The sequence below is a fragment of the Pandoraea pneumonica genome (assembly GCF_902459645.1).
Taxonomy (GTDB): Bacteria; Pseudomonadota; Gammaproteobacteria; order Burkholderiales; family Burkholderiaceae; genus Pandoraea; species Pandoraea pneumonica.
On record NZ_CABPSK010000003.1, the window covers coordinates 229,380 to 344,443 of the forward strand.

102 protein-coding genes (2 of these 102 cut by a window edge) are annotated in these 115,064 nt (G+C 63.0%); 58 read left to right on the forward strand and 44 right to left on the reverse strand.

The genetic code is table 11. The features are described from left to right. A protein-coding gene (locus tag PPN31114_RS16490; protein WP_150680610.1) for a hypothetical protein crosses the window boundary here: on the forward strand, positions 1-283 show its 3' portion. 161 nt of this gene lie to the left of the window's left edge; only the last 283 of its 444 coding nucleotides appear in the window; its start codon lies off the left edge, out of view; its stop codon occupies positions 281-283. Between the two features lie 782 nt (positions 284-1,065). On the opposite strand, the gene icd is transcribed toward PPN31114_RS16490, so the two are convergent. Further along, positions 1,066-2,319, reverse strand: coding sequence for an NADP-dependent isocitrate dehydrogenase (gene icd / locus PPN31114_RS16495; protein ID WP_150680611.1), 1,254 nt, complete (start codon positions 2,317-2,319; stop codon positions 1,066-1,068). Positions 2,320-2,529: 210 nt separating this feature from the next. On the opposite strand from icd, the gene PPN31114_RS16500 reads away from it, so the two are divergent. From PPN31114_RS16500 to PPN31114_RS16515, 4 genes are all read left to right on the forward strand, one after another. Next, on the forward strand, positions 2,530-3,120 hold the full coding sequence (locus PPN31114_RS16500; protein WP_150680612.1) for a pseudouridine synthase: 591 nt from the start codon (positions 2,530-2,532) through the stop codon (positions 3,118-3,120). A gap of 52 nt (positions 3,121-3,172) precedes the next feature. Further along, positions 3,173-3,418, forward strand: coding sequence for a hypothetical protein (locus tag PPN31114_RS16505; protein ID WP_150680613.1), 246 nt, complete (start codon positions 3,173-3,175; stop codon positions 3,416-3,418). Positions 3,419-3,545: 127 nt separating this feature from the next. Continuing rightward, positions 3,546-3,758, forward strand: a complete 213-nt coding sequence (locus PPN31114_RS16510; protein ID WP_058375815.1) for a hypothetical protein — start codon at positions 3,546-3,548, stop codon at positions 3,756-3,758. 87 nt (positions 3,759-3,845) lie between these two features. Beyond that, positions 3,846-4,376: a DUF192 domain-containing protein gene (locus PPN31114_RS16515; RefSeq protein ID WP_370865890.1), complete on the forward strand. Its 531-nt coding sequence runs from the start codon at positions 3,846-3,848 to the stop codon at positions 4,374-4,376. A gap of 60 nt (positions 4,377-4,436) precedes the next feature. Here PPN31114_RS16515 and PPN31114_RS16520 read toward each other — a convergent pair whose 3' ends face one another. The 3 genes from PPN31114_RS16520 to xseA all read right to left on the reverse strand — a co-directional run bounded on the left by PPN31114_RS16520 (position 4,437) and on the right by xseA (position 7,597). Beyond that, positions 4,437-5,030, reverse strand: coding sequence for an HD-GYP domain-containing protein (locus tag PPN31114_RS16520; RefSeq protein WP_174988147.1), 594 nt, complete (start codon positions 5,028-5,030; stop codon positions 4,437-4,439). A gap of 411 nt (positions 5,031-5,441) precedes the next feature. Continuing rightward, entirely contained in the window at positions 5,442-6,020 is a 579-nt protein-coding gene (gene sodB / locus PPN31114_RS16525) for a superoxide dismutase [Fe] (protein ID WP_150680615.1), read from the reverse strand. A 203-nt stretch (positions 6,021-6,223) separates the two neighbouring features. Then, positions 6,224-7,597, reverse strand: a complete 1,374-nt coding sequence (xseA, locus tag PPN31114_RS16530) for an exodeoxyribonuclease VII large subunit (protein WP_150680616.1) — start codon at positions 7,595-7,597, stop codon at positions 6,224-6,226. 447 nt (positions 7,598-8,044) lie between these two features. Between xseA and PPN31114_RS16535 the strand changes: the two genes are divergently transcribed. From PPN31114_RS16535 to PPN31114_RS16570, 8 genes are all read left to right on the forward strand, one after another. Then, on the forward strand, positions 8,045-8,659 hold the full coding sequence (locus tag PPN31114_RS16535; RefSeq protein ID WP_150680617.1) for a MotA/TolQ/ExbB proton channel family protein: 615 nt from the start codon (positions 8,045-8,047) through the stop codon (positions 8,657-8,659). A 15-nt stretch (positions 8,660-8,674) separates the two neighbouring features. Then, on the forward strand, positions 8,675-9,127 hold the full coding sequence (locus tag PPN31114_RS16540; RefSeq protein WP_150680618.1) for an ExbD/TolR family protein: 453 nt from the start codon (positions 8,675-8,677) through the stop codon (positions 9,125-9,127). 74 nt (positions 9,128-9,201) lie between these two features. Further along, a complete protein-coding gene (lpxK, locus tag PPN31114_RS16545) occupies positions 9,202-10,305 on the forward strand; it encodes a tetraacyldisaccharide 4'-kinase (protein WP_246182640.1) in 1,104 nt (367 codons plus the stop codon). Beyond that, on the forward strand, positions 10,286-10,492 hold the full coding sequence (locus PPN31114_RS16550) for a Trm112 family protein (RefSeq protein ID WP_150680620.1): 207 nt from the start codon (positions 10,286-10,288) through the stop codon (positions 10,490-10,492). The genes lpxK and PPN31114_RS16550 overlap by 20 nt, the downstream gene beginning before the upstream one ends. Beyond that, positions 10,489-11,271, forward strand: coding sequence for a 3-deoxy-manno-octulosonate cytidylyltransferase (gene kdsB, locus PPN31114_RS16555; RefSeq protein WP_150680621.1), 783 nt, complete (start codon positions 10,489-10,491; stop codon positions 11,269-11,271). The genes PPN31114_RS16550 and kdsB overlap by 4 nt, the downstream gene beginning before the upstream one ends. A gap of 317 nt (positions 11,272-11,588) precedes the next feature. Continuing rightward, the gene (adk, locus tag PPN31114_RS16560; protein WP_150680622.1) at positions 11,589-12,254 is read left to right on the forward strand and encodes an adenylate kinase; all 666 of its coding nucleotides are present in this window, start codon (positions 11,589-11,591) and stop codon (positions 12,252-12,254) included. A 115-nt stretch (positions 12,255-12,369) separates the two neighbouring features. After that, positions 12,370-13,128 (forward strand): SDR family NAD(P)-dependent oxidoreductase, encoded by a 759-nt coding sequence (locus PPN31114_RS16565; protein ID WP_150680623.1) that lies wholly within the window; start codon positions 12,370-12,372, stop codon positions 13,126-13,128. A 176-nt stretch (positions 13,129-13,304) separates the two neighbouring features. Then, positions 13,305-13,799 carry an Mpo1 family 2-hydroxy fatty acid dioxygenase gene (locus tag PPN31114_RS16570; protein ID WP_150680624.1) on the forward strand — a complete coding sequence of 165 codons (495 nt, stop codon included), beginning with the start codon at positions 13,305-13,307 and terminating at the stop codon, positions 13,797-13,799. Between the two features lie 113 nt (positions 13,800-13,912). Here PPN31114_RS16570 and PPN31114_RS16575 read toward each other — a convergent pair whose 3' ends face one another. Together PPN31114_RS16575 and murJ are read right to left on the reverse strand one after the other, a co-directional pair. Next, on the reverse strand, positions 13,913-14,779 hold the full coding sequence (locus tag PPN31114_RS16575; RefSeq protein ID WP_150680625.1) for a SirB1 family protein: 867 nt from the start codon (positions 14,777-14,779) through the stop codon (positions 13,913-13,915). A gap of 24 nt (positions 14,780-14,803) precedes the next feature. Further along, a complete protein-coding gene (gene murJ, locus PPN31114_RS16580) occupies positions 14,804-16,399 on the reverse strand; it encodes a murein biosynthesis integral membrane protein MurJ (protein ID WP_425325285.1) in 1,596 nt (531 codons plus the stop codon). A gap of 135 nt (positions 16,400-16,534) precedes the next feature. On the opposite strand from murJ, the gene rpsT reads away from it, so the two are divergent. Beyond that, positions 16,535-16,807, forward strand: a complete 273-nt coding sequence (gene rpsT, locus PPN31114_RS16585; protein WP_039367301.1) for a 30S ribosomal protein S20 — start codon at positions 16,535-16,537, stop codon at positions 16,805-16,807. Between the two features lie 285 nt (positions 16,808-17,092). Here rpsT and PPN31114_RS16590 read toward each other — a convergent pair whose 3' ends face one another. Then, on the reverse strand, positions 17,093-17,404 hold the full coding sequence (locus PPN31114_RS16590; protein ID WP_150680627.1) for a DUF3579 domain-containing protein: 312 nt from the start codon (positions 17,402-17,404) through the stop codon (positions 17,093-17,095). 335 nt (positions 17,405-17,739) lie between these two features. Between PPN31114_RS16590 and argF the strand changes: the two genes are divergently transcribed. The 3 genes from argF (at position 17,740) to PPN31114_RS16605 (ending at position 20,785) form a co-directional block, all read left to right on the forward strand. Continuing rightward, a complete protein-coding gene (argF, locus tag PPN31114_RS16595; RefSeq protein WP_150680628.1) occupies positions 17,740-18,666 on the forward strand; it encodes an ornithine carbamoyltransferase in 927 nt (308 codons plus the stop codon). A 266-nt stretch (positions 18,667-18,932) separates the two neighbouring features. After that, positions 18,933-19,256: a pyrimidine/purine nucleoside phosphorylase gene (gene ppnP, locus PPN31114_RS16600; protein WP_058375832.1), complete on the forward strand. Its 324-nt coding sequence runs from the start codon at positions 18,933-18,935 to the stop codon at positions 19,254-19,256. 86 nt (positions 19,257-19,342) lie between these two features. After that, positions 19,343-20,785 (forward strand): patatin-like phospholipase family protein, encoded by a 1,443-nt coding sequence (locus tag PPN31114_RS16605; RefSeq protein ID WP_246182603.1) that lies wholly within the window; start codon positions 19,343-19,345, stop codon positions 20,783-20,785. Here the strand turns inward: PPN31114_RS16605 and murB are convergent. Beyond that, the gene (gene murB / locus PPN31114_RS16610; protein WP_150680629.1) at positions 20,775-21,791 is read right to left on the reverse strand and encodes a UDP-N-acetylmuramate dehydrogenase; all 1,017 of its coding nucleotides are present in this window, start codon (positions 21,789-21,791) and stop codon (positions 20,775-20,777) included. The genes PPN31114_RS16605 and murB overlap by 11 nt on opposite strands. A gap of 239 nt (positions 21,792-22,030) precedes the next feature. On the opposite strand from murB, the gene PPN31114_RS16615 reads away from it, so the two are divergent. Beyond that, positions 22,031-22,516, forward strand: a complete 486-nt coding sequence (locus PPN31114_RS16615) for a YajQ family cyclic di-GMP-binding protein (RefSeq protein WP_150680630.1) — start codon at positions 22,031-22,033, stop codon at positions 22,514-22,516. Positions 22,517-22,597: 81 nt separating this feature from the next. On the opposite strand, the gene plsY is transcribed toward PPN31114_RS16615, so the two are convergent. Then, positions 22,598-23,200, reverse strand: a complete 603-nt coding sequence (gene plsY / locus PPN31114_RS16620) for a glycerol-3-phosphate 1-O-acyltransferase PlsY (protein WP_150680631.1) — start codon at positions 23,198-23,200, stop codon at positions 22,598-22,600. Positions 23,201-23,239: 39 nt separating this feature from the next. After that, complete coding sequence (locus PPN31114_RS16625) at positions 23,240-26,272, reverse strand: hybrid sensor histidine kinase/response regulator (protein ID WP_150680632.1); 3,033 nt, start codon at positions 26,270-26,272, stop codon at positions 23,240-23,242. A 248-nt stretch (positions 26,273-26,520) separates the two neighbouring features. Here PPN31114_RS16625 and PPN31114_RS16630 point away from each other — a divergent pair, with 248 nt between their 5' ends. After that, positions 26,521-27,192 (forward strand): response regulator, encoded by a 672-nt coding sequence (locus tag PPN31114_RS16630; protein WP_150680633.1) that lies wholly within the window; start codon positions 26,521-26,523, stop codon positions 27,190-27,192. Here the strand turns inward: PPN31114_RS16630 and PPN31114_RS16635 are convergent. The 5 genes from PPN31114_RS16635 to PPN31114_RS16655 all read right to left on the reverse strand — a co-directional run bounded on the left by PPN31114_RS16635 (position 27,154) and on the right by PPN31114_RS16655 (position 33,184). Beyond that, positions 27,154-28,329, reverse strand: coding sequence for a CfaE/CblD family pilus tip adhesin (locus tag PPN31114_RS16635; protein WP_150680634.1), 1,176 nt, complete (start codon positions 28,327-28,329; stop codon positions 27,154-27,156). The two genes, PPN31114_RS16630 and PPN31114_RS16635, sit on opposite strands and share 39 nt — an antisense overlap. Continuing rightward, a complete protein-coding gene (locus tag PPN31114_RS16640) occupies positions 28,304-31,123 on the reverse strand; it encodes a TcfC E-set like domain-containing protein (protein WP_174988150.1) in 2,820 nt (939 codons plus the stop codon). The genes PPN31114_RS16635 and PPN31114_RS16640 overlap by 26 nt, the downstream gene beginning before the upstream one ends. Positions 31,124-31,204: 81 nt before the next feature. Next, positions 31,205-31,714, reverse strand: coding sequence for a CS1 type fimbrial major subunit (locus PPN31114_RS16645; RefSeq protein WP_150680636.1), 510 nt, complete (start codon positions 31,712-31,714; stop codon positions 31,205-31,207). Positions 31,715-31,810: 96 nt separating this feature from the next. Then, complete coding sequence (locus PPN31114_RS16650; RefSeq protein WP_150680637.1) at positions 31,811-32,545, reverse strand: fimbrial protein TcfA; 735 nt, start codon at positions 32,543-32,545, stop codon at positions 31,811-31,813. Positions 32,546-32,695: 150 nt separating this feature from the next. Further along, positions 32,696-33,184, reverse strand: coding sequence for an aminoacyl-tRNA deacylase (locus PPN31114_RS16655; protein ID WP_150680638.1), 489 nt, complete (start codon positions 33,182-33,184; stop codon positions 32,696-32,698). A 98-nt stretch (positions 33,185-33,282) separates the two neighbouring features. Here PPN31114_RS16655 and PPN31114_RS16660 point away from each other — a divergent pair, with 98 nt between their 5' ends. Beyond that, entirely contained in the window at positions 33,283-34,848 is a 1,566-nt protein-coding gene (locus PPN31114_RS16660; protein ID WP_150681102.1) for a class I adenylate-forming enzyme family protein, read from the forward strand. 45 nt (positions 34,849-34,893) lie between these two features. Here the strand turns inward: PPN31114_RS16660 and xerD are convergent, their stop codons facing one another. Further along, positions 34,894-35,811: a site-specific tyrosine recombinase XerD gene (gene xerD, locus PPN31114_RS16665; RefSeq protein ID WP_246182641.1), complete on the reverse strand. Its 918-nt coding sequence runs from the start codon at positions 35,809-35,811 to the stop codon at positions 34,894-34,896. Positions 35,812-35,969: 158 nt separating this feature from the next. After that, entirely contained in the window at positions 35,970-37,193 is a 1,224-nt protein-coding gene (queG, locus tag PPN31114_RS16670) for a tRNA epoxyqueuosine(34) reductase QueG (protein WP_150680639.1), read from the reverse strand. An 8-nt stretch (positions 37,194-37,201) separates the two neighbouring features. On the opposite strand from queG, the gene tsaE reads away from it, so the two are divergent. Next, positions 37,202-37,726 carry a tRNA (adenosine(37)-N6)-threonylcarbamoyltransferase complex ATPase subunit type 1 TsaE gene (gene tsaE / locus PPN31114_RS16675; RefSeq protein WP_150680640.1) on the forward strand — a complete coding sequence of 175 codons (525 nt, stop codon included), beginning with the start codon at positions 37,202-37,204 and terminating at the stop codon, positions 37,724-37,726. Beyond that, a complete protein-coding gene (locus tag PPN31114_RS16680) occupies positions 37,720-39,189 on the forward strand; it encodes an N-acetylmuramoyl-L-alanine amidase (protein WP_174988153.1) in 1,470 nt (489 codons plus the stop codon). Before tsaE ends, PPN31114_RS16680 begins: the two co-directional genes overlap by 7 nt. A gap of 130 nt (positions 39,190-39,319) precedes the next feature. Here PPN31114_RS16680 and PPN31114_RS16685 read toward each other — a convergent pair whose 3' ends face one another. Continuing rightward, a complete protein-coding gene (locus PPN31114_RS16685) occupies positions 39,320-39,988 on the reverse strand; it encodes a VTT domain-containing protein (protein ID WP_150680642.1) in 669 nt (222 codons plus the stop codon). 385 nt (positions 39,989-40,373) lie between these two features. Here PPN31114_RS16685 and mutL point away from each other — a divergent pair, with 385 nt between their 5' ends. The 9 genes from mutL (at position 40,374) to PPN31114_RS16730 (ending at position 51,207) form a co-directional block, all read left to right on the forward strand. Then, on the forward strand, positions 40,374-42,344 hold the full coding sequence (mutL, locus tag PPN31114_RS16690; RefSeq protein ID WP_150681104.1) for a DNA mismatch repair endonuclease MutL: 1,971 nt from the start codon (positions 40,374-40,376) through the stop codon (positions 42,342-42,344). 44 nt (positions 42,345-42,388) lie between these two features. Beyond that, entirely contained in the window at positions 42,389-43,336 is a 948-nt protein-coding gene (gene miaA / locus PPN31114_RS16695; RefSeq protein ID WP_150680643.1) for a tRNA (adenosine(37)-N6)-dimethylallyltransferase MiaA, read from the forward strand. Positions 43,337-43,600: 264 nt separating this feature from the next. Then, positions 43,601-44,497: an ABC transporter permease gene (locus PPN31114_RS16700; protein WP_150680644.1), complete on the forward strand. Its 897-nt coding sequence runs from the start codon at positions 43,601-43,603 to the stop codon at positions 44,495-44,497. Position 44,498: 1 nt separating this feature from the next. Further along, positions 44,499-45,551, forward strand: coding sequence for an ABC transporter ATP-binding protein (locus PPN31114_RS16705; protein WP_150680645.1), 1,053 nt, complete (start codon positions 44,499-44,501; stop codon positions 45,549-45,551). Between the two features lie 67 nt (positions 45,552-45,618). Further along, positions 45,619-46,683 carry an extracellular solute-binding protein gene (locus tag PPN31114_RS16710; RefSeq protein WP_150680646.1) on the forward strand — a complete coding sequence of 355 codons (1,065 nt, stop codon included), beginning with the start codon at positions 45,619-45,621 and terminating at the stop codon, positions 46,681-46,683. 119 nt (positions 46,684-46,802) lie between these two features. Next, positions 46,803-47,630: an ABC transporter permease gene (locus PPN31114_RS16715; protein ID WP_150681105.1), complete on the forward strand. Its 828-nt coding sequence runs from the start codon at positions 46,803-46,805 to the stop codon at positions 47,628-47,630. A 101-nt stretch (positions 47,631-47,731) separates the two neighbouring features. Beyond that, positions 47,732-48,928, forward strand: coding sequence for a M24 family metallopeptidase (locus tag PPN31114_RS16720; protein WP_150680647.1), 1,197 nt, complete (start codon positions 47,732-47,734; stop codon positions 48,926-48,928). Positions 48,929-48,999: 71 nt separating this feature from the next. Further along, positions 49,000-50,241 (forward strand): metal-dependent hydrolase family protein, encoded by a 1,242-nt coding sequence (locus tag PPN31114_RS16725; RefSeq protein ID WP_150680648.1) that lies wholly within the window; start codon positions 49,000-49,002, stop codon positions 50,239-50,241. Between the two features lie 51 nt (positions 50,242-50,292). Then, a complete protein-coding gene (locus tag PPN31114_RS16730; RefSeq protein ID WP_150680649.1) occupies positions 50,293-51,207 on the forward strand; it encodes a LysR substrate-binding domain-containing protein in 915 nt (304 codons plus the stop codon). A 26-nt stretch (positions 51,208-51,233) separates the two neighbouring features. Here the strand turns inward: PPN31114_RS16730 and PPN31114_RS16735 are convergent, their stop codons facing one another. Further along, a complete protein-coding gene (locus PPN31114_RS16735; protein ID WP_150680650.1) occupies positions 51,234-52,115 on the reverse strand; it encodes a LysR family transcriptional regulator in 882 nt (293 codons plus the stop codon). A 273-nt stretch (positions 52,116-52,388) separates the two neighbouring features. On the opposite strand from PPN31114_RS16735, the gene PPN31114_RS16740 reads away from it, so the two are divergent. Continuing rightward, on the forward strand, positions 52,389-53,945 hold the full coding sequence (locus PPN31114_RS16740) for an MFS transporter (RefSeq protein ID WP_150681106.1): 1,557 nt from the start codon (positions 52,389-52,391) through the stop codon (positions 53,943-53,945). 102 nt (positions 53,946-54,047) lie between these two features. Here the strand turns inward: PPN31114_RS16740 and purM are convergent, their stop codons facing one another. After that, positions 54,048-55,094 (reverse strand): phosphoribosylformylglycinamidine cyclo-ligase, encoded by a 1,047-nt coding sequence (gene purM / locus PPN31114_RS16745; protein WP_150680651.1) that lies wholly within the window; start codon positions 55,092-55,094, stop codon positions 54,048-54,050. Positions 55,095-55,241: 147 nt separating this feature from the next. On the opposite strand from purM, the gene hda reads away from it, so the two are divergent. From hda to panB, 6 genes are all read left to right on the forward strand, one after another. Further along, positions 55,242-55,952, forward strand: coding sequence for a DnaA regulatory inactivator Hda (gene hda, locus PPN31114_RS16750; protein WP_150681107.1), 711 nt, complete (start codon positions 55,242-55,244; stop codon positions 55,950-55,952). Between the two features lie 40 nt (positions 55,953-55,992). Beyond that, complete coding sequence (locus PPN31114_RS16755; RefSeq protein ID WP_058375853.1) at positions 55,993-56,673, forward strand: histidinol-phosphatase; 681 nt, start codon at positions 55,993-55,995, stop codon at positions 56,671-56,673. After that, a complete protein-coding gene (gene pcnB, locus PPN31114_RS16760) occupies positions 56,670-58,244 on the forward strand; it encodes a polynucleotide adenylyltransferase PcnB (RefSeq protein WP_150680652.1) in 1,575 nt (524 codons plus the stop codon). The genes PPN31114_RS16755 and pcnB overlap by 4 nt, the downstream gene beginning before the upstream one ends. Continuing rightward, the gene (gene folK, locus PPN31114_RS16765) at positions 58,241-58,753 is read left to right on the forward strand and encodes a 2-amino-4-hydroxy-6-hydroxymethyldihydropteridine diphosphokinase (RefSeq protein WP_150680653.1); all 513 of its coding nucleotides are present in this window, start codon (positions 58,241-58,243) and stop codon (positions 58,751-58,753) included. The genes pcnB and folK overlap by 4 nt, the downstream gene beginning before the upstream one ends. Positions 58,754-58,760: 7 nt before the next feature. After that, a complete protein-coding gene (locus tag PPN31114_RS16770) occupies positions 58,761-59,417 on the forward strand; it encodes a deoxynucleoside kinase (protein WP_150680654.1) in 657 nt (218 codons plus the stop codon). Between the two features lie 117 nt (positions 59,418-59,534). Further along, complete coding sequence (gene panB, locus PPN31114_RS16775) at positions 59,535-60,353, forward strand: 3-methyl-2-oxobutanoate hydroxymethyltransferase (protein WP_150680655.1); 819 nt, start codon at positions 59,535-59,537, stop codon at positions 60,351-60,353. A 54-nt stretch (positions 60,354-60,407) separates the two neighbouring features. Here panB and PPN31114_RS16780 read toward each other — a convergent pair whose 3' ends face one another. From PPN31114_RS16780 to PPN31114_RS16800, 5 genes are all read right to left on the reverse strand, one after another. Continuing rightward, complete coding sequence (locus tag PPN31114_RS16780) at positions 60,408-61,610, reverse strand: MFS transporter (RefSeq protein WP_174988156.1); 1,203 nt, start codon at positions 61,608-61,610, stop codon at positions 60,408-60,410. Positions 61,611-61,618: 8 nt separating this feature from the next. Beyond that, the gene (locus PPN31114_RS16785; RefSeq protein WP_150680657.1) at positions 61,619-63,193 is read right to left on the reverse strand and encodes a carbamoyltransferase C-terminal domain-containing protein; all 1,575 of its coding nucleotides are present in this window, start codon (positions 63,191-63,193) and stop codon (positions 61,619-61,621) included. Further along, positions 63,190-64,248, reverse strand: coding sequence for a SagB/ThcOx family dehydrogenase (locus PPN31114_RS16790; protein ID WP_150680658.1), 1,059 nt, complete (start codon positions 64,246-64,248; stop codon positions 63,190-63,192). Before PPN31114_RS16790 ends, PPN31114_RS16785 begins: the two co-directional genes overlap by 4 nt. A gap of 404 nt (positions 64,249-64,652) precedes the next feature. Next, positions 64,653-66,038, reverse strand: a complete 1,386-nt coding sequence (locus PPN31114_RS16795) for a sensor histidine kinase (RefSeq protein ID WP_150680659.1) — start codon at positions 66,036-66,038, stop codon at positions 64,653-64,655. Continuing rightward, positions 66,035-66,697, reverse strand: coding sequence for a response regulator transcription factor (locus PPN31114_RS16800; RefSeq protein ID WP_150680660.1), 663 nt, complete (start codon positions 66,695-66,697; stop codon positions 66,035-66,037). Before PPN31114_RS16800 ends, PPN31114_RS16795 begins: the two co-directional genes overlap by 4 nt. A gap of 143 nt (positions 66,698-66,840) precedes the next feature. Here PPN31114_RS16800 and PPN31114_RS16805 point away from each other — a divergent pair, with 143 nt between their 5' ends. From PPN31114_RS16805 to PPN31114_RS16815, 3 genes are read left to right on the forward strand one after another with little or no spacing between them, the layout of a single operon-like run. Further along, the gene (locus PPN31114_RS16805; protein WP_150680661.1) at positions 66,841-67,638 is read left to right on the forward strand and encodes an ABC transporter ATP-binding protein; all 798 of its coding nucleotides are present in this window, start codon (positions 66,841-66,843) and stop codon (positions 67,636-67,638) included. A gap of 13 nt (positions 67,639-67,651) precedes the next feature. Beyond that, entirely contained in the window at positions 67,652-68,566 is a 915-nt protein-coding gene (locus PPN31114_RS16810; protein ID WP_246182605.1) for an ABC transporter permease, read from the forward strand. A gap of 34 nt (positions 68,567-68,600) precedes the next feature. Next, positions 68,601-69,629, forward strand: coding sequence for an ABC transporter substrate-binding protein (locus tag PPN31114_RS16815; RefSeq protein WP_150680662.1), 1,029 nt, complete (start codon positions 68,601-68,603; stop codon positions 69,627-69,629). On the opposite strand, the gene pabB is transcribed toward PPN31114_RS16815, so the two are convergent. The 5 genes from pabB to grpE form a co-directional block, all read right to left on the reverse strand. Beyond that, positions 69,617-71,545, reverse strand: a complete 1,929-nt coding sequence (gene pabB, locus PPN31114_RS16820; protein WP_150680663.1) for an aminodeoxychorismate synthase component I — start codon at positions 71,543-71,545, stop codon at positions 69,617-69,619. The genes PPN31114_RS16815 and pabB overlap by 13 nt on opposite strands. 4 nt (positions 71,546-71,549) lie before the next feature. Continuing rightward, a complete protein-coding gene (gene dnaJ / locus PPN31114_RS16825; protein ID WP_150680664.1) occupies positions 71,550-72,698 on the reverse strand; it encodes a molecular chaperone DnaJ in 1,149 nt (382 codons plus the stop codon). A 135-nt stretch (positions 72,699-72,833) separates the two neighbouring features. Then, positions 72,834-74,759, reverse strand: a complete 1,926-nt coding sequence (gene dnaK, locus PPN31114_RS16830) for a molecular chaperone DnaK (RefSeq protein ID WP_150680665.1) — start codon at positions 74,757-74,759, stop codon at positions 72,834-72,836. Positions 74,760-74,854: 95 nt separating this feature from the next. Next, positions 74,855-75,283: a thioredoxin family protein gene (locus PPN31114_RS16835; protein ID WP_246182606.1), complete on the reverse strand. Its 429-nt coding sequence runs from the start codon at positions 75,281-75,283 to the stop codon at positions 74,855-74,857. Between the two features lie 133 nt (positions 75,284-75,416). Further along, a complete protein-coding gene (gene grpE, locus PPN31114_RS16840; RefSeq protein ID WP_150680666.1) occupies positions 75,417-75,962 on the reverse strand; it encodes a nucleotide exchange factor GrpE in 546 nt (181 codons plus the stop codon). A gap of 308 nt (positions 75,963-76,270) precedes the next feature. On the opposite strand from grpE, the gene PPN31114_RS16845 reads away from it, so the two are divergent. Next, on the forward strand, positions 76,271-76,459 hold the full coding sequence (locus PPN31114_RS16845; RefSeq protein WP_306439732.1) for a hypothetical protein: 189 nt from the start codon (positions 76,271-76,273) through the stop codon (positions 76,457-76,459). A 105-nt stretch (positions 76,460-76,564) separates the two neighbouring features. On the opposite strand, the gene PPN31114_RS16850 is transcribed toward PPN31114_RS16845, so the two are convergent. The 4 genes from PPN31114_RS16850 to hrcA all read right to left on the reverse strand — a co-directional run bounded on the left by PPN31114_RS16850 (position 76,565) and on the right by hrcA (position 82,054). Further along, positions 76,565-76,966, reverse strand: coding sequence for an RNA-binding S4 domain-containing protein (locus tag PPN31114_RS16850; RefSeq protein ID WP_150680667.1), 402 nt, complete (start codon positions 76,964-76,966; stop codon positions 76,565-76,567). Then, positions 76,963-78,120: a ferrochelatase gene (gene hemH / locus PPN31114_RS16855; protein WP_150680668.1), complete on the reverse strand. Its 1,158-nt coding sequence runs from the start codon at positions 78,118-78,120 to the stop codon at positions 76,963-76,965. Before hemH ends, PPN31114_RS16850 begins: the two co-directional genes overlap by 4 nt. A 99-nt stretch (positions 78,121-78,219) precedes the next feature. Beyond that, positions 78,220-80,745, reverse strand: a complete 2,526-nt coding sequence (locus tag PPN31114_RS16860; protein WP_150680669.1) for a DUF6600 domain-containing protein — start codon at positions 80,743-80,745, stop codon at positions 78,220-78,222. Positions 80,746-81,022: 277 nt separating this feature from the next. Further along, a complete protein-coding gene (gene hrcA / locus PPN31114_RS16865) occupies positions 81,023-82,054 on the reverse strand; it encodes a heat-inducible transcriptional repressor HrcA (RefSeq protein ID WP_150680670.1) in 1,032 nt (343 codons plus the stop codon). 129 nt (positions 82,055-82,183) lie between these two features. Between hrcA and PPN31114_RS16870 the strand changes: the two genes are divergently transcribed. Next, entirely contained in the window at positions 82,184-83,092 is a 909-nt protein-coding gene (locus tag PPN31114_RS16870; protein WP_150680671.1) for an NAD kinase, read from the forward strand. A 163-nt stretch (positions 83,093-83,255) separates the two neighbouring features. Continuing rightward, the gene (gene recN / locus PPN31114_RS16875) at positions 83,256-84,920 is read left to right on the forward strand and encodes a DNA repair protein RecN (RefSeq protein WP_150680672.1); all 1,665 of its coding nucleotides are present in this window, start codon (positions 83,256-83,258) and stop codon (positions 84,918-84,920) included. Positions 84,921-85,110: 190 nt separating this feature from the next. Here recN and glnE read toward each other — a convergent pair whose 3' ends face one another. After that, positions 85,111-87,966: a bifunctional [glutamate--ammonia ligase]-adenylyl-L-tyrosine phosphorylase/[glutamate--ammonia-ligase] adenylyltransferase gene (gene glnE / locus PPN31114_RS16880; RefSeq protein WP_150680673.1), complete on the reverse strand. Its 2,856-nt coding sequence runs from the start codon at positions 87,964-87,966 to the stop codon at positions 85,111-85,113. Positions 87,967-88,213: 247 nt separating this feature from the next. Here glnE and PPN31114_RS16885 point away from each other — a divergent pair, with 247 nt between their 5' ends. From PPN31114_RS16885 to aroG, 4 genes are all read left to right on the forward strand, one after another. Beyond that, positions 88,214-92,617, forward strand: a complete 4,404-nt coding sequence (locus tag PPN31114_RS16885; RefSeq protein ID WP_150680674.1) for a YhdP family protein — start codon at positions 88,214-88,216, stop codon at positions 92,615-92,617. Between the two features lie 32 nt (positions 92,618-92,649). Then, a complete protein-coding gene (locus PPN31114_RS16890) occupies positions 92,650-93,540 on the forward strand; it encodes a carbon-nitrogen hydrolase family protein (protein ID WP_150680675.1) in 891 nt (296 codons plus the stop codon). A gap of 53 nt (positions 93,541-93,593) precedes the next feature. Continuing rightward, positions 93,594-95,054, forward strand: coding sequence for a metalloprotease TldD (tldD, locus tag PPN31114_RS16895; protein WP_150680676.1), 1,461 nt, complete (start codon positions 93,594-93,596; stop codon positions 95,052-95,054). 495 nt (positions 95,055-95,549) lie between these two features. Beyond that, on the forward strand, positions 95,550-96,623 hold the full coding sequence (gene aroG, locus PPN31114_RS16900; protein WP_150680677.1) for a 3-deoxy-7-phosphoheptulonate synthase AroG: 1,074 nt from the start codon (positions 95,550-95,552) through the stop codon (positions 96,621-96,623). A 149-nt stretch (positions 96,624-96,772) separates the two neighbouring features. On the opposite strand, the gene PPN31114_RS16905 is transcribed toward aroG, so the two are convergent. After that, positions 96,773-97,333, reverse strand: coding sequence for a cob(I)yrinic acid a,c-diamide adenosyltransferase (locus PPN31114_RS16905; RefSeq protein WP_150680678.1), 561 nt, complete (start codon positions 97,331-97,333; stop codon positions 96,773-96,775). Positions 97,334-97,669: 336 nt separating this feature from the next. On the opposite strand from PPN31114_RS16905, the gene PPN31114_RS16910 reads away from it, so the two are divergent. Genes PPN31114_RS16910 through glcE form a run of 4 tightly spaced genes read left to right on the forward strand, consistent with a single transcriptional unit; the run spans position 97,670 to position 102,575 of the window. Next, positions 97,670-99,091, forward strand: a complete 1,422-nt coding sequence (locus PPN31114_RS16910) for an FAD-binding oxidoreductase (RefSeq protein WP_150680679.1) — start codon at positions 97,670-97,672, stop codon at positions 99,089-99,091. Positions 99,092-99,113: 22 nt separating this feature from the next. Beyond that, on the forward strand, positions 99,114-100,622 hold the full coding sequence (locus PPN31114_RS16915) for an FAD-linked oxidase C-terminal domain-containing protein (protein ID WP_150681110.1): 1,509 nt from the start codon (positions 99,114-99,116) through the stop codon (positions 100,620-100,622). 1 nt (position 100,623) lies between these two features. Continuing rightward, positions 100,624-101,493: an ion transporter gene (locus PPN31114_RS16920; RefSeq protein WP_150680680.1), complete on the forward strand. Its 870-nt coding sequence runs from the start codon at positions 100,624-100,626 to the stop codon at positions 101,491-101,493. Then, positions 101,493-102,575 (forward strand): glycolate oxidase subunit GlcE, encoded by a 1,083-nt coding sequence (gene glcE / locus PPN31114_RS16925; RefSeq protein ID WP_150680681.1) that lies wholly within the window; start codon positions 101,493-101,495, stop codon positions 102,573-102,575. The genes PPN31114_RS16920 and glcE overlap by 1 nt, the downstream gene beginning before the upstream one ends. On the opposite strand, the gene PPN31114_RS16930 is transcribed toward glcE, so the two are convergent. Next, entirely contained in the window at positions 102,544-104,085 is a 1,542-nt protein-coding gene (locus PPN31114_RS16930) for an aminotransferase-like domain-containing protein (RefSeq protein WP_150681111.1), read from the reverse strand. The genes glcE and PPN31114_RS16930 overlap by 32 nt on opposite strands. Before the next feature lie 266 nt (positions 104,086-104,351). On the opposite strand from PPN31114_RS16930, the gene PPN31114_RS16935 reads away from it, so the two are divergent. After that, positions 104,352-104,789, forward strand: coding sequence for a hypothetical protein (locus tag PPN31114_RS16935; RefSeq protein WP_150680682.1), 438 nt, complete (start codon positions 104,352-104,354; stop codon positions 104,787-104,789). 57 nt (positions 104,790-104,846) lie between these two features. Here PPN31114_RS16935 and PPN31114_RS16940 read toward each other — a convergent pair whose 3' ends face one another. Next, a complete protein-coding gene (locus PPN31114_RS16940) occupies positions 104,847-105,353 on the reverse strand; it encodes a glutathione peroxidase (RefSeq protein ID WP_150680683.1) in 507 nt (168 codons plus the stop codon). Between the two features lie 194 nt (positions 105,354-105,547). Between PPN31114_RS16940 and PPN31114_RS16945 the strand changes: the two genes are divergently transcribed. The 3 genes from PPN31114_RS16945 (at position 105,548) to PPN31114_RS16955 (ending at position 108,369) form a co-directional block, all read left to right on the forward strand. Further along, entirely contained in the window at positions 105,548-106,261 is a 714-nt protein-coding gene (locus tag PPN31114_RS16945) for a YggS family pyridoxal phosphate-dependent enzyme (protein ID WP_150680684.1), read from the forward strand. A 119-nt stretch (positions 106,262-106,380) separates the two neighbouring features. Further along, complete coding sequence (gene proC / locus PPN31114_RS16950; RefSeq protein WP_150680685.1) at positions 106,381-107,193, forward strand: pyrroline-5-carboxylate reductase; 813 nt, start codon at positions 106,381-106,383, stop codon at positions 107,191-107,193. A gap of 231 nt (positions 107,194-107,424) precedes the next feature. Further along, on the forward strand, positions 107,425-108,369 hold the full coding sequence (locus tag PPN31114_RS16955) for an N-acetylmuramoyl-L-alanine amidase (RefSeq protein WP_150680686.1): 945 nt from the start codon (positions 107,425-107,427) through the stop codon (positions 108,367-108,369). A gap of 13 nt (positions 108,370-108,382) precedes the next feature. Here PPN31114_RS16955 and ubiA read toward each other — a convergent pair whose 3' ends face one another. From ubiA to PPN31114_RS16985, 6 genes are all read right to left on the reverse strand, one after another. Beyond that, positions 108,383-109,255 (reverse strand): 4-hydroxybenzoate octaprenyltransferase, encoded by an 873-nt coding sequence (ubiA, locus tag PPN31114_RS16960; protein WP_150680687.1) that lies wholly within the window; start codon positions 109,253-109,255, stop codon positions 108,383-108,385. Between the two features lie 102 nt (positions 109,256-109,357). Continuing rightward, positions 109,358-110,752 (reverse strand): 4Fe-4S binding protein, encoded by a 1,395-nt coding sequence (locus PPN31114_RS16965; protein WP_150680688.1) that lies wholly within the window; start codon positions 110,750-110,752, stop codon positions 109,358-109,360. A gap of 147 nt (positions 110,753-110,899) precedes the next feature. After that, a complete protein-coding gene (locus tag PPN31114_RS16970; protein ID WP_150680689.1) occupies positions 110,900-111,736 on the reverse strand; it encodes an FTR1 family iron permease in 837 nt (278 codons plus the stop codon). Between the two features lie 110 nt (positions 111,737-111,846). Continuing rightward, positions 111,847-112,170, reverse strand: a complete 324-nt coding sequence (locus PPN31114_RS16975; protein ID WP_150681112.1) for a cupredoxin domain-containing protein — start codon at positions 112,168-112,170, stop codon at positions 111,847-111,849. A gap of 102 nt (positions 112,171-112,272) precedes the next feature. Further along, on the reverse strand, positions 112,273-112,878 hold the full coding sequence (locus PPN31114_RS16980; RefSeq protein WP_150680690.1) for an iron transporter: 606 nt from the start codon (positions 112,876-112,878) through the stop codon (positions 112,273-112,275). Positions 112,879-113,158: 280 nt separating this feature from the next. Continuing rightward, the gene (locus PPN31114_RS16985; protein ID WP_150680691.1) at positions 113,159-113,620 is read right to left on the reverse strand and encodes an Lrp/AsnC family transcriptional regulator; all 462 of its coding nucleotides are present in this window, start codon (positions 113,618-113,620) and stop codon (positions 113,159-113,161) included. Positions 113,621-114,049: 429 nt separating this feature from the next. Here PPN31114_RS16985 and PPN31114_RS16990 point away from each other — a divergent pair, with 429 nt between their 5' ends. Together PPN31114_RS16990 and PPN31114_RS16995 are read left to right on the forward strand one after the other, a co-directional pair. Continuing rightward, entirely contained in the window at positions 114,050-114,832 is a 783-nt protein-coding gene (locus PPN31114_RS16990) for an amino acid ABC transporter permease (RefSeq protein WP_150680692.1), read from the forward strand. Further along, positions 114,829-115,064, forward strand: partial view of an amino acid ABC transporter permease gene (locus tag PPN31114_RS16995; RefSeq protein WP_150680693.1) — the 5' end (the start) only. Its footprint extends 418 nt past the window's final position; 236 of the gene's 654 nt are visible here — the first part of the coding sequence; its start codon is at positions 114,829-114,831; its stop codon lies beyond the right edge, outside the window. Before PPN31114_RS16990 ends, PPN31114_RS16995 begins: the two co-directional genes overlap by 4 nt.

Sequence of the window (115,064 nt, forward strand, 5' to 3'; positions counted from 1 at the left end):
GCCCAACTACAGCGTGCTTTGCCGATCGCTCGGACAACCCACCTTCCAACTCGACTCCGCGCCTGCCCTCGGGGAAGTCTCTGCGGAGTGGATCGACTACACGGTGCCCGTCGGGCAACGCTGCGAAACGATGCGCTTTCCCGGCATGATCGTCTGGTATCAAGCGGGCAAAACCGCAGGCACCGACGTCGTAACATGGACCGTGGGTTTTCCTCGCGAACTCACGAGCCGCGTGCCTGCCACGGGCGACCATCGCGTGACGACGACCATCGTTATTCAATAGCGATGCCACTCGATTTCAACGTTTAGGATTAGTCGGAATTGCAGGCCACACGGCCGGTAAACGCTTGCGCTCGACGTATGGCGACGAAATAGAATTTGTTGCGCCCCCTGTTTCTCTTTCGTCGCTTTTGATTTTCAAGCGCAGGTTTATATGATCAAAATTTCTCCTGAGACACGCGCGAAGCTTCGCTGCGTGGTGAGTTTTGCGGTTATCGGCTCGTCGCTGACCGGTGTTACCGTCGGCCGGATGGACTTTGCCTACGATGCACGCGATGTCGTAGGTCTAGTCTTTGCAGCAATCTCGGCACTCTGGCTCTTTTGTCGAAGGTGACAAGCGATGTTGCCGACTTTTCAAATTGACGGAAACTGGATCGATTGTTGTGCCGTGCTTCATGGTGTTGCGTATGTGGCTTGGCGCGCATGGATCACGCGCCGTAGCCAGCGTTCCTCGGCCACGACACGCGCCAGTGACTTCGCATTCGGCGTCGCGCTGTTTCCTCAGTACGTACTGCTGATGTGCGTAGCATCCTCAACCTTCATCGAGGGCCTCGCACAGTCGAGTCGTATCAGTCTGTGCATTGCGGGCAGCTATGCGCTCGCTGCAATGTGGCAAGAACGTCGAGACGATCACGCACTCACTCATTAGCATCGCGGCCGTTCACTTTCGCGACGAGAGTACCGCTTCCACGAATGAAAAAACCCCGGCGAGCATGGCTCAACCGGGGTTGCGATCACCGTCGTTTCGAAACGCAGAGACGGCGACCTTCGCCGTCTAATCACGCCTTACATATTCTCGATCATGACGTCGCCGAAGCCCGAACAAGAGACTTGCGTAGCGCCTTCCATCAGACGTGCGAAATCGTACGTGACCTTCTTCGAGAGGATCGATTTCTCCATCGACGCGATGATCAAGTCTGCTGCCTCGGTCCATCCCATATGACGCAACATCATCTCTGCCGACAGGATCTCGGAGCCCGGATTCACATAGTCTTTGCCCGCGTACTTCGGCGCCGTGCCGTGCGTAGCTTCGAACATCGCCACCGAGTCCGACAAGTTCGCGCCCGGTGCAATGCCGATGCCACCCACTTGCGCGGCAAGCGCATCCGAGACGTAGTCGCCATTCAGGTTGAGTGTCGCGATGACGTCATACTCGGCGGGGCGCAGCAGAATCTGTTGCAGGAACGCGTCCGCAATCGAATCCTTGATCACGATGTCTTTACCCGTCTTCGGATTCTTCACCTTGCACCAAGGACCGCCGTCGATTTCCGTGGCACCGAACTCTTTCTTCGCGAGTCCGTAGCCCCAATCGCGAAAAGCGCCTTCGGTGAACTTCATGATGTTGCCCTTGTGCACCAGCGTCACCGAATCGCGGTTGTTGTCGATGGCGTATTGAATCGCCTTGCGCACAAGACGCTCGGTGCCTTCGCGCGATACCGGCTTCACGCCGATACCCGACGTCTGCGGGAAGCGAATCTTACTTACACCCATCTCGTTTTGCAGAAACGCGATCAGCTTCTTCGCCCCTTCGGACTCGGCTTCCCACTCGATGCCCGCATAGATGTCTTCCGAGTTCTCGCGGAAGATCACCATATCGATTTTCTCCGGCTGACGCACCGGCGACGGCACCCCCTTGAAGTACTGCACCGGACGCAAACAAACATAGAGGTCGAGCTGCTGGCGCAACGCCACATTCAGCGAGCGGATGCCACCGCCCACCGGCGTCGTCAGCGGCCCCTTGATCGAGACGACGTAATCCTTAACGGCATCGAGCGTTTCGTCCGGCAGCCACACATCGGGGCCATAGATACGCGTCGACTTCTCACCCGCGTAGATTTCCATCCAACTGATTTTGCGCTTGCCACCGTAGGCTTTCTCCACTGCGGCATCGACCACCTTGAGCATCACCGGCGTGATGTCCACGCCCGTGCCATCGCCTTCGATGTACGGAATGATCGGCATGTCCGGAACGTTCAACGAGAAGTCCTTGTTCACGGTGATCTTCTCGCCGGCCGGGACCTTGATGTGCTGATACGACATGGTGGGACTCCAATTGGATAGATCGGATAACGCACGCAGGCGGCGGTATCGCCATCGGGTTTAGCGGCCTATTGTAGTCACAACGGTAGTTACCGCGCCTATCGCTGCGTACAGCAAACCTCAAGTCTTATATAAGACATAAGACTGATTTTTTGGATTATGCATTAACATGTCGGGCCTGAACAGAGGTTCCGATTTTCTTCTCCCGGTATGACACTTCTCGCGCTCAACAAGCCTTTCGGCACGATCTGCCAGTTCTCGCCGCACCCGACGCACCCGACGCTCGCCGAATGGGTGCAGCGTCCAGGCGTCTATCCGGCTGGACGCCTCGATGCCGATAGCGAAGGTTTGCTGCTGCTCACCGACGACGGCCGCCTACAAGCGCGCATTGCCGAACCCGAGCGTAAACTGCCCAAAACCTACTGGGCACAGGTCGAAGGCGCTTACGACGAGTCGGCCGTAGCGCGCTTGCGCGCGGGGCTCGATCTAGGCGACTTCGTGACCTTGCCGTGCGAAGCGCGTGAAATTCCTGAGCCGGAATCGCTATGGCTTCGCGATCCGCCGATTCGCTATCGCGCGAGCATCCCCACCCATTGGCTCGAGATCCGGCTAGTCGAAGGCAAGAACCGGCAGGTCCGGCGCATGACCGCCGCCGTCGGTAAGCCGACCTTACGCCTCGTGCGCGTCGCCATCGGTCCGGTCGACATCTTTGCGTTGAATCTCGCGCCCGGACAGTGGTGCGAACTGCCGCAACAAATACTTACACTTTCCAGTCAACGGAGCGGTCGCCCGGCTCGTTGAGGGAACAGGTGCGCAACATACGCACCACTAACTGAAACGAGGAAACCAAGTCATGAACAAACTGCTGCTCGCACTGACCGCCGGCATGATCGTGTCCGGCGCCGCGATGGCCCAACAATCGGCGCCGGCCACGGCGCCTGTCGCGCCGGCGGCGCCCGCAGCAGCAGCACCCGCTCCGGCGGCGGCAGCTGCCGACAAGGCCGCGCCTGCCAAGAAGTCGTCGCACAAGAAGCATCACCACAAGAAGTCGGCCAAGAAGGGCCCGGCTACGCAGCCGCCGACTGGTAACAAGCCGTAATACTTCACTTAGTAAAAATCCGCGAGTGAGTTGTCAACCGATGTCCTGACCGGACGTTATTAGAGGTGACTCACTTCGCGGGTCAACGAGTTCACCACCCAAACATCGAGCTTCAACGAGGAATCTCATGAAAAAACTGATCGCTGCCCTGGTCGCTGGCCTGTTCGCAACTGGCGTGTTTGCTCAAGCTGCTGCTCCGGCCGCTCCGGCTGCTGACGCTGCTCCGGCTGCCGCCGCTAAGCCGGCTGCAAAGAAGAAGTCGACGCACAAGAAGTCGACGCATAAGAAGTCGGCGAAGAAGGCTTCGGCTGCTGAAGCGCCGGCCGCCGCCAGCAAGTAAGTACCGCGTCGCGCAGCTTCACTGCGCAACTGACGGTAATAAGCAGGTTGCTCATGCAACCTGCTTTTTTTTCGTCCGACGGCTACAATGGTCCGCCATTCGTCTGGCGTTTCCAGACCTTCCCAGGAGTCGTTCGTGATCCGGATTTCGCGTCAACTGGCTGCGCTCGCCGCAAGCGCCACGTTCGCCACTACCGCCGCCTTCATGGCACTCGCCCCGGCAACTGCTGCCGCGCAACAGATCAAACAACCGGGTGATTTCCCGACCGTCCAGCTCTCCGCTGGCATGTTCCTCATCAAGGCCGAAGTCGCCGCCAATGAAGCTGACCGCGAGCAAGGCCTGATGTATCGCACGAAGATGGCGCCCAATGCGGGCATGCTTTTCGTGTTCGAACAGCGCGCCATGAACTGCTTCTGGATGCGCAATACGAATCTGCCGCTGTCGATCGCGTTCCTGCGGGATGACGGCACGATCGTGAATATCGAAGATATGGCTCCGCAAACGGATGACAACCACTGCCCGAAAGAGCCCATCCGCTACGCGCTGGAAATGAATCAAGGCTGGTTCAAAACCAAGAACCTGACGGCGGGCACGAAGATTTCCGGGCTGCCGCGATAATTCAAAGCGCTAATTCACAGCGTTAATTCGCCACGTTCATCTCATAACACGGTGCACGCCCTATCGTGCACCGCTCGAAATGGTCAGTGCGCTCGCGAGCGCACGTTCAAGAAACCGATCGAGCAGCCACGGATCGAAATGGCGTCCACGCTCGGCAAGCATTGCCTTCACGATTTGCGCAGGTGTGAGCGCCTCGCGATACGGACGATGGCTGGCCAACGCGTCGAACACATCGACCAGCGCGACAATGCGCCCGGCCAGCGGAATGCGATGGCCCGATAAACCAAAAGGATATCCGCTGCCGTCGTAGCGCTCGTGATGCGTACGCGCGACGCTCGCGGCCAAATCGCAGGCGGCGCCACCCAGCGCGCTCAATATATCGGCACCTAATTGCGGATGCATCCGCATCACGCGAATCTCATCCGGCGTCAGCCTGCCGGGCTTCTCCAGAATCGAATTCGGGATACAGAGCTTGCCCGTGTCATGCAATGCCGCGGCGAGCCCCAGTGCCTGCGCTTCGATAGGCGGCATTTCCAAAGTCTGCGCAAAACGCCAAGCCAGTCGCCCGACTCGCCACATGTGTGACGCGGTGCCGCCGCGCTTGCACTCGGCCAGGCGGAAGAGCGTCCATGCCGCGGGCGGCAGGCTGTGCATGAGATGCGTATCCGCTAGCCAGTAACGGTGATGTGAGGGGTGTTGCGGGGCGTCGTGTGCCGCGCGGTGTGTGCGAGCCTGTGGCCCGGGAGTGACGTCGCACGTTGGCGCAGGTTCTGGCATACGGTGTCCAAAGGGTGTCCAAAGCGCATGGAAAGAGGCTGAGGCGAAGCATCGTGCAGCGTTGTCGTGCACTGCGATTCGCTTGAAGTGCTTACTCTAACGACGCTCGCGCGCATCAACGTTGATGCCGATCAAACGCGTTGCGCCTACATGCGAACCGGTAGATGCTGAAAACAAAAAGCCCATCGCAAGCGATGGGCTTTTGTTTCACCGGCGAGGCGTCGCGCTCGGGTCAGGCGCGTGACGCCCGGGTTGACCTCGGGTGCCGGTGAAGTCCGGGGTGTTCGATTACGCGAAGTTCTTCGCTGCGAAGTCCCAGTTGACCAGGTTCCAGAATGCCTCGACAAACTTCGGACGGGCATTGCGGTAGTCGATGTAGTACGCGTGTTCCCACACGTCGATGGTGATCAGCGGCTTGTCAGTGCCGGTCAGCGGCGTGGCAGCGTTGCTGGTGTTCACGATATCGACCGAACCGTCGGCCTTCTTCACGAGCCACGTCCAGCCCGAACCGAAGTTACCCACGGCCGACTTCGAGAACGTTTCCTTGAAGGCGTCGAACGAGCCGAACTTGGTGTCGATAGCCTTGGCCAGATCGCCAGCCGGAGCACCACCGCCCTTCGGCGACAGCGTGTTCCAGAAGAACGTGTGGTTCCACACTTGTGCTGCGTTGTTGAACACACCGCCCGACGACTTCTTGATGATGTCTTCGAGGCTGGCGTTTTCGAATTCGGTGCCCTTGATCAGGTTGTTCAAGTTCGTCACATAGGCTTGGTGATGCTTGCCGTAGTGATACTCCATCGTTTCCTTGGAGATGGTCGGCGCCAGTGCATCGATGGCGTACGGCAGTTCAGGGAGCTTGTGTTCCATGGCGATTGTCCTTTGTGCTCTGAGGGGAACCCGATTTTTGCATTATCCGGAACCACCGATTCTAGGGCAGATGCAATAACCCCGCAAACCTGACGGTTACTTGTTTCACCGCACTTTGCGCCACGCGTGTGACGATTGTGTGCCAATCCCGGCGAATGCACGCACATTGTCTGCACTTCGCTAACACTGCCGGGCCGGTGCGGCTAAAAAGTATCGTCTAGCCTGACCTGAACGTCACCAATGCCCACGTCGGCTGCGCCGTCGGCCAGATGCATCGTGACCTGCTGCCCGCGCTGGAGCTTGCGAGGGTCGCGAATCGGCTGACCGCGCCCGTCGAGCACTGCGGCATAACCGCGTTGCAACGTGCGGCGCGGGTTCAAGAGTTCAAGCTGGGCGGTGGCGTCCGCGAGCCGCTGCGACGAGCGCTCGGCGCGGCGCGACATGGCCGTATCCAAACGCTGTGAGAGCAGTGCGAGCCGTTCATGTTGCGACGCGACATCGGGTATCGCACGCCCGAATCGCAGACGCAGCATGTCGAAACGGCTGCGGCGCTGGGCGAGCGGGCGCTCCAGCGCGTGCCGCATTCTGTCCGACAGATGGGCCAGCGCCCCTTGTTGGCGCGCCAGACGCTCGCGAGGCGACACCAGTCCGCGTGACAGGCTGTCGAGTTGCTGAGCCCGTTGCTCCAGCGTGCGCCACATGGCGCGCGTCAGGCGTTGACGCTCGCGATCGACCTCGCGCAGGCACTCGTCGCGCGCCGCACTAATGAGCTCGGCCGCCGCCGTGGGCGTGGGTGCCCGCACGTCGGCGACGAAGTCGGCAATCGTGAAATCGGTTTCGTGACCCACCCCCGAGACGACCGGCAGTTCACTGCGGGCGATGGCATGGGCGAGCACTTCTTCGTTAAACGCCCAGAGGTCTTCAATCGAGCCGCCGCCGCGACACAAGAGAATCGTGTCGACTTCGCGGCGCGCGTTGGCGGTGTCGAGCGCCGCCGCCAGACGCGTTGCCGCGTCGGCCCCCTGCACCGGCGCCGGGTAGACCACCACCGAGACGTGCGGCGCGCGGCGAGCGAGCGTCGTCAGCACGTCGCGCAGCGCCGCCGCCTGCAACGAAGTCACGACACCCACACGGCGGGCATAGCGCGGCAACGGCCGTTTGCGCTCGGCGTCGAACAATCCCGCGGCGGCCAGCTTCTCCTTGAGCCGCAGAAACGCCTCGTAAAGATTGCCCTGCCCCGCACGGCGAATGGCCTCGACGTTCAGTTGCACTTCGCCACGCGGCACATACATCGAGAGCAGCGCCCGTACTTCGACGCGATCGCCTTCTTTCGGCGAAAAGTCGGCGTGCTGGGCGCGGCCACGGAACATCACGCAGCGCATTTGCGCCTGGGCGTCTTTGATCGAGAAATACCAGTGGCCACTGGCTGCGCGCGTGAAGTTCGAGATCTCGCCGCTGACCCAGGCGAGCGGGAAACTCCGCTCCAGCACCCCGGCAACGGCCTTGTTCAAATCCGAAACACTGAGCACGCGATCCGCACCACGATTGGGCCGGGCGTCGTCAAAAGAAAGGTTCATGCGATTCGGCAGGTCAAAAGCTGTCCACAGGCCCGTTAATTTAAGGGTTTTCGACCCCTGCCGCCTGACTTTTCCTACGTCCGGCGGGGAAAGCCTTGATTGGCGGGGCTGTACGGCGGGTGTCGCACCAGTGTCACATGGCGTTTTCGTGACAGAACGCAGGATATATGGAGGCCTGGGGACATGTGCACAAAGTTATCCACAGGCTGTTCAATAGATTTTGGGATTTGCGAGTTTGCGGTGGTGTTCATATCTGAAACCTTTTATTGCTCATTTTTTCATCACGAACCAAAAACCGCCTTGCGCTCAACGACTTGCAAAAAGTATCCCAAGGTTGTCCACATCCTTGTGCTCGTCAGATGTGGAAAACGGTGCTTGCCCATCCCCACCCTGCACGCTACAGTGCGGACTCGTTTGCCCATCCCCGCAACAAGCAAGAGGTCGTCTTTGTTCGCCGTCATCCAGGCCGCCGGCTGGCCCATCTGGCCACTTCTCATCGCATCCGTCATCGCGCTCGCTCTGATTGTCGAGCGTGCCCTGTCGTTGCGCCGCGCACGCGTGCTGCCCAGCGGCGTGCTCGAAAATGCCATTACGCTCGCGCGCCGCGCACCGGCCAAACACGAGGCGACCGAAGCGCTCGCACGTGGTTCGTTGCTGGGCCGGGTGCTGGCTACCGGTGTGCGCTACGTCGCCCACAATCCGCAGGGACCGCGCGACGGGGCTAAGGAAGCGCTGGAAGAAACCGGCCGCGCCGTCGCCCACGAGCTCGAGCGCTTTCTGCCGGCGCTTGGCACCATCGCCTCGGTGGCGCCGCTCATGGGGTTGTTCGGTACGGTCGTGGGCATGATCGAGATTTTCGGCTCACAAGACGCGACCGGCACCGACCCCGCCCAGTTGGCCCACGGTATTTCCGTCGCGCTGTACAACACCGGCTTCGGTCTGATGATTGCCATTCCCGCGATGATCTTCTACCGGTACTACCGCACGCGCGTCGATGCGTTTCTCGTCGAACTGGAAACGCAGGCGGTCCATTTCCTCGATGCCACGCTGCCGCGGCACTGACCGGCGAGGCGCACGATGAACTTCCGTCGAGGCCTGACAACGCGCGACGAGCCGGAGATCAATCTGATCCCGCTCATCGACGTGCTGCTCGTCATTCTCATCTTCCTGATGATCACCACGACCTATACGCGCTATACCGCGCTCAAGGTCAATCTGCCGACGGCCGACGCTGAAAAGGCTGTCGTACCGCCGCGTCAGATCGTGGTGTCGGTCGGCGCGGACGGCAGTTATGCCATCGACCGGCAAGCGCTCGGCCAACGCGATGTGGCTAGCCTGACGGGTGCACTGCGTCAGGCAGCCGGTTCGCAGAGTGCCGGGGCAGAACCGCCGGTCATCATCATCAATGCGGACGCGAAGAGCACCCATCAATCCGTCATCAACGTAATGGAAGCCGCGCGTGAGGCTGGCCTGTCGCGTCTGACGTTCGCTGCCCGCTCGAACAACGCAAACGGCAAGCCCGCCCGATGACGGCACCGGCCTCCCCTGACCCACACGCCCGCCGTGGCAACGATAGCGTTTCGGGCACCCGTGCCCGCGCGTTGGTGCCGCGTCTGTCTGGATCGCTGGTGCATTGGGTCAGTGCGCAATGGCAACGGCGCGGGGTCGCGGCCTGGCTGTTATGGCCGCTGTCGTGGATCTTCGCGGGTATCGCCGCCTGGCGGCGTCTAGGTTTCCGGCGCGGTTGGAAAACCTCGACTCGCCTGCCAGTGCCGGTCGTCGTGGTGGGTAACCTCACCGTCGGTGGCACCGGTAAGACGCCCACCGTTATCGCGTTGGTAGCCGCACTGCGCCAACGGGGCTATTCCCCCGGCGTGCTCTCGCGAGGCTACGGTGCACGGCTGTCGAGCCCCACGGAAGTACGTGAGACATCGCGCCCGGAAGACGTCGGCGACGAACCCCTGCTCATCGCCAAACGCACTGGCGCCCCCGTCTGGGTGTGGCCAGCCCGCGTCGAAGGCGGGCGAGCACTGCTGGCAGCGCATCCGGAATGCGATGTGATCGTTTGTGACGACGGTCTTCAGCATTACGCTTTAGCGCGCGACGTCGAGATCGCGGTATTCGACCATCGGTTAGGCGGCAATGGCTTTTTGCTACCGGCCGGACCACTGCGCGAGCCGTTATCCCGCCAGCGCGATGCGAACCTCATCAACGATCCGTACGGCAAGACACTACCCGATTGGCCCAACACCTGGCGCCTGACGCTCGCACTGGGCGATGCGTGGTGCGTCAGCCAGCCTTCGCTCTCGCGCCCGCTGGCTCACTTCGCTGCGGGTAACGGCGCAACGACGTCTTCGGTGGCGATGGCAGCAGCAACAGCCGCGGCAGCAACTACAACGGCACCGACGTCCCCGGCCCCGCGCCGCATTCTCGCCGCAGCGGGCATTGGCGCACCCGAGCGCTTCTTCGCAGCGCTGCGCGCGGCCGGTCTGACCATCGAGACGCTGCCGCTGCCCGATCATTACGATTTCGCGACCAATCCGTTCGACGGAGTCGCGGCCGGTGCCATCCTGATTACTGAAAAGGATGCAGTAAAATGCCTCACCTGGTCCGACCCACGTGTGTGGGCCGTACCCGCCGAGGCGGCGCTCGATGCGCGCCTGGTATCCCTGGTAGTGGAGAAATTGCGTGGACACCCGACTGTTTGAGATTCTCGTCTGCCCGTTGTGCAAGGGCCCCCTGGAGTACGACAAGAAAGCCCAGGAACTGATTTGCCACGCCGATAAGCTCGCGTACCCCATTCGTGACGGCATCCCCGTCATGCTGGCCGACGAAGCACGCCAGTCCGTCGAAGGCACGCCGGTGCCGCTCTCCGACGATAAGTCCGGATCGTGAGCGCTGTGACTGATTTTGTTGCCGTGGTGCCGGCGCGTCTGGCTTCGACGCGCCTGCCGAATAAGCCGCTTGCCGACATCGGCGGCAAGCCGATGGTGGTGCGCGTCGCCGAGCGCGCCCGTGAATCGGGGGCACGACAAGTCGTTGTCGCCACCGACTCGCAAAGCGTCGTCGACGCGGTGGCGGCTCACGGATTCGACGTGGTGCTCACGCGCGCCGATCACCCGACCGGCACCGACCGCCTCGCCGAAGTGGCCGTGCAGCAAGGCTGGGCCGACGACACCATCGTCGTCAATGTGCAAGGCGACGAGCCGCTGATCGACCCGCGTCTGGTGCATGCCGTTGCGGGTCACCTCGCCGAGCACCCGGAATGCGCCTTGTCGACAGCCGCGCATCCGATCACCGACAACGCCGAGATTTTTTCGCCGAACGTCGTTAAGGTCGTGCTCGATGCGCATAGCCGAGCGCTCTATTTTTCACGCGCGCCCATTCCGTGGTCGCGCGACGCGTGGTCCGCAGGTTTGACCGATGTCGCTACGTTGCCTGCCGCAACGACGCCGGTGTACCGGCACATCGGGCTGTATGCCTACCGCGCCAAGTTCCTGCGCAGCTATCCGAGCTTGGCGCAGGCACCTCTCGAAACCGCCGAATCGCTCGAACAATTGCGCGCGTTATGGCATGGCGAGCGTATCGCCGTGCTCGTGACGGATGACGCGCCGTTGCCGGGCGTCGACACAGCCGAAGATCTCGAACGCGTACGCGCATTGCTGCGCGACTGAGATTGACACCGACGCGGCGACCGGCCCAGCCGGTCCCGCCGCTCGTCGCTGTGATCATCCCGACGCTTGTCCCGGAAATTGCACTGACAGGATCGATGCAATCCCGCAAAACGCCGACGGGCGGGCACGTCGTGGCATAATCGCTCTGATTCTCGCGAGCAGACCTCCGGTCGCGCGCGCCGCGCCCCTGCCGAGCGCGACGCCTGCGCGCCGTGTCGCGTGCCGGTCAACGCCCCGCACGCCCACGCAAAACCCGGAGTCGATCCTGCCTGCCGCACGCACAGCATTCACAAATCACAAACTTTCAGGAGTCATCGATGCGTCTGATTTTGTTGGGGGCACCCGGGGCCGGCAAGGGCACCCAAGCAACGTTCATCAAAGAAAAATTCGGCATCCCGCAAATCTCGACCGGCGACATGTTGCGCGCCGCGATCAAGGAAGGCACCCAGCTCGGTCTTGAAGCCAAGCGTTTTATGGACGCAGGCGATCTCGTGCCGGACGACGTGATCATCGGCATGGTCCGCGAACGCCTGACCGCCGACGATTGCAAGAACGGTTACCTCTTCGACGGCTTCCCGCGCACCATCGCGCAAGCCGAAGCGATGAAGAAAGCCGGCGTCGCCATCGATTTCGTGCTCGAAATCGACGTGCCGTTCGATGAAATCATCACGCGTATGAGCGGTCGCCGCACGCACCCGGCATCGGGTCGCACGTACCACGTCAAGTTCAACCCGCCCAAGGTCGAAGGTCATGACGACGTGACCGGCGAGCCGCTGGTGCAACGCGACGATGACAAGGAAGAGACGGTCAAGAAGCGTCTGGCCGTGTACGAATCGCAAACCAAGCCGCTCGTGGCCTACTATTCGGACTGGGCCAAGCATGGCAGCCCCGGCGCGATCGTCGAGGCCCCGCAGTATCGCAAGATCTCGGGCCAGGGCAGCGTGGACGAAATCCGCGCGCGCGTGTTCGACGCACTGAAGTAAGCGCGACGATGCGCCGCGCCTCATCCCTATCGGTTGACGTTCGGCGCAAATGACGCAATAGAAAAAGGCGGCCAGTGCAAACTGGGCCGCCTTTTTTGCCTCAGGAGGATGACGCATGGAAATTCAGGGCAATGTGTTTCTGATCACCGGTGGCGCCTCGGGGCTTGGCGCCGCCGCCGCGCGCTGGCTGGCCGGCTTGGGCGCGAAAGTCACGCTGGCCGACGTCAATGTCGCCGAAGGCGAGGCGCTGGCCGAAAAGCTCGGCGGCAAGTTCATCAAGTGCGACGTCACGCGTGAGGACGACGGCAAAGCGGCCGTGGCCGCCGCGCAAACGCTCGGCACCTTGCGCGGCCTCATCAATTGCGCCGGTATCGCCATCGGCAGCAAAACTGTCGGACGCGACGGCCCGCATCCCCTCGACACGTTCTCCCGTGTCATCCAGATCAATCTGATCGGCACGTTCAACATGATCCGTCTGGCCGCCACGGCCATGAGCCAAAGCGAACCAAATGGCGAAGGCGAGCGCGGCGTGGTCGTGAACACGGCATCCGTGGCGGCGTACGACGGTCAGATGGGGCAAGCGGCTTATGCGGCGTCCAAAGGCGGCGTGGCAAGTCTGACACTGCCAGTCGCAAGAGACTTGTCGCGCAGCGGCATCCGCGTGATGACCATTGCACCGGGTATCTTCGAGACGCCGATGATGCTGGCCATGCCGCCCGAAGTGCAGGCGTCGCTCGGGCAAATGGTGCCGTTTCCGCCGCGTCTGGGTAAGCCGTCCGAATACGCCATGCTCGTCGAGCAGATCGTGCGCAACCCCATGCTCAACGGCGAGGTCATCCGACTAGACGGCGCCATTCGCATGCAACCCAAATAAGCCGCTTAGGCAAAATAGCGTCTGAAAGGCGCATCGAGACACTTTGCCGCATCGCAGCAATTTGCCGTGCCGAGTATGACTACAATGAAAGCCGGGCCGCAATCTGCGGCCCACTCCGATGCCGGTGAGTCGCCGGCCCCGCGTGTTCCCCCCGTCCCCCGAGGCAGGAGGCTGGCATGAAATCACTGGCGCAACAGATGTCGTTTTATCAGCGCTATCACCGCAGTCCCAAGAATCGTCTCACGCATTTCTTCGGCGTTCCCATGATCATCCTCGCGGTGATGCAAGCGTTCTCGTGGATACCGCTAGGGCCGAGCGGACTGAATGCCACGCATGTGATCGTGCTGGTCCTGCTGATGTACTACTTCCTGCTCGATGTCCCCCTCGCACTCGCCATGACGGCATTTTTCGCCGTCATGCTCGCCGTGACGCAACATCTGGCGCGACTGCCGTGGCCGTGGGCACTGACCGCGTTTGGCCTGCTCTTCGTTGGCGGCTGGATCATTCAGTTGATCGGGCATCACTTCGAAGGCCGCAAGCCCGCGCTACTCGACAATCTCTTCCAAATTTTTATAGCGCCGATGTTCCTGATGGCGGAAGTGTTTTTCTACTTCGGCTACAAACCGGGTCTACGGCGCCGGGTGGAAGAACTGGCAGCAGAACCGGCGTGATTCGCCGCGCCAGAAACAAAAACGCCAGCCGACGAGGCTGGCGTTTTGCTTTGTGGACTTCGTTCAGATCAACGTTGCGGACCTAGCCGCACCATCCGCGACACGCGCCGCACTCATCCGTGGCTGCCGGGCCGACGGCTCAGATCGTCGAGCACTTGCCGGATCGCATCGGCGTCTTCCGCGTCGGGACGTTTGCTCAGATAAAACTCAAGGTCGTCCTGCGCGGGGCGCACGAGGTTAAGTCTCGCATAGGCCAAACCGCGATCGCGCTTCTCGATCGGTTGATCGGGCAGCACCAACACCATCCGCTCTTGCACCGCGAGCAATCGCTCCCACCGCTCGTTCTGCGTATAGATCGCCCGCAAATTCCGAAGCATGCGCGCGAGAATTTCGCGCGGCGTCGCTGGCTCCAGGAACGGATGCAACAGCGCCCATAGCGCCAATTCCTGAATCGGCTCGGCGCTCTCGTCGCGGTAGTGCTTCAAATAAGGCTCGACCATTTCGAGCAATCGCTGCGGCGAGAGCGAATTGCCGGACAACGGATCGATCACCACGTCGCCAGCCGGTACCGCCAGGCGCAACAGAAAGTGCCCGGGGAACGACAAGCCGCGCAACGGCAGCCCAATCTGATGACCGATTTCCATGCATAGAACCGCAAGCGAAATCGGGATGCCGCGACGCCGGTCCAGCACGATGTGCAGATGGCTGTTATCGGGATCGTAGTAGTCGTTCTGATTCGCGGAGAAGCCGAGTTCGCGGAAGAAGAAATGATCGAGCAGTTGCAGCTTTTGCAACGGCCCGGCGTCCTGCGGCAGACGTTTGGACAAGCGCGCAGCAAACGCGTCGATTTGCGTGAGCGTGTCCTGCACGTCGAGATCGGGATAGACGTCCTGCGCGATGGCGATCGCCGCCTCGGTGAGCGGCAGGCCGTCATCGGACGCCACTAGTGCTGCAAAGTACTCGAGAAAGCGATTCGCCATGCGGCACCCGTAGGTTCTGCCGCGTCAGTTCGTACGACGTCGGAAGAACGAGAAATTGAAACCCATGAGGAATAATGCGCCGAAATACACCACGGCGCATAGCACCAGACTCGCGCCCAGCAGCGCGATACGCGCCAGCGGCCGTGCCCCCAAGGCAACCCAGTCGAAACTTTGCGTGAACCAGAGCAACACGCCCGCGAGAATCAGACAGGCAGCCAACAACTGAACAAAAAATAGCTTCCAACCGGGCGCGGGACGGTAGATGCCTCGCTTATAAAGCCCCGCGAAAAGCAGCGCCGCATTCATACAAGCGCCCACACCGATCGACAGCGACAAACCCGCGTGCGCAAACCAGCGCACAAACAGCAGGTTCGACAACTGCGTGGCAATCAATACCACGATGGCAATCTTCACCGGCGTTTTGATGTCCTGCTTGGCATAGAAGCCAGGGGCCAGAATTTTGATCAGAATCAGGCCAACCAGCCCGACACCATAGGCGGTGAGCGCATGGGCCGTCATCACCACGTCGGTCGCGTCGAACCGGCCATATTGATACAGCGTGGCGGTGAGCGGTTCCGCGTAGACGAACAGCCCCACGGCGCTGGGCATCGCCAGCAAAAACGTCAGACGCAGCCCCCAGTCGAGCAATGCGGAGTATTCGGCACCGTCGCCGTCGGCATGCGCGCGCGACAAGCTCGGCAACAGAATCGTCCCCAACGCGACGCCAAGCAACGCCGTCGGAAACTCCATCAGGCGGTCGGCGTAGGCCAGCCACGACACACTGCCTTGGGCGAGCCGCGACGCAATATTCGTATTGATGATCAGGCTGACCTGCGCGACCGACACGGCCAGCGTGGCCGGCACCATCTTCGCCAGCACCCGCTTCACCCCGGGGTTGCGAAGCGCGGCCACGATATTGATCGTGATGCGCGGCACCATGCCAATGCGAGCAAGCGCGGGCAATTGAATGAGCAGTTGCAGAATACCGCCGACGATGACGGCGTAAGCCAGCGCGTAGACCGGCGTTTCGAGGTGCGGCGCCACCCACAGCGATGCGACGATCGAGCTGACGTTGAGCAGCACCGGCGCGAACGCGGGTACCGAGAACTGGCGCCAGGTATTGAGCACCCCGGCGGCGAGCGTCGTGATCGAGATCAGGGTGATGTACGGGAACATGACGCGCGTCATGAAAACGGCAGCGTCGAACGTGCCGTTGTCGTGCGACAAGCCCGTGGCGACCGCGAAAACCACGCCGGACGCGCCGAGCACCCCGGCAATCGTGATCGAGAGCAGCACCCAGAAGAGGACTGTCGTGACGGAATCGACCAGTGTTTTGGTCTCTTCGGCGCTTCGTTGCGTCTTGAATTCGGCCAGAATTGGCACGAATGCTTGCGAAAACGCCCCTTCTGCGGACAAGCGCCGCAAAAGATTGGGAATGCGGAACGCCACGTTATAGGCGTCGGTCATCGGACCGGCCCCGAACATGCGCGCAATGAGAATTTCACGGATCAGCCCGGTGATGCGCGAGAGCATCGTAAAACCGCTGACCGTAGCGAGAGCTTTTAGCAAATTCATGTTGCGCGTATTATACGCACAGCAATGCAGCAAAGACGTTGCAATTTCCGTTGGCCTTCGGCTATAATCGACGGTTTCGAAGTCAATGGATTGCTTCCTGGCCACCGTGTCTCCCAGGGAGCCGAGCCAAACTGCATAGAAAGCCGCATCAGGCGGAGCAATTCAAGGAATTCACCGAACATGGCAAATACCGCACAAGCACGCAAGCGCGCGCGTCAAACCGTTAAGATCAACGCTCACAACTCGGCGCTGCGTTCGCGTCTGCGTACGGCTGTTAAGGCTGTCCGTAAGGCCATCGCTGCTGGCGATCAGGCTGCTGCCAAGGAAGTGCTGCGCACTTCGGCAAAGACGATCGACATCATCGCTGACAAGAAGATCGTTCACAAGAACACCGCTGCTCGTCAAAAGAGCCGCCTGTCGGCCGCCATCAAGGCGATGTCGGCTGCTGCCTAAGGTAGCGAAGCACTACAAGTTGCTTGCCGGTTCCGACTACGGTCGGGACACTAAAAAGCCCGCTTTATGCGGGCTTTTTTCTATTGGGCGTCGCTCGGAGTACTCAAACGAGCCCCCATCTGCACGTCGCCAATCACTCGCGTGACGCTCGCACAGCCAAGAGTTTCAACAATCAAAACGGGAAAGCAACAGATCGACGGTGAGTAGGGCCAAAGGCCCGGCACTCACGTCTGGCCGAAGAGGATCGGCCAAGGGGGAACTGGAGGGGGTTGCTACGGAAGGGAATTACTTTACGTCGGGAACGAAGCAGGCTTCGGTCAGTTGCAGATCGTTGTCGCGGGCGAAATTCATGACGAAATCGAACGCCATGGGTTCGATTTCGCGCAGCCGCTCGTCAACGACGACGCATTTGACGTCACCCACCATAATCGGGCGCACATAGGGGGAGTACTGCATGTATGCGTTCGGACCGGTACCCCGGCCACAGAACGACACGGCGCCGCACAGACGTTCCGCCCAGTCACTCGGCCGGAACTTCTTGCCACCCCGGGTCAGACCCTGGATGAAATACTCGCGCGCGGAAACCTGGTCGGTCATATCGCTCAATCACCTCAAAAAACACCTGGACAGCCATACGCGGGTAGCGTTGCTGACAGAGCCAGTATTATATCTTATATAAGACTCAAACCTGTCTCCCCACCGTTGCCGCAAATGTTTTTTTCGGTCTTGCCAGCCCTTCCGGGCTGTGCCGCAGCGGTGTCGATCATACGCTTTTCGTGTGACGGCAAAACGATTTGGTAGACTAGGGGTCTGCTCCTCCAAGTGGGGGGGCGGGCCTTAAGGCTTGTTCGTCGCGCCGATAGCGGGCGAGTTCCCGCCGGGTCTCTCGATCATGTGATCCCCCGATTCTCGGCCTCCTGCAGAACATCCAAATGACCACCGCCAAACCCATCAAGCATTACCTTCAATTTTCGGATCTGACACTCGATGAGTACGACTACGTCCTCGAGCGCACCCGTATCCTCAAGAAAAAATTCAAGAACTACGAGACATATCACCCGCTGCACGACCGCACGCTGGCGATGATCTTCGAGAAGAGCTCGACCCGCACCCGCCTGTCGTTCGAGGCTGGCATTCACCAATTGGGTGGGCACGCGGTGTTCTTGAATACGCGCGATACGCAACTGGGCCGCGGCGAGCCGATCGAAGACGCCGCCCAGGTCATCTCGCGCATGACCGACATCATCATGATCCGCACGTTCGGTCAGGAGATCATCGAGCGCTTCGCGCAGCATTCGCGCGTGCCGGTGATCAACGGCCTGACCAACGAGTACCACCCGTGCCAGGTACTCGCCGACATCTTCACGTACTACGAGCATCGCGGCCCGATCAAGGGCAAGACCGTGACGTGGATCGGCGACGCCAACAACATGTCGTACACGTGGATTCAGGCCGCCGAGATCTTCGGCTTCCAGGTCAATATTTCGACCCCGCCGGGCTACCGCCTCGATCAAGCGATGGTGGCCGAGTCGAGCCGTCCGTTCGTGCGTGAATTCGACGACCCGCGTGAAGCCTGCGACGGTGCCGACCTCGTGTCGACCGACGTGTGGACCAGCATGGGTTACGAAGCCGAGAACGAAGCGCGTAAGGCCGCGTTTGCCCAATGGTGCGTGAACGCCGACCTGATGAAGCAAGCCAAAACCGACGCGCTCTTCATGCACTGCCTGCCCGCCCACCGTGGCGAGGAAGTGTCCGCGGACGTCATCGACGGCCCGCAAAGCGTGGTCTGGGACGAAGCCGAGAACCGTCTGCACGTGCAAAAGGCGCTCATGGAGTACCTGATGCTCGGCAAGGTTTAAGGCCTTCGTCCGTCTCAATAGCTCATCGCAGTAAGTAACCCATTCATAGCCACACGGTCTAGAGCGCGTCACCCGTCAGAACATTTCGGAATTTGCACCACTGCGGTGCAAATTCCGTTGTGCATCGCACAAATGTCACCCGGGTCGACGCATGAAACGTGCTAGCATGAATTCACACCTGCCTATCGGATGACTTGGGATTCCCAGGAAAGCCCAGGTTTCCGAGCAGCAGGACATTCGACTTCCGATCCAAACCGCATCCGGTCATGACGCAAAACGCAACGCAGTTCGACAACGTTTCCGTAATCAAGCGCGCTAATACCTATTTCGACGGCAAGTGCGTCTCGCACACCGTGCTGTTCCCGGACGGCACGCGCAAGACGCTCGGCGTGATCTTCCCCGCCACACTGGCTTTCGGCACCGATGCTCCGGAAATCATGGAAGTGACAGGCGGCCGCTGCCGCATTCGTCTGGCCGGTCAAACCGAGTGGCAGGAATACGCCGCCGGCGAGCAGTTCTCCGTGCCGGGCAACAGCAAGTTCGATATCGAGGTCGTCGAGACGCTCGATTACGTTTGCCACTACGGCTAACCGTCGGCCAGCATCGCAACCGCACGGATTGATTCGCGCGGTTGCCCTCTCGGCCGGTTCAGCGCGGCCCGGCGCCGCTACTCACTATGTCGCGTCTGCCCCCCGAATCTGCCGACGACGCTGCCGGCAACACCCCTTCTGCGGCCACGTCAGGCCCAAACCTCCCAATCGCCTCTACGGGCGCTACCGGGCCTACGCCCGCCACCTCTGCCGCCGCCACGCATGCGAACGGCAACGCCTCCGATCTTGAACCCACCGACGTGCCGTTGCTGCCGCCCGACGGGCTGACGAAATCTGGCAAACCGGCGAAACCCATCAAGGCGAGAACCCGCAAATCCGATCCAGCGACGCCCAATGGTCAGGTCGACACGAAGGGCAGCACCGATTCAGTCAACGAATCAGCGGCGGCCACGGCCAGCAAAGCCAAGACCACCCGTCCGACACGCAGCCGTCGTGGCAGCGCCAAGAAGAAAGGCATCGATCTCGGCTTGCAAGGCGGCGGTGCGCATGGCGCGTACACGTGGGGCGTACTGGACAAATTGCTCGAAGACGGGCGTCTCGAGTTCGAGGGCATCAGTGGTGCCTCGGCAGGCACGATGAACGCGCTGGTGCTCGCGCATGGCCTACTGGATCGTCCGGGTGTCGATCCGCGCGAAAAGGCCCGAGAATCGCTGCACAGCTTCTGGCTCGGGGTCTCGCAGGCCGGGTCGTCGGCGACGGCATGGGCGCAAACCGTCTTCAGTTGGCTCAACGGTCGGCCGACCGAATATCCGGTGTGGCACGACTGGATGCAAAGCATGCAGCAGTGGATGATGCCGTTCTCGCAGCCCACGGCCGAAATCAACCCGCTGCGCACGGTACTCGAAGCACAGGTCGACTTTGAGCGGTTGCGCGAGAGTACGGCCACTCGCTTATTCGTCTCCGCGACGAACATTCGCACGGGCAACATCCGCATCTTCCGCACGCACGAAATCACGCTCGATGTGGCCATGGCGTCGGCCTGCCTGCCGTGGCTCTTCAAGCCGGTGAAGATCGATGAGGATTATTACTGGGACGGCGGCTATCTCGGCAACCCGCCGCTCTACCCGTTCTATTACGAGACGCTCACGAGCGACATTCTGATCGTGCACATCAACCCGATCGAGCGCAAAGAGAAGCCTGTGCTGCCGGGCCAGATCATGAATCGGGTGAACGAGATCACCTTCAACGCATCGCTACAGCGCGAATTCCGCGCCATCTCCTTCGTGCACAAGCTGCTCGACGAAGGCTGGCTCAAGCCGGAATTCCGCAAGCGTTTGAAATACCCGCTGATCCACTCGATTCGTGCCGATAAGGAGCTCTACGACCTCTCGTCGTCGACGAAATTCGTGACCGACTGGCACTTTCTGACGACGCTGCGCGATCGCGGACGCGAAGCAGCGGCCCGGTGGCTCGACGAGCATTACAACGATGTCGGGGTACGCTCCACGGTCGACTTGCGCCGCGACTATCTCCAGCGGCTGCCCGATGCCACGTCGATCAAAGCATGAGCGGTTCGGGGTCGAGCGAGATACCGAAGCGCTCGTGCACGCTGGCCTGCACCGCCTTGGCGAGCGCGACGATATCGGCCCCGCTGGCTCCGCCGCGATTGACCAGCACCAGCGCCTGACGCTCATGCACCGCCGCTTGGCCCAGCGACTTGCCGCGCCAGCCGCACTGATCGATCAGCCAGCCTGCCGCCACCTTCCAAGTGCCGTCCGGCTGCGCATAGCCAACGATCTGCGCAAAGCGGTCGCGCAAATCGGCGAACGTCTGCGCATCGACCACGGGGTTCTTGAAGAAGCTGCCGGCATTCCCAAGCACAGCCGGATCGGGAAGCTTGCGGCGGCGAATATCGGCCACGGCTTCGAATATCTGCACCGCGCTCGGCGATTCGATCCCCGCATCGGCAAACGTACGCGAGACATCGGCATATCCGGTCACCGCGTGCCACGGACGCGGCAGGCGCAACGTGACCGACACGATGATGAAACGCCCCGGTTCACGCTTGAACAGCGAATCGCGATAGCCGAACGCACAATCGTCGCGCTCAAGCGTGACGAACTCGCCCGTCGTCGTATCGAGCGCACGCAGCGAGGCGAAACGCTCGGCCAATTCAAGCCCATACGCACCGATGTTTTGGATCGGCGCGGCACCCAGCGTGCCGGGAATCAGGGCGAGGTTCTCGAGCCCCGGACACCCTTGTTCGAGCGTCCAGCCGACGAAGTCGTGCCAGACCTCGCCTGCCCCGCCGCGCACATAGCTCGCGTGGGCGTCGTCGGCCAGCCGCTCCCGATGGCGAATCGCCATTTTCAGCACCACGCCGTCGAAGTCTTGTGTCAGCACCACGTTGCTGCCGCCACCGAGCACCAGACGCGGCAAACCCGCCAATTCCGGCATGGCGAGGGCGTCCACCAGCGCCGCTTCGCTATCGATCGTGACGAGGTAGCGGGCTGTGGCAGGCAGACCGAAGGTATTGAATTCGCGCAGGCTGACGTCGCGTTGCAACTGGAGCATGAAGAGTGGTGGTGTTATTCAGCGGCCGCCCCGGCCCCGTAGACAGCTACGAGATGGATGCGAGACGGGCGGCTGAATTACAATGTCGGGCGAAAGAATTTTGCGCATTATACCGGCCGTACCGCGGACTGCCCGGATTGCCCCGCGCCATTGCGCACGGCACCGGCAGGTTCGCCACACGGCACTGCACCGGGGCGAGCCGCCCATTTCACGAACCCTTTGTAATTCAGGAGAGCCAGATGCCATCGTTTGACGTGGTTAGCGAAGCCAACATGGTAGAGGTCAAGAACGCCATCGAGCAGGCCAACAAGGAAATCTCGACGCGTTTCGACTTCAAGGGGTCGGACTCGCGTGTCGAGCACAAGGAGCAGGAGATCACCCTGTTCGCCGACGACAACTTCAAGCTCGAACAGGTCACGCAGGTGCTCATCAGCAAGATGGCCAAGCGTAACGTCGACGTGCGCTTTCTCGACTACGGCAAGGTCGAAAAGATCAGTGGCGACAAGGTCAAGCAAGTCGTCAAAGTGAAGAAGGGCGTGGAAGGCGATCTGGCCAAGAAGATCGTGCGCCTGATCAAGGACAGCAAGATGAAGGTGCAGGCGAGCATTCAGGGCGACAGCGTGCGTATCGCCGGCGCCAAGCGCGACGATCTGCAAAACGCCATCGCGCTGCTGCGCAAGGACGTGACCGACACGCCGCTGGATTTCAACAACTTCCGCGATTAAGTGCTGTCGTTTCACACAATAAAAAACCCGCAGTTATCGCTGCGGGTTTTTTATTTGACGAGCATGACGTCTGCGACAGCGTTACTTCTTCTGCCCGATGCGGCTTTCCTTACCGGCGATCAGCTTGCCGATATTCCCGCGGTGGCGATAGATCAGCAGAATCGCCATGACGATGACCGCAGGCGCATACGGCCCGAAGCCGAACATGAACACGTAGTACAGCGGTGCAAACACGGCTGCCACCAGCGCCGCCAGCGACGAATAGCGGAAAAAGACCGCGATGATGAGCCAGGTCGCACCCACCGCCAGCCCGAGGATCGGGTCGATGGCGATCAGCACGCCCGCTGCGGTCGCCACGCCCTTACCGCCCTTGAAACGCAGGAATACCGGGTAGAGATGGCCGATGAACACGGCCAGCGCCACGGCGGCCAGCCCGAAGTCGCCAACGCCCCAGGCATCGGCAAAACGCTCTGCGAGGAAGACGGCGAGCCAGCCCTTGAGCGCGTCGCCCAACAGCGTGAGCACGGCGGCTTTCTTATTGCCCGAACGCAGTACGTTGGTCGCGCCCGGGTTGCCTGAGCCGTAGCTGCGCGGGTCTGCGAGGCCCATCGTGCGGCTAACGATCACCGCGAACGGCACCGAGCCGATCAGGTAGGCAAGGACGATAAAAACCAGAGTGGCCATGAACTTCGTGCGTGAGGAAGATTTGTAATGGCCGCCATTCTACTTGACCCGCCCGGTCGCCCCATTCTGGCAAACACGGGGTTGCGCCCGCGCGGGGTGGTCCCCATGCCCATCGGACTCGTGTGCCGCGCCCTGCGTTGCGTCGAGCAGCCGCCGCACTCCGCCGATGAATTCACGAAGCAACGCCGATGTCGACGCGAGCGCGTGCACCCCACCCTCACCGACGCACTGGTCAATGTCTGCGGCACGCTTGGCGAGTGTGGGTTGCGAAAACGCCCCGAGGACGCCCTTCACCGCATGGAGTTGCTCTCGCAGCCGCCGGATATCCCCCGCGTCGAATGCGGCCTGGATGTCGTCGACCGTCTGCCGGGTGCCAGCCAGAAAGACTTCGCGCACATGGGGCGGCAGCTCACCGCCGCGCCAAGACGCCGGATGCGCGGGGTGCGTCGGGTGTGCCGCGTGTGCTGGGTGTGCTGGGTGCGTTGCACGCGCAATCGCATCAGTGCCGATTGACGCGACGAGGGTGCGCAAACCCGTAAGAGAAAGCGGTTTGGTCAGCACCTTATGCATCCCGGCGGCTTCACATCGCCGATGCTCCTCCTGAGTCGCATGCGCCGTGAGCGCGACCACCGGAATCGTGGGCCATTGCGAACGAATGCTGCGGGCGAGCACATAGCCGTCGATGTGCGGCATGCCGATATCGGTAATCACCAAATCGAAGCTGGCGCGTGAGAGTGCATCGAGCGCCGCACCGCCATCGCCGACCAAGGTACTGCCGTGGCCCAGCGTCGCCAATTGCTCGGCGAGCAATACGCCATTCGCCTTGCAGTCTTCCGCAATCAGCACGCGCAGCGGTCTGGCTGTTCTCGAAACGCCGGACTGCGTCGCACTCGGCAACGATTCGGCGCCGACGACATCCCATTGCTGAGCGTGCAGGACGAACTTCAATGCGGCGAGCAGCGCGCGAGGGGAGTAACTGGACACGTGCACCGTCCTGCCTTCGCGCACGGGTTGCAACGGCCCTTGCGCGTGGCAATCGATGATCCAGCCCCCGGAGGCAACGTGCGACGTCGCGTCACGCGTGAGCGCCGCCGCGCGATCGCCGATCACGATGACCACGCGCACACGCGTGTATGCAGCGTCGTTCAGACTCGCCGCATCACGGCAAGGCAGAACCACCAGCCCCCAGGCTTCGAGCTGGGCTGTCGTATGAAATAACGTTTGAGATGCGGCATGGGATACCGACCGAGATACCAAGCGCTCCCCCGACTGGCCCTGCTGCGCCACAAGCGCGACGACCTCACCCGAGAAGGGTGCGGTTGCAGGTCCTTGATGCGGCATGGCCGAGCCCGCCAACGCCAGCTTCACGGTGCAACGCGTACCGCTGCCGAGCCTGCTGCGCATCGAAAGACTCCCACCCATCGCATCGACGAGCCGTCGACACAGTGCCAGCCCCAGGCCAGTGCCGCCGTACTGCCGGTGAATCGACGGGTCCGCCTGCGAGAACAGACCAAACACACGCGTTTGCGCTTCCTCCGAAATCCCGATGCCTGTGTCTTCGACGTGCAGCGCAAGCCACTGCTCAGCGATTTCGATGTGCAGGGTGACGGTACCTTCCGACGTGAACTTGACCGCGTTCGAGAGTAGATTGCTCAACACCTGCGACAACCGAGTGGCGTCCCCCACCACTTGCGCCACGACGATATGGTCGGTCTCGAAGCGCGAGAGCAACGTCAGCCCCTTCGCGTGTGCCATCGGAGCGAAAAGCGCGAGTGACTTCTCGACGATCGGCACGACATCGAAGCACTCGTTCTCGATTGTCATCTCCCCCGCTTCAATCTTCGAAAAATCGAGGACGTCGGCAATGATGCGCATCAACTGTTCCGACGCCGCGCTAACGGTCGCCACGCGCGCCTGCACCAACGGCGCAAGCGCCGAATGAGAAAGCAGTTCGAGATTGCCGAGTATCGCGTGCAACGGCGTGCGTATTTCGTGGCTCATCGCGGCGAGGAATGCGGACTTCGAGGCGTTTGCCGCATCGGCGGCAAGGCGCGCTGCCAGTAAATCTTTTTCCAGACGCTTGCGTGCGGTGACGTCGGTCATGGCCACGACTAGCACGGCCTCGCCCCGATAGCGTGCCGGTGCCATGCGCACCGACAAATCGACCGCGCCGCCGTCGCGCGTGGCGAGCGTCATGGCGAGTTCGCACACTGCGCCGCCCGGCGACGAACGCCGCGTGTACTTTTCGACGAGATCGGCAATCCACCATGCCGGACCATCGGCCGCCTGCTCCAGCCACAGCGTCATGCTCGGGCTGCAACGCAGCGGCTTGCAAGTACTCAGCGATATCAAGCCCAATCCGACGGGTGCCGTATCGATCATCGTGCTACTGAGATGCTCGCCCTCGAACAGCCGCGCCGAGCGTTCGAACATCGGGGCAAACACGTGCCGGTTGAACAGTACCAACAGCAGCCACATGAGCCCGACGATGCCGAGCGTGGTCACCGCCGCCGTCACGAACGGCGCCATCACGTTGCTCACGGCTTGCCGCCACGGCTGTGCATAAATGACGAACCAGCCCGTGTCGGCGAGCGGCACTGCCAAGGTAAAGACCCCGGCACGAAAGGCGTCGCTCACGCCTTGCTGCGCGGCGGCCACCACGCCTGAGGCCAAAACGCGTTGCACGAGCGCTTCGTCCACGCCCAGACGTGAGCCTGTCTGCACCAACCGTAGTGCGTCGTCGACCAGCAGGAATGTGCCGTCGAAATGCGGCACCGGGAACCACGTATCGAACAACGCGAACGCGCCCTCCTGCGCCTCCTGTGTCGCTTTCACCGCCTGCCCCGCCTGCACCTGCTGAACGATCGCTCGCGCTTGCGTGGCGCCGATTCGTCCCAGATCCAGCGACAACTCGCGGTACTCGCGCATCAACTGGTGATGCACCGTCGACACCATGCCGAGGAAAAACGCGCCCACCAGCACCGCCGTAATGACCGCCCCACCGCCGAAGATCAACCGGCGGTGATAGCGGCGCAGACGCGTGAGCATGCCCTGCCCTGAGTGATTAACCATGTCGTGCTTTGCGCTCTCGCGCACCGTCGACGCGACGCCCGCGTCGAGCGAATTATGTCGTCGGAAATCACCGGGATCGGGCGAATACCCGCTAGTTTCTGACTTGTCAGAAAGAACCCGGGCAAAAGTGGGAAAACACCCGTTTATGGGTTTAGCGCACGTTACGCCGCGCGTTTGTACGCAATTCGCGGAACCCGTGGCAGGTAGCCGATGCCTCACACGCGCCCCTTTGGCGGAGACATAGGCACATGACAAAAATACGCGTTGCCCTGGCCGACGATCACCCGGCCATTCTTGCCGGCTTGCGGTACGAACTGGAAAATCAGCCATCGCTGGCTGTCGTGGGTACCGCGCGAAATTCCACGGCGATCGTCGAGTCGATTCTGCGCGCCCCTTGCGACGTCCTCGTCACCGATTACGCAATGCCTGGCGGTCGATATGGTGACGGCATGACGCTACTCGGTTACCTGCATCGCACGTTCCCCAAATTGCGTGTCGTCGTCCTCACGTCGATCGAAAACCCGGCGCTCTTGCGGCAAATCGGCGCGTCGGGCATTCGCGCGGTACTCAACAAGACGGGCGACTTACATCACCTGATCGCCGCCATTCATGCGGTGTATCTGGGGCACGAATTTCGTTGCCCCGCATCAGGGCCGAGACCAGCGTCGAGCACCGCAGGCAAACCGCTGAGCAAACGTGAGTCCGAGGTTTTACGTCTGTACGTTTCCGGTGTGTCGATCACGGGCATTGCCGCACGATTGCACCGGACCAAGCAGACCATCAGCGCGCAGAAAGTCAGCGCCATGAAAAAGCTCGGCCTCGAGTGCGATGCCGATCTTTACGGCTTTGCCTTCCGGGCGGGTTTGTCGACAGCGGCTCTATCAAATCCGTCCGGCATCGACAGTCATCTCGAGCCGTAGCGTGCCCTCGTACTCGCCGTGGCGTTTGGTCGTCACCACAAATGGCGCGATTTCGAAGTTCAGCCGTGCCGGGGTGCACGCCACCGGCACGGGAATGCCCGGAAGTCTGACCAACCGGATCGGAGATTGCGACGTCGGCGAAAACGCCATGCCCGCCGCGTCGCCGATCCGCAACCACTGCGTCGCGCCGTCGTAGGTCAACCCGACGCGGTAATCGATTCGGTCGACGGGCAACAGCCCGGGCGTGCCGCGCGCAGCGATCGAGGCATACCCTGCGGGCTGTTCTGGAAACTGTCCGCCCGGACCAGTGGCGCGCACGCGCAACGCTCCATCGCTGTTCGATCCGAAGCCGTCGTAGAAGCACAAGTCCAACGCGCGCCCGCCGAAGATCACGGGGACGAACCCAGCCCCCGGACGGCTGCGCAAATCGAACGCAACGCGCGGGTTAACCGTCGCGAGCGTCGGAAAATAGATTTGCGCGTTGTTGCGGTCGGTCACGTTCAGCGTGATGTCGTACACGTGCGTAGCACTGGGGGCGGTCTGTCCGAGTTCGATGACATTGAGCATCAGTTGCGCCCGCCAGATACCGGCCATCGGCACTTTGGCCATCTCTTCCCGGCTCAGGCTCAAGTCGTAACGCGACGCGTCATAACGTCTGCCACCACACGTCCCGTTGTTCGTATTGTCGTGAAGCTGCCGACGAACGTGGTTGCACGTCGAGCCGCTCACCGTCACGATCTTGGCGCCTGTCGCAACGAGGTCCACGGCATGATGCGTTCGGCTTTCGACGAAGCGCAGACGAATCCTCGTACGCGCCCCGGACGGGTCTGAAGTCGGGCGCACCGCGCAGGCACCCACCGCGCTGTCGGCATTGGAGCGGCAACCATAAGCCGTTCGCGAGCCGCGGATTTCCCCCGGCGTGTAGTGGACCTGAAGTGGTTCTCTGAACTGCCAGTCCGCGGCGATGCTCGAACGATCGACCGTTTGCTCGACGCTTTCCCGGTGATCGACCGGAAACGCCTGTGCAAATACGTCGTCTGCGATCCAGAGACTCCCCAGCGCGACGGCACCTGCCATCAGATACGGCACCGCCCAACGCGGCACTCCCCTGTTACCGCGTAACTGCATCAGCGACATCTCGCCTCGTCTCCTGTACTGACAGTTCACGCTGGCTCAGCAAGCGTTGAACGCGTGCGTCGGCGCGCATCCCTTCGGGCAACGTCTCCTGCGCGAGCGCCTCGCACTGCGTGGTGCCCGTCACGTGGACCACGTCCTCGCGCCGCGTCACGTCAATCGCGCAGCGAAGCGGTTGCCCTCGACTCAGCAAATAGAGTGAACTGAGCTGACGCGGTGACTCGATCATGAACACCCCCTGATCGTCGAGCGGCTGTGCCGGCACGCTGAGTACCTGCGCGTGATCGAGCGACAAGCCATCGGGGCCCAACGCGCGCCCCACATACGTGTAACTGCGTCCAGCAGAAACCTCATGTGTCACGACGCGTCCCGGCGTCAGAAAATAGTCGCGGCGCGACGCCCCGCGCACCAGGCTTACCGTGTGGTCGTGCACGCCGGACGTTGCCTCCGAGACCTCGCCAGACTGCAACCGGTAGCCACTGACCGGCACGATCGCTGCGCCGCCGAAGTCCACCGTCACCGGCCGCCCGCCGACGTCGAGTCTGGCCGCCGCGCCCTGTGTCCGATCGTCTTCATCGGCAACGACAATGGCCACCGCAGCCGGTGCTTCGCCTGCGAGAAATGCCGGGCCAAGCAGCACCCGGTCACGCGTGACGGCTAGCGACGAGGCGTATCCGCCCGTGAACGACACCCTGTCGCCCCCGACGATGCCAGCACGGCGGGCGCTGCCCGAGAGCATCGCGTTGGCGTCGCCATAGCGGCCATCGACGGCACCCCGCACCGTCGCCGACACATCGCCGCGCACCTCGCCGGAGACGCCGACAGCAAGCTCCCGGCGCGACGTGTCGTCCCATGTCCAGGCATGCGAAGCCTGATACCCCGTCTGCGCGCCGCTGCGACGCTCGCCTTCCCCGCTACGCAGTTCCACACCCGCGCTACTGAAGGTTGCCGCTCCCTGCGTGGGAGGCTTCGGACGATGCGCCGTCAACGTCAGACTCACGAACGCACCGGTATCGCGACTCGCGGCCCCCGATCCCATCGCGCCACCGCCCCCCGCTGTGGCGCGGCGCTGATACACGCCGACACGCGACGCCACCGACAATCGGCGCCAACGGAAGGACCGACTAAGCGTCGCCTGTAGCGTGCGCGAAACCCGGTCGCTGTGGCGGCTGTTGGGAACATCAGCGCCGCCAAGGGGCCGGGACGCATCGAATACGTCGGCTGCCGAGGGCGAACGTCCCTGTGTCTTGTTGTAGCCGTAGCCCGCACTCGCCTGCCATGGTCCCAACGGCACCGAGAGCGCAGCGTTGAGCGAGTCGTAACACCCAAAATTGAGTGCCGACTGCCCGAACGCCGCTGTGTTGCGCGTACATGACGCGTCTCGCATCTGATAGCGATACAGGCTCAAACCGACGCCGTTGGCGAGCGCGACGGATTGCGTGTTGCCGTACGCGCCACCGGTGCCGACAAGCCCACTACCGGCAAGCGTCAGCGTGCCGAATGAGAACACGTGACGCCAACTCAGTTGGGTCTCGTTGTACAGCGCCGACGGCACCCAGCCGACGCCGCTCGTGAGTAGCACGCCGCCGCCGACCGGTGTGCGCGCCCCGGCTTGCGCGATGAAACCGCGCGCGTCGCGTTGCCCATAGCGCTCGTCAGCCGCACGTCCGGCTTGTCCAAACCATTGAAACCGCTGATCGAACGCACCGCCGCCAACTTTGGTGAAGGGCTCCGAAGTCGTGCGCACCAGCGTATCGGCTTCGACAATGCGCAGCGAGACGAGATAGGTGCCTTCGGGAAAGTAACGTGTATCGATGGTCTGCACGCCAGCGGGCAAATAGGCGCTGCCGAGCAACTCGTTGCCACGATAGGCATCGACACGCGCGTCGCGTGTGAGCAGTACGGTCAGCGGCGAACCTTGCGCTGCACGGTGCTCGTTCACGTACGCCTGCGACGTGCCCACGCGAACGCCATCGAACCGATGCACCGGCAGCAATGAAAAACCGAAGCTGCCCCCGCGCGTGCTGGACAGATCGCGTTGATCCATTCGCCCGAACTGGGTGTAGTGTGTGGCGCCCAAGTCGTGACGATAGTAGAGGCTGTTCAGCGACGCGTGCAAACGGTCTGCACCGCCATCGCTTTGGCCGTGTTGGCCATGCTGCCCCGTGTGCACAAGCGACCAGTCGAAGCCCGCGAAGCTCCGCGATGTGATGCCGAGTGCGCCGTTGCCAAGCAGCGTGAGATTACGTTGCGTACTGGACCCAGCAACGTTGAGCACTTGCGAGTGAATCAGCGCGCGCTCGCTGCCCGCGGGGTTCGCGTAATACGGCTCGTCGGTCGTATCCGGCACCGGCAGCCAAGCCTTCGCAAGAAACAGATCGAGTGCGCCGCGCTGCTCATCGAAGATGACGTCGGCGGTCTCGGTGTCCAGATATCCGCAATCGATGTCGCACACCAAGTGGCCGTTTCGGGCCATGGGCATGGCGAGGGCAGCCAGCCTGCTGGCAGCGACGTGCGACGCGTCGGATGCGTTGGCGTCGTCACTCGCCGCCGCTGGCAAACCGATGGCCGCAGCCACCGCTTCCGGCGTTTCCAATCGCACGGTGTCCGGGCGGACGAACACGGGAAATATGCCCAGCGTCTTGCCCAGCATGCGAATTTCAATTTGCTCGACTTGGCCGTGCACGATGTCTTCGAACCCCGGTGGCACCCGTGCCGCGTTCACGGTCGACGCCGCCGCGTTGGCACCGAGTGCCACAGCAAAGCAGACGAATGACGTGTACAGCAGACATCGCATGGCGGATGAGTCGAAGGCCGGACCAGCGCGACGCGTCAGCCGATGGCATGCGCGCTGGCCTTCCGACATGGCGGTGAGTGATTAGCCCGCCGCAGCCGCGACGAGCAGCACTTCGAGGCGGCCGGTGTAGTTGCCCGCGGCCGGGGTGTTAGTGCCTGCTAGCCCACCCGTGATCGCCAGCGGCAACGTCACAGACTCACCCGTGCTCGCCCCCTGCCAGAGCGTTGCCGCGGTAAAGCTGGTATTGGCCGTCGTAATCGGGCGTCCGCCGAGTTGGACCGTGAGCGGGATCGGCGCCGCCGCGTTGTTGGTGGTGTGCAGCAACTGCGCGGCGCTGCCCAATCGCACGTCGACATTTTGCGAGTCGTCGTTCGTGTGAAGACGCGTTTGCACGACGGGCGCCGACACCTGCCGCGTTGCCGCGTTGTAGGTCATCACCAAGCTTTGCGGCATAGGGGTGCCATTCGCCTGCAATACCGACAGCGTCGGGTCGATGCTCGCTGTCAGGTCGATGACGACTTCTGCGGCGCTGACCGAGATCATCGGGAGCGTCATGGCCAGTGCAACGCCCAGGTGCTTGATTCGCTTCATGGATAGCTTTCCTTGGTAAGTGAGGTAAGGGAGGGGGGAAAAAGGCCGGTCATGCCACCGGCACGGGAAGGCCAGGGCGCGTTGCCCAGCCAGGGGCTACGGCAAGACGCTCAGATCGGCAAACCGATCCTCCCGCTCACTGTCGACCCGATACTGGATGCGCGTTGCGTGGGCGCGCATCGGTTCAGGAATGGCGAGGCGCAAACCGGGATAGACGCTTTGCCCGACGGCTTGCCATTGGCACGCATCGTTCGATATGCCCGCGCATTGCCCCATGGCGAGCACATGCGCACGAACGTTGCCGATGTTCAGTACGCCCGCGTTGTCGCTGGTGCGTGCCAGCGCAACCACGGCGCGCGAGGGCTGAACGCGCACGAGCGCGCCCCAAACGAAGCTGACCTGCACGTCGGTGGCGATGTTGTCCTGCGCATCGGCAGGTGGCGCGTCTTCGATGGCCCCGACGGGGCGAATGTAGACGCGGTAGACGGTTTCCTTCTCCGGGCGGCCGAGGGCCACGACGCGCACCTGTCGCGTTGCGCCGCCAGAGAGGACGAATTTACCGGGGGAGGCGACGAGACCGCCGTCGAGCGCGCTGACTGGCGTCTCGTGCTCGGCGGGCGTCGCAGGGTCGATGACTTTCCGAACGGTGACTTCGACGTATTGCGTACTCGGCGACTGCGATGTCACGCGAATAATGCTGACGGGCTGCCCCGTGCCCGCGATCACGCTGGCAATCGGCGACACCGTCACATTGGCCCATGCGGGCACGTGCGGCCACATCGCGCCGAAGGCGACGAGCGTCGCCATGACACGACGGTTTCGAATCGACATCCCCTGTCTCCCTGCGAATGGCTAGGCCGTGCGCGACGCGTGAACGGCTTTCGTTCAGGCATCTCGTGGCATGACCATCGTAGAGAGACGTTGCCCGCGTGAACATCTGACGAGTCAGAATTTCACGCGGCGTGTGACAGCGTGGGGAGATTAGTCGGCCAGCGCAGCGTTCACGAGCGTTGGTGAGAGCAAGCGCACAATTTCTGACGGGGCGATCGACACCAGATACCCTCGGCGGCCGCCGTTGATGTAGATCTCCGGCAGATCGAGAATCGTGGCTTCCATGAACACCGGCATGCGCTTGCGGGTGCCGAAGGGGCTCGTGCCGCCGACGAGATAACCCGAATGCCGCTGCGCCACTTCGGGTTTGCACGTTTCGATGCGCTTGCGTGCGCTCTGACGCGCCAATGCCTTGGTCGAGACCTGACAGTCGCCATGCATGAGCACGATCAGCGGATTGGCATTCTCGTCTTCCATCACCAATGTCTTGATGACGCTGTGCTCGGGCACCCCGAGCGCTTCCGAGGAGACACGCGTGCCGCCGTGCTCTTGATACTCGTAGAAGTGACTGCCGAACGTCACGCCAGCACTGGCAAGGGCCTTGGTGGCAGGCGTTTCTGCGGTTGCCTTGGATTTCATATTGTAAAAATGACAAGCAAGTGAACGCGTCGATTGTAATGAATCCCTGAGCGCCTGCCTGCATGACGATGCCGCTGGCGACGCATTACAATGCCGCCATGGCCGCCCCCTACGACACCTCGCATCAGGACGCGCTTGCCGCACAATGGCTGGCGAACCTGCCGCCGCGCATCGACACCCTGCCCGCTCGCATCGCGGCGCAGACCCCCACTCGCATCGCACTGATCGACGATTTCCGCCGCCTGACCTATGGCGAGCTGGCGCATGCCGTCACTGCTTGCGCGGCGCATTTGCGCGCGCATGGCGTGCGCGGCGGCGATCGCGTGATGATCGTGGGCGAGAACGGAATCGCTTACGTGGTGCTGCTGCTGGCCGTGGCCTCGCTCGATGCGTGGCCGCTGCTGTGCAATGCGCGGCTATCGGCTACGGAACTCGGCGTGATTCGCGATCATGCCCGCCCACGCTGTGCGATTTTCACCGTCGATGCTTCGCCTGATGCCGCCGCGCACGCGCGCAGCCAAGGGGCCGCTATCGTCTGGACGGAATTGGCGCTCGGCGCGCTCGCGGCGACCGACGCCGATCCCGAGAGCGAAGCTGAGCCCGTGCAAGCCGACGCCGCCACGCAGTGCGCCGCGCTCATCTACACCACAGGCACGACCGGCACGCCCAAAGGGGTGCGTCTCTCGCATCGCAATCTACTGTTTATCGCGGCCATATCGAGCACGCTGCGTCGCGTCGGTGCCGACGATGTCGCCTATGCCGTGCTGCCGATCTCGCATGTGTATGGACTGACATCGGTGTGTCTGGGCACGTTGTATGCCGGTGGCACGCTGCGTTTGGCGGCGCGCTTCACGCCCGAAGCCGTGCTCGATTCGCTCGCTCACGATGGACTGACCATCTTGCAGGGCGTGCCCGCGATGCACGCGCGCTTGATGGCCTATGTCGCGAGCGAGGGCACGCCGCTCGTGGCACCGCGTCTGCGCTTCGTGTATTCGGGGGGCTCGCCACTCGATGCCGCGCTCAAAGCCCGCGTGCAAGCGTTCTATGGCCTGCCGATTCATAACGGTTATGGGCTAACTGAGAGCAGCCCGACCGTGTCGCAAACGCTGCTCGATGCCCCGCGCGACGACTGCGCCGTGGGGCCCGCCATTCCCGGCGTCGCCGTGCGCATCGTCGATACACAGGGACGCGACCTGCCCGATAGCGACGTGGGCGAACTCTGGGTGCGAGGGCCGAACGTGATGCTCGGCTACTACCGCGCACCGGAACTCACGGCCGCCGCGATCACTCCCGATGGCTGGCTGCGCACAGGCGATCTCGCCCGCCGCGAAGCCGACGGCGCGCTCTTTCTCGCGGGACGTGCGAAGGAGTTGATCATCCACTCCGGGTTTAACGTCTATCCGATCGAAGTGGAGCAAGCGCTCGCGAGTCATCCCGACGTGCTGCAAGCGGCCGTACTGGGCCGCGAAGCCGACGGCAACGAGGAAGTGATTGCGTTCGTGGAAGCCCGCCCCGGGCACATCGTGGATGTGACGGCGTTAGCGGCATGGGCGGCGGGCCGATTGGCGCCCTACAAGCGCCCCGCGCAGATTCGCGTGCTCGACGCCTTGCCTGCGGCGTCCACCGGCAAGGTGCTCAAGCACAAGCTCAAAGCGCTGCTGTAAGCGCGGCAGTCTCGCCCACCCGGGCCTATCCGCCCCCACGCGCACCTATCCGCGTGGATGGTGTTGTGCGTGCAGCGACTTCAAGCGCTCGCGCGCGACGTGCGTGTATATCTGCGTGGTGGAGATATCGGCATGACCGAGCAGCAATTGCACCACGCGCAGGTCGGCCCCGTGATTGATTAGGTGCGTGGCGAACGCATGCCGCAGCGTGTGCGGCGAGAGCGGTGCGTGAATATCGGCGAGTTGCGCGTAGCGCTTGATCAGATACCAGAACGCTTGCCGCGTCATGCCGTCGCCGCGTTGCGTGACGAACAAGACATCGCACGCGCGCCCTGCCAGCAACACGCCGCGACTCTCTGCCAGATAGCGTGTGAGCCAACCGCTAGCCTCATCGCCGAACGGCACCAGACGCTCTTTCGCGCCCTTGCCGAAGATGCGCAGCACCCCTTCGTTGAGCCCCACTTCGATGGTCTTGAGCGCGACCAGCTCAGACACACGCAAACCGCTCGCGTACATCAACTCCAGCATGGCGCGATCGCGCAGCCCAAGCGGCTGCGTGAGATCAGGTGCCGCGAGCAACGCCTCGACCTGCGCTTCGGATAGGGTCGAGGGCAGCCGTTGCGCGCGTTTGGCCGACGCGATGCGCAGGCAAGGATCGAGATGCACGATGTGTTCGCGCAGTGCCCAGTGATAGAAACGTTTGAATACCGACAGGCGGCGATTCACGCTGCTGGCCAAACTCTCGCGACGCCATGCCAGATAAGCCGAGAGCGCCGCCTCGTCGACACCGTCGAGCGCCATGTCGTGTTTGGCGGCCAGCCATTCGGCGAACAGTCGCATATCGCGCCGGTAAGCGTCGAGCGTATTGCGAGAGAGACCGTCTTCGAGCCAGATCGTGTCGCAGAACTGGTCGATGAGCGTGGCACTGCGCACGTAGGCCGCGCCTTGCGCATCGAATTCCAGCGGCGTGTCGCCGGAGACTTCCCGCGCTGCGCCAGCGTCCGAGTTGTCGTCACTGCCGCTGTCGCTGATATCGTCGATGGCGGCTTGCTCGAACGGCTCGTCGTCGTCATCGAAATCGACGGTGCGGTCGACCGCGCCCTTCGTTGTCTTGCGCGCGCTCAAAGGGTGGCTCCTTCCTGAGCCAGCGCCCATTTCACGTGTTCGCGCACCAGAGCACTTGGGTGATCGAGGCGTGCGCTCAGCGCGTCGCGCAGCGGCTTGCGCGTCTCGTCATCCGCGGCCTCACGCAGCGCGTTACCCAACCCGACGGCCAGATTGCGCAGCCAGCGCTCATGACCGATACGGCGAATCGGGCTGCCTTGCAGGCGATCGAGAAAGTCGGCTTCGGTCCATGCGAACAATTCCACCAGCGACGCGCGGTCTAGACGGTTGCGCGGCGCGAAATCGGTCAACGGCGACGGCTGGGCAAATTTGTTCCACGGGCAGAAGAGCTGGCAGTCGTCGCAGCCATAGATGCGATTGCCCATCTTGGCGCGCAATGGCTCGGGAATCGCGCCTTTGTGTTCGATGGTCAGATACGACACGCACAGCCGTGCATCCACACGAAACGCTTCGGTGATCGCGCCGGTCGGGCAGACATCACGGCATTTCTGGCACTGGCCGCAGTGTTCACCGCGCGAAGCGCCGTCGTCGACCGGCAGCGGCACGTCGACAAAAATTTCGCCGAGGAAGAACAGCGACCCCGCGTCGCGCGAAAGCAACAGCGTGTGTTTGCCGCGCCAGCCAAGACCGGCTTTCTGCGCGAGTTCGACTTCGAGCACCGGGGCCGAGTCGGTAAAGACGCGATATCCGAACGGTCCGATCGCCTGCGCGATCCGGTCGGCGAGTTGCTGCAAGCGGTTGCGCATCACCTTGTGATAGTCGCGACCACGGGCATAGAGCGACACCACGGCCTCGCCCGGCTGGTGCAAACGCGCAGCCTCGTGCTGGCGCCAGCCGCTCGGATCGGTCTCTTGGGGAAGGTAATTCATGCGCGCGCTGATCACGCGTCGCGTGCCGGGTACGAGTTCAGCGGGGCGAGCCCGCTTCATGCCGTGCGCGGCCATGTAGTCCATATCGCCGTGACAGCCGTCGTCGAGCCATTGCTGCAAGCCGGGTTCGGCGTGCGAAAGATCGATGTCCGTGATGCCGACTTTACCGAAGCCGAGCTCACTCGCCCACGTGCGAATTTGCCCGGCGAGCGCGGACAGTTGCGCTTCACTGAGCGAAACAATCGCCGTATTGTCGCGCGAGGGCGACACTTCGAGCCCATCTGGCGGTGCCGATGGCTCGACTTGTGCGGCGGGAGCGGGGAAAATCACGGAAGCTTTCATTGACTCCATTTTACGCAATGCCCGAACACACAGCGTCCGCGCCACTGGGCGAGCGCGTTTTTGCGCTCCCCGACGAAGCTGCCACCGAAGCCTTCGCAGCGGCACTCGCGCACGCCATCGTCTCGCGCATGGCACACACCGACGCCGCGCATGCCGGCCTGCACGTCCAGCTATCCGGCGATCTCGGGGCTGGCAAGACGACCCTCGTGCGTGCGCTGTTGCGCGCACTGGGCCACACCGGGCGCGTCAAAAGCCCGACGTATGCGCTGTGTGAACCGTACAACATCGACACGCCACAGGGCGTACTGCCGGTCTATCATTTCGACCTGTACCGCTTTGCCGATCCGGCCGAATGGCACGACACGGGCTTTCGCGAGCATTTTGCGGGCGATGCGCTGTGTCTGGTCGAATGGCCCGAAAAAGCCGACGGCCTGCTGGGCACCCCCGATTTACGCCTGTGGCTGGAACCAGTTGGCGATGGCCGCCGTCTGACGACGAGCGCCTACACGCCGGCCGGCCTTGCTTGCTTGAACTCATGCTGATCAAACGATTCGCCCGAACCGACGACGCCTCCTCGCCCAATGCCGGCCGCCGCCGTGCACTGCGCGCAGGCGCATCGACGCTCATCCTCGCCGTCACCGGCACCCGTCTCGCCTTTGCCAATGCCATCGTCGCGGTGCGCGTGTGGCCGGCGAAAGACTACACACGCGTCACGCTCGAGACCGACAACCCGGTCAAGTTCCAGCAGCAGTTGATGGAGAGCCCAAACCGCTTCGTGATCGACCTCGACGAAGTGGATCTGAGTCCGGCGCTGCGCGACCTCGTCGCCAAGATTCAACCGAACGATCCGCAGATCATGCAAGTGCGCGTGGGCCAGTTCAAGCCCGGTGTCGTGCGCATGGTGTTCGATCTGAAAGCCGGTGTGAAGCCGCAATCGTTCACGCTGCCGCCGGTGGCGGGCTACAAGTACCGCACGGTGTTCGATCTGTATCCTGCGGTGGAACCCGATCCGCTCATGGAGTTGCTCGCGAAGTCGGGCCACAAAGCCGAAGCGCTCGCCCAACAGGGGGCGTCGTCCGGCGGCACGCCGAGCACCGAAGAGAGCGAAGCGTTTTTCCAGCAATACGCCCAGCGCGATGCGGGCAACGCGGCACCGGCACGTCCGCCCACGCCGTCGTCCTCGACACGCCCCACGCGTCCGCCCGCCCCGGATAAAACCCCGCCGCTGGCCCAGAATAACGACGGCGACGACGGCCTGAGCATCACACCGCCGCCCTCGCGCGGCCCGAAAACGGCCCGCCTGCTCACCATCGCGCTCGACCCCGGGCACGGCGGCGAAGACCCGGGCGCTATCGGAAGCAAGGGCTCGTACGAGAAGGTTGTGGTGTTGCAGATCGCCAAGCGCCTGCGCGACAAGATCGATGCGCAGCCCAATATGCGCGCGATGATGACGCGCGACGCCGACTTCTTCGTGCCGCTGGGCGTGCGCGTGCAGAAGGCCCGCCGCGTGGATGCCGACCTGTTCATGTCGATTCACGCCGACGCCTTCACCTCACCTGCGGCCAACGGCTCGTCGGTGTTTGCGCTCTCCGAGCGGGGTGCCACGAGTGCGACGGCACGGTTGCTCGAAAAAACGCAGAACGCATCCGACTTGATCGGCGGCGTGAACATCAAGACCAACGACCGCACGGTGGCGCATGCACTGCTCGACATGTCGACCACGGCGCAAATTCGCGACAGCAAGGTCTTTGGCGATGCGTTGCTCAAGCAGATCGGCGGGCTGAATCGGCTGCATAGCGGGCGCGTCGAACAAGCCTCGTTCGCCGTGCTCAAGGCACCGGACATCCCATCCGTGCTGGTCGAGACGGCCTTCATCAGCAACCCCGATGAAGAGCAGCGCCTCAACGACCCGGCGTATCAGGAGAAACTCGCCAACGCCCTGCTCACCGGCATCAAGGCGTATTTCGCGAAGAATCCGCCGCTGGCCAAGAACCGCACGGCTTAAGCAGATCGAAGGACAGGCGGCACAGACGCCACAAACAAAAATGGCGCGCCCCATCAGGACGCGCCATTTTTTTCATCTGTTGCTTGCGAAGCCGTAACCCTTGGCGGGTCACAGCCTCGTCACGACACGCTTACTCGCCTTGGCTTTGCGGCACACGGCGACGACCGCGCGTGAACAGCTTCCACACGGCACCCAGTGCAATCGGCACCACCGCTGCGCTGATACCCACGAGCACGATCACGTTCAGGTATTGCTTAACGATTGGCATGTTGCCGAACAGGTAACCGCCGCCCACGAGCAGCACCACCCAGATTGCAGCGCCCAACACGTTATAGAGCTGGAAGCGCACCCACGACATGGCCGACACGCCCGCCACGAACGGGGCGAACGTGCGCACCACCGGCACGAAACGCGCCATCACGATCGTCTTGCCGCCGTGGTGTTCGTAGAAGTCGTGGGTCTTGCGAAGGGCATCGCGATCGAGAAAACGCCAGTTCTTCTCGTACACCCGAGGCCCGATCTTCGAACCGATCCAGTAGTTGAGCGTGTTGCCCGTCACGGCTGCAATAAAGAGCAGCACGCCGAGCAGCCACGGATCCATCGCTCCGGTCGCGGCAAACGCGCCCCCGATGAACAACAAGGAATCGCCCGGCAGGAACGGGAAGAGCACCAGCCCCGTCTCGACAAACACGATCAAGAACAGAAACAGGTAGACCCAGTTTCCGTATTGATCGATAAACACACCCAAATGCTTATCGATGTGGAGCACCATCTCCAGCAACTGCACCAAAGTATCCAAGTCGATTCCTCAAGATAAAGGACGCCGGCCCGTCCCCACGGGCGCGCGACGAGTCGCATCATACCAGCGCAAACGTCGGGCGTCGTTAAGTGCCGATGACAACCAAAAATTGCCCATTCACCGGCCGCCGGACACCTTCGGGCCACCCAAACCTGACCCGAACCTTCCCATGACAGGACTATAGCGGGTGTTTGTTAGCTGTTCTTTAGGTATTGCAGGCTGAAACGCTGACCGATCTATGTCTTTGAGGGCAACCTTTATAATGGTTCCCATGTCTGCCACCCCGACCTCCGCTTCCGCTGCTGACGGCCTTGCCGGCGCGCCCGACGACCTCGCTGGCGCCCCCGCCGACCTTGCCGCCGCAGCCACCCGCCTGCCCGGCCCCATGCCGGCGGCCCTCGCCCCCGCGCGCGCGATCCGCGTGCTTCCCGACCAGTTGATCAGCCAGATTGCCGCCGGCGAGGTGGTTGAGCGCCCGGCCTCCGTGGTCAAGGAATTGCTCGAGAACGCGCTCGACGCGGGCGCCCGTGCCCTCCAGATCAAGCTCGAAGAAGGCGGCGTGCGTCGCATTGCGATCACCGACGACGGTGGCGGCATGTCGGCCGAGCAATTGCCGCTCGCGCTCACGCGCCACGCGACCAGCAAGATTCGCACGCTCGACGAACTGGAATCGGTGCTCACCCTCGGGTTTCGCGGGGAAGCGCTGGCCTCCATTGCGTCCGTCGCGCAGCTCACGCTGTCGAGCCGTCAGATCGACGCGCCTCACGCCACGGCCATCGACGGCAATACCGGCGCGTTGACGCCTGCGGCGGGGCCGGTCGGCACGACGGTCGATGTGCGCGATCTGTACTTCAACACGCCCGCACGTCGCAAATTCCTCAAGACCGAGCAGACCGAATTCGGTCACTGCATGGACGTGATTCGCCGCAGCGCGCTCGCGCGCCCCGACGTCGGCTTCTCGATTCTGCATAACAACCGGGCCGTGGAGCACTGGAACGTGTCCGACGCCGCCACGCGCGTCTCCCGGGTGCTGGGCAACGACTTTGCCGATGCTCACCTCGCGCTCGACGAGGGCGCGGCCGAGTTGCGGCTGTCCGGCTTCGTCGGGCTGCCCACGGCCAGCCGTGGACGCGCCGATCAACAGTTCTTCTTCGTGAACGGCCGGTTTGTGCGCGACAAGCTGCTCACGCACGCCGTGCGCGCCGCCTATGAAGACGTGTTGCATGGCGACCGTTACCCGGCCTACGTGCTGTATTTCGAATTGCCGCCACAGTTGGTCGACGTGAACGTGCACCCGTCGAAAATCGAAGTGCGTTTTCGCGATGCACGCAGCGTGCACCAGTTCGTCTTCCACGCCGTGCAACGTGCGCTGGCTCGCGCCGCTGGCAGTGGCGGTGCGACGCACGCGGCACACGTGACCGAAGGCGGTGGGCTGGCTGCCGGAAGTGCGAACCCCGGCGGTAACGGCTTCGGCATGATGGGCGCGCGGCCTGCGGCAGGCTTCGGCTCGCCGGGTGGCAGCAGTTGGAACCCGCGTGCGCAGCAAGGCACCCTGCCGGTTGCACAACCGCTCTCGGTCTACGACAACCTGTTTGGCCGCGCAGCGCCGCCTGCGCCGCGCCCGTACGGTCAGCCCGGCGTCACCGATGCCCCGGCCAACGCTTACGGCTCGCTCGGAGCACTAGGCAATCCCGGAACCGCCGCAGACGGCACCGCCGTGCCGACGACCGACGGCCTGACGCCGGGTGCCACGCCCGACGCGATGCAACTGGAGCAGCCACTCGGCTTCGCGCTGGGCCAACTTCACGGCATTTACATCCTCGCGCAGAACGCCTATGGGCTGGTGCTCGTCGATATGCATGCCGCGCACGAGCGCATTCTCTACGAACAGTTCAAGCACGCGCTGATCGAGCAAAGCGTGCCTGTGCAGCCGCTGCTCATCCCGGTGACCTTCTTCGCCGACCCGGTGGAAATCGGCACGACGGAAGAGCATCAGGAAACGCTAAAGGCGCTCGGCTTCGACCTCGCCGCCATGTCGCCGACGACGCTCGCCGTGCGCGCCATCCCAGCGCTGCTCGACGGTGCCGATGCGCAGGCACTGGCCCGCGCCGTGCTCGCGGATCTGCGTCAATTCGGTGGCTCGCGTGTGCTCACGGAACGTCAGCACGAATTGCTCGGCACACTGGCCTGCCACAGCGCGGTGCGCGCCAACCGTCGTCTCACACACGAGGAAATGAACGCACTGCTGCGCCAGATGGAAGCGACCGAGCGCGCCGACCAGTGCAATCATGGCCGCCCCACGTGGTATCAGCTCACGCTGGGCGATCTCGACAAATTGTTCATGCGCGGCCGTTGAGTTGCAGCAGAAGCATCGCAAGGTCACAAGGTATCCGGAAGTTCATGAATCCCCCGCCCCCGATTGTTTGCCTGCTGGGCCCGACGGCATCCGGTAAGACCGCTGCCGCCCTGGCGCTCGCGCAAGACACGCCGATCGAAATCATCAGTGTCGACTCCGCGCTCGTCTATCGCGAGATGGATATCGGCACGGCCAAACCCAGTGCCGAAGAGCTCGCCGCCGTACCGCATCACCTGATCGACATCATCGATCCGCGCGATGCCTATTCTGCCGCGCAGTTTCGCAATGACACGCTGCGCCTTGTCGACGAAATCACGGCGCGCGGACACCGCCCGTTGCTGGTCGGCGGCACCATGCTCTACTACAAGGCGCTCACGCAGGGGCTGTCGCCGCTGCCGTCTGCCGATGCCGAAGTTCGCGCGCGACTCGACGAAGAGGCTGCACGCGATGGCTGGCCAGCCATGCATGCACGACTCGCGGCCGTCGACCCGGTGACGGCGGCACGCCTCGCCCCCAACGATTCGCAACGCGTGCAACGCGCGCTCGAAATTTTCGAGCTGTCGGGCAAGCCGATGTCGCAATGGCTCGCGGAACAAGCGCAAGCGCCCGCAGAAGATTCACCGCACACGTTCGTGCCTGTCGCGTTGGAGCCCAGCGACCGTTCGGTGCTGCACGCCCGTATTGCCGAGCGTTTTCGTCTGATGCTGGCCGCCGGTTTCATCGAAGAAGTCGAACGTTTGCGCGCGCGCGGCGATCTCGATCCTGGCCTGCCGTCGATGCGCTGCGTCGGCTACCGTCAGGTGTGGGAATACCTCGATGGCGAGACCGACTACGACACGATGCGCGACAAGGGCATCTTCGCCACGCGTCAGTTGTGCAAGCGTCAACTCACGTGGCTGCGCTCGATGCCCGAGCGCCATATCGTCGACTGCACGGCCAGCGACGCGCCCCAACGCGCACTCGCCACCGTGCGCGAGTTGTGGCAAATCTAGCCAGCCCACGCGTTCAATGGCTCGCTGCGAACGCCTAGTCTTGCGCTGACGCAGGCCACCGCAGCGGGCCATTTCCGCCCGCCCCCGCATCGCCGCGCCACCGCATGTCCCGCCTTGCGGAACACGCACACTCACCTCGTTTCCTCTCCGTTGAAACCCTGACAGCTTTCCGGTTTGCATGTCGATTTTGATATGCTAATTTGCATATCAACGTTTCGAGCAATTCAAAATTGCATCGAATCCACGATACCGGGAAGGGTGCCAATGACGCAGACTTCGATGGAACAGAGTGGGGTGCCGGGTGCGCTGCAAGCCGCGCCAAGCGACACGCGGCGCCTGCCCGCAGGCAAACCGCGTAGCTTGCCGGTCGGCAAGTGGCTGGTGCGCGCAGGGATCACGCTGATCTACCTGTTCATGCTGAGCCCGTTGATTTTCGTGATCTGGCTGAGCTTCTTCAAAGACGCGATCATCACCTTCCCGCCCAGCGGCTACACCGTGTCGTGGTATCTGAACGCATGGCGCAATGCCGCGTTTGCCAACGGCTTCCTGCTGTCGCTGCAACTCGCCGCCTGTGCAGCCATCGGCGGGGTAATTCTCGGCGTGGCCGCCTCGCTCGCCCTTGCGCGCTATCGTTTTCCGGGCCGCCGCACGCTTGGCAATGTGCTGCTTCTGCCGCTGGTCGTGCCCGGCATCGTCGCGGGCATCGCCACTTATCTCTTCTATCTGCGCGCCGAAAACCTGTTCGACGTCGATATTGTCGGCACCTTCGGCGGGCTGGTCGTCGCACACATTTGCCTGACGATTCCGTGGACGATGCGCCTCGTAGGCGCGAGCCTCGCGCAAATCGACGGCACCATCGAAGAGGCCGCGCGCAACCTTGGCGCGGGCCCTTGGCGCACGCTGTGGCGCGTCACGCTGCCGATGCTGCGCCCGGCCATCGTCGCGGCCGTGTTGTTCAGCTTCATCGTGTCGTTCGAGAACCTCGAACTCACGCTGCCGCTCGTGGGCCCGGGCAAGACCACCTTGCCCATCGCGATCATGCAGTACCTCGAATTCAATCTCGACCCGACGATTGCGGCCGTCTCCGCCGCGCAGATCGTGTTGCTCGGCATCGTGATGCTGATCACCGACCGCTTCGTCAAACTCAGCCAGGTGATCTGACATGGCCAACGTCTCCCTGCGCGGTCTGCGCAAGCAATACGGCAATGCGGCCGCAGTGGCCGACTTCTCGCTGGAGATTGCCGAAGGCGAACTCGTCGCTTTTCTCGGCCCGAGCGGCTGCGGCAAAACCACCACGCTGCGCATGGTCGCGGGCTTCGTCGAGCCGACCGATGGCGAAATCTGGATCGGCGGCAAAGAGGTCTCGCGCCTGCCACCGCACCGGCGCAACACCGGCATGGTGTTCCAACGCTACGCGCTCTTTCCGCACATGACCGTGGCGGAAAACGTCGCGTTCGGATTAGAAATGCGCCATGTGTCGAGTGCCGAGCGCACCACGCGCATTCGCGAAGCGCTCGACATGGTGCGCCTCACGCAACTGGCAGACCGCTACCCGCGCCAACTCTCCGGCGGCCAACAGCAACGCGTAGCCATTGCCCGCGCGCTGGCCATTCGCCCCGACGTCTTTCTGCTCGACGAACCGCTCTCGAACCTCGACGCGAAGTTGCGCACCGAAGTGCGTGAGGAAATTCGCGCGCTGCAACGGCGTCTCGGCCTGACGACGATTTTCGTCACGCACGATCAGGAAGAGGCGCTCGCCATTGCCGACCGTCTCGCCGTGATGCATGACGGCCGCGTGCAGCAGATCGGCACCGCCGACGCGCTGTACGAACGCCCGGCCAATCCGTTCGTAGCGAACTTCCTCGGCAAGATGAATTTCCTCGCCGGACGCATGAACGACGGTCATTTCGTCACAGCGAAAGGCGAACGCTTCGCGCTTGCCGACGCTGCCCCCGACGCCACCACACTCGGTATCCGCCCGGAGCGCCTGCGCCTGACCGACGCCCCCGTCGCCCACGAGAGCGCCGTGCCGGTGACCGTCGATCAGACGATTTATCTCGGCTCCACGCTTGAATTGCGTCTGAAGAGCCAGCAAGGCGAAACCCTCGTCGCGCATGTGCCGAACACCGCCAGCGACAGCGCAGGACGCTACGCCCCCGGCCAAATGCTCAAGGCGTGTTTCTCGCCGAGCGACTGCCTGTTGTTCAACGCTTGACCGACACACCCTATACCTCTGACTCACCCACTCACCGCTTCGGCCTCACGTTTGGAAGGATGACGACATGACGCACGCCCTGAACCGCCGCACGTTTCTCAAGACCGCCTCCGGCCTCGTGCTGGCCCCGGCGCTCGGCCTCGAAACCCTCTCGGCACATGCGGCCGATGCCTGCCCGAATGTGGTTGTCGGCACGTGGGGCGGCGACTATCTGAACCTGCTAGAACAGAACATCGGCAAGCCGATCATCGAAGCCGCGGGTGGCAAGGTGACCTACGACTCGGCCGATCAGGTCGCACGCATGACCAAGCTGCGCGCAGAGAAAGCGTCGCGACGCGGCTCGCTCGACGTGGCGTGTCTGGCCGACCTCGATATGTACGACATCAACCGCTCGGGCATTCTCGAGCCGGTCGATGCGAAGCTCGTCCCCAATCTCGCCAACACGCTCGAAACGCTGCGCCGCCCCTACTCCATCCCGCACATCTTCAGCGCGATGGTGATCGTGTACAACCCGGAAAAAATCGGCACGAAACCCGACTCGTTCATGGCCGCGCTCGATCCGAAGCTCAAGGGCAAAGTGGGTTTCTCCGACATTCTCTACAACTTCAACGTGGTGAGCAGTTCGCTCGCAGCAGGCCACAAAGACGGCGATACGGCCGGTGGTATGCAGTTCCTGCGCGAGTTGCGCAAGTCGCAGCAGCCGAAGGTCTATCCGTCGAACGAAGCCGTGGCCTCGGCGCTCAAGAGCGGCGACATCTGGTTCACCTGCATGTGGAAAGCACGCGCATTGCAATGGAAAAAGGCTGGCGTGCCCATCGACTACGTGGTGCCTAAGGAAGGCGCCGTGCCGGTGACGTTCGAAGCAGCCGTGCCGAAAAACTCGCAGTCCAAGCCGTGCGGTTTCAACTATCTGAATGCGATGCTCGATGCGCGCGCGCAAATCGGTTTCGCTGAAACGATGGGCTACGCGCCGACCGTGAAGAACGCCAATTTGCCGCCGTCGCTGCAACAAAGCGTGGGCTTCACGAACGCGGAACTCGACCGCATGGTCAAGCTCGACTACGCCAAGTTCACCGCCGACAAGCCTGCACTGCTCGACTTCTGGAACAAGGAATTCAAGGTGGGCCTGTGAACGCCGCCACTGCGCCAGAGTCCCCCGAGTCGACCATGCCCTCGCCCACCCGTTTGTCGAACGCGCCCAGAGGCACCACCGCACGCGCGGTGCGCGGTGCCTTCACGGGCGGTGCGCTCATGTTCCCGGCCACGCTCGTCGTGCTGGTGGTGATCGTGCTGCCCGGGCTGCAATTGCTGCGCTACAGCCTGAATCGGTTCGATCCCGTCGACATGATGCAGGCCGCGTTCACCGCCGAGAACTACCTCAAGTTCTTCACCGATCCGTATTACCTGTCGGTGCTGTGGACCACGATCAAGGTCGCCACGCTGTGCACAGCACTCGCGCTCGTGCTCGGGTTTCCCGTCGCCTACGTGCTGGCGCGCACGCAAAGCCGCTTCAAGAGTCTGCTGGTGATTCTGCTGGTGTTCCCGCTGCTCGTGGGGAACGTGGTGCGTGCGGCGGGCTGGATGGTGATGCTTGGCAACGCGGGCTTCGTGAATTCGCTGCTCGTCTCGCTGGGGATCGTGCCGCAACCCATTCGTTTGCTCTACACGCCGTTTGCCGTGGTGATCGGTACGACCGCCGTCGTGCTGCCGTACATGATTCTGACGTTGCAAAGCGTGCTCGAAGGGATGGACTTCTCCGTCGAGGAGGCGGCCCGCAATCTCGGCGCGACGTTCCGGCAGACGCTCACTCGCGTGATTCTGCCGATGGCAGCGCCCGGCATTGCGGCGGGCACGATGCTCGTGTTCATTCTGTGCATGAACGCGTATGCCACCCCCGTGCTGCTCGGCGGCACCGGCATCACGATGATGACGCCGACCATCTACGACCAGATCGCGAAGGCGAACAACTGGCCGTTCGGTGCCGTGCTCTCGCTGATATCGATGGTGGTGACGTTTGCCCTCGCGATTGCGTCGCACTGGGTCATTCAGCGCCGCTACGCCAAGACCATGATGACCTGATTGAACCGACCCCACCGACTAAACCGACACCCCGGCCACATCGCCCGGTGAGCGCTAACTCGCTCGCGAGCACAGGCCAATTCGCTCGAAAGGATTTCGCTATGCCGACACTCTCCGATGCCACTCGCCAGTACCGCCGCGATCTGATGAACGATCTGATGGATCACACGCGCGTCGATGCGCTGGTGTTTACCGCGGCCGACTTCTTCCAATGGGCGACCAACTTTCACGTCGACGTGCAGACGTGGGAGCGCCCGATCGCGGTGTGCGTGCCACGCGACGGCGAGCCATTCGCGGTAATGAACGAGCTCTCCACGCATCACCTGATGATGGCCCGCGAGCGCGGCCATCTGTGGCTCGATCTCGACCGTGTCTCGCTGTATGCCGAACATCCGCGCGTGACGCAGCGTCTGCCGCTGCTCGCCGAAGTGCCCGCGCTCGTCGCCGAGCGTCTGCGCGCGGCGGGATTGGCAGGCGCGCGTATCGGCGTGGATGCGGCGGGCGGGCCGCTCGCGCGCGCTAACGCCATGCTGCCCGATGCGAAGCTCGTGCCGATGCTCGCCGAGATGCGCTCGCTGCGCTGGGTGAAGCACGCGGAAGAGATTGCGATCATGCGCGCCGCGTCCGAACTGGCCGACTGGGTGCAAGACCGCTATCGCGAGAACATTCGCCCGGGGCGGCTCGTGCAGGAACTCGATTACTCGATGGCGGCATTGATGGTCACCGAAGGGGCAAAGCGCTTCCCCGGTGAAAACCTTGAAGTCATGCGCTGCTGGACGCTGTCCGGTCCCGCGTCGGCCTCACCGCACGGCGACGGTGCCTCGTGCGGCGCCGTCATCCGCGAGGGCGACGGGCTGGTCAACATCGTGATCCCGCGCTTGAACGGCCTCGTCATCGAGAACGAACGCACGTGGTTCTGCGGCAAACCGTCGAGCGATCAGGCGAAGTTTTACGAAGTGGCGCGCGCCGCCAACGAAGCGGCGGTGAACGCAGCGGTCACCGGCAGACCGGTTTCGGGCATCGACGCCGCCGCACAGGCCGTCATCGAAAAGGCCGGTTGCGGCGAATACATCCGCCATCGCACCGGACACGGCATGGGCATCATCGGTCACGAATATCCCGACGACATGGCGTTCAACCACCGCCCGCTGCTGGCCAACGAGGTGTATTCCGCCGAGCCAGGCATCTACGTCTACGGCTTGGGCGGCTTCCGTCTGGACGATTCGGTCGTCACCGGCGATACCCCCGAAATGCTCACGCGCACGCCGCGCACGCTGGCCCACGCGACCATCGACTGAGCACGCCCAATGCAGGCAGCGCGCGCATCGCGTGCGCAGCGATAGAGACACACCTTCTGGGAGGAGAGGTTATGGAGTCGATTCTGTTGTCGAACTGCGCGTTGCTCGATCCGGTCAAGGGCGAGTTGCGCGGCGATCACGCCGTGCTGATCGAAAACGGCCGCATCAAAGAGGTCTCGGATAAACCCATTCGCAGCACCACGGCGCGCGAAATCGACGCGCGCGGCAAGACCGTCATGCCGGGCCTGATTGACTTGCACGTGCATGTGCACGCCACGCAACTCAATTTGTCGGCGCAGGCGCACTTGCCCAACGTGCTCGTCACGCTCAAATCGGTGCCGATTCTGCAAGGGATGTTACGGCGCGGCTTCACGACCGTGCGCGATGCGGGCGGTGCCGGACATGCGATCAAGCACGCGGTAGAGAGCGGCCTTGCCGAAGGCCCGCGCCTGTTCGTCTCGGGACGCGCGATCAGCCAGACCGGCGGTCATGGCGACGGCCGCCCGCGCACCGACTACATCGGCACCGATGGGCCGTGCCCGTGCTGCGTGCGCGTGGGGGCCCTCTCGCGCGTGGCCGACGGCGTGGATGAAGTGCGCCGTGCCGTGCGCGAAGAACTGCAAATGGGGGCCGACCAGATCAAGATCATGGCCTCGGGCGGTGTCGCCTCGCCGACCGACCCCGTGGGCGCATGGGGTTATTCGGAAGACGAGATCCGCGCCATCGTGGCCGAAGCACGCGGGCGTGGCACCTATGTGCTGGCACACGCATACACGGCCGCCGCCATCGAGCGCGCCGTGCGCTGTGGCGTGCGTACCATCGAACACGGCAATCTCATCGATGCGCCCACCGCGCGTTATATGGCCGAACAAGGCGCGTACGTCGTGCCCACGCTCGTGACCTACGATGCGCTCGCCAACGAAGGCAAGTCGCTTGGCCTGCCTGACGACAGCGTGGCGAAGATTGCCGACGTGCACGCGGCCGGTATGCGGTCGCTGGAAATTTTCCGCGATGCTGGCGTGAAGATGGGCTACGGATCGGACTTGCTCGGCGAATCGCAGCGCCTGCAATCGGACGAGTTCCGACTGCGTGCCGAGGTGCTGACGCCCGCTGAGATTCTGCGCAGCGCGACGGTGGTCGGTGCGGAAGTGCTGGGACAGTCAGGCCAGTTGGGCGAAATCGTGCCGGGCGCGCATGCCGACGTGCTTATCGTCGACGGCGACCCGCTGCGCTCGCTCGACTGCCTACTGGGCCAGGGCGAACGGATTCCGATGGTGATGAAGGGCGGTAAAATCCACGCTTTTGCGCTGTAGCCAAGCCCGCTGGGGCGCGCACGCGCGCCCCTTCTTCTCCGTGGAGATCTGATGGATTTTCGGCACGTCGACGCCTTTCGCGCGCTGATGCTCACACGCACGACCACCAAGGCCGCGCAGGTGCTGGGCACGTCGCAGTCCGCGGTGAGCCGGCTCGTGGCCGATCTCGAACGCTCGACACGGCTCACGCTGTTCGATCGCGGGCGTGGACGGCTGGAGCCGACCGCCGAAGCCTATGCGCTGTTCGAAGAAGTGGAGCGGCGCTATGCGGGGCTGGAGAACATTCGGGAATTCGCGCTGAATCTACGCAATCCGGACAGGGCCGTCATTCGCGTGGGTTCTGTCGTGTCGTTCGGTCTGGGCTACTTCGCACGCGTGATGGCGGGCTACCGCGTGGTGCACCCGAGCGTGCAGCTCGCGTTGATTACCGGGGCGTCCGATTTGATTCGCGATCAGGTCGTGACGCGTCAAATCGCGCTTGGACTGCTCACGGACACCAAGGACGTGGCCGCCACCGACGCCGTCTCGTTCGCAAAGCTCGATGCCATCTGCGCGCTGCCTGCGGGTCATCCGTTAGCGCGCAAAAAGGTGGTGCGGCTGGCCGATCTTAAAGGGCAGCCCATCCTCTCGTACGAGCCGACGGATATGGTGCGCTGGGGCATGGATCAACTGTTCACCGACGGCCGACTGCACGAGCAAGTGGTCGCCACGGCGCGCTACTCGGTGAACATCGCCACGATGGTCAAAGAGAACGTCGGCATCGGGCTGCTGCATCCGGTGGCGGCTTACGACTTTCTCGATTCGGATCTCGTGCTGCGCCGCTTCGAGCCATCGATGCCGTTTCACACGCTGCGCGTCACGCCGCGCTCGGCAGCCCCTAGCGCCCAGATCGACGACCTTGTGCGCGTGATGGAAACCACACTCGACGATGTCATGCGCGCCGTCGAAGACCGCATGAAGCGTTGAGTCGCGTGAGGCATGCGAGGCGGGCGCTACAACATGCGCTCGCACATGTAATCCACAAACACGCGCAGCTTCGGTGAGAGATGACGGCTCGACGGCCAGAGCATCCAGAACTGGCCGGGGTTTTCCAAATAGTCCCCAAGGAACACCTGAAGCTCGCCTGCGGCCAGCGCATCGCGGGCGAGGAAGTCGGGCATGTAGGAAATGCCGAGTCCGTGTGTGGTCGCGCTGAGCAGCGCTTCCATGTTGTTGCACGTGAGGCTCGTACGTAGCTTCGGCTCGCGCGTCACTTCAGAAACGAACGCCCACGGCTGCAATTTTCCGGACGTCGGGAAGCGAAAGCGAATGCAGGCATGCGCTTCCAGATCGTGCGGCGTTTGCGGAATGCCATGCGTTGCGATGTAGTCCGGCGACGCGCACAGCACGAAGCGAAACGGCCCGGCACGCCGCGACATGAGCGTCGAGTCCGGCAGATCACCGCTGCGAATCGCCACGTCCAGCCCGCTTTTGATCAGATCGACGATGCGGTCGTCGAAATCCAGATCGAGTTCGATGTCCGGATACTTCGCAGCGAACCCGGGCAGCAGCGGCATCACAAAGCGGTAGGCCGTCACCGGCAGCCCGACACGCAACTTACCGCGCGGCGTCTGCGACACCTGCGAGAGCATGGCGCGCGCGTCGGCCAAGTCGTCGAGTACCCGTCGACAGCGCTCGTAATACATCTGCCCGGCTTCGGTGAGATTCACCCGTCGCGTGCTGCGCTGAAACAGCCGCACGCCGAGCGTCGCTTCGAGCCGCGCAATTTGTTTGCCGACCGCCGATGCCGACACCCCCGTCGCCTGCCCCGCCGCCACGAAACTCAACGTTTCCGCCGCCCTCACGAACGCGGTGATTTCCGCCAGATTGTCCATCGTTGCTCGCTCCCGTCGGGTTTGTTGCTCGCTACTAGCTATTCGCTGTCCGCTATGCGCCGATCGCGGGTCACTGCGGGCCATGATCGCCATTTATTACGGAATTTTATTCCTTAATCTACGAACCCTCCGCCTGTTTATCCAGCATTAACGATTTTTTAGCATGTATGGCGTGACGTCGGCCGACGTTTCCCTCCGATTCCCCGGTATTTCGATGCGCGCTGGCGCGTCCCCCTCAGGATTCTTGTCATGTCGATCACGCCTTCCTCTTCCATGGCCCGGCCTCGGCCGCCTGCCGACGCGTCGCTACGACGACGGCTGCTGGGCTTGTTCTCTGTTTGCCTCGCCGCGCTGCTGCTGCCGATGAGCTTCTCGGGTGGCGCCGTCGCGACACCGGCCATCGGCGCGGCGTTGCACGGCAGCGCGCTGGAGATGCGCTGGATCACCAGCGCATTCATGCTCGCCTTCGGCGGTTGCCTGATGGCCGCGGGCGCCTGTGCCGATGCCTTCGGCCGTAAGCGCGTATTTTTGCTGGGGGTCGGCAGCTTGTTGGTGACGTCGTTGGCGCTTGCCCTGTCGAATTCGGCACTTGCGATCGATTGGCTGCGCGCATTGCAAGGAGTCGCTGCCGCCGCGACGCTCGCTGGCGGCGGCGCATCGCTGGCGCAAGACTTCGATGGCCACGCCCGCGCCCGGGCCTATGGCCTGCTGGGCACCACGTTTGGCGTAGGGCTGGCGTTCGGTCCGTTGCTGGCGGGCGTGCTCATCGCGCGGTTCGGCTGGCGAGGGGTGTTCGCATCCACCGCCGTCGTCGCGGCATTCGCGCTTTGCATCGGCGCACGATGCATGCGCGAATCGCGCGACCCGGCCGCCGCAGGGCTCGACTGGCCCGGCACGCTGTCCTTCACCGGCGCGCTCGCCTGCTTCACGTACGGCGTGATTCAGGCGCCTGCCGTTGGGGCGACGGCGCCGGAGGTCATCGGCTCGCTCGCGTTAGCGTTAGGACTGGCGATCGCGTTTGTCGTCATCGAGCGGCGCGTCGCCCAGCCGATGCTCGACCTGACGCTGTTTCGCTACGTACGCTTCATCGGCGTGCAGATGCTGCCTATCGCCACGTGTTGCTGCTACATCGTGCTGCTCGTGCTGCTGCCGTTGCGGTTCATCGGCGTGCATGGCGACAGCGAAATCGTCGCCGGATTGCGCATGATGGCCATGTCGTTGCCGATGCTCGTCGTGCCGTTCATCGCCACGCAACTGGCGCGGCGCATTCCCGCAGGCGTGCTGTGCAGTGGCGGTTTGGTGCTGGCGGCGGTGGGGTTGGTTTGGCTTGCGCGCACGGCAGGTGCGCCGAGCGCGATCGGCTCAATTGATGCAACGGACAGCGGCGTATTCAATTCCGCGTTATGGCCGATGCTGCTGATCGGTGCGGGCAGCGCGGTGCCGTGGGGGCTGATGGACGGGCTGTCGGTGAGCGTCGTACCGACCGATCGCGCGGGCATGGCGATGGGCATCTTCAATACCACGCGCGTAGCGAGCGAAGGCGTCGCGCTTGCGCTCGTCGGCGCGGTGTTGATCGGGCTGATCGGCACACACTTGCCCGATCTGCACGGCGCAGTCACCCCCGATGCTGCACGTGAAGCCATCAACCGACTGGTCGCGGGCGATATGCCGGGCGCCCGGCGTGCCGTGGCCAGCGTGCCCGCGTGGGGGGAAGCCGCGTTGCGCGATGCTTACGAACAGGCGTTCGCGACGCTGCTCGATCGGCTGGCCGTCGTCACGCTGATCTGCGCCGGGGTTGTCTTTGTCTGCCTAAAAAGAAAGCCCGCGTAGAAGAAGAAAGCCCAGATAAAAGAAAGCCCGCCGAGGTTTCCCTCGGCGGGCTGTCCGTGCATTCCTAGCCGGGGAGGGTCTCCCCGGTGTCCTACCCGATCGTTAGGAAACGATCGTCTGGGCTTCGCCTTCCTTGCGCTCGCGAATCGTGCCCAGACGGTAGACCGTCTCGCCCGACGCTTCGAGGTGCTTGACGGCGGCGTCGGCGTCAGCGGCCGACACGATCACGGCCATGCCGATACCGCAGTTGAACACGCGGTGCATTTCGGCGTCGGCCACCTTGCCGTGTTCTTGCAGCCACTGGAACAGCGGCGGCAGCGTCCACGCGTCCTTCGACAGGTCGGCGGTCAGGTTATCGGCCAGCACGCGCGGAATGTTTTCCACGATACCGCCGCCCGTGATGTGGGCCATGCCCTTGACCGGCAGCGTTTCCATCAGCGCCAGCAGCGGCTTCACGTAGATGCGCGTGGGGGCCATCAGCACGTCGCGCAGCGGTTGGCCGTGGAAGTCGGCGTCCAGATCCGGCTTGGCCACTTCGATGATCTTGCGCACGAGCGAGTAACCGTTCGAATGCGCGCCCGACGAGGCCAGACCCAGCACCACGTCGCCCGGGGTGATGGTCGTGCCGTTGATGATCTTGCTCTTTTCCACCGCGCCGACCGCAAAACCGGCCAGATCGTACTCGCCGTCCGGGTACATGCTCGGCATTTCTGCCGTTTCACCGCCGATCAGGGCGCAACCGGCCAGCTCGCAGCCTTGGGCGATGCCCTTGACGACGGTCGCGGCCGTGGCCACGTCCAGCTTGCCGCAGGCGAAGTAATCGAGGAAGAACAGCGGCTCGGCGCCTTGCACCAGAATGTCGTTCACGCTCATGGCGACCAGATCCTGGCCCACGGTGTCGTGCTTGTTCAGGGTGAAAGCGAGTTTGAGCTTGGTGCCAACACCATCGGTGCCCGAAACGAGGACCGGCTCCTTATAGCGCTTGGGCACTTCGAACAGCGCGCCGAAGCCGCCAATGCCGCCCAGCACGCCATCGCGCAGGGTTTTCTTGGCAAACGGCTTGATCGCTTCGACCAGCGCATCGCCTGCTTCGATATCGACGCCGGCGTCGCGATAGGAAAGGCCGGAAGTTTCGTTAGGGTGTGACATGACGGGAATGCATCAAGGTTCGGTAAAATGCGATTTTACCCGATGCGCGGGCCGGACTGGCACGCAAACGGGATATCGGACGCCGGCGCAGTGCTGGCGTGCCCTGCAAACCGTATGGCGCCGGCATTTCGCCGGCTTTCTTCGTTCGTGATCCAGCAACTGTATCTCGACCTCGGCACTCCGCCGCCCGCGACGTTCGACAATTTTATTGTCGGGCCCAATCGCGAGGTGGCGCAGACGCTCGCCGGTCTGCCTGCCGAGCTTTCCGCCGGCCTTGCACGCGACCGCGGTATCTACCTTTGGGGGACCGCGGGGTCCGGGCGCACCCATTTGATGGAGGCGCTCGTGCACGCCGTCGGCCCGAGCGCGCGCTATCTGCGCCCGAACAGCCCGCTGGCCGCCTTTATGTTCGATGACTCCAGCACGGTCTACTGCGTGGACGACTGCGACAACCTGTCGCCGAACCAGCAGATCGCCGCATTCAACCTGTTCAACGAGACCCGCGCCCGGCCGCACTGCGCGTTTGTCGCGGCCGGCTCGCAACCTCCGGTGGACATGCCGCTACGCGAAGATTTGCGTACGCGCTTGGGATGGGGTCTGGTTTTTCATATTGTCGGGCTGGACGATGACGGCAAAAAACAGGCGCTGCAAAACGCCGCCCGCGAGCGCGGCTTACAACTGGCGGCCGATGTGCCGGCTTACCTGCTCACCCACTTCCAGCGCGATATGTCGAGCCTGATGGCCCTGCTCGACCGGCTGGACCGTTTCTCGATGGAGCAAAAGCGTGCCGTGACCCTGCCGCTGCTGCGCCAGATGTTGACTCACACCGACGCCGCTGCCCCCGACGGCAAAAACTGACTGGCACTGAGTCCAGTCCGCTTCAGGTAAAATTCGCGCAATGACAAATTTAGCTCTCTTCGATCTCGACCACACCCTGCTGCCGACTGACAGCGACAAGGAGTGGGGCCGCTTCCTCGTGCGTCAAGGCGCCGTCGACCGCGACACGTACGCACAGGCCAACGAGGCCTTCTATCAGGATTACCGTGCTGGCCGGCTCGACATGCCAGCCTACCTGCGTTTTTGCCTGGCACCGCTCGCGCGCTATCCGCGCGATCAGCTCGACGCCTGGCATGCGCAGTACATGGAAGAGTCGATCCTGCCGCACGTGCGCCCCGAAGCCCTCGAACTTCTGGACATCCACCGCAAGGCTGGTGATTTGTGCGCGATCGTGACCGCGACCAATACGTTCGTGACGCGCCCGATCGCCAAGGCGTTCGGTATCGACCACCTGATCGGCACCGAGCCGCAGACGGTCGGCGACGATCCGCAGGCCCGCTACACCGGCGCCTATGTCGGCACGCCGAGCTTCCGCGAAGGCAAGATCACCCGCACCGAAGCCTGGCTCGCGAGCCTGGGCAAGACGTGGAGCGACTTTGATCACGCCTTCTTCTATAGCGATTCTGCCAACGACGTCCCCCTGATGGAGAAAGTGAACCATCCGGTGGCGACCAATCCCGATGAAGCCCTGCGCGAAATCGCGCTGGCGCGTCGCTGGCCCATTCTCGAGTTGTTCCAGTGATCCGCAAACTCATCAAGAAGCTGCTCGGCAAAGAAAGCGGCACCTCCGGCGCCGCCGACAGCGCCACCCCCGCCGGCACGCCGGTCGTGATTCCGGTGTCGGTGCACGGCATCGATCCGACGCTGCTCTCGAAGAACGCCGTGCGCGTGACCGACACGCTGCAACAGGCGGGCTTCAAGGCCTTCATCGTCGGCGGTGCGGTGCGCGATCTGTTGCTCGGCATCGCCCCGAAAGACTTCGACGTCGCCACGAGCGCCACGCCCGAACAGGTCCAACGCCTGTTCCGCCGCGCGCGCATCATCGGCCGACGTTTTCAGATCGTGCACGTGCAGTTCGGGCAGGAGATCATCGAGACCTCCACGTTCCGCGCACTCGTCGACGCGATCGACAGCGAGCAGATTGGCGCGCGCCGCCCCAAGAAAGGCGAACTGGACCGCAAGACGCACGTGACCGACGAATCGGGCCGTGTGCTGCGCGACAACGTCTGGGGCGAGCAGGATGAAGACGCCGCCCGCCGCGACTTCACCGTCAACGCGATGTATTACGACCCCGCCGCGCAAACGGTGCACGACTATCACCACGGCTGGGAAGATATTCAGAAGCGCGTGCTGCGCATGATTGGCGACCCCGCCACGCGCTACCGCGAAGACCCGGTGCGCATGCTGCGCGTGGTGCGTTTCGCGGCCAAGCTCGGCTTCAAGATCGACGACGCGACCGCCGCGCCCATTCCGGAACTCGCGCCGCTCATCGACAACGTGCCCGCCGCACGTTTGTTCGACGAAATGCTCAAGCTGCTGCTCTCGGGCCACGCATGGGCCTGCGTGCAGCAACTGCGCGAACAGGGTCTGCATCACGGCCTGCTGCCGTTGCTCGACGTGGTACTGGAACAACCGCTGGGCGAGAAATTCGTCACGCTGGCCCTCGCCAACACCGATGCGCGCATTCGTGCGGGCAAGCCGGTGTCGCCGGGCTTCCTGTTCGCCGCCCTGCTCTGGCATCTGGTGCTGGAGAAGTGGCAAGCGTATCAACGCGCCGGGGAATATCCGATTCCCGCGCTGCACCTCGCCATGGACGACGTGCTCGATGCACAGACCGGCAAGCTGGCCATCCAGCGCCGTTTTGTGGCCGACATGAAGGAAATTTGGGGCTTGCAGGTGCGTCTGGACAAGCGCGTGGGCCGCACGCCGCTGCGTCTGCTCGAACATCCGCGCCTGCGCGCCGGTTACGACTTCCTGCTGCTGCGTTGCGAATCGGGTGAAGTGCCCGCCGACGTGGGCCAATGGTGGACCGACTTCCTCGAAGGCGACGCCGCGGCACGCGATGCGCTGCTCTCGCAGGGCGCCGCGTCGGGCAGCACACCGGCCGCCAAGCGCCGTCGCCGTCGTCGCAAGCCTTCGGGTTCGCGCGGTGGCGAGGGTGGCAATGAGGGCGGTGATGGCGGCCACGGTGGTGAAGGCGGCGGCAACTCAGGTGGCACAAATTCGGGCGGCGATAGTGGTGAGAACGCTACCAGCGAGAAAAATGGCAAGCGGGTATCATCGCGACAGCATGGTTCCGAAGGTGCTTCATGACTGTTGCCTACATCGGGCTGGGTGCCAATCTTGGTGATGCCCGTCAATCGGTGAAGGACGCCATCGTCTGTCTCGCGCAGCAAATTGGCGTCACGATCATCGGCAAATCCGATCTCTATCGCACCGCTCCCATCGAGTCGAGCGGTGACGACTATCTCAATTGCGTCGTCGCGGTAGAGACGTCGCTCACTGCGCGTCAGTTGCTTACGCTGTGCCTGAAGATCGAGCTTCACTTCGGGCGCGAGCGGCCGTACAAGAACGCGCCGCGCACGCTCGATCTCGACGTGCTGCTCTATGGCGACGACCGCATTACGGAGCCCGATCTGATCGTGCCGCATCCGCGTATCGCCGCACGCGCTTTTGTGCTGCGCCCGCTCGCGGATCTGGCGCCCGAACTCGACATTCCCGGCGTTGGCCGCGTGAGCGCGCTGCTGCCGGGCGTGGCCGATCAGCGCATCGAGCGCGTCGCGCAGTGCTGCTGCCCGACGAAGCGCGCTTACGCATCATGATCGCCCGATGAGATCGCCCGTCCTCGGGCGTTTTCGCTATCTGGCCGTCGAGGGGCCCATCGGCGTTGGCAAGACATCGCTCGCACGGCGTCTGGCCGACGCGTGCGGTGCCGACCTGATGCTCGAACAGCCCGCGAACAATCCCTTTCTCGAACGTTTCTATCGCGACAGCGCGCGTTACGCGTTGCCTGCGCAATTGACGTTTTGTCTGCAACGTGTGGACGAAGCGACTGAGATTGCCCGACGCGATATCGACGGCAAACCGATCTTCACCGACTTTCTGCCGGAGAAGGATGGGCTGTTCGCGCGGCTCACGCTGGCTGAGGACGAGCTTGCGCTGTATCACCGGCTGGTGGCGCATATCGAGCGTCCACACCGAGCGCCCGATCTCGTGATTCATTTGCAAGCGAGCCCCGAGACGCTCTTCTCGCGCATTCAGAAGCGGGCGATTCCGATGGAGCAGCAGATCCCGGATACGTATCTGCGCGCGCTATGCGACATCTACGGCGAATTCTTCTATCATTACGCCGCAGCGCCGGTATTGACCGTCGATACGGAGCAATTCGACCCGGCGCACAATGACAGCGATTTCGCGCTATTGATCGAGCGAATCGATCAGATGCGCGGACGCAAAGAAGTCTTCGTCAAGGGCGCGCGCCCCTGAGCCCACGAGGCTCGGCGGCGCCTGAGCCTATCCCACCGATCCACGCGTCGTCGCGGGCGTACGACATCACCCGTCCCCGCCCGGCGCGCCAGTGACTCCTCCTGAACCGAGGCCGACATGAGTTATCTCCAGGAATCCAATCGCAAGGCCGTGACTGTCCCCGGGCTTGCCGACATGCGTGCACGCGGCGAAAAGATCGCGATGCTGACCTGCTACGACGCGAGTTTTGCCGCCCTGCTCGACCGCGTGGGCGTCGATGTGATGCTCATCGGCGACTCGCTCGGCAACGTGATTCAGGGCCAGCGCACCACGCTGCCCGTGACGCTGCGCGACATCTGCTATCACACCGAAACGGTGGCGCGTAACACGAGCAAGGCGCTGGTCGTGGCCGACTTGCCGTTCGGCACGTACGGCACGAAGGAACAGGCGTATCAAAGCGCAGTGGCCGTGATGCAAGCCGGTGCGCAGATGGTCAAGATCGAAGGCGGCGCATGGCTGGTAGATACGGTCCGCTTTTTGGTCGAGCGCAGCATTCCGGTGTGTGCGCATCTGGGGCTCACGCCGCAATCGGTGCATGCCTTCGGTGGCTTCAAGGTGCAGGCGCGCGACGAAGCAGCCGGGCAGCAACTGATCGACGACGCGCGTGCGTTGCAAGCTGCGGGCGCGCAATTGGTGGTGCTTGAGGCGATCCCGGCAGCGCTGGCGACGAAGGTGACGCCCGAGTTGCCGACGATGCCGACCATCGGCATTGGCGCAGGCCCCGACTGCGACGGTCAGGTGCTGGTACTGCACGACATGCTGGGCGTGTTCCCCGGCAAATCGCCGAAGTTCTCGATGAACTTCATGGACGGTCAGCCGAGCATCGCTGCGGCTGTGGAAGCGTATGTGCAGGCGGTAAAGCACGGGTCGTTCCCGGCGCCGGAACACTGCTTCTGATCGGCGCGATACCGAAATGGTGAAAAAGGGGCTGTCCAGTGGACAGCCCCTTTTTCATTTCACATTAGCAGAACGTGTAAGTGGCCCCCATATTGCGAAGAGACCAAGGCTTATCGACGTTGCCCCAGAAATCAGAAAAACAAACTCAATGCTGGTGGCATGTGAAAGCATGCCACCGAGTAATGGGGCCAGAATCATCAGCAGGAGTTGCAGACTTCTGCCGGTTGCCGTCACGGTCCCGAGAGCTTCCCGTGGGCACTCCCGTTGGAAAGTGATCATGAGTAGCATGACTCCAAGACCGTACCCGAAGCCATTGCCCACCCAAAGCACGAGCATGTGCCACGCAGAGAGCGAAAACCCGAAGTACACCGCGATCGCAGGAGTAAGGACTGTAAATCCAAAAAGCACACACGCGGCGAAAAGCAGCGTTGAGGAATCAAATCGCCGAACGACCGCTTTGAAAACAAGTGCGGCCAACATCGCCCCAGCGGCTGTGCAGCCGACAATCGCTCCAAACGTGCCGTCCGGATATCCGCGTGCCTGCAAGAATAGCGCCAAGAGTGCGTCGTAGAGTCCAAGAACGAAGGATTGACACGTTGCCACTGCGAACACGCGTCGCAGCAATCGGCTGCGACGAATAGTCTCGTAGAAGGTGGCCCATATCGGACGGACGCACTTGCGAGTGTGACGACCATGCTCGCGTTGCAGATTGCACCCTGTCGAAATCAGAACGATACCTATCACGCTCAGCGCTACAGAGATGGCGAACCCTGGAAGATGCCATCCAGCGAGAACTGCCGCGACCATTGGTGCGATCAGTTTCGTGATTTGATCTATGAGCGTAACGCGGCTCGCGTTCGCGGGGAGTTCGTCATCGGAGAGTAGATCGCGGAATAAGCGTTGCTCCGATGGCGCCGGAATGAGGTTCGCGATCCCTTTTAATAAAATACAGCCGATGAATAAGCCCAGCGTTGGCGCATGCCAAAGTGCGACTGCTGCAATCGCTCTAAAAACATAACTCCAGCGCAGCATGCGCCACGGACACATACGATCCGCGAGCGCACCAAACCACGGCCCAGCAACGACGCCCGGTACCCCGTACAGCGCCATCGCTACCCCGATGGTAATCGGGTCGCCTCCCCAACGAAAAGCGAGGCTGCCGAAGATCAATGTGAAATCAATCCATAGAATGGCAGCGCCGAGCGCACGAGAGAGAAGCACGCGCGTGTAGGGTTGGAATGCAAATATAAATGGCAAGGAGGTCGTCAGCGTAGAGAGTGAAGGAATTGCTTCCGCAGGTAGAGTCGATTCTCAGCGACAAAGCCGTCCAGCCCCGCCTCCAGCGAGAAGCGGGCCAAGTCTGACCGTCTGTTGATAAAGCCTGCGCCTTTGAAATTCAACGAAGTATTGCAAAGCACACCAACCCCAGAGAGCTTTCTAAATTCAGAAAGAACTTCATGCAGAGCGGGATTTTCGTTGCGACTCAACGTCTGAACGCGTGCGGAGCCATCAACGTGAGTGATCGCTGGGAGTCGCGAAGTCAATACGCGATGGAAGAAGAGCATATAAGGGCTCGGCGTGGCGGGCGCAAAGTGCTCAGCAAGCTCCTCCTCTCTACATACTGGCGCGATTGGCCGAAACGACTCGCGTTGTTTGATCTGGTTCAGGCGATGGAGCGTTGCTGCTTGGAGTGGGCTGGCCAAAATGGATCGGTGACCGAGCGCACGAGGACCGATTTCGGCCTTACCGCACGCCCATCCCAAAATAGCGCCATCGAGCAGGTGTTTGGCAACATCGCCCGGTGTCGCCGACCCGACGACAAAGTCCGAAGGGCCAAAATCGTCGAGCACTAGCGCTTGACCGGCGTAGACCGACCAGCGAAGTTTGGCCGACCCTGTGAGCGAGAATTGGACATCGGCTGCAGTTCCGATGGCCGATCCTGTGTCGTTTGGACAAGGTGGGACGAAGACGTCGGAAAACAAACCGGTCTCCAGAAGCGACGAGTTCCAGTCGCAGTTCAACGCACAGCCTCCACAAACAAGCAAAGGCGATCGTCCATCAACGAGTGGGCGGATTCTCTGGATGAAGTACTGAAAAATTGCGTCCGATATTAGACGTGCCCATCGCTTCCCTACATTCGACGTAACGCCACAGTTGTATTGGGGAAACGAACGAAAATCAGATTTTGATAACTTTGGGAGTCTCTCCGGATTTGCGAGAAGTGCATCGATCACCTCGCGCTCCGTTGAGGTAGGTGTCTCACTCTCATGAAATGCGGCGAGCGCCATCAACTTTCCTGCATCTGCCAATCTTATGGCCCCAGGAGGAAGGCAGAACGACTCGTCCATCAGACCATAGGCAAAGCCGTACCGGAGTCCAGGGCCCCACATCACGTTGCTTAATACCGTGATGTTTAATTTCTCATCAATCCGATAAAACCGCCCGATATACCCTTCCCATAAGAGGGCGTAGCATGGCGTGCCTTGCGGAAATGGCGAGAGCGCATAAGCACATAAAAGATGCGAGCGCTCGTGGGATGACGACATCACTCGTACCTCACGTCCGCATATTGTCTTACGACAAAACGTCGGTGGTTCTAGCCCAAGGTAACCGTGGCCAATTGGTCGCATTAAGTTGCCGCGACTTTCTTCCCAACCGCTAATCGCAAGCACGTCAGGCACTGACGGTAAGTCTTCCAACGTGTGAATGATCGATGTGATATCAAGCGCAGAGTATCTGGCCCCCGAGTCTTTCTCAGTTTCATGAGAGAAAACGAGGTTCCCATCAGATACATAAGCGGCAGAACCATCGTGACCTGGTTTGAAAGCGACAATATTCATAGACGTTCAATTTGGCCCAAGAAGTGCTTCATCGCGACGATTGCATCACGTGCCACAGATCCATCGCCATAACCCGCGCCGAGAAAGAAAAGTGTCGACTCTCGTACACCATCAACCTTGAGTAGTGCGTCCGCTTCCGCATCGACGAAATATCCCGTAGGCCAAGATTGGATCCCTTGCGCAGTGCAAACCAACTGGAAGGTTTGTAAGAGACAGCCAACATCCATCAGGGCAACACGATAGGCTCTGGAGTGCGGATACTTCCACCAAAGTTTGTCGAAACGTGAAGTGATAAACACGCCGAAGGCGAGATCCTTAGCTATCGTCTGATTGCACAACACCTTGCAAATTGAGTCAGCGCTCGGCATCGGCGCGACGTACGACAATTCGTGTCGAATGGATCGATAGTGATAGATCGCTGGAGGTAGGTCCGTGACGTTGAGTGCAACTAAGTACGGCTCACTCGACTGCATCGATCCTCCAGAAGGGGACGTTCTGCGATATCCCACCGACTGCATGCCATGCTCAACCAGATCTTGGCGTGAGCTTCCGTGCACGGCACCAAATGTTGTCCAAAGTGTGTTGGCGACTTGTTGGAGCGAGATCGCATGTCCGTCAAAAGCGCGACAAGTTGCCCGCTTGGACAATGTCGTGTTGAAGTCTATGTCGTCAATTGGCTCGGGGGACGGGAGGGACATCACGCGACCGTCAAGAAGAAGTTCGTCCTGCGGAATGCGTTCAGAAACCGAGGCGCAATGATTTATATACCCAAGATACGGAATAGCTTCTTCCTTCGCGTCAGATCGTGGAACCCGCGTTCCGACGTGGAACATTCGAGACAAGCAATCCCATCCCCAATCGGGAGGATCGCCCTCAGCTAACAATTTGGCATTAAGCAAGTCACCATCTGCTTTACTCATGCCGCCTGTCTCGCCAGAGGAAAGGCACAGTAATCGACGTAGATGTTCCGGCTCGATTTCATACTGCTTGTGTTGCCGGTAGTCCCAGAGGATTAACTTTCCTCCAATTATCTTTACGAAAGCAGTCGGACTCATGCGTTCCCCGTTAAGTAGCACAAGGGCACTGATGCCAGCGCCCCTGTGTCAGCTCGTGGATTACTTTGCGTTTACCGGTGCGGTATGAGGTGTGTTGTATGCGTCATTGGATTGATTCGAAAGCGGCGGCTCGAGTCGGATTTGCTTCATTTTGTTTCTCCTTAGATTGGGTTGCTTGCCTCCAGACATCGGGTCCGTTGGCGCCCCCATACTCGTCCGTCAAATAGTTGGCGGCTGTCCGATTTCGACGCGTTGTTTTGTCAATGCAACTAGGCGGTTCGAAAACAAAAAGGGCCAAGTTCTGTGCAATACAGAACTTGGCCCTTCATGGCACGGTCTACAGGTCTCACTTCAGCAAGTCAGTTCATCCGGATTGCCCACTGTACTTTCATTGCCGAGTTCGCTCACGCCGCCTTCGGCAACATCAACACCACCGCAAACCCTTCTCCGTCGATGCGCTCGAACGCCATTTGTCCGCCGTGAGCACGCATCACTTCAGCGACCATCGCCAACCCCAGACTCGCGCCTTCCCGGCCATCTGCACGCGATGAAAACGGGGTGCGTACGCGCTGCCATTCCGTCTCTGGAATGCCCGGGCCATCGTCGAAGAAGCGCAGACGCCACTGTTCGTCATGGCTCGTCACGTCGACATACAGACGACGCGGCGCACCGTAAGCAAGCGCATTGACCAGCACATTCTTGACCGCCTCGCGCAAGCTGAGCGCATCGCCGACGATCATCGCCGGAACGGTCTCGCCGCTCGACGTCTCGGGTAATTGCAGCGAGAAATCGATATCGCGATCCGCATACGACAACGTCTCGCGCATCGCATCCTGCAACAACTCCCCCAGATCGACCGGCGTCGGTGCCACGCTGTCGGCGCGGTGTTGCACCATCGCGTGATTAATCAACTGATGAATGAGTCCGCCCAGCCCTTTCGCCTGCTTTTGAATGCGCGCGATGTGCGATTGGCGTGCGGTCTCGTCGGTGGTTTGCGTCAGCATTTCCGCTTGTGCAGTGAGCGCGGTCACCGGCGTGCGTAACTGATGCGCAGCATCGCCAATCACACGCCGCATGAGTGCGCGCGACGTCGCCAGTCGCTGCATGAAGTCGTTGATCGCTCCGACCAATGCGAGTGTTTCCGCAGGCGCTGTCACTGCGAGTGGGACAAGATCGTTCGAATCCCGCGCACGAATCGCAGTCTCAATCTGCTTGAGCGGTGCGAGCGCTTGACGCAGTGTCCATAGCGCCGCAAGCAGCGTCAGCACGCCAGTGGCGATCGTGATAAGCAGCGTGTTATCCGCCAAATTCCGCGTAAATCGCACGCGCGCGTTTTGCGTGTGTGCCATCGCCACGACCGCCCACGGATGCGCTGCCGCGACCGGCATACGACGCCCAACAATGGCGATACGGATCGGCATTTCCTGATACGTGCCGTCGATCACGATGGGCCCATCGGCCAGCTTGTCCCACGGAATCGGCGGGCGAAACTCGGAGTCGCCCGCTACCGAGCGTCCGTTCGGATCGAGCACGGTGTAGAAAATCTGATCGCCGGGCGCGAGCGCCGAAAACGCTGCGAGCGGCACATCGACGTTCACTTCGCCGTTCTGATACCACGTGTTTTCCGCGACCTGAAGCGCGCTGCCAAGCAGCCATCGGTCGTACGCGCGATCGACGGCCGCACGCGTGGAAAACCAGATGCCGAGCAACACCGCCGCGACGGCGATAGCCAGCACCACGCCCATGCGAACGACGAGCCGTAGATAAAGCGACCGGCCGGGAACGATCATGACAGCACGAGTTGATAGCCCAGTCCGCGCAACGTGCGAATCTGGAATTGCGCGGCAGCAAGCTTCTTTCGCAAGCGTGCGACGTACTGTTCGAGCGCGTTCGCATTCGGCGGCGATTCGTCGCCATAGAGACGATCCATCAATTCGTCTTTGCCGAAGATACGGCCCGGGCGTGCCGCGAGAATTTCGAGCAGCGTAACTTCGCGGCGCGTGAGTTCGACCGGCAAGCCATCGATTTCCACGCCGCGGCTCTTGCGATCGAGTGTCAGGTTCGCGCAGGCGAGTTGATTGGTCGCATCTTGACCCGTGCGGCGCATGAGCGCGCGCACGCGGGCTTCCAGTTCGCGAAAATCGAAGGGTTTCGTCAGGTAGTCGTCGGCACCGAGATCGAGCGCACGCACGCGCTCTTCGATTTCGGCGCAGGCCGTGAGCATCAGCACACGCGTCGACAAACCACGCTCGCGCACGCGCCTGAGCAGTTCCAATCCGTCGATGTGCGGCAGCATCACATCGAGAATCAGCAGGTCGTAATCGTCGCCGATGCGCGCTGCCGCCGATGCGCCATCCGTCTCGCAATCGAGCGCGTGGCCGAGCCGCCGCAACTGTGTGGCAATGGCTTCGGCCACATCGACGGTGTCTTCCACCAGCATGATGCGCATGATTACAGGTCTCCTTTTGCCGACTTGAGCACGATGAGCACAGGGTTTGTCCTACCCCCGCCTGACCACGCCTGTCAGCTTCGTTACAGCTTTGCTGCTTAGTATCGGAGCCGATTATAAGAGCATCAATCAGGAGACAGGCAATGCCCAACAACCCCCATCCGGCCGCCGGGCCGGTGCCGGCTGCCGCACAGCCGTTGCTGGAAATCGATCAGGTCACGCTTCAGTACAAGACCGACGACTACCTCGTGACCGCCGCCCAGCAGGTCAGCTTCAATGTGTACCCCGGCGACCGGTTCGTGTTGCTCGGGCCGTCCGGTTGCGGCAAATCGACCCTGCTCAAGGCCATCGGCGGCTATCTGCCGCCCGTGCACGGTGAAATTCGCCTCAAAGGCCGCACAGTCACCGAGCCCGGCCCCGACCGCATGATGGTGTTTCAGGAGTTCGACCAGTTGCTGCCGTGGAAAACGGTGCGCCAGAACGTCGAATTCGCGCTGATCGCCAGCGGCCGCCTGAAAGGCCGCGAAGCCGCCGATCGCGCCGCACACTACATCGAGAAAGTCGGGCTGGCCAAGTTCATCGACAGCTATCCGCACACGCTCTCGGGCGGTATGAAGCAGCGCGTGTCCATCGCGCGCGGCATGGCCATGGAGCCGGACGTGCTGCTCATGGACGAGCCCTTCGCCGCACTCGACGCCCTCACCCGCCGCAAGATGCAAGACGAGTTGCTGCGCCTGTGGGACGACACGCGCTTCACCGTGCTGTTCGTCACGCACGGCATCGACGAAGCCATTCGCATCGGCACGCGCATTTTGCTGCTCTCGCCGCATCCGGGCCAAGTGAAAGCGGAGCTCAACAGCATCTCGCCGGAACAACTGGGCACCGCCCACCAGAGCGCGCTCGAGACGCGCATCGACCAACTGCTGTTCGCGGCGCACTGAGGAGACTCCCCCAATGAACACCCTGCAATCCGCGCAAGCTGCGCCTTCGGCCTCCGCCGTCCCGCCGATCGAACCCGTGTTCCGCCCGGAGATCGTGCTGGAGCCGGTGCCCGCCGAACTCTCGTCGATCCAACGCCCGCTCTCGACGTTCGAAACGCTCTATCGCCTGAGCTGGCTGCGCAAAACCGTCATCCTGCTCGTGCTGGCGCTAGTCTGGGAAATTTATGGACGCTGGCTCGATAACGCCCTGCTGTTCCCGAGCTTCACCGACACGCTCGAAGCCTTCGTCGGCGGCATCACCAGCGGCGTGTTGCTGCTGCGTGCGGTCATCTCGCTCAAGACGCTGCTGATCGGCTATGGCATCGGTATCGCGCTGGCCGCTGTGCTGACCACCGTCGCCATCAGTTCGAAGATCGGTAACGACCTGCTCGAAACGCTCACGGCGATGTTCAATCCGTTGCCTGCGATTGCGCTGCTGCCGCTCGCACTCATCTGGTTCGGTCTGGGCAATGGCAGCGTGATCTTCGTGCTCGTGCACTCGGTGCTGTGGGCCGTGGCACTCAACACGCACAGCGGCTTTCGCGGTGTATCGAAGACGCTGCGTATGGTGGGTCAGAACTACGGGCTCAAGCGCTTTGCGCTGGTGCAGCACGTGTTGATTCCGGCCGCATTCCCGAGCATTCTCACGGGCCTGAAAGTGGGCTGGGCCTTCGCATGGCGCACGCTGATCGCCGCGGAACTCGTGTTCGGCGTGTCGTCGGGCTCGGGCGGTCTGGGCTGGTACATCTTCGAGAACCGCAACTCGCTGGAGACGGCCAATGTGTTCGCGGGCCTGTTCTTCGTGATTTTGATTGGCTTGGCCGTAGAAAACCTGCTGTTCGCGCGCATCGAAAAGCGCACGCTGCACCGCTGGGGCATGCAGCACTAATTCATAATTCCAACGATACGGAGACAACAACACCATGAATCGACGTCATTTCACCCGCTGGGCAAGCACCCTTGCACTGGCCGCCACTACGGCACTCTCCACGCTCGGTAACGTGGCCCACGCCGAAGCCAGCACCGTGCGCCTGTCGCACGGCTACGGCATTCTCTATCTGCCGCTGATGGTCATGCGTGACCAGCATCTGGTTGAGAAGCACGCGAAGGCTTTGGGGCTGGGCGATGTGAAGACCACGTGGACGATTCTCGACGGCGGCAACGTCATCAACGACGCCATGCTCGCTGGCAATCTCGATGTCGCCGGTACGGGCGCGCCGGGCTTCGTCACGCTGTGGTCGAAGGCCCACGGCATTCCGCGCTCGGAAGTGATCGGCCTGTCGGCACTGTCGACCGGACCGCTTTGGCTCAATACGAATAACCCGAACATCAAGTCGCTCAAGGACTTCACCGCGAAGGATAAGATCGCGATTCCGGGGATCAAGACGTCGCTCTCGGCTGTGCTGCTGCAAATGGCCGTGGCCAAGACGTTCGGTATCGAGAACTACGCCAAGCTCGATCCGCAAACGGTCAGCCTGAGCCATCCGGAAGCCGTGAGCGCGTTGCTCTCAGGCAAGACGGAAATCACCGCGCACTTTACGTCGCCGCCATTCTCGTATCAGGAACTGAAAGACCCGCGCATCAAGCGCGTGCTCAATTCGACCGACGTGCTCGGCAACATCACCATCGACGTGGTGTTCGCGCCGAAGCAGTTCACGGTGCAGAACCCGAAGCTGGTGCAAGCGATTCTCGACGCTCAGGAAGAAGCCGCCGCGTACATCGCGAAGGATCACGTGGGCGCCGCGCAGACCTTCCTGCGCGTGTCGAAGATGAATCTGCCGCAAGCCGAGATCGAACAGATGATCAACGACCCGGGCCTGCAATTCACCACGACGCCCAATGGCTTGATGCAGTACGTCGAGTTTATGGGCCGTGCGGGCACGATCAAGACGCGTCCGGCAAAGTGGAGCGATCTGTTCGTGCCGCAGATGGCGGCGCGTCAGGGTAGCTGAAGCGTCGCGGGCACCGCGCCCCGCAACGCATTGCACACGACGATGGCCTGCGCAGTCAGCAGGTCGTCGCGTGTGACGACCGCTTCGACGGCATGCCACGTCCGGTCTTCGAGCAACACACTTCGCATCACACCGGGTAGCACGCCGCACGCGAGCGGCGGTGTTACCCACTGCCCACCCAGCTTGACGAACACACTGCTTCGTCCGCCCTCGGTGAGTTCTCCCCGGTCGTTGAAGAACAACGTGTCGAATGCGCCATGCACTTCGGCGTGCTTCCACGCGGCGTCGTAGCGCTCGCGCACCGTTGTTTTGTGACGCAGGAAAAGATCGTCGGCTCGCGTGGCGCTGGCGTCATCGGCAAGCAGCACTTTCACAGGACCTTTCAACGCTGTGAGCACACCGTGCGTGATCGTAGGCGTGCCGTCGTGCGAGATCGCCAGACGCACGCGATGCATATCGTCTTCGGATAAGGTCAACACGAGCGCGTCGAGCTGTGCGCACAAGGTGGCTTCGTCGAAGCGGAAACCGAAGTACTTCGCTGACTTTTCCAGACGCGCCAGATGACGGTCCAGATGCGCAATGCCCGCAGCTTGCGTGGCCTGCATGGTCTCGAAGATCGCGAAGCCGGGATCGAGCGCCGTCAGAAAGCGCGCTTTGAGCTTGCACTCCTCCCACTCTTCGTCTGCCTTGCTATCGAGCACGATACCTGCCCCGACGCCCAGGCGGCCACGACGCAAACCGTCCGCACGCGGCGATTCGAGTTCGAGCGTGCGAATGGCCACGGAGAGGCAGAAGTCGCCCAATTCGTCCGATGCATCGTCGCGGGCATCGAGCCATCCGATAGCCCCGGTGTACAAACCGCGTGGCGACGACTCCAGTTCACCGATCAGTTGCATCGTGCGATGCTTCGGCGCACCAGTGATCGAGCCGCACGGATACAGCGCGCGCAATACGGCGTGTAACGGTGTCTGGTCGGGCAGCGTGGCCGTGACCGTCGAGGTCATCTGCAACACGCTGGCAAAACGGGTGACTTCGAACAGCTTTGGCACTTTCACCGTGCCAGGCACAGCGATACGGCCCAGATCGTTGCGCAGCAAGTCCACGATCATCAGGTTCTCGGCGCGATTCTTCTCGTCGGCGGCGAGCGCGGCGCTGCGTTCGGCATCGACCGTCGCATCGCCCGATGCCGGGGCGGTGCCCTTCATCGGCTTGGCTTCGAGTTGACCGCGCGAGTGCCGCAGGAACAACTCCGGCGACAGCGAAAGAATGGCGCGGCCCGCAACGTCACGCGCGCCGGGCAGCATCACCAGTGCGCCATACGGCACTGGCTGACGCGCGCGCAAGCGGCGATACAACGCGATCGGTGAGCCGAAGGCGTCGAAGTTCAGGCGATACGTGTAGTTGATCTGGTAGCACTCGCCTTGCGCGAGCCAGTCGTGAATGCGCGCGATGGCGTCGTCGAAGGCGGGTTCGCTCACGTCGCGCTGTAGCGCAGCGACACCGGCGATGCTGGGGGATGCCGCGTGGCTCGCGACAGTTGAGTTGTCGCCGCTGGCAGCATTTCCCGCTTCGGCGGCCAAGCTAGCGACTTCCTGCGCCGCCAACCAAGCCTGCGTTTGCGCAGCGTCGAGCTTGCGCAATTCGCTAAACAGCAACGCCCGAAACTGCCCGGGGGCGCGGCGCGTCGCCACGGTATGCACCCCAGCCAAGCGCACACCAAATTCGTAATCTGCCAGCAGCACGGCGTGCAGGCCGTGGCGCGTGGCGTCTTCCACTTCGCGCAGCGCGTCGGAAAGCACACCGGGCTCGTCGCAAGTCACCTCGCGTACGAGCCCGGTATACAGACGCGCCCCGCCGGCCGGGTCCGCACTGTCGTCCAACAGCGCAAACGCGGCCAAGGGCGCTTCAATAGGCATGAAATTACTCGAAGAACTGCTTCACACGGTCGAACCAGCCCTTGGTCTGCGGGCTGTGACGTGCGCCGCCTGCCTTGAGCGACGTGTCGAAGTCGCGCAGCATCTGCTTTTGCTTGTCGTCGAGCTTGACCGGCGTTTCCACCTGCACATGCACGTACAGATCGCCCGGATAGCTCGCGCGCAGCCCCTTGATGCCCTTGCCGCGCAGTCGGAACGTCTTGCCCGTCTGCGTACCTTCGGGCACTTCGAACGTCGCCTTGCCGTGCAGTGTCGGGGCGTCGATATCGCCGCCCAGTGCCGCCGTCGCAAACGAAATCGGCATCTGGCAGTGCAGATCGTCGCCGTCGCGCTCGAACACGTTGTGCGCCTTGATGTGGATTTCCACATACAAATCGCCCGCCGGACCGCCGTTCACGCCCGGTTCGCCGTTGCCCGACGAACGGATACGCATCCCGTCTTCGATTCCCGCCGGAATCTTGATTTCCAGCGTCTTGGTCTTCTTCAACTTGCCCGAGCCGTGGCAGTTGGTGCAAGGCTCAGGAATGTACGAGCCCGTGCCGTGGCACTTCGGGCAGGTCTGCTGAATGCTGAAGAAACCTTGCGACATGCGCACCGAACCCGAACCGTTACAGGTCGGGCAGGTCTCGGGCTTGGTGCCCGGCTTGGCGCCGTTGCCGTGGCAGACTTCGCACTCTTCCCAGCTCGGCACGCGAATCTGCGTGTCGAAGCCGTTGGCGGCCTGCTCCAGCGTAATTTCCATGTTGTAGCGCAGGTCGGCACCGCGATACACCTGCGGACCGCCGCGGCCACCGCCACGGCCGCCACCGGGGCCGCCCTGACCGAAGATGTCGCCAAAGATGTCGCCGAAGGCGTCGGCAAAGCCGCCGAAGCCCTGACCGCCCGCACCGCCGAAGCCGCCCATGTTCGGGTCGACGCCCGCGTGACCGTACTGGTCGTACGCAGCACGCTTCTCCGGCTCGGAGAGCATTTCGTAGGCCTCTTTGACTTCCTTGAACTTCTCTTCGGCGTCCTTGCTGTCCGGATTGCGGTCCGGATGGTACTTCATCGCCAGCTTGCGATATGCCTTCTTGATTTCGTCGCCGTCAGCGTTCTTGGCGACGCCAAGGACTTCGTAGTAATCACGTTTGGCCATAACTCTTTCCAATGTTGGCGCATGTCGCCATCAGGCAAAAAGCCGGGTCGAGATTCTCCGCACGGAGAACTTCGATACCCGGCCCATACGCACGGCGCTGACAGACCCCTGCCCGCGCCGCGCGCCATGCACGCTTTACTTCTTGTCGTTCACTTCCTTCACTTCGGCGTCAACGACGTTGTCGTCATGCGGCTTGCCTTGCTCAGCACCGGCAGCACCAGCGGCGCCTGCCTGAGCCTGCATGTCGGCGTACATCTTTTCGCCGAGCTTCTGGCTCACAGTACTCAACGCTTCGACCTTGGCATCGATATCTGCCTTGTCCGAACCGCGCAGTGCGCCTTCAAGTGCCGTGATGGCCGATTCGATCGCTTCTTTTTCCGAAGCCTCGATCTTGTCGCCGTACTCGGTCAGTGCCTTGCGGGTGCTATGCACCAGTGCGTCACCCTGGTTACGAGAGTCGGCCAGCTCGCGCGCCTTGTTGTCTTCCTCGGCGTTGATTTCGGCGTCCTTGACCATCTGCTCGATTTCAGCGTCCGACAGACCCGAGTTCGCCTTGATGACGATCTTGTTTTCCTTGCCGGTGGCCTTGTCCTTCGCGCCCACGTGCAGAATGCCGTTGGCATCGATGTCGAAGGTCACTTCGATCTGCGGCGTGCCGCGTGCGGCCGGCGGGATGCCCTCGAGGTTGAACTCGCCAAGCGACTTGTTGCCGGCGGCCATCTGGCGCTCACCCTGGAACACCTTGATCGTCACGGCCGGCTGGTTGTCGTCGGCCGTCGAGAACACTTGCGAGTGCTTCGTCGGGATCGTGGTGTTCTTCGAGATCATCTTGGTCATCACACCGCCCATCGTCTCGATACCCAGCGACAGCGGGGTCACGTCGAGCAGCAGCACGTCCTTGCGATCGCCCGAGAGCACCGACCCTTGAATCGAGGCACCAGCGGCCACGGCTTCGTCCGGGTTCACGTCCTTACGCGGGTCTTTGCCGAAGAACTCCTTCACCTTCTCTTGCACCTTCGGCATACGCGTCATACCGCCGACCAGAATCACGTCGTCGATATCGCTCACCTTCACGCCGGCATCCTTGATGGCCATGCGGCAAGGTTCGATCGTGCGCTCGATCAGGTCTTCGACCAAAGCTTCGAGCTTGGCGCGCGTGATCTTCAGGTTCAAGTGCTTCGGGCCCGAGGCGTCGGCCGTGATGTACGGCAGATTGATTTCGGTCTGCTGGCTCGACGACAGTTCGATCTTGGCCTTTTCAGCGGCTTCCTTCAGGCGTTGCAGCGCCAGAACGTCCTTCGACAGGTCGACGCCTTGTTCCTTCTTGAACTCGCCGATGATGTAGTCGATGATGCGCTGGTCGAAGTCTTCACCGCCCAGGAACGTGTCACCGTTGGTCGACAGCACTTCGAACTGGTGCTCGCCATCCACGTCGGCGATTTCGATGATCGAGATGTCGAACGTGCCGCCACCCAGGTCATACACGGCAATCTTGCGGTCGCCGCCTTCTTTCTTGTCCAGACCGAAAGCCAGTGCGGCAGCGGTCGGCTCGTTGATGATGCGCTTGACTTCCAGACCGGCGATGCGGCCTGCGTCCTTGGTAGCTTGGCGCTGGCTGTCGTTGAAGTACGCCGGCACCGTGATCACGGCTTCCGTGACCGGCTCGCCCAGGTAGTCTTCGGCGGTCTTCTTCATCTTGCGCAGCACTTCGGCGGAAACTTGCGGCGGGGCCAGTTTCTGGTCGCGCGCTTCCACCCAGGCGTCGCCGTTGTCGGCCTTGACGATCTTGTAGGGCATCAGGCCGATGTCCTTCTGCACTTCTTTTTCTTCGAAGCGGCGGCCGATCAGGCGCTTGACCGCGTACAGCGTGTTGCGCGGGTTGGTCACTGCCTGGCGCTTGGCCGGGGCGCCCACCAGGATCTCGCCGTCTTCCACGTAAGCGATGATCGACGGGGTGGTGCGTGCACCTTCCGCGTTTTCAATGATCTTGACCTGATTGCCTTCCATCACGGCCACGCACGAGTTCGTGGTGCCCAAGTCGATACCGATAATCTTGCCCATAAAATTTCTCCTAGCGTCCTTTGCGTCTTTCCGTCAGGCCTGTGGCCCGTTCAATTCATTGATCTGCACGACATATGGGTGCCGCGCGGTGCTTTTCAAGACCCTTCTTGCGGTCCGGTTTTGCCCCCCGCCGCCGCGATTTTCTCGCGGGCGGCGGCCACCGCCAGCCGGAACTGGGGCAGGCCCTGCCAGCCGGTCGCCCGGCCCAGCTTCTTACCGTGATGAAAGAAGAAGAGCGTCGGCACCCCGTGCAGCGCAAACCGCTTGCCCAGCGCCATATCGGCGTAGACGTTGGCGTGAAACCAGCACAAATCCAGCGCCTCGATGGCCTCGCGCTGCGCCACCATGGTCTTCTTGGCAACTTCGCAGTTAAAGCAATCGACACCCCAGAAAAACACCACGGCGAGTCCGTTGCCCGCCGCCAGCAAGCCCTCGTCGAACGTGGCAGACGTCAGCTCGCGCATCGAGAATGCCTCGAATGCCGTGCCATCCACGCCGCTCATGCCCGGAAGATCGCTTGCCATAGTGTCGTTTTCCAGCGAATTCGCCGCCCATCCTGAAAAAACCAAAGCTTGCCATGATGTCATGACAAGCTTCGTGACTGCTTACACCGGCATTGCCCGTTTTTTAGGCAGATTTTGCCGACATATTTCCGGCTTACTTGCCTGCGGCAACGGTCACCAGCGCCGGGCGCAGCACGCGATCGGCAATCAGGTAACCCTTTTGCAGCACTTGCACGACGGTGTTCGGCTCTTGCTCGGCCGGCACCATCGAGATGGCCTGATGTTGATGCGGGTCGAACTTGGCACCTGCCGGGTCGATCACGCTGACGCGGCCGCGCTCGAGCGCCGACAGCAGTTGGCGCAGCGTGAGTTCCACGCCTTCGTGCAGCTTGGTCACGTCGCCGCTCTTGTCGGCGGCGGCGGCTTCGAGGCTGTCGATCACCGGCAGCAGGTTCTCGGCAAAGCTCTCGACGGCGAATTTGTGCGCTTTGGTCACATCGTCTTGCGACCGGCGGCGGATGTTCTCGGTCTCGGCACGAGCACGCAGGAGCTGGTCACGCAGATCGGCGGCTTCGGCCTGTGCCGCAAGCAGCAGCGTTTCGACCGAGGGCAGCGCGTCGGTCGCGCCCGCAGCATCGGTCGGGGCCGCGTCGGCCTGGGACGGAATCGGCTGATCGGGAGTGTTTTGCTGTTCAGTCATGAGAATGAGTCGTCAAAAGGTTCTTGCAGCGCACCACGACGATGCGCCGCCGGTTCAAATCCCTTTGGATAGTAGGGGCGTTCACACCGATTTCAAGAGTGGGTGGGCATTCTGTGCCCCGTGTCGGTGCGCGCCGCGTGCCGAAAAATATCCGGTTACACGCGTTACGAGTCCTCTATTGTATCGGCCGTTGCTGCGACCTAACATGAATTACGGTCCAGCCAGAAGTTGTGCCGAACCTGGACCCGGTCGCTCGCCGGACTCCCCCCGTTGTCCAGTCGAGTGTTTTGTAGCGTTAGGAGCGCATCATGAAGCTGCCACTGGCTGTCGTCTTCATCCTTGCGTTGGTGACGATGGTAACGATCACGATCTGCCTGTCCGGTGCAGTGACCCGGCGCGACACCGAATACGGTGGCGTGCGCGCGGTGCTGAATCACTACGTCGACATGCCGGGCGTGCCGGCCCATCAGTCCTCCAACGGGTTGCCCACACGCTGATTCTGGTTCATTTCCGCTCCCCCAAAACGTCCGCCGCCGTGCAATTTGCCGGCGGCGGCGTTCGTTCGGGTGGAGAACACGGATGATTCCCCGCTTTTTCGTGGATTATTCGCCCAAACCGCCCATGCGGCGGCGGTCGCGCTTGGTCGGGCGGCCGTGAATCTGGGCGGCGGGCTCCTGAAACAGTTGTCGCCGCTCACTTTCCTCGGCACGGGCACGAATACTCGCTTCCGTCTCTTCATAGAGCGATTGAGCGATGGGCGCAGAGCCTCGCACTTCGGCAATCGCCTTGATGCGCACTTCCCAGCGCGTGCTGCCGTTGTCGACGCTCAGCACGTCGCCCGGACGCACATCGCGCGCCGGTTTGACTTTCGCCTCGTTACACGTCACGCGGCCTCGATCCACGGCTTGCGTGGCCAGCGAACGCGTCTTGAAAAAACGGGCGGCCCACAGCCATTTGTCGATACGCGTGGCGGCGTGGGGGGAATCATCGACCTTCACCGTCATGCACGTGCTCCCGGGTTGGCCGCCGCGTTCGCTTCGTCGAACGCCGCCACCGCCGCCACCTGACGCGCCCGAGTGGACGCCGCAGCCGCCGCAGCAGCATCGGCCTGCCCTTCGGGCGACAGCACCGGCCAGCCTTGCAGGTTGCGCGCCGCGATCTCGCCGAGCGCGGTAATCCACGCGCTTGCGCCGTTCAGACACGGAATGAAGTGGAACGCCTTGCCGCCCGCCGAAAGATACGCGTGGCGGCCTTCCATGTTGATTTCCTCGAGCGTCTCGAGGCAGTCGGACGTAAAACCCGGGCAGAACACGTCCACGCGCGGGGTGCCGCCACGGCCCAACTCTTCGAGCGTGGGGGCCGTGTAAGGCTGAAGCCATTCCGCTTTGCCGAAGCGCGATTGGAACGTGAGACGGCAAGTGGTCTCATCCAGGCCGAGCGCCGCCGCCAGCAGCCGCGCAGTCTTCACGCACTGGTCGTGATACGGATCGCCCAAATCGAGCGTACGGCGCGGTACACCGTGGAAACTCAGCAACAGACGTTCGCCAGCCGCAAAATCGGGACGGCCGTGTTGCAGCCAATAGCCTTCGACTTGCTGGCGCAGGGCTTCGATGTAGGCGGGATGGTCGTGATAATCGCGCACCGTGCGCACGTCGGGCTGGTTGCGCAGGCGCGCCAGCACGCGGTAGACGGCATCGGTGGCGGTGGCCGTGGTGCTGCTCGAATACTGCGGGTAAAGCGGCAGCAGCAGAATTCGCTCGACGCCGCTCTGACGCAGCGCGCGAATACGGTCCGGAATCGACGGATTGCCGTAGCGCATCGCGTAATCGACGATCACGTCGTAATCGTTGGCGTGCAGCAGGTTGCGCAGCGCGGTCGTCTGATGCTCGGTGTTGACCTTGAGCGGCGAGCCTTCGCGCGTCCAGACGGTGGCGTACTTCTGCGCCGACTGACGCGAGCGGAACGGCAGAATCACCAACCGCAGCAGCGGTTGCCAGATAAGCGGGGGAATTTCAACGACGCGCGGGTCGGACAAAAACTCGCGCAGGTATCGGCGCACGGCCGCCGGACGCGGCTCGTCGGGGGTGCCGAGGTTGATCAGCAGAACGGCGGTCTTGCCGGACTGGCCATGCGAAATAGGTTCGGGATCGAAGCGCATGAAGCGTACTTTACCGCAAACCGGGACGAAATCCGGCGGCGTCGCGGGCACCCGCCACCGCCCGCAGGCAAGCGGGGCGGTGACGAGCGGCGATCGATGTCAGCCGTGCGAGTGCTCATCCTCACGCGCCGGGCGATGTTCCGCCGACGGCTGCTGCGCCTCGCGGGCGGGGGCGTGTGCCTCAGGCTTGTTCTCCCTCGGCGCCGATTGCGGATGCGGTGCAGGCTGCGGACGCTCTTGCGGTTGCGGACGCGGTGCCGGTTGCGGGCGTTCCTGAGGTTGAGGTTGAGGATGCGGTTGCGGTGCCGCCTGCGGGCGCTCTTGCGGCTGCGCACGTTCCTGAGGTTGCGGGCGCGGTGCGGCCTGCGGATGCTCCTGAGGTTGCGGTTGCGGACGCGGATGCACGCGCTCTTGCGGCTGCGCCTGCGGTTGGAACGGCTGCGGTTCCGGGCGCTGCATCGCCGGATTCGACTGATATTGCTGCGGACGACGTGCAGGTTCTGCCTCGTTCTGCTCCGGACGCTGCGACTGCACGGCCGGGTTCTGACGGCGCGTCTGCATGTCGCGCTGCGCCGCATCGTGCCCCGGTTGGTTGGGTTGTCCCTGCTGCGCAGGGGCGACCGGCTGACCGCCTTCTCCACGGACGGCAGGTTGTTCCGGACGGCCCATTTGTCCTGTTGGCTCCGAACGGCCCGGCGGATGCGGCACGCCCTGCGGCGTCGCCTGCCCCACCGCCCCGGCGGGTGGCATCACGCGTTGATTCGGCTGCCCCAGATAGCCAGGGTGTCCCGGCACACCGGGTTCGCCTGCACGGTTAGGCACGCCGGGCTGCCCGGGTACGCCGGGTTCGCCCGCACGATTCGGAACCCCCGGCTGTCCGGGTACGCCGGGTTGACCGGGCACGCCCGGTTGTCCCGGAATGCCCGGCTGCCCAGGCGCACCAAATTGTCCCCGCTCTCCCGGCACGCCATGCATCGCCGGAACCGCCCCGGTAGCCGATTGCGCGCCGGTCGCGCCGATCGGTGCACCGACCGGTCCACGGGTCCCGACCACCGTTACATGCGGCTGAGTCCGCGCTTGCGGCGCAGCCCCCGGCCCCGGTCGGTTGTTCGGCGTGAAGGCCAGCGGCGTACCGCCCGCATTGGGGACGGCATGCAGATTACTGGTCAATTCACGCGACGCCACCGGACGCTGCACCGGCGCACGCGTGGCGAGCACAGGGCGGTTGAAAGCAGCCATCGGCGGCACACCGGCGGCCGGACGGCTATTCCCGACCAAACTCTGCTGTACCGGCGCGACGCCCGGGGTATTACCCACGCGCCAATTCTGCCCAGCGCGCGGCGCAGCCAATGCCGTCGGCGCACCCACCGGGCGGCCCTGCACGAAGGCTTGTGCAGGCATCGTCGACACGGCACCCCGCACGTTGCGGTTCACGTAGATGTTGTTGATGTTCGTGACGTTATGGACGTTGTTGATGTTGTTGATGTTGGTCGTGCTGATCACCGTCGAGCGATTGATGTTGGTGACGTACGACGAGCTGGCGTGATAAGCCGGGCGATACGGATCGTGCGGTCCGAGCGCGAACCACGCCAAACCGACACCACCGGCGGCGAACGCCACGCCCCATTGATTCCCGCCGCTGCTGCCGCCGACCCAGCCGACGAGCGCTGGCGCATACACCGGACGCACCGCCACGGGCCCCGGCACCCAGCACCAGCGCGTATCGACATAGGCCCAGCGGCCATAGTGATAAGGCGCGAAGCCCCACGGCGCTTCGTCCACCCAAGTCCAGCCCCACGGGTCGACCCAGACCCAGTGCCCCGTGCGATACGGTGCCCAGCCAGCGGGCACGCTCGACGGCACCCAAACGGCGCCATAGGTCGGCGTGTCCTGCCACGAGCCATAGTCGTCGAGGCTTTCAAAGCCGGTCATGTCGCGCGGTACGTAGCGCGCCGACACCGACGCGTCTTCACGCGCGTCGCGCTCGCGCACCCACTGATCGAACGTGTCGGCCGCGAGCGGTCCGGTCGGCTGCTGCAAGAGATTCTGTCCGGTGAAAGCCACGCGCTGTCCCCGGCCCAGCGGCACCGAGGCCCCCTGTCCGTACACGGTGCCCGCGCCTTGCCACACGCTGACCGTCGTTACGCCGTTCGGATCCACGTCGATGCGATACTCGCCAGCCTGCTGCGGCACGAACGCAAGATTAGGGGTATCGATTTCGTAAGGCTGGTTGGGATCGTAGCTTCGCAGACGCAAGCCGACCGTGCCTTGCGTTACGTTCAGTTGCACATTCTGGTCGGTCACCGCCGACAGGGTGACGCTGGTCGACGCGCCGATGCGCACGGCCGTGCCGCCCACGTGCATTTCGGCACGGCTGTTGCGATCGACCCAGACGGCATCGCCGGTCGTGAGCGGCCGGTTGCGGTCGGCGTAGCGCCAGTCGTCGGTCCCGGCGGGCGCGTAGGTCACCGTGCCGTCGAACTCGCCGAGACGGGCCACACGCCCAGGCGGGTCGGCGCTCTGCGCTTGCGCCAGCGCTGGTGCGACCAGCGCACCGAGGGCGCCGAACATCAGTCCGGTGCCGAGAAAGCGAACCATCGTCCGCCATGAATTCAGGGGTTTCATACCGACTCCCGGCCCATCCGGCGGGCCTAGTCAAGCTAGCGTGTGCTGCGTGCCGCCTTGTTGTTCTGTCCGAATCCTTTGGCGAGTCCATCCACCCACTTCCGCCCAGTCACCCCGCCATAAGGGACACCTTGAGCGTAAGCCCGCCGTCTGTGACAGCGTGTAAAGGAATGCTACGGGTTTGTAACGCGAAAGCGCCAGGCGTGCACGGGAAATGCCGAACGCGGCGGAAAGTAGCGGGATCGACGCGGGGCAATCGAACCACCGCCCCCTGCGTTCAATGCTGGCTAAGCGCGTTCGAGAGCAGCTTGGCCGTGATGTCGACGATCGGAATCACGCGTTCGTACGCCATGCGTGTCGGGCCGATCACGCCCAGCGTGCCGACCACTTCGCCGTCCACCTCGTAAGGGGCGGTCACCACGGTCATCTCTTCGATCGGCACCAGGCTCGATTCGCCGCCGATAAAGATCTGCACCCCTTGCGCCCGGCTCGATACGTCGAGCAGTTGCAGCAGACCGGTCTTCGACTCGAACACATCGAACAGCTTGCGCAGCCGCTCCATATTGGAGGAGAGATCTTCCACGCCGAGCAGATTTCGCTCGCCGGAGATGAGCACACTCTCTTCGCGCGTGGTGTCCGCCATGGCGTCGCTGCCCGCGTCGACGGCGGCTTGCATCAGGGCGCTCATGTCAGAGCGCAATGCGTCGAGTTCGCCACGCAAGTAAGCGCGCACATCGTCAAAGCTTTGACCGCCGAAGTGGGCATTCAGGTAATTGCCCGCTTCGACCAGTTGCGCTGGCGAATAGTCTTTTTCGGTCAGGATGATGCGGTTCTGCACATCGCCATCGGGCGTCACGATGATGAGCAGCACCCGCTTTTCGGACAAACGCAGAAATTCGATCTGGCGGAAAACTTGGCTGCGCCGCGGCGTGAGTACCACGCCCGCGAATTGCGACAAGTTCGACAGCACTTGCGCAGCGGAGGCCACCAGTTGCTGCGGCCCGGCCGGTTGCAGGCGGTTTTGCACTTGCGACGCCAGGCGGTGCACGGCGTCTTCGAGCGGACGCACCGAAAGCATAGTGTCGACGAAGAGCCGGTAGGCGCGTGGCGTGGGAATGCGTCCGGCGGACGTATGAGGGCTGGCGACGAAGCCTAGCGCCTCGAGGTCGGCCATCACGTTGCGGATGGTCGCCGGGGAGAGATCGAGTCCTGAGTAACGGGAGAGCGTGCGCGAACCGACCGGCTGGCCATCGGCGATGTACCGTTCGATCAGGGTTTTGAGGAGAGTCTGCGCACGTTGATCTAGCATGGCAAAAATTGTAACGCGAAAAGAGAGCACGCGGCGTCTGGCGCGCACGCCTGTCGGGCCAATGGCACAGCCAGACATTGCGCGGGGAACGCGTTGGTTGCTGTCATCGACTTATGGTGTAATGGCGGCATGAAAACAGGGAGCCCTTTCAAGACCGTAGCGCTCGTCGGGAAGTATCACGCCGACGGCGTTGCCGAACCTTTGCTCACGCTAGCGGCATGCATTGCCCAGCGGGGCCATCACGTTGTCTTCGAGCGCGATACGGCGCACAACATCGGCGCCGCTGCCGACCCGTACGGCACGCTCGACATTCAGGAAATCGGTACGCAGGCAGATGTCGCCGTCGTGGTGGGTGGCGACGGCACGATGCTCGGCGTCGGCCGTCAACTCGCCGCCTCGGGCGTGCCGCTCATCGGCGTGAACCACGGCCGCGTGGGTTTTATCACGGATATTCCGCTCGACGACATGCGTCAGGTGGTGCCCGCGATGCTCGAAGGCCATTTCGAAGCCGAGCAGCGCACGCTGCTCGCCGCACGCATCGATCGCGATGGCCAGACGCTGTTCGAGACGCTCGCCTTCAACGACGTGGTGGTGAACCGCTCGGGCATCTCGGGCATGGTGGAACTGCGCGTGGATGTCGACGGGCGCTTTATGTACAAGCAGCGCTCGGACGGCCTGATCGTCGCCACGCCGACCGGCTCGACGGCTTACGCGCTTTCCGCTTCCGGTCCGATCCTGCATCCGCGCCTCGGCGGCGTGGTGCTCGTGCCGATCGCCCCGCATGCGTTGTCGAACCGGCCGATCGTGTTGCCGGACTCCAGCGATATCGTGATTACGATCACGGGCGGGCGCGAAGTCGGTGCCAACTTCGACATGCAGTCGTTTGCGGAACTGCGTCAGGGTGACAAGATTCTGGTGAGCCGCTCGGCGCATCAGGTCACGTTTCTGCACCCGGTGGGCTACAACTACTACGCGACGCTGCGCCGCAAGCTGCACTGGAACGAACATATTTCGGACGAAGACACGCCGCAGAACTGATCCGCACCCACGCCACCCAACCCGGTGGCGTGTGTTTTTGTGCGCAGGTCGCGCACGCGCGGGCGACGCATGCGGCCTCCCGTTCGTCGCAAAGTCCCCTTATCATTGACGCTTCCCGCTGGCCCGCCGGGCCGGTGTCCGAATGTCAGGCACCCGATACCCCATGCTACGCAGTCTCTCGATTCGCGATTTCGTGATCGTCGATCGTCTCGATCTGGAATTCTCCGCCGGTTTCACGGTGTTCTCCGGCGAGACCGGTGCTGGTAAGTCGATTCTGATCGATGCGCTCGCGCTGGCCATGGGCGAGCGCGGCGACGCGAGCATGGTGCGCACCGGTCAAACGCGCGCGGACATTACGGCGGAATTTGCGGCGGACGCCGAGGCGCGTCCAGATCTTGAAGCGTGGCTGCAAGCGCAGGCGCTCACGCTGGAGGAACACGGCGGCGTGTTGCTGCGTCGCGTGCTCGATACGAGCGGCCGCTCGCGGGCGTTCATCAACGGCACACCGGCCACGCTCACCCAATTGCGTGAACTCGGCGAGATGCTGGTGGATATTCACGGGCAGCACGCGCATCAACAATTGCTGCGCCCCGATGCGCAGCGCCGCCTGCTCGACTCGCACGCAGCAGCCACTGCACTGGCCGCCGATACGGCCGCCGCGCACAAGGAATGGCGGCGTCTCGTGAAGCGCTGCGAAGAGGCCCAAGGGCGCGACCGCGAACTGCAACTGGAGCGCGAGCGCCTCGAATGGCAGACAGCGGAACTGGACAAGCTCGGGCCGCAGGAAGGCGAGTGGGACGACGTCAACGCGGAACACCGTCGCCTCTCGCACGCTGCGAGTTTGATTAACGGTGTGCAAGGCGCACTCGATGCGCTGGCCGAAGCGGACGGGGCGATTGTGCCGTCGCTCGGGCACGTGGTGCATCAGATTCGCGAACTGGCGGAAATCGATACCGGGCTTGCCGACGCGCTCGCCGCGTTGGAGCCTGCCGAAATTCAACTCCGTGAAGCCGTGCACTCGCTCTCGCATTACGCACAACGCATCGATCTCGATCCGGAGCGGCTGGCGGTGGTCGAGCAACGGCTCGACGCGCTGCACTCGGCGGCGCGCAAGTTCCGCGTGACACCGGAGAACCTGCCCGCCGAGCACGCCGAACGCCGCGCACAACTCGAAGAACTGACGGCGTCGCAGGACACCGCCGCCATGCAGGCCGCGGCCGATGCGGCGCATGCGGCGTATCTCGAACTCGCGAAATCGCTGTCGAAGGCGCGTGCGAAAGCCGCCGCCTCGTTGTCGCGCGAAGTCACCCGCGCGATGCAAGATCTCTCGATGCCCGGCGGACGCTTCGAAGTCGCCATTACCCCTGCCGCAGAACCGCAATCCTTCGGGCTGGAGACCATCGAGTTTCTGGTCGCCGGTCACCCCGGCGTGCCGACGCGTCCACTTGCGAAAGTCGCCTCGGGCGGCGAACTCGCGCGTATCAGCCTCGCGCTGCAAGTTATCGCGAGCAGCGCCAGCCTCACGCCGACGCTGATCTTCGATGAAGTGGACTCGGGCATTGGCGGCGCTGTGGCCGAAGTCGTCGGACGCTTGCTGCGTGAACTCGGCCAAGGCCGACAAGTGCTCTGCGTCACGCACCTACCGCAAGTTGCGGCACTCGGCCATCAACACCTGCGTGTGAAGAAGCGCAGCGATGGCGATACCACCATGAGCGAGATCGAACCGCTCAATCGCACTGAACGTGTAGAGGAAATCGCACGCATGCTGGGCGGCGTTGAAATCACCGCCACCACGCGCAAACACGCTCGGGAAATGCTGGCGCTTTAATCAAAGCGCTCATCACACCGCACACGCTGTCCTCCGAGCCGGACCGGGGCCCTTTCTCGCTGCTCAGACAGTGTTCAACTCGCCTCGAGAAAGGGCCCCGATCCGTCTCCGCAATCGCCCATAAAAAACGCCGGGGATCACCCGGCGTCTCGCTTTCCCACTCGCTTTCGATTCGATCGGGCTGCCGTGCTTATACCGGCCCTGCGTTCGCGAAGACGGAATCCCACAGCGCGATCACCGCGCCACGTTCCGTCTCCACATCCGCTACCGGTACCCTCGCCGCTTCCACGCCATCCAAGCGCAACTTGTGTTGACGCTTGCGATACGTCCGGTACGCCGCTGCTGCCTCATCCGCCAGCTTGGCGTCGATCAGCCCCAATTGCGCGGCCTCTCTCAACAACGCGATATTGCCCGCGTTGCGCAACAGCGCCGGATGCGCGCCCGAATGCAGCAAGACCAAATACTGCACCGTGAACTCGATGTCCACCATGCCGCCCCGGTCATGCTTCAAATCGAACAACTGCGTCGGGTTCGGATGCCCCTCCAACACCTTGCGGCGCATCGCGACAATCTCTTGCGCCAACGGCAGCGCCTCGCGCGGCGTCGCCAGCACTTGCTTGCGAATGTCCTCGAACGTCGCACCAATCGCCTCGTCGCCCGCACAGAACCGCGCACGCGTGAGCGCCTGATGCTCCCACACCCACGCCGTATTCGCATTCCCCTCTCGGAACTGATACTGGCGGAAGCTCTCGATGTTCGTCACCAACAACCCCGACAAACCGTTCGGGCGCAGCCGCAAATCCACATCGAACAACATGCCCGCGCCCGTGTGCGTGGTCAGCCACGTCACGAAACGGCGCGCCAATGCTGCATACGCATCCGGGGCGCGATCGTCGTCATCGTCGTAAAGGAAGATCAAGTCGAGATCGGACGCGTAACCCAATTCCTTGCCGCCCAACTTGCCGTACGCAATCACGGAGAAACGCGGCACCTCGCGATGACGCGTCGCCACGTGCGGCCAGACAGTCGCAATCGTCACGTCGACAATCACGTCTGCCAATTCGGATAGCCGGTCGCCAATCGCCTCGACCGACAACGTGCCCTGCAAATCGAGCAACAGAATGCGGAAGACCTCGGCATGGTGCGCACGCCGCAAGATATCCATCTGCACTTCGACGTTACCGATGGCACCCGAGGCGTTCAGGCTCAGCAACAACTGTGTCTTGAACGACGGCCAGTCGAACGGGGCGGCCAAGGCCTCGTCGTCCAACAACTCGTCGAGCAACTGCGGATGGCTGATCAGATACCCCGCCGCCCAGCGCGAGCCAGCCAATACCTTCACCACGCGCTCCAACGCGCGCGGATATTCGGTGAGCAATGCCAGATACGAACTGCGGCGGCTAATGGTCGAGAGCAAGTCGAGCATGCGCGCGAGCACGGCATCGGCTTCCTTCGTACCCGACGCGCCCTCCACGGCCCGCTGCACCAACTGATCGAAGCGCCGACGGCTGGTCTCGTTGAGCGCCTTGTAACGCGATGACGTCCACACCGCGCGCAAACGATCCAGTGCGCCCTCGGCATCGGTGAAGCCCAAGCGCGTGAGCTGGTTGCCCAAGTCGCCGGTCTGCGCCTCGTCGGCCAGACACTCGCTCCACAACTCCGGCGGACACTCGCAATCGCCCTCGCCCGCCGCACCGCCCTTCTGCGCGCTGGCGTTCGCTTTGTCGGCGAATATCTCGTCGAACTGCGCCGCCACAAACTCGCGATGCTCGTCGAGCACGGTCATGAACGCCGTCTCGTCGGGAAAGCCCATCGCCTTCGCCACCGCGAGACGGTCGTCTCCCGGCATCGGCAAGATATGCGTCTGCGCATCGTCGAGATACTGAATTCGGTGCTCGAGTTTGCGCAAGAAAACATAAGCGTTCGCCAACGCGTCGGCCACACTCTGCGCCAGCCAGCCACGCCGCGCCGCCACACCCAGCACGGCCAACGTCGGGCGCACACGCAGCTCCGGCTCCTGTCCGCCCCGAATCAGTTGGAAAACCTGCGCGGAAAATTCGACCTCGCGAATCCCGCCGCGTCCCAACTTGATGTCGTTGATACGCGCCGGTTTGGCACGCGCACGGCGCTCGGCCTCGTGGCGAATCTGCTCGTGCAACGCGCGAATGGCGCCGATCACGCCGTAATCGAGATAACGGCGGAAGACGAACGGCTGCACCAGCGACGACAACAGGCGCTCGATGCGCTTGCCCGGCTCGCTCGCGACCTCGGACACCAAGCGGCCCTTGATCCAGGCGTAGCGCTCCCACTCCCGGCCCTGCACATAGAAATACTCTTCGAGCATCGGCAGACTGCACACGAGCGGCCCCGAATCGCCATTCGGGCGCAGCCGCATATCCACCCGGAATACATAGCCGTCGGGCGTCAATTCCGAAATCAGGCCGATCAGCTTGCGGCCGAGCTTGGTGAAGAACTCATGATTGGAGAGCAGACGCAGCCCTGCGCCATCGCTGCCATCGGGTGCCGTCGTGTCGCCATCGTCTTCGTAAAGGAAGATCAGATCGATGTCCGACGAAACATTCAGTTCGCGCCCGCCGAGCTTGCCCATGCCGACGACGCCCAGCGTCTGACGTTCCCCCTCGGTATTGCGCGGCACGCCGTGAATCGCCTCCAACTCGCGCGACAGCACAGCAATGCCCGCCTGCACGGCGAATTCGGCGAGCGCCGTCATGGCGCCGGTCACTTCCGCCAACTCGGCGCGACCGTCGAGATCGCGCTGCATCACGGCGCACAACGCTTCGACACGCAGCACGCGCAAAGCCCGCGTAAGCCCGGCCTCGTCGATACCAGTCACGCCGGACGGCTGATCGGGCGGCGTGAGCATCACCCCGGCAATGGCTTCGAAACGCCGCGCAAGCCAACGCGCGTCAACGGGATGCTCACTCAGATCAGGCAGTGCCTCGGCCAGCGCAGGGCGGCTTGCCAACATGCGCGCGGCGTAACGGGAGTAAGTCTGGATATCGGTCTGAATTTCAGGTGAACTCACTGGCGGGGTTCCGGTCAGCAATGAGAATGGAGACACACAATGTCTGTCGGCGAGACGGCAACACGCACCTTTGGACACCACGCCGCGAACTTTCACGGGCTTGCGGGAGCTTTCGCCCGCTTACCCGTGCGAAATTAAACGGCGGAACACCTGTCTGTTTGTACGACGCTCCACCCGTCGAACCGCCATGGGCTTGTGTTACAGTCTTTGCCACAGAAACTACCACATTCCCTCGTAGACGAGCAGCATGACCGACCGTAAGCCGCCTGCCTCGCCCATTGCGACCCGGTCCTGGTTCTCGTCACTGCCTCGCGGCATACGCTTGGGCCTGGAATGGCTGCTGGCGCTCATCGTGGTCGTGTATTTCGGACTTGGTGCCGTTGTACTCGCAACCCGGTACGTGATCCTCCCCCGTGTCTCGGACTACCGCCCTCAAATCGAGGCGGCAGCGTCGCGCGCGCTCGGCCTGCCCGTCACCATCGGCAAGATCGACGCCGTCTGGCGCGGCTGGCATCCCTATCTGACGCTCGAAGACGTGCGCATTCAGCACGCGGTCGCGCCTGCACAACCGGCGTCGCGGACCCGTGCTTCCCGCAGCAACACGAAACCGGCGCCGCAAACCGCATCGGCGGCGATTGCGGCTAGCGCCGCTGGCGCTGCGTCGGCCCCCTCGGCCCCCTCCGATACCGCGACCTATGCCCCCCCCGGCGCGCCGCCGCCCGTCGAACCCGGCCTCACGCTGCATCGCCTGGACGCCGTGCTGTCGTGGACCAGCCTCGTCCATCTCGACGTGCGCCTCTCGAGCCTCACGCTCTATCAGCCGGACCTCAGCGTCGAGCGGCTCGCCGACGGCTCGATCCTCGTGGCGGGCATGCCGGTCTCGGGGGGCGGCAGCGACGCGGATACCCGCGCGACCGACTGGCTCATGCGTCAGGCCCGCGTCATGATTCGCGGCGGCACAGTGCGCTGGCGCGACGCCACCCGCCCTGTGCCGGAAGTCGTCGTCACGAACGTGAACGCCATGCTGCGCAATCGCGGACTGGAACATCGCTTCGGCATGCAAGCGACGCCGCCCGCCGGGATGGTCGCCCCGCTCGACATTCGCGCGCGCTTCACGAACCCGCTCTTCGCTCGCCCCGGTGAACTCAAACGCTGGCGCGGGGAAATTTATGCGGATGTCGGCACGATCGATCTCGCCGAACTCGCCCAACACGTCGATCTTCCCGGCGAACACGACGCCCGCGACACCCGCGGACGCGTCGCCGCGCGCGCATGGGTGAGTTTCGACAACGGCAACATCACCGGCGCCACCGTGCGCGCCGCCGGGGAAAACACGTCGGCACAACTCGCCGACGATCTGCCGCCGCTGTCGTTCGACGCAACACAGGGCCGGATCGATATCACCCGCATCGGCCCGCAAGCCGACAGCGGCTGGAATTGGCGGGTGCGCGAGCTCACGCTTGCGGCCGCCGGACGCCCCACGCTCGACGTGCCCGACATGCACGGCAGCTACGCCCCGGCCACCGGCGATCACGGCTTGCACGTGACATTGGCCGGTCAGCGCTTCGACATCGGCGCGGCCATGGCGCTCGTGCCCGCGCTGCCGATCGACAAATCGACACGCGACACGCTTGCCAGCTTCCAGCCGCGCGGCCGACTCGCTAACTTCGACATGAGCTATCAGGCGCCGAAGCCCCACGGCACGGGGAACTGGCGCGATCTGCCCGGCATTCGGCAATTGCCGCCCGAGCGCGATCGCTATCGCGTGGTCGCCGACTTCGAAGACGCCGGTATCGACAGCCTGCCCAACCCGAACCCGCCGCCGCGCAACGGTGGCCCCAACGCCGGACGCCCGGGGTTCTCGCATCTGAGCGGTCATATCGAAGCCGACCAATCGCGCGGCAGCCTCACGTTGAATTCGAAGGGGACGGTGCTCGACTTCCCGGGCCGCTTCGATCAGCCTCGCATCGCCCTCGACACGCTCACCGCGCGTACGAGTTGGCGCGTCTCGCACCCCGTGACGAAGCGCGATGCCCCTGCCGAGGTGCACGTGCGCGTCGATTCGCTGCATCTGCAAAATGCCGAACTGACCGGCGACGTGAGCGGCACTTGGCAGAACGGCGGCAAGGGCAACGGCATCGTCGACCTGAAAGGCACGATTACGCGCGCGAATGCCAATGCGGTGCCGCGCTACCTGCCCACCGATATCGGCGCAAGCGTGCGCGACTATCTACAACGCGCGCTGGTTGCCGGTACAGTGCAAAACGCGCCGTTTGCCGTGCAAGGCGATCTGGAAGACTTCCCCTACGAAAAAGGTCACGGCAAGTTCCGTATCGACATTCCGCTGGTCGACGTGACATTCAATCCGTCGCCGCTGCGCCCGGGGCATACGGAAGTCTGGCCCGCGTTCGAGAAGGTGCGCGGCAATCTGCGCTTCGATGCCGACAAGCTGCACATCGCCATCGATTCCGGTTCGATCTACGGGGTAACGCTCACGCAAGTGGTGGGTGATATCGACAAGATCGGCCAGGAAGATTCGACGCTGGCGCTCAAGGGCGACGCCCGTGGCCCGGCAGCGGACTTCGTGAAGTATCTGAATTCGAGTCCGGTCGGTCACTGGATCGGCGACTTCACCGACGAAACGCGTGCGAACGGCAACGCGCAGCTTTCCTTGCAGCTTTCGATGCCGCTGGAACACACCGACCGCTCGAAGGTCAGCGGCCGCGCCAAATTCCTGCGTAATGACATCGCGCTGATCAACGGGCTGCCGACGTTCGGGGCTGTCGACGGCGAACTCGCGTTCACCGAGCACGGCATCTCGCTCGACAACTTGCGCGGCACCTTCCTCGGCGGCGATGTGCGCGCGTCGGGCGGCAGCCGCGACGACGGCACCATCGCGCTGAATGTGGCCGGAACGATGAGCGCACAAGGGCTGCGCGAGAACCGCGAAAACGCCACGCTCGCCCAGCTTGCGAAACGCATGACCGGGGCCACGCCTTATACGGCGGTCGTCACCGTGCGGCAGGGCATGACAGACGTGGCCGTGCAATCGACGCTCGCCGGTCTCGCGGTGAATCTGCCCGCACCGCTGGGCAAGAGTGCCGACGTGTCGCTGCCCGCGCGCTTCTCGCTGCGTCCGCAGCCGAACCCCGGCGGGCGTCGGATCGACATGCTCGACTTCGCGATCGGCAGCGTGCAAGGCAACTACGTGCAACAGCGCAACGGCAATCGCGTGGAAGTATTGCGTGGCGGCATCGGCATCAACCAGCCAGTGCCCGCGCCGCGCGAAGGCGTACAGGCCACGGCGCAGTTCGACACGCTCGACGTGGACGCATGGCGCAGCGTCATCGCCTCGCTCGCGACGGATGCTACGACGCCAGGCACGCAAGGCACACCGCCCGCGCCCGCCGAGACGGCCGCTGCCGCACGCGAGGAATTCGGTGCTTTGACGCCGTATCTGCCGACACGTTTGGCCTTGCATGCGAAGCAAGTGCGGCTGATGTCACGCGTGTGGCCGGAACTGGTGCTGGGCGCGCAGCGCAACGACCGCGACTGGCAAGTGAGCCTCGCGTCCGATCTGGTCTCTGGCTTTGCCGAATGGCATGCCCCGGATGCCAAGAACCCGTCGGGTGCGATCCGTGCTCGGTTGGCCAAACTGGTGATCCCCAAGGAAGAGCACGGCGACGATGTGCTGACCCAGGTGCTCGACGAGCCGAGCGACGAATTCCCGGCGATCGACGTCGTCGCCAACGATTTCGTGTTGCGCGACAAGCCGCTCGGACGCCTGCAACTGAACGCGCACAACGATCTCGAAGACGGCGTGCCGGTCTGGCAACTCACCAAGCTGGAATTGAGCAATAGTGCCGCCACGCTCGATGTCACGGGCAATTGGCGCACGTCGCGCCGACGCGCTGCGACCGCTGCGGCCGACGAAGACGTGCCGCGCCGTACGGTGCTCGACTTCAATCTCGACGTGAAGAATGGCGGTGCCCTGCTCGACCGGCTGGGCCTGCCCAAGACGCTCAAGGACGGCTCGGGCACGGTCTCGGGCCGCTTCGGTTGGCGCGGCGGGCCAGACGCCATCGACTATCCGACGCTCGGCGGCAAGGTCAAGATCGATTTGAAGCGCGGCCAGATTCTGAAGGCGGACCCGGGCCTGGCGAAACTGCTGGGCATTCTGTCGGTGCAAACGCTCGCCAAAATCCTCACGTTCGACTTCAACAGCGTGGTGGGCAGCGGCCTGCCGTTCGACAACATCGACGGCAACGCGACGATGCAGGCGGGCGTGGCGAGCACCGACGATCTGACGATTCATGCCAATGCGGCGACGATCAAGATCGACGGTCACACCGATCTGGCGCGCGAAACGCAGGATCTGAACGTGCTGGTGCTGCCGAAGATCAATGCCGCGTCGGCCTCGCTGGCATGGGCGATCATCAATCCGGCGCTAGGGATCGGCTCGTTCTTCGCGCAGTTGGCGCTGGGCGAACAGCTCTCGCGTACGCTCTCGACGACGTATCACGTGACGGGTTCGTGGGATAACCCCGTCATCGGACAGGCGAGCGGCAATCAGAGTAAGATCGATCCATCCCCGGAAACCCGGCCCGAAGCCCAGAACACCGGCACGCCCAACGGGCTGCACGGTAACTGAGCCGGCTTTGAGAGCGTCTTTTCAGCCACTTCATGACGAGCCCCGATAGTTCTGCCACCCGCGCCGCGAGCCTCGCCCCGGCACGCGTGGCCGCAGTGCAAATGGTCAGCGCCCCCGACGTCACCCGCAATCTGCAAGACGCCGGGCGCTTGGTCGCCGAAGCGGCCGACGCTGGCGCGCAACTGGTGCTGCTGCCTGAGTACTTCTGCTACATGGGCCAGCGCGACACCGACAAACTTTCCCTGCGCGAACAACCCGGTCAGGGTCCGATTCAGGACTTTCTGGCGGAAACGGCACGCCGCAACAACGTCTGGCTGATCGGCGGCACGCTGCCGCTGGCCGCCCCCGAGCCCGACCGTGTTCTGAACACCACGCTCGTTTATGGCCCGGACGGCGCACAAGCGGCGCGCTACGACAAGATTCACCTGTTTAATTTCGTCAAAGGCGAAGAGGCTTACGACGAAGCCCGGACCATTCGTCCCGGCGAAACCGTACGCGCGTTTGAAGCGCCGTTTGGCCGCGTGGGCCTGTCGGTCTGCTACGACCTGCGTTTTCCCGAGTTGTACCGTGCGATGGGCGACTGTACGCTCATGGTCGTACCCGCCGCCTTCACTTACACGACGGGGCGCGCGCACTGGGAATTGCTGTTGCGAGCGCGCGCCGTCGAAAACCAATGTTACGTGCTGGCGTCCGCGCAGGGCGGACACCACGACAACGGGCGGCGCACCTGGGGGCATTCGATGCTGATCGATCCGTGGGGCGAGATCGTCGCCCAACGTGAAGACGACGGCGCCGGCGTAGTCGTCGGCGACATCGACCCGGCACGGCTCGCCGCCGTGCGCCAAAGCCTGCCCGCCTTGCGGCATCGCGTATTGGGTGCGCAAGCATCCTGCGAGTCCGCCACGCCGGCTGCGCTAGGTTGACATCGCGCCATCCGTCCCCATATTCCGAACATATTTCCTTGGCCTGACACCGCATGAAAATCATCGAACCCGGCATTCAGAACCTGGCCACCGCGCGTGAGTTGCTGCTCACCCCGTATGGCCTCGACGAAACCCATCTGCAACGCGCACTCGGCGACATCTTCACGCACCGCGTGGACTATGCCGACCTGTACTTCCAGTACACGCGCAGCGAAGCGTGGAGTCTCGAAGAAGGCATCGTCAAGTCCGGCTCGTTCTCGATCGATCAAGGCGTGGGGGTTCGCGCCATCGTGGGCGACCGCACGGCCTTTGCCTACTCGGACGACATCTCCGACATCGCGCTCAAGGAAGCCGCCGCCGCCACGCGCAGCATCGCTACCGCTGGCCGTGGCCGCGTGAAAGTGGGCAGCAAGCTCGCGAACGTCTCTGGCCGCGCGCTTTATCTGCCGTCGGACCCGCTGGCCTCGCTCGACGCGAACGGCAAGGTCGCGCTGCTCGAGCGCATCGAAAAACTCGCTCGCGCCCGCGATCCGCGTGTGTCGCAGGTGATGGCCGGTCTGGCCGGTGAATACGATGTGGTGCTCGTGGCCCGCAGCGACGGCGTGATCGCCGCCGACGTGCGCCCGCTGGTGCGCGTCTCGGTCACGGTGATCGTCGAGTCGAACGGCAAACGCGAAATCGGCAACAGCGGTGGCGGTGCCCGTCTCGACTACGGCTACTTCACCGACGATCTGCTCGAAAAGTACGTCAAGGAAGCTGTCGACGGCGCCATCATCAAGCTCGACGCCCGCCCGGCCCCGGCCGGTGCGATGACTGTGGTGCTTGGACCGGGCTGGCCGGGTGTGCTGCTGCACGAAGCGATCGGCCACGGCCTGGAAGGCGACTTCAACCGCAAGGGCTCGTCGGCGTTCTCTGGACGTCTGGGCGAGCGTGTTGCCGCCAAGGGCGTGACCGTGGTCGACGACGGTACGCTGTCGAACCGCCGCGGCTCGCTCAATATCGACGACGAAGGCAACCCCACGCAGTGCACGACGCTCATCGAAGACGGCATTCTGAAGGGCTATATGCAAGACAGCCTGAACGCCCGCCTGATGAAGATGCCGGTGACCGGCAACGGCCGCCGCGAGTCGTACGCCGCGCTGCCGATGCCGCGCATGACGAATACCTACATGCTTGGCGGCGACAAAGACCCCGAAGAAATCATCGCCTCGGTCAAGCACGGCCTGTACGCGGTGAACTTCGGCGGCGGTCAGGTCGACATCACCAACGGCAAGTTCGTGTTCTCGATGTCCGAGGCTTACATGATCGAAGACGGCAAGATCACGTACCCGGTCAAGGGCGCGACGCTGATCGGTAACGGTCCGGAATCGCTCAAGGACGTGACCATGATCGGTAACGACATGGCGCTCGACTCGGGCGTGGGCGTGTGCGGCAAGGAAGGCCAAAGCGTGCCGGTCGGCGTGGGCCAGCCGACGCTGCGCATGGAAAACATGACCGTGGGTGGTACGGCGTAAGTCGGGACCACACGACAGAAGACCGTCGCCACAGCGCGCCACGGCTTCTGTTGGTCGAATGCCACGCATAAGATTGCGCACTGCAAAAAATGCGTGAAGCTTAGCAAAGCGCCCGGGTCAAACCGGGTGTTTTTGCATGATTTCGAAATATCAGGAATTTTCGACGCATTTCACACCAATGAAATGCAATATTTCCGCGCGTTTTTGCGCGGTTTAGCGCAGAGTCACGGTTGCAGCGTCATCCGATTCGGCGTATAAAGTTGTTTCTGTGCACGGCGAAAGCCTGCGATGCAACGACAGACACCCTTCATGACCGCCAATAAGTTTTACTTTTACTTTTTTGCGAATCTCACACCGCTGGCGGAAGGAGAGGGGCAGTTGCAGCAGTAAGCACCGAAACGAATCCTGAAAAACCGCCAGCGAGTCTGGCGGTTTTTTTTTTGACCCGCATTCCCGAGAAACGAACCGCAGTCCGAACTGCCCAGGAGAAAAACCATGCCTCCCCACAACACCGATGACGTCCGTATTCGTGAGCTCAAGGAACTGACGCCCCCGGCGCACCTGATTCGCGAATACCCCTGCTCGGAGAAGAGCGCGGACCTCATCCACCGCTCGCGCGGCGCCATCCACCGCGTGTTGCACGGCATGGAAGACCGTCTCGTCGTCATCATCGGCCCGTGCTCGATCCACGATCCGAAAGCGGCCATGGAATACGCCGCACGTCTGGTCGAACAGCGTGAACGCCTCAAGGGCGAGCTCGAAATCGTGATGCGCGTGTACTTCGAAAAGCCGCGCACGACGGTGGGCTGGAAGGGTCTGATCAACGACCCGCACATGGACAACAGCTTCAAGATCAACGACGGCCTGCGCCTTGCGCGCGAGCTGCTCGCCCAAATCAACGAGTTGGGTCTGCCCGCTGGCACCGAATACCTCGACATGATCAGCCCGCAATACATCGCGGATCTGGTGTCGTGGGGCGCCATCGGTGCGCGTACGACCGAATCGCAGGTGCACCGCGAACTGGCTTCCGGCCTGTCGTGCCCGGTCGGCTTCAAGAACGGCACCGACGGCAACGTGAAGATCGCGGTCGACGCCATCAAGGCCGCATCGCAGCCGCACCATTTCCTGTCGGTCACCAAGGGCGGCCACTCGGCGATCGTCTCGACCGCGGGCAATGAAGACTGCCACCTGATTCTGCGCGGCGGCAAAGCGCCGAACTACGACGCAGCCAGCGTACAGACGGCGTGTGAAGACATCGCCAAGTCGGGTCTGGCAGCGCGCGTGATGATCGACGCCTCGCACGCCAACAGTCAGAAGAAGCACGAGAACCAGATTCCGGTTTGCGAAGACATCGCACGCCAGATCGCCGGTGGCGACGACCGCATCATCGGCGTGATGGTCGAATCGCACCTCGTGGCGGGCCGTCAGGACCACGTGCCGGGCAAGCCGCTGACCTACGGTCAGAGCATCACCGACGCCTGCATCAACTGGGAAGACAGCCTCGGCGTGCTCGACACGCTCGCCGAAGCCGTGCGTGCCCGCCGTCTGGCACGCGGCTCGGGGAACTGAGCCGGTAGGAAGTATCGCTGGCGCACCGCCCTCGGCGTACGTTGATGGCACGACAGCAAAACAAAAACCCGGTCGATGCGAGACAGCACGACCGGGTTTTCTTTTGCGTCGGCGGCGCCCGGCGTCGTACCGAGCCGCCTCAAGCTGTATCAGGCTTCGCCGCTATCGCGCTCGCGCTGCCACAGCACGTCGCTGCCGCCACCGGCACGGTTGAGCACGCGCGCCAGCACGAACATCAGGTCCGACAGACGGTTGATGTACTGACGCGGGGCCGGTCCGACCGTCTCTTCTGCGCCGAGCGCCACCATTGCGCGCTCCGCACGGCGGGCCACGGTACGTACCACGTGAGCCAGCGCCGCCGCCCGCGTCCCACCGGGCAGAATGAATTCTTTGAGCGGCGGCAGCGCCTCGTTGTAATGCGCTAACCAGCCGTCGAGCCGGATTACATGGGCGTCGCCCAGCAACGTGTGACGCGGCGTACTGAGTTCGCCGCCGAGATCGAACAGATCGTGCTGAATGGCGACCAGCACGTCGCGCACGTCCGTCGGCAGGTCTTCACACAACAACACCCCGATATGCGAATTGGTCTCGTCGACCTCGCCGATGGCGACGATGCGCAGGCTATGTTTGTCGACGTGGGCACCGTTGCCCAGACCGGTTCTGCCGCCATCGCCCGTTCGCGTGACGATCTTGCTCAAACGATTCCCCATCTTGCGATACCTGCTCCTTGCGGCATGCCATGCCCGCCGGTTGTCATGCCCCGACGGCCGTACGACTTACCTTCTTGTGATAGAAAAACGCCATCTGCCACGCGCCGCCTATTTTTCGGGCAATTCCGATGGCGCGTGTCGACGACAAGTTCGTATGATATGACGCAAAGGGTGGGGAAAAACGCCATCACAGCGTAAAATCCCCGCTCATGAGGTGTCAGGGCATTCGCCGTCTTCGATAGGCGAGCCCGAGACCCCGCCCAATATGGAGCAAGCCCCCGGGAGCACGCCACCGCTGTCCCGCGTTGGCCGCCCGGAGACCCGAAGGAGAAAGCCGTGAATCACCCCCACCTGCCGTTTGCCGCCAAGCGTCCGTTCCCCGACGCCCTGCTCACCGAATTGCAAGCCCTGCTGGGCGAGCGCGTGAGCACGAAGGAGGCGCTGCGCGAGCACCACGGCCGTGACGAGTCTCCGTTCGACCCGATGCTGCCCGACGCCGTCGCCTTTGCGCACAGCACCGACGAAGTCGCGCAGATCGTGAAGCTCTGCGGCAAGTACAACGTGCCCCTCATCCCATACGGTGCCGGTTCGTCGCTCGAAGGCCATCTGCTGGCCGTGGAAGGCGGCCTGTCGCTCGATTTGTCCGAGATGAACAAGGTCGTCTCGATCAATGCGGAAGATCTGACGGTCACCGTCGAACCTGGCATCTCGCGCAAGGCGCTGAACGAAGCGCTGCGCGACACGGGCCTGTTCTTCCCGATTGATCCGGGTGCGGACGCCAGCATCGGCGGCATGTGCGCGACGCGCGCCTCGGGCACCAACGCCGTGCGCTACGGCACGATGCGCGAGAACGTGCTCGCACTCACCGTGGTACTTGCCGACGGCCGTGTGATCCACACCGGCACGCGCGCACGCAAATCCTCCGCTGGTTACGACCTCACGCGCCTGTTCGTCGGCAGCGAAGGCACGCTGGGCATCATTACCGAAGCCACCGTTCGCCTGTATCCGCAACCGGAAGCCGTGTCGGCGGCCATTTGCTCGTTCCCGAGCATGACGGACGCGGTGAACTGCACGATTCAAACGATTCAGTTGGGCGTGCCGGTCGCACGCGTCGAATTCGTCGACGCGCTGGCCGTACGGGCGATCAACAAGCACTCGAAGATGGAACTGCCCGAGACGCAGACGCTGTTCTTCGAATTCCACGGCAGCGAAGCCGGGGTCAAGGAGCAAGCCGAGACGGTGCAGGCGCTGGCCGATGAGAACGGCGGCACTGGTTTCGAATGGGCCACCCGCACCGAAGATCGCAACCGTCTGTGGGGGGCGCGTCACAGCGCGTACTTCGCCATGCTGCAACTCAAGCCGGGTTGCCGCGCAGTGACGACCGACGTCTGCGTGCCGATCTCGCGTTTGGCCGAATGCGTGGGCGAAACGGAAGTCGATTTGCGCGCGTCGAGCCTGCCCTGCCCGATCGTGGGCCACGTCGGTGACGGCAACTTCCACGTGGCGATTCTGATCGACCCGGACAAGCCCGAAGAGATCGAAGAAGCCGAGCGCCTGAATGAACGCATCGTCGAGCGCGCCATCCGCATGGGCGGCACTTGCACGGGCGAGCATGGCGTGGGCCTGCACAAGATGGGGTTCCTCGTCACCGAGCATGGTGAAGATGCCATCGACGTGATGCGCTCGATCAAGACGTCGCTCGATCCGCATAACCTGCTCAATCCGGGCAAGATTTTCCGGTTGCGCTCGGCGGGCTGAGCACCGCATGAACGCTCCCGCGATGTCGCAAAGCCCGCACGACGCTGACGCGCCCGATCGGCAGACGCCGCTCGAAGAGCGCCAGCGTCAGTTGCTCGATGCCCTCGGACAGATTCTGCCCGCGCACTGCATCCTGCATCGCCGTGAGGACACCACGCCCTATGAGTGCGACGGCCTCGCCGCGTACCGCCGCGTGCCGCTGGCCGTGGCGCTCCCCGAGACCGAATCGCAGGTGCAGCGTATTTTGCAGGCCTGCCATCAGCTCGGCGTGCCGGTCGTGCCGCGCGGCGCGGGCACCAGCCTGTCGGGAGGGGCCATGCCCATTACCGAAGGGCTCGTGCTCTCGCTGGCCAAGTTCAAGAAGATTGTCGAGATCGATCCGTACGCGCGCACGGCCACCGTGCAACCTGGCGTGCGCAACTTGGCCATCTCGGATGCGGCGGCCACTTACGGCCTTTACTACGCCCCCGATCCGTCCTCGCAAATCGCTTGCACTATCGGCGGTAACGTCGCGGAAAACTCCGGCGGCGTGCACTGCCTGAAGTACGGCCTCACCGTGCACAACGTGCTGCGCGTGCGCGCCATCACGATGTCGGGCGAAGCGATCGAATTCGGCTCGCTCGGTCCCGATTCGCCGGGGCTGGATCTGCTCTCGGTCTTTATCGGCAGTGAAGGCATGTTCGGCGTGGTGACCGAGATTACGGTCAAGCTCGTGCCGAAGGCGCAGACGGCGCAGGTCATCATGGCGAGCTTCGACGACGTGGAAACCGGTGGCAACGCGGTGGCCGCGATCATCGCCGCCGGCATCATTCCCGCTGGGCTGGAGATGATGGACAAGCCTGCCACGCAGGCCGTCGAAGAGTTCGTTCACGCGGGCTACGACCTCGACGCCGCCGCCATCTTGCTGTGCGAGTCGGACGGCACCCCGGAAGAAGTGGCCGAAGAGATCATGCGCATCTCGCATGTGCTGCGCACGTCGGGCGCCACACGCTTGCAGATTTCGCGAAGCGAAGAAGAACGCCTGCGATTCTGGTCGGGCCGCAAGAACGCTTTCCCGGCCGCCGGGCGCATCTCGCCCGACTATTACTGCATGGACGGCACCATCCCTCGACGCGCGATTGGGACATTACTCAAACGCATTGAGCGGTTGGAACAAACCTACGGATTGCGCTGTATTAACGTCTTTCACGCGGGAGACGGCAACATGCATCCGCTCATTCTTTTCAACGGCAACGACCTCGACGAGTGGCATCGCGCCGAAGCTTTCGGTTGCGACATTCTCGAAGCGTGCGTCGAACTTGGCGGCACGATCACCGGCGAGCACGGCGTTGGCATCGAGAAGATCAACTCGATGTGCGTGCAGTTCTCGGCCGAAGAGCGCGACGCTTTCTTCGGTGTGAAGCGCGCTTTCGACCCGGTCGGATTGCTCAACCCGGACAAGGGCATTCCCACGCGTGCGCGCTGTGCCGAATACGGCAAGCTGCACGTGCGCGGCGGCCTGCTGCCTCACCCCGACCTGCCGAGGTTCTGACATGCGAGCGCTGTCGGAATGGCTGCCGCACGACTGGCGGCAGCGGCTCTACATCATCATCTTCGAGGCCGATACCCGGGAGGGGCGGCTGTTCGACATCGCGTTGCTCATTGCGATCGTCACGTCGGTGTTCGTGGTCGTCATCTCCAGCGTGCCGGTGGTGCAAAACACGCTGCCGCTGCCGATGGCGATTCTCGAGTGGTTCTTCACGCTGCTCTTCACGGCCGAATACATCGCGCGACTGTTGTGCGCGCACCGGCCGCTGCGCTATGCGCTCTCGTTCTACGGCATCATCGATCTGCTCTCGATCCTGCCGACGTATCTCGCCATCCTCGTGCCCGAATTGCACGGTCTGATCGACGTACGTTTGCTGCGCCTGATGCGCGCGTTCCGAATTCTCAAGCTCACTGCCTACGTGGACGAGGCCGGTGTGTTGAGCCTCGCGCTCTATAACGCGCGCCGAAAAATCTTCGTGTTTCTGGGCTTCGTGTCGATCATCGTCGTGATCTTCGGCACGCTCATGCACATCATCGAAGGGCCGGAGCACGGCTTCACCAGCATTCCCGTGGGCATCTACTGGGCCATCGTCACGCTGACGACGACGGGCTATGGCGACGTGGTTCCGGTCACCGGACTGGGCAAAGCCATCACGGGTTTCGTGATGCTGCTCGGTTACAGCGTGATTGCCATTCCCACGGGCATCATGGGCGCCGAAATTCATTCGGCCATGCGCAAGCGGCCGATTACGACGCGCACTTGCAAGCAATGCCTCACCGAAGGACACGACGCCGACGCGAGCTTCTGCAAACATTGCGGCAGCGCGCTCGATCCCTATCAAACCGACACGCCACCGCCGCCCGAACCGAGCTGATGACCGACACGAACGACACTCTCGATCAATTCCGCGCCGTCATCGAACACGCCACCGCCCGGCGTCAGCCGCTGCAATTGCGCGGCGGCGGCACCAAAGCCTGGTATGGCCAGCAACGAGTGGGCGAAGTGCTCGACACGCGCGCCTACAGCGGCATCGTGGCCTACGACCCCGCCGAACTGGTGATTGTCGCGCGCTGCGGCACACCGCTCGCCGACATCGAAGCGGCGCTTGCCGAGCGCAATCAATTGCTGCCGTTCGAGCCGCCGTACTTTGGGCCGGGCGCCACCATCGGCGGTGCAGTGGCCGCTGGCTTGTCCGGACCGCGGCGCGCTGCGGTAGGTGCCGTGCGTGACTTCGTGCTGGGCGCCAAGTTGATGGACGGGCGCGGCCACGTGCTGAATTTTGGCGGGCAGGTCATGAAGAACGTGGCCGGTTTCGACGTCTCGCGCATGCTCGCGGGGTCGCTCGGCACGTTGGGGCTCATTCTTGAAGTCTCGATCAAGGTGCTGCCGCAGCCGTTTGCCGAACTGACGCTGCAATTCGAGATGAACGCCGTAGACGCCGTGCGAAAGCTCAACGAATGGGGCGGGCAGCCGTTGCCCATTACCGGCAGCGCGTGGCGCAACGACTTGCTCGTGATTCGTCTGGCGGGAGCTTCGGCGGCGATCAAAGCCGCGCGGGTGAAGATGGGCGGCGAACTGGTCGATGCGATTCATGCGGCCAAGTTCTGGCATGCGATTCGCGAGCAGACCGATACCTTCTTTGCCGATGCTGGCCCCGGTCAGGCGTTGTGGCGTCTGGCAGTGCCGTCGACCGCCGAGCCGCACCGCTTGCCGGGCAAACAGTTGATCGAATGGGGCGGCGCACAACGCTGGTGGATCACCGATGCCGATGCGCAGATCGTGCGCTCTGCCGCGCGTCAGGACGGCGGGCACGCCACGCTGTTCCGCTACGGCGAGCCGGGCGTGAGCGTATTCACGCCGCTGCCCGCACCGGTCATGCGCATCCACCGCAATTTGAAATCGGTGTTCGACCCGGCAGGCATCTTCAACCCGGGGCGGATGTATCCCGAGTTGTGACGGCGTCGACGTTACCCGTTTGTGTCCCGCCTGTATCCACTAACCGGGTCACTTCCGTGGCGAGCGTGCGCACCGCGCGGTCGATGTCTCGCGTGAACGGATGCCCGGTGTTCATGCGCAGAAAGTGGTCGTAACGCGTCGAATTGGAGAACAAACTCCCCGGCGCGACACGAATTCCCTTTGCCAATGCCGCGTCGAACAGCTTCTCGGAACTCACGCCGCCCGGCATCTCCACCCACAAGCTCAGACCGCCCGTCGGCAATGTAAGCCGTGTGCCAGCCGGGAAGTAGGTCGCGATCGCTTCCGCCATCGCCGCCCGCTGTTCGCGCAAATGCGCGCGCAAGCGCCGCAGGTGGCGGTCGAACTTCGGCGAGTCCATGAACTCGCCCATGGCGATTTGCGCCAGCGCTTCGTTCGGACGCGTTTGTGCGTACTTCAGCATCTCGATACGCCACTGCCACTTACCGCCTGCAATCCAGCCCAGACGCATGCCCGGTGCCAGCGTCTTGTGCAGCGATGCGCAGTGAATCACGTTGCCGGTGGTGTCCCAACTGCGAATGGCGGCGGGCGTCGTGTCGTCGTCGCCCAGTGCCGAATAGGTGTCGTCTTCGATGATGGCAATGCCGCGCGACTCGCCCCACTTCGCAAGACGCGCCTTGTGCGCATCGGGCATCACCGACCCCATCGGGTTCTGGAAATGCGGCACGACAATCACAGCCTTGATGTTGTCGTAGGTCTCGCAGGCGAGTTCCAACGCTTCGAGCGAGATGCCGGTTTGCGGACTCGTTGGAATTTCGAGGGCGCGGATGCCCATGCTTTCCAGCGTTTGCAGCAATGCGTAGTAAGTCGGTGACTCGACGGCCACCACGTCGCCCACACTGGCCACAGCACGCAGCGCGAGGTTGATCGCCTCGATGCATCCGTGCGTGACGACGATTTCTTCCGGCGCAATGTTCATGCGCGCTTCCAGCGCACGCCGGGCGATGGCCGCACGAAAACGCGCCTCGCCGCCGCCCGGAGGCGGGGTGCCGTACAGCAGCGGATTGTCGCGCAGCGCACGCAGCGTCGACTGACGCAACTCCGCGACGGGATAGAGATTCGGCGCACCGTGCGCCACGGCAAAGTTAATCTGCACGTTCGCCTGAAGCCCACGCGCGAGAATCGACGACACGCGTTGATTGATGCCGACGTACTGCGCGAGATCGGGCACCCACGGGCGTGGTTCGTCCAACGGCGCGAGGCTGGCGCGTGCGGGCGTTCGTACAAAATACCCCGAACGCGGACGCGCTTCGAGCACGCCCTGAGCCTCCAGATGGCGGCAGGTCTGCAAGGCAGTCGAGAGGCTAACTTGATGGCGATCCATCAGCGTGCGTACGCTTGGCATGCGATCGCCGGGGGCCAAGGTGCCCGCTTCGATGGCTTGGCGGTAGTGCTCTGCGAGTTGCCGATACAGCGGCAGCGCTTGCGCGGGGGCCGCCGTGGTGGCGATCGATGGCGACGACGGCGTCATCTCTGCACGCTGGACAGACGTAACAAGCGTGTCGGTCGTGTCGAGCGTCGCAGGCGCGTTCGGGTCGAGGGAGGTGATGGCGGCTTCCATGGAGCGATCATCGGGCATCGGCGGCAACCATAACAGATACAGATTTGCTGATTTGGCATCGTAACAGATGCGCGAAAGCCCTTCTGTTACGGGCGAAACCGCCGATCTGTGTGCCTACCGGCGCTGCCCTCGGGCCGATACGCTGTACTCACTCGTACAACGCACCGGAGTCCGTCATGGCAAAGCGCCCTCACTCTGTTTTCTCCCCCGATCTCGCACTCTCGCGGGGCGCCCGGCATGTGACGGCGATTCGGGATTCGCGTGACGCCGCAACCCGCGCCAGCGCCCCGGGCAAGGACGATCTCACGGCGTTGCCCGAGCAACTGACGCTGGCGAAGGCGCAGGCGTTCCACGCCTATGTGCGTCGGGGCACGGTATTCCATGTGAAGCAGGGAAGTGTGTGGCTCACGCCCGCCGCACGGTGGCTTGCGGCGACGGTCTGGGCCGCGCCGGTGCACCTGCCTGCGGGGCACGCCTATGTCGCGGAAGACACGGGCTGGCTTGTGCTGAGCACCGATAGCGGCGCTGAACTGTTCTGCCATGCCGTCGAAGCGCCGCCCGCGCGCTGGTACGCCCTGGCGTGGCAGGCGCTTCGGGAACGCTTGGGCGCGTAGTCAGTGCTTGGTTATCGCCGCCACCGCGCCTCCATCGCACATCGGCAACGCCCAGACTTAAGCCGGTAACAGCCGCTCAATATCTGCGCGGATCGCCTCGGGCTTGGCGGTCGGCGCGTAGCGGGCCACGACGTTGCCGCTCGCGTCGACCAGAAACTTCGTGAAGTTCCATTTGATCGCCTTTGTCCCCAGCACGCCGCGCTTCTCGTCGGTCAGGTACTGATACAGCGGCGCGGCGTCGGGGCCCTTGACGTCGACCTTGGCGAACATCGGGAACGTGACGTGAAAGCGCAAATCGCAAAAGCTGCGAATCGCCTGCGCATCGCCCGGCTCCTGCTTGCCGAATTGGTTACACGGGAACGCCAGCACCTCAAAACCGCGCGGTGCCAATTGCGCGTAAAGCGTCTGCAAACCCTCGTACTGCGGCGTGAAGCCACATTCGCTGGCCGTGTTCACGATCAGCAGCACCTTGCCGCGATACCGCGACAGACTCACCGTCTCGCCCGCCAGCGTCTGCACGGAAAAATCGTAAACCTGCTTTGCCTGGTGTGAACTCGCGCTCATCTTTGGCTCCCTCTGAATTGTCGGCACGCGCAGTCTGCCATATTCACCGGTAGCACCTCGTTTTTTCCGGGGTAGCACCTCCCTTTTCGCACGGCTATAATCGTTGGCCTACCCTGCGGCCTGCGGGGCCGGTGACGCAAGCGATGCGTCAGCCCCTTCGCTTCACGACGCTTCCCGACGCCTGAACTCGCCTCATGTCGACCATCGCTTCTCATCTCGACGCCGTCCTCTCCCGGATCGCCCAAGCTACCGCCGACGCCGCACGCCCGGCGGGCAGCGTGCAACTGCTCGCCGTGTCGAAAACCTTCGGCCCGGACGCCGTGCGTGAAGCGATTGCCGCCGGTCAGCGCGCCTTCGGTGAGAACTACGTCCAGGAAGCGCTCGACAAAATCGCGGCGCTCGCCGGTGAAACGGTCGACGGCAAGCCGCTCGAATGGCACTTCATCGGGCCGCTGCAAAGCAACAAGACACGCCCGGTCGCGGAACACTTCGCTTGGGTCCACTCGGTCGACCGGCTGAAGATTGCCGAGCGCTTGAGCGCGCAACGCCCCGCCGGTATGCCCCCGCTTCAGGTCTGCCTGCAAGTGAACATCAGTGGCGAAGCCACCAAGAGCGGTGTGCTCCCCGCCGAGGTGCCTGGGACCGCCCGCGCCATCGCCGCCCTGCCCAATCTGACGCTGCGCGGCCTGATGGCGATTCCCGAGCCCGAGGACGACCCGGTGCGCCAACGCGCCCCGCTGCGTGCGATGCGCGAATTGTTCGATGCACTTCGCGCCGACGGCTTGGCGCTCGACACGCTCTCGATGGGCATGTCCGGCGACCTCGAAGCGGCCATCGCCGAGGGTGCGACAATGGTGCGCATCGGCACAGCCATTTTCGGGGCCCGTGACTACGGGTCCCACGCCTGAGGGGCCTATTGGCAATTGGCAGCCCCTTGGCTTATTCGGATGACGGACGAGACGCAAACGGCTCGCCACGGCATGACACGGTAACGACGCAAACGACTCACGCAACGCAAAGGATGGTTATGAGAATTGCATTCATCGGCGGCGGCAATATGGCCAACGCCCTGATCGGCGGATTGGTGGGACGCGGCACGGCACCGCGCGACATTCTCGCGATCGACGTCAACGAATCGACCCGCGAGGGCCTCGTCAAGCAATACGGTATCGACACGGCCAGCGCGCCCAACGACCGTCTGCGCGATTTCGACACGCTCGTGCTGGCCGTCAAACCGCAAGTCCTCAAGGACGTCGCCCAAGCCCTGCAACCGCACTTGAACGGCCAACTGGTCATCAGCATTGCGGCCGGTATCCGCGCGTCGGATCTGGCGCGCTGGCTCGGCGGTCACAACCAGATCGTGCGTTGCATGCCTAACACCCCGGCCCTCATCGGCATGGGCATCACCGGGCTGGCTGCACTCTCGGGTGTGGATTCGGACCAGCGCAAGCGCGCCGAGACCGTGCTGGGCGCCGCGGGCCAAATCGTCTGGGTGGAAAAGGAAAGCCAGCTCGACGCCGTGACCGCGATTTCGGGTAGCGGCCCGGCCTACGTGTTTTATTTCATCGAAGCCCTTGAGCAAGCCGCGCAAGAACTCGGCTTCTCGCCCGAGCAAGGCCGTCAATTGGCGATCGCCACGTTCACCGGCGCCTCGCAACTGGCCGCCCAGTCGAGCGAACCGGCCAGCGTGCTGCGCGAGCGGGTTACGTCCAAGGGGGGCACGACGTTCGCCGCCCTGAGCTCGTTCGAGCGCGATGCCATTAAGGCCGCCATCGTGCGCGGCGTGCACGCAGCCAATACGCGTGCCAAGGAATTGGGCGACGAACTCGGCGACGCTTGATGTGAAGGTGCTGGCTGACATCGCTCGATCAAGACCGACGTCAGCCGCCCGGCGTTTGTCGGCACGCTGAAATGGCGCAACGGCGCGAGTGATTCACGAATCACCGCGCCGTTTTTCATTTCGACCGGCTTCGCTCATCGTTTTTCACCCCGCAGTGATCGCTTTCTGGAAGCGCCCCTCAGCATCGGAACGCTAGCTTCTGCGTACGACAACCGTGCGGAGATAGCCACCATGCCGGGCACACCATCGAGACCGCCACACGGCCCCCTGAAATCGCAACGCCGCAACTTTCTTAGAGGGGCTTCGGCGTGGTCGGCCACCGCACTCGTGCTGCCGATTAGCGGATGTGCAAGCCTGCTCGAGCCAACCGAACCGCGCGCATCGTACAAACTCGACGCGCTCATCGCTTCGCCCAACCAAGACTCTCGCGTACGTACGTTGGTGCTGCACTACACCGCACTGCCGCTCGGCGCATCGATCGCGATACTGACCGATCCGAAGCGGGCCGTCAGCGCGCACTACCTCGTGCCGAACGTCCCGCGTAACGATGGGGAATTCGGCGTCTTCGCATTGGTGCCGGAATCGCGACTGGCACGTCACGCCGGAGTGAGCTACTGGCAGGGAGAGCGCATGCTGAACGGCACATCGATCGGCATCGAGATCATCAACGGGGGCTTTCCGGCGAAAGACAATCGCGTACCGCTCATGACCCGAAGCTGGGAAGCCTACGGTCAAGACCAAATTGCCGTGGTCGGGCAACTTGCAGGCGATATCGTGGCACGCCATGACATCGCTCCCCATCGAGTGGTGGCGCATGCCGACGTGGCCCCGGGGCGCAAGCTGGATCCGGGGCCGCTATTTCCATGGCATACGTTGTATGAGATTTACGGGGTCGGCGCGTGGCCCGATGCAGACGTCGTGGAGTATCACCGCGTTGCGCAACCGTTTGACGGCGATATCGGCGACTTGCAGGCAAAGCTGCTGGCGTATGGCTACGACACGCCGCAAACCGGTGAGCTAGACGCACGCACCGTCGATGTCGTGTCCGCGTTCCAGATGCATTTTCGCCCGGCGCGGTACGACGGTGTCCCCGACGCCGAGACCGTCGCTATTCTCGATGCGTTGTTGGAGAAGTATTTCAACCGGCCGCGTAAGCCTCGGAACGGGCCGGTTTGACACGGCCGCCGGATTAGCCGTGCGCCGTCAGCAGGTAATGCCCGGCAATCCCTGCGAAGACCGCAGCGCCGAGCCAGTTGTTGTGGCGGAATGCCGCAAAGCACGGCATGCGCTCGCGTTTGCGAATCAGGAAGTAGTGATAGATGGCGAAACTCACCGCCACTGCCATACCCAGCCAGAACGGCCAGCCGAAGCCAAGATAAGCGCCCACACCCATCTGAATGCCCAACGCGCCCGCGTAGCAGAGCATGATGGCCGCTACATCGAAACGGCCGAACGTGATGGCCGAGGTCTTGATGCCGATCTTCAGATCGTCGTCACGATCGACCATCGCGTACTCGGTGTCGTACGCAACTGACCAGAACACGTTCGAGAGCAGCAGAATCCACGCGAGCATCGGCACTTGATCCTGCACGGCGGCAAATGCCATCGGAATGCCGAAGCCGAATGCCACGCCCAGATAAGCCTGCGGAATCGCCAGAAAACGCTTGGTGAACGGGTAGGTGCCAGCGACGAACAGCGCCGGGATCGACAGCCATTTGGTCAGCGCGTTGAGCGGCAGAATCAGCAGAAAACTCACCAACGCCAGCGTCGCGGCGACGGCCACCGCCTCCCACGCACGAATGCGGCCCGACGTGATCGGACGCTCCTTGGTACGCTTCACGAACTTGTCGAAATCGCGGTCGGCATAATCGTTGATCGCGCAGCCTGCCGAGCGCATCAGGAACGTACCTAGCGTGAAAATCAGCAGGAGCAGCGGATCGGGATGTCCGTTCGAGGCAATCCACAGCGCGGCCAGCGTCGGCCACAGCAGCAGCACGGTGCCGATCGGCTTGTCCAGACGAACGAGGCGGAAATACAGCGGAAGGCGTTGAGCGAGCAACATGGGCGGCACACAGGAAGACTTGTGGCGACATTGTAGGGCACGCGCCCGACGCCCGCCAATTCAGCCTAGCGGATGGCGGGACGGCCCCTTGCTACTTACCGCTTACCAGATCCAGAACATCAACAGCCAGAGCCAGTTGACCAGCGCGAGCGCCGCCACGATACCGGCCATCCCGGCCAGACGGCGTCCCAGCGTGGCAGCATGACGTCCCGTCACGCGCCAGCCCAGCCACAGACTCCAGAGCGTGGTGGCCGCCAGAATGGTCGCGCGCACATCGTTCGCCCAGTACACCGGCAAATGCTCGGCGCGCAGCAGGCTGATCGTGGTGGCGGAGAGGCCGAGGAACACGCCCGCACCCGCAATCGGAATCAGCGCCTGCACCAGATGGTTGAAGCGCGACGTCTCCCACTTCCCCATCGCCCGGTTGGCCAGCGCGAAGATGACGGTGAACGCCAGCCCCAGCAGCAAACCGTTGCCCAGGATGTAGGCCACCACCAAGCTGCCGTCGAGCCACGTGAACACATCGCTCTGATCGGGGTAGTTGGTGAAGACGAACCACGGCGCATTCGTCTCGAACGGCCACATGATGTTGCGGTCGATGAGCCACGAGGCAATCGCCGTCTTCACGGTGACGAACCACGGGTTCACGGTCCAGTGGAACGCGCCGATGGCCACACCGAGCAGGCCGTACATCACGAGCACGCTGTCCCACACGCTGTTGTTCTCGGTCGCGCCGAACTTCACGATTTCTTCGCTCGGCGAGCGGCCGACCAGCTCGATCGCGTCGCGGTGTCCGGCGCAGCGGCCGCACATATGGCACTCCGCACCGCCCTTCATATTGCGCAGCGGCACGAGGGGCGCGCAATTGACGGGAATGATCTTATGACCGTTGGTGTGATACGACTTGCGCCAGGCTTCTTCGTTGACCTTGAAGTGGAACGGCGCGAGACGCGCCAGCAGCGAAAACACGCCGTTGACCGGGCACAGGTATTTGCACCACACGCGCTTGTCGCGGCCGTAGAAGTAGCCGATCACCATCGCGCCGACGGTCGAGCCGCCCAGCACCAGCAGCACGGCTTTCGGATACTGATAGACGCTGACCATCTGCCCGTAGAGCGTGGTCCCGGCGAAAGCGACGAACGGCCAGCCGCCCCAGCGCATCCAGCGCGGAATGGCGCGGCCACGGCCGTGGCGGCTTGCGAATTCGGAGAGCGTACCTTCGGGGCAGAGCACCCCGCACCAGACGCGGCCCATCAAGACCATGCTGATGAGCACGAACGGCCACCAGATGCCCCAGAACGTGAACTGGGCAAAAACGGTGAGGTTATTGAGGATGTGCGCCGTCTCGTCGGGCAGCGGCATCATGACCGGCACGCAGATGAGGAAGGCATAGACCAACACAATGCCCCACTGCACGCCGCGGATCAGTTTGCCGTGGCGTTGCATCCAAAGGCCCACGCGGGCCAGCAGGTTCGGGACAGGTATGGCGATGCTCATGCTCAACTCGTGCTTCGGGGATTACTTCAGCGACCCGGCGGACTCTCTATGCAGCGTGGTCCGCTCAGGCCGTTCAGGCCAGATGGGGCAGTTGGCCCCGTCTGGCGGATGGCGCCGTGGTGTCGCTTAGGCGACGACTTAGGCGACTTAGGCGGCCTTAACCTGCTTGGCCGGGGCACCTGCGCGCTTCAACAGCGCCCAGATGAACAGCCAGTACAACGCGTACACCAACAGATTCATACCGGACGGATGCGCGCGGTAGCCGGTCAGCGTGGCAACCAGGCTGCCGAACGGGCTGGCGTCGTCGAGAATCGCGGAAGTATCCCACAGTTGGTCGACCAACGTCGGCACGAACTCCAGCGAAATCAACCGGTCCAGCCCCGACTCCAGCAAGCCTGCCGCGAGGAACAACAGCATGATTTCCGTCACGCGGAAGAACAGACGCCACGAGAAAATCTTGCCGCCCAATTGCAGCAGCCAGAACGTGAGTAGCGCCAGCGCGAAACCGATCACCACGGCCAGCCACATGTTCAGCGGCACACTGCCCTGCTGACCGAAGCCGATGCCGTACAAGAAGATCGCCGTCTCGCTGCCTTCACGGGCAATGGCCAGCGCCACCAGTACCAGCACGCCCCACCAAGTGCCCTGATCGTGATTCTTCCTTAGCGACGACTCCATGTCGCGCTTGAGCGTGCGGCCGTGCCGCTTCATCCAGAACACCATTTGCACGATCAGCACACAGGCGATCAGCACCATGGCGGTCTGGAAGTAATCTTGCGCGTCGCCCGAGAGCACTTCGGTGAAACCGACCAGCGCGGCACCGAGTGCCACCGCCGCCGCAATACCGAGCGCCACACCGGCCCACAGATAGGGCAGGCCGCGCTTCGCGCCGTGCTCGGGGTTGGCCAGCCAGGCATGCAGAATGCCTACGACCAGCAGTGCCTCGACGCTTTCGCGCCAGACGATGAACATGACCTGACCCATCGTGCAATTCCTTTAGTGATGCGTGTTGATGCTTGTTGCTGCTGATTGGTACTTACTGTTACCTACGCCGCACGCGTACGCGGGTTCGCGCAAACGCCTGCGAGATAACCTTACTTGGCGACGATCACGCCTTGTGCCTGCTGATGAAAGTCGTCGAAAAACTTGTATTCGCCCGGTTGCAGCGGCGCGATCACGACAAACGACTGCGCGCCCGGTGCGAGCACCTTTTCCTTGCGCAGTTGCAGGCTCTCGAACTCGACCGCGTTCGTGCCGGTGTTATGCACTTCGATCTTGATACGCTTGCCGGCGGGCACTTCGATGCGGGCGGGGTTGAGCTTGCCGTTGTTCATTTCCAGCTTGAACGTGGGCAGGTCGTCCGCGTGCGCAAGCGACGTGGCGCCGAGTGCGAACAACGTGGCCAGCACGGCCGTCATGGTGGCCAGCAGGCGCGCGATGCGCTGAATCATCCTTCATGCTCCAAATGAAAACAGCGTCGACCCGCCATCAGGCCAACGCTGCATCAAGATAGTAAGGGCTTAGTAGCCGCCCTTCTTGCCGATACCGCTGAACGTGAACTCGACGGTCTTGGTAATCGGCTTGAACCACGGGCCCACGCCGGTTTCCTTATCGACGTGACGGCCAAAGCACCACGGGCCCATGCCGCCGTGCGCTGCGTGCGCACCCGAGGCGGCCATCGCGCCCATCTTGCAGCCGAATTGTTCCAGCGTGCCCGGGGCATTGACCACCATCGTCAGCGTGTACTTGCCCACGCCGTCGAGCTTGACGTTGTCGCCGTAGTGCGGGCCGTCGCTTGCGACCATCGGCATCATCAAGCCTTCGATCACCTTCGTGCTACCGGCCTTTTGCAACTTGTACGTGATTTCCAGCCCCGGAATCCAGTCGCCTTCGGCGTAACCGTTCGGGTTCTTGGCAACGGCGTGAATATCGGCTTCGAGGTGGATATCCGACTTCTTGGCATCGTTCATCATGCCGGCCGGTTCCATCGTGATCGGTTGCAGATAAACCGTGTTGATTTCCATGCCAGCCGTGACCAACGGCTTGCCAATCGGAAACTCGGCGGCTTGCGCCAGGGTTGCCGCACCGGCAAGCAGCACCGCTGCCACGAGGGATTTCACGCGCATACGAACTCCAGAAGGTGAGAAGTTAATGCAAATTATTCTCAATAAGTTTAGCACTATCGCCACTACCCGACAAACCCGAAGTCGACGCTATATGGGGAATTGGGGGGATTGAAAAGGCGATGGGGCCGCATTCTGCCCCATTTTTTGCACAAGACTTAGGGAACCCGCGGCTTCCGTTTACGGAAAATTACCAAACCGCCGACGAACACCGCGGTGAACTGCGCAACGGCCGCCGGCCGACACCTTAACGGCACATTCTTAGCGCCGAATTAGCGTGGCATCAGGGCAACACGCCGCCCCGGTCGATCTTGCGGGCCAGCACCACCGACGTGGTGGTGCGCGTCACGCCATCGATCTCGCCAATCGTGTCGAGCAACGCGTCGAGCTGGTCGGGCGACGCGGCATGCAGCCACGCCACATAGTCGAATTCCCCGCTGACGGTGCAAAGCAGATGGATTTCGGGCATTTTGTCGAGCCGACGCTGCACGTCGCGTCCCGAGCGGGGTTGCACGCTGATGCCCACGCACGCCTGCAAGCCGCCACCTGCGGCATCTTGCCCGAGGCGCACCGTGTAGCCCGCGATCACCCCCGCGCGCTCCAGCCGTCCGATGCGCGCAAGCACCGTCGTTCGGGCCACCCCGAGCCGACGTGCCAAATTGGCCGCGCTCTCGCGGGCATTGACGCGCAACAGCGCGAGCAGATTCCGATCGAGTTCGTCGAGCGGCGTGGCGGACAGGGTCATGACGGACTCGGCAAGGGCTAGAGCCTAGCGATCGGGCTCGTGAGCGGTAAAGCGCGATTATAAGAGGTCGTCACGCAAAGGTCTGCGCGCCAGGCTCACATCGACGAGCATCCCCCTGCCCGCCCAAGAGATACGATGACATGGGGCAAACGCGGCCGTCATCAACCGGTCGTTGAAGCGGCCTCACTGGCTGTCGACGCGCCCACCGCATCGCCTTCGACAGCACTTAACCCTAGTCCTATCAAGGCCATGGCCTCGGGTATCCCCGCAAGCCCCCGGTATTGACAACGCGGAAGTCCGATGCGCAAAATCACATCACTTATATGACGACGTACAAGAAAGACCCACCACGGCAGTTGCGGATGTCATAGCCGCAGATCGATTGCCTGGCGCGTCGGCCCCGAACGTCACCGGAGACAGGCGTCAGCCATGCATTTCTCGTTGAATTTCGCCCCGCTGGTTCCTTATTGGCCAGTTTTTCTGGAAGGCGCATGGCTCACGCTGAAGATGACGGCCTTGTCCGTGGTCATCGGCACGGCGCTCGGTACGTTGGTCGCGTTCGCCAAACGTAGCCGCCATCGTCTGCTGTCGCGCCTGTGCGGCATCTACATCGAGTCGGTGCGCAACACCCCCTTCCTCGTTCAAATCTTCCTGCTTTATTTCGGCCTTGCGAGTCTGGGCATTCATATGCCGACGTTCGCGGCGTCGGTCATCGCCATGGTGATCAACATCGGCGCTTATGCGGCCGAGATCATTCGTGCGGGTATCGAGTCGGTGCCGCGCGGGCAGATCGAAGCGGCCGAGTGTCTTGGCCTGTCGAAGTGGCGCATTGCGTGGCACGTGATGCTGCAACCGGCCATCGAGAAGGTGTACCCCGCGCTCACGACGCAGTTCATTTTGATGATGCAGGCCTCCGCCATGGCCTCGCAAATTTCTGCGGAAGAACTCACGGCCGTCGCCAACACCGTGCAATCGGACACCTTCCGCTCGCTCGAAACCTACATCGTCGTTGCCGGGTTGTATCTCGTGCTATCGCTGCTGGTGAAGCTCGTCGCGTGGGGCGTGGGCGAATATCTCTTCAAGCGCCGCCGCACCGTGCGCCGCGCTGCGGCCCAGACGGCACAGGCCGCACGCCGACGTGCCACGGCAGCGCGCAATGCCGGTGTGACAGGCGCAACCGGCAGCAGCGCCGCACAACGGAGCGCGTCATGATCGGCAGTTTCTCGTGGACTTATCTCGGCTATCTCGTGCAGTCGATCGGCTGGACGCTGGTGCTTTCGCTCATCGCGTTTGTGCTCGGTAGCGCCGGTGGCTTTCTCGTGATGCTCGCGCGCATCTCGCCGCGCCGCTGGCTGCGTTTGCCTGCACAGGTGTTTATCGAAGCGATTCAGGGCGTGCCGCTGCTGATTCTGCTGTTCATCGTGTACTTCGGCCTGTCGGTGTA

Excerpts from the sequence above, each read along its gene's own strand:
- icd (WP_150680611.1), bottom strand. The coding sequence starts at position 2,319 with ATGTCGTATCAGCACATCAAGGTCCCGGCCGGCGAGAAGATCACCGTG.
- PPN31114_RS16500 (WP_150680612.1), top strand. The coding sequence starts at position 2,530 with ATGACACTTCTCGCGCTCAACAAGCCTTTCGGCACGATCTGCCAGTTC.
- PPN31114_RS16505 (WP_150680613.1), top strand. The coding sequence starts at position 3,173 with ATGAACAAACTGCTGCTCGCACTGACCGCCGGCATGATCGTGTCCGGC.
- PPN31114_RS16510 (WP_058375815.1), top strand. The coding sequence starts at position 3,546 with ATGAAAAAACTGATCGCTGCCCTGGTCGCTGGCCTGTTCGCAACTGGC.
- PPN31114_RS16515 (WP_370865890.1), top strand. The coding sequence starts at position 3,846 with ATGGTCCGCCATTCGTCTGGCGTTTCCAGACCTTCCCAGGAGTCGTTC.
- PPN31114_RS16520 (WP_174988147.1), bottom strand. The coding sequence starts at position 5,030 with ATGCACAGCCTGCCGCCCGCGGCATGGACGCTCTTCCGCCTGGCCGAG.
- sodB (WP_150680615.1), bottom strand. The coding sequence starts at position 6,020 with ATGGAACACAAGCTCCCTGAACTGCCGTACGCCATCGATGCACTGGCG.
- xseA (WP_150680616.1), bottom strand. The coding sequence starts at position 7,597 with ATGAACCTTTCTTTTGACGACGCCCGGCCCAATCGTGGTGCGGATCGC.
- PPN31114_RS16540 (WP_150680618.1), top strand. The coding sequence starts at position 8,675 with ATGAACTTCCGTCGAGGCCTGACAACGCGCGACGAGCCGGAGATCAAT.
- adk (WP_150680622.1), top strand. The coding sequence starts at position 11,589 with ATGCGTCTGATTTTGTTGGGGGCACCCGGGGCCGGCAAGGGCACCCAA.
- PPN31114_RS16565 (WP_150680623.1), top strand. The coding sequence starts at position 12,370 with ATGGAAATTCAGGGCAATGTGTTTCTGATCACCGGTGGCGCCTCGGGG.
- PPN31114_RS16570 (WP_150680624.1), top strand. The coding sequence starts at position 13,305 with ATGAAATCACTGGCGCAACAGATGTCGTTTTATCAGCGCTATCACCGC.
- PPN31114_RS16575 (WP_150680625.1), bottom strand. The coding sequence starts at position 14,779 with ATGGCGAATCGCTTTCTCGAGTACTTTGCAGCACTAGTGGCGTCCGAT.
- rpsT (WP_039367301.1), top strand. The coding sequence starts at position 16,535 with ATGGCAAATACCGCACAAGCACGCAAGCGCGCGCGTCAAACCGTTAAG.
- PPN31114_RS16590 (WP_150680627.1), bottom strand. The coding sequence starts at position 17,404 with ATGACCGACCAGGTTTCCGCGCGCGAGTATTTCATCCAGGGTCTGACC.
- argF (WP_150680628.1), top strand. The coding sequence starts at position 17,740 with ATGACCACCGCCAAACCCATCAAGCATTACCTTCAATTTTCGGATCTG.
- ppnP (WP_058375832.1), top strand. The coding sequence starts at position 18,933 with ATGACGCAAAACGCAACGCAGTTCGACAACGTTTCCGTAATCAAGCGC.
- PPN31114_RS16605 (WP_246182603.1), top strand. The coding sequence starts at position 19,343 with ATGTCGCGTCTGCCCCCCGAATCTGCCGACGACGCTGCCGGCAACACC.
- murB (WP_150680629.1), bottom strand. The coding sequence starts at position 21,791 with ATGCTCCAGTTGCAACGCGACGTCAGCCTGCGCGAATTCAATACCTTC.
- PPN31114_RS16615 (WP_150680630.1), top strand. The coding sequence starts at position 22,031 with ATGCCATCGTTTGACGTGGTTAGCGAAGCCAACATGGTAGAGGTCAAG.
- plsY (WP_150680631.1), bottom strand. The coding sequence starts at position 23,200 with ATGGCCACTCTGGTTTTTATCGTCCTTGCCTACCTGATCGGCTCGGTG.
- PPN31114_RS16625 (WP_150680632.1), bottom strand. The coding sequence starts at position 26,272 with ATGGTTAATCACTCAGGGCAGGGCATGCTCACGCGTCTGCGCCGCTAT.
- PPN31114_RS16630 (WP_150680633.1), top strand. The coding sequence starts at position 26,521 with ATGACAAAAATACGCGTTGCCCTGGCCGACGATCACCCGGCCATTCTT.
- PPN31114_RS16635 (WP_150680634.1), bottom strand. The coding sequence starts at position 28,329 with ATGTCGCTGATGCAGTTACGCGGTAACAGGGGAGTGCCGCGTTGGGCG.
- PPN31114_RS16640 (WP_174988150.1), bottom strand. The coding sequence starts at position 31,123 with ATGCGATGTCTGCTGTACACGTCATTCGTCTGCTTTGCTGTGGCACTC.
- PPN31114_RS16645 (WP_150680636.1), bottom strand. The coding sequence starts at position 31,714 with ATGAAGCGAATCAAGCACCTGGGCGTTGCACTGGCCATGACGCTCCCG.
- PPN31114_RS16650 (WP_150680637.1), bottom strand. The coding sequence starts at position 32,545 with ATGTCGATTCGAAACCGTCGTGTCATGGCGACGCTCGTCGCCTTCGGC.
- PPN31114_RS16655 (WP_150680638.1), bottom strand. The coding sequence starts at position 33,184 with ATGAAATCCAAGGCAACCGCAGAAACGCCTGCCACCAAGGCCCTTGCC.
- PPN31114_RS16660 (WP_150681102.1), top strand. The coding sequence starts at position 33,283 with ATGGCCGCCCCCTACGACACCTCGCATCAGGACGCGCTTGCCGCACAA.
- queG (WP_150680639.1), bottom strand. The coding sequence starts at position 37,193 with ATGGAGTCAATGAAAGCTTCCGTGATTTTCCCCGCTCCCGCCGCACAA.
- tsaE (WP_150680640.1), top strand. The coding sequence starts at position 37,202 with ATGCCCGAACACACAGCGTCCGCGCCACTGGGCGAGCGCGTTTTTGCG.
- PPN31114_RS16680 (WP_174988153.1), top strand. The coding sequence starts at position 37,720 with ATGCTGATCAAACGATTCGCCCGAACCGACGACGCCTCCTCGCCCAAT.
- mutL (WP_150681104.1), top strand. The coding sequence starts at position 40,374 with ATGCCGGCGGCCCTCGCCCCCGCGCGCGCGATCCGCGTGCTTCCCGAC.
- miaA (WP_150680643.1), top strand. The coding sequence starts at position 42,389 with ATGAATCCCCCGCCCCCGATTGTTTGCCTGCTGGGCCCGACGGCATCC.
- PPN31114_RS16700 (WP_150680644.1), top strand. The coding sequence starts at position 43,601 with ATGACGCAGACTTCGATGGAACAGAGTGGGGTGCCGGGTGCGCTGCAA.
- PPN31114_RS16705 (WP_150680645.1), top strand. The coding sequence starts at position 44,499 with ATGGCCAACGTCTCCCTGCGCGGTCTGCGCAAGCAATACGGCAATGCG.
- PPN31114_RS16710 (WP_150680646.1), top strand. The coding sequence starts at position 45,619 with ATGACGCACGCCCTGAACCGCCGCACGTTTCTCAAGACCGCCTCCGGC.
- PPN31114_RS16715 (WP_150681105.1), top strand. The coding sequence starts at position 46,803 with ATGTTCCCGGCCACGCTCGTCGTGCTGGTGGTGATCGTGCTGCCCGGG.
- PPN31114_RS16720 (WP_150680647.1), top strand. The coding sequence starts at position 47,732 with ATGCCGACACTCTCCGATGCCACTCGCCAGTACCGCCGCGATCTGATG.
- PPN31114_RS16725 (WP_150680648.1), top strand. The coding sequence starts at position 49,000 with ATGGAGTCGATTCTGTTGTCGAACTGCGCGTTGCTCGATCCGGTCAAG.
- PPN31114_RS16730 (WP_150680649.1), top strand. The coding sequence starts at position 50,293 with ATGGATTTTCGGCACGTCGACGCCTTTCGCGCGCTGATGCTCACACGC.
- PPN31114_RS16735 (WP_150680650.1), bottom strand. The coding sequence starts at position 52,115 with ATGGACAATCTGGCGGAAATCACCGCGTTCGTGAGGGCGGCGGAAACG.
- PPN31114_RS16740 (WP_150681106.1), top strand. The coding sequence starts at position 52,389 with ATGGCCCGGCCTCGGCCGCCTGCCGACGCGTCGCTACGACGACGGCTG.
- purM (WP_150680651.1), bottom strand. The coding sequence starts at position 55,094 with ATGTCACACCCTAACGAAACTTCCGGCCTTTCCTATCGCGACGCCGGC.
- PPN31114_RS16755 (WP_058375853.1), top strand. The coding sequence starts at position 55,993 with ATGACAAATTTAGCTCTCTTCGATCTCGACCACACCCTGCTGCCGACT.
- folK (WP_150680653.1), top strand. The coding sequence starts at position 58,241 with ATGACTGTTGCCTACATCGGGCTGGGTGCCAATCTTGGTGATGCCCGT.
- PPN31114_RS16770 (WP_150680654.1), top strand. The coding sequence starts at position 58,761 with ATGAGATCGCCCGTCCTCGGGCGTTTTCGCTATCTGGCCGTCGAGGGG.
- panB (WP_150680655.1), top strand. The coding sequence starts at position 59,535 with ATGAGTTATCTCCAGGAATCCAATCGCAAGGCCGTGACTGTCCCCGGG.
- PPN31114_RS16785 (WP_150680657.1), bottom strand. The coding sequence starts at position 63,193 with ATGAATATTGTCGCTTTCAAACCAGGTCACGATGGTTCTGCCGCTTAT.
- PPN31114_RS16790 (WP_150680658.1), bottom strand. The coding sequence starts at position 64,248 with ATGAGTCCGACTGCTTTCGTAAAGATAATTGGAGGAAAGTTAATCCTC.
- PPN31114_RS16795 (WP_150680659.1), bottom strand. The coding sequence starts at position 66,038 with ATGATCGTTCCCGGCCGGTCGCTTTATCTACGGCTCGTCGTTCGCATG.
- PPN31114_RS16800 (WP_150680660.1), bottom strand. The coding sequence starts at position 66,697 with ATGCGCATCATGCTGGTGGAAGACACCGTCGATGTGGCCGAAGCCATT.
- PPN31114_RS16805 (WP_150680661.1), top strand. The coding sequence starts at position 66,841 with ATGCCCAACAACCCCCATCCGGCCGCCGGGCCGGTGCCGGCTGCCGCA.
- PPN31114_RS16810 (WP_246182605.1), top strand. The coding sequence starts at position 67,652 with ATGAACACCCTGCAATCCGCGCAAGCTGCGCCTTCGGCCTCCGCCGTC.
- PPN31114_RS16815 (WP_150680662.1), top strand. The coding sequence starts at position 68,601 with ATGAATCGACGTCATTTCACCCGCTGGGCAAGCACCCTTGCACTGGCC.
- pabB (WP_150680663.1), bottom strand. The coding sequence starts at position 71,545 with ATGCCTATTGAAGCGCCCTTGGCCGCGTTTGCGCTGTTGGACGACAGT.
- dnaJ (WP_150680664.1), bottom strand. The coding sequence starts at position 72,698 with ATGGCCAAACGTGATTACTACGAAGTCCTTGGCGTCGCCAAGAACGCT.
- dnaK (WP_150680665.1), bottom strand. The coding sequence starts at position 74,759 with ATGGGCAAGATTATCGGTATCGACTTGGGCACCACGAACTCGTGCGTG.
- PPN31114_RS16835 (WP_246182606.1), bottom strand. The coding sequence starts at position 75,283 with ATGGCAAGCGATCTTCCGGGCATGAGCGGCGTGGATGGCACGGCATTC.
- grpE (WP_150680666.1), bottom strand. The coding sequence starts at position 75,962 with ATGACTGAACAGCAAAACACTCCCGATCAGCCGATTCCGTCCCAGGCC.
- PPN31114_RS16845 (WP_306439732.1), top strand. The coding sequence starts at position 76,271 with ATGAAGCTGCCACTGGCTGTCGTCTTCATCCTTGCGTTGGTGACGATG.
- PPN31114_RS16850 (WP_150680667.1), bottom strand. The coding sequence starts at position 76,966 with ATGACGGTGAAGGTCGATGATTCCCCCCACGCCGCCACGCGTATCGAC.
- hemH (WP_150680668.1), bottom strand. The coding sequence starts at position 78,120 with ATGCGCTTCGATCCCGAACCTATTTCGCATGGCCAGTCCGGCAAGACC.
- PPN31114_RS16860 (WP_150680669.1), bottom strand. The coding sequence starts at position 80,745 with ATGAAACCCCTGAATTCATGGCGGACGATGGTTCGCTTTCTCGGCACC.
- hrcA (WP_150680670.1), bottom strand. The coding sequence starts at position 82,054 with ATGCTAGATCAACGTGCGCAGACTCTCCTCAAAACCCTGATCGAACGG.
- PPN31114_RS16870 (WP_150680671.1), top strand. The coding sequence starts at position 82,184 with ATGAAAACAGGGAGCCCTTTCAAGACCGTAGCGCTCGTCGGGAAGTAT.
- recN (WP_150680672.1), top strand. The coding sequence starts at position 83,256 with ATGCTACGCAGTCTCTCGATTCGCGATTTCGTGATCGTCGATCGTCTC.
- PPN31114_RS16885 (WP_150680674.1), top strand. The coding sequence starts at position 88,214 with ATGACCGACCGTAAGCCGCCTGCCTCGCCCATTGCGACCCGGTCCTGG.
- PPN31114_RS16890 (WP_150680675.1), top strand. The coding sequence starts at position 92,650 with ATGACGAGCCCCGATAGTTCTGCCACCCGCGCCGCGAGCCTCGCCCCG.
- tldD (WP_150680676.1), top strand. The coding sequence starts at position 93,594 with ATGAAAATCATCGAACCCGGCATTCAGAACCTGGCCACCGCGCGTGAG.
- aroG (WP_150680677.1), top strand. The coding sequence starts at position 95,550 with ATGCCTCCCCACAACACCGATGACGTCCGTATTCGTGAGCTCAAGGAA.
- PPN31114_RS16905 (WP_150680678.1), bottom strand. The coding sequence starts at position 97,333 with ATGGGGAATCGTTTGAGCAAGATCGTCACGCGAACGGGCGATGGCGGC.
- PPN31114_RS16915 (WP_150681110.1), top strand. The coding sequence starts at position 99,114 with ATGTCGCAAAGCCCGCACGACGCTGACGCGCCCGATCGGCAGACGCCG.
- PPN31114_RS16920 (WP_150680680.1), top strand. The coding sequence starts at position 100,624 with ATGCGAGCGCTGTCGGAATGGCTGCCGCACGACTGGCGGCAGCGGCTC.
- glcE (WP_150680681.1), top strand. The coding sequence starts at position 101,493 with ATGACCGACACGAACGACACTCTCGATCAATTCCGCGCCGTCATCGAA.
- PPN31114_RS16930 (WP_150681111.1), bottom strand. The coding sequence starts at position 104,085 with ATGACGCCGTCGTCGCCATCGATCGCCACCACGGCGGCCCCCGCGCAA.
- PPN31114_RS16935 (WP_150680682.1), top strand. The coding sequence starts at position 104,352 with ATGGCAAAGCGCCCTCACTCTGTTTTCTCCCCCGATCTCGCACTCTCG.
- PPN31114_RS16940 (WP_150680683.1), bottom strand. The coding sequence starts at position 105,353 with ATGAGCGCGAGTTCACACCAGGCAAAGCAGGTTTACGATTTTTCCGTG.
- PPN31114_RS16945 (WP_150680684.1), top strand. The coding sequence starts at position 105,548 with ATGTCGACCATCGCTTCTCATCTCGACGCCGTCCTCTCCCGGATCGCC.
- proC (WP_150680685.1), top strand. The coding sequence starts at position 106,381 with ATGAGAATTGCATTCATCGGCGGCGGCAATATGGCCAACGCCCTGATC.
- PPN31114_RS16955 (WP_150680686.1), top strand. The coding sequence starts at position 107,425 with ATGCCGGGCACACCATCGAGACCGCCACACGGCCCCCTGAAATCGCAA.
- ubiA (WP_150680687.1), bottom strand. The coding sequence starts at position 109,255 with ATGTTGCTCGCTCAACGCCTTCCGCTGTATTTCCGCCTCGTTCGTCTG.
- PPN31114_RS16965 (WP_150680688.1), bottom strand. The coding sequence starts at position 110,752 with ATGAGCATCGCCATACCTGTCCCGAACCTGCTGGCCCGCGTGGGCCTT.
- PPN31114_RS16970 (WP_150680689.1), bottom strand. The coding sequence starts at position 111,736 with ATGGGTCAGGTCATGTTCATCGTCTGGCGCGAAAGCGTCGAGGCACTG.
- PPN31114_RS16975 (WP_150681112.1), bottom strand. The coding sequence starts at position 112,170 with ATGACGGCCGTGCTGGCCACGTTGTTCGCACTCGGCGCCACGTCGCTT.
- PPN31114_RS16980 (WP_150680690.1), bottom strand. The coding sequence starts at position 112,878 with ATGCGCGTGAAATCCCTCGTGGCAGCGGTGCTGCTTGCCGGTGCGGCA.
- PPN31114_RS16985 (WP_150680691.1), bottom strand. The coding sequence starts at position 113,620 with ATGACCCTGTCCGCCACGCCGCTCGACGAACTCGATCGGAATCTGCTC.
- PPN31114_RS16990 (WP_150680692.1), top strand. The coding sequence starts at position 114,050 with ATGCATTTCTCGTTGAATTTCGCCCCGCTGGTTCCTTATTGGCCAGTT.